The organism is Limosilactobacillus secaliphilus, assembly GCF_001437055.1.
In the GTDB taxonomy this organism is placed as follows: Bacteria; Bacillota; Bacilli; order Lactobacillales; family Lactobacillaceae; genus Limosilactobacillus; species Limosilactobacillus secaliphilus.
Genome location: NZ_JQBW01000010.1, coordinates 428157 through 543499 on the forward strand (window position 1 = coordinate 428157; position 115343 = coordinate 543499).

Consider the following 115343-nt stretch of genomic DNA (forward strand, 5'->3'; position numbering starts at 1 on the left):
GCAATTGTTCAGGGGTCGGGTAACCATCGTTGTCGCCAGGAGTCTGAATCTGCATGGCTCCGACTGCGTTTCCCCGTTTAACGGCTTCGTCAATTGTGTGGCCTTCCAATAATGCCGTAATGGTGCCTAAAGCAAAGCCGTCACCAGCACCAACCGTGTCCACAATCTTGTCGGCCGGAACATGGAAGCCCTTGACGAAATTAACGTGGCCGTCCTTCTGCTTCAAGTAAGCACCCTTAGCGCCTACCTTGACGATGACCGTCTTGGTGTACTTGCCCTGCAGGTAGAAGTCGGCAATCTTCTCTGGATCATCAGACCCCATCAAGATCTTTCCTTCGTTTACGCCAGGCATCACAATATCGGCGTTGCCGGCCAGTTCATTTTCGGTTTTTACCATATAATCATGGCTCTTCCAGGTGTCACGCAGGTTCGGGTCGTAGGTCGTCATGATGTGGTTCTCATGCAGGCGGTCGAACAGTCGTCTGAATGACTTCTCCGCCGTGTCCGAAATGCTTGGGAAGATCCCGGACATGTGGGCAATCTTGACCCCGCTCAGGTCCACTTTGTCGATCACGTCGGGTGTTAAGTAACAAGCGGCTGAATTCTTGCGGTAGTTGAACACCTGCGGATCACCCTTGGTTACTCTTTGCTTAATTTGGTGACCAGTCCAGTGATCAGGATCGTAGCTAATGTATTGGGTGCCGATATTGTAGCCAGCAATGGTCTTCTTAATGAATTCGCCAAACGGGTCTTCCCCAATTCGCGAAATATAGTCAACACTGTGGCCCAAACGCTGCACACCGATCGCAACGTTTAATTCGGCCCCACCCATAATTTTGTGCCATTCTAAAGCGTCAGCCAGTGACACATCGGGCTCTTCAGAACAGAAAGCTACTAGCGGCTCACCAATGGTAATTACTTCACTCATGTTTTTCTCCTCTATTAGGCGGTTGTAGATTGATCTGACAACCTTGTTAACGTTAACATTACACTAATTTTAGCCTATACAATCCCCAGCCAATAATCAAGTCTTGACTTTGGTTAAAGCTTGTTATGCCAATAATGAGACCGCTTTTAAACTTTTAGGCCAAAAGTTTGTGCAAAGTTTCTCAAATTAGTTATTCATCGCGCTCGCTTTCTGATATAATAGTTTGCGTAAAGTGTATTTATTCTTTTAAGGAGTGTGACAACACAATGGCAGATAAGAAAGCACAAATTGGTGTTATTGGTATGGCCGTTATGGGCAAGAACCTGGCACTGAACATCGAAAGTCGCGGGTACACGGTAGGTATTTACAACCGTCACCGTAACCGGACTGATGAAATGATGAAGGATCACAGCGACAAGAAGCTGATCCCAAGTTACAACATCAAAGACTTTGTTGCTTCTCTGGAAACGCCACGTCGGATTTTGCTGATGGTTAAGGCCGGCAAGCCAACCGACGCAGTTATTGATGAATTACTTCCTTTGCTGGACAAGGGTGACGTTCTGATCGATGGTGGTAACACTAACTTCCACGACACTATGGAACGTAACGCTCGTCTGGACAAGTCTGGTATCAACTTTATCGGCATGGGTGTATCTGGTGGTGAACTGGGTGCCCTCCATGGTCCATCTCTGATGCCAGGTGGCCAGAAGGAAGCTTATGACCTGGTTGCTCCAATTCTGGAACAAATCGCTGCTAAGGCTAAGGATGGCAAGCCATGTGTTGCTTACATCGGTCCTAACGGTGCCGGCCACTATGTAAAGATGGTTCACAACGGTATTGAATACGGTGATGAAGAGCTGATCGATGAAAGCTACAACATCATGCGTCATGGTTTAGGCATGAACGTTGATGAATTAGCTAAGATCTTCCACGAATGGGACCAAGGCGAACTTGACTCATTCCTGATCAACATCACTGCTGACATCCTGACTAAGAAGGATGACTTAGGCGCTGACAAGAACAAGCCTATCGTTGACATGATTCTTGACCGTGGTGCCAACAAGGGTACTGGTAAGTGGAGTTCTGAAACTGCCCTTGAAGGTGGCGCTCCACAATCAGTTATCACTGAAGCCGTTTACGCTCGTTACATCTCCATGATGAAGGACGAACGTGTGGCTGCTTCTAAGGTACTGCCAGTTGACGTTGACAAGGTCAGCCTGTCCGATGACGAAAAGAAGGAATTGATCGAAAAGATTCGTGAAGCCCTCTACTTCGGCAAGGTTATGAGTTATGCTCAAGGCTTTGAACAGATGCGGATCGACTCCGAACGTTACGACTGGGGTCTGAAGTACGGTGAATTGGCACAGATTTGGCGTGAAGGCTGCATCATTCGTGCACAATTCCTGCAGAAGATCACCGACGCTTACGACAAGGATCCTCAACTGAAGAACTTGCTTCTGGACCCATACTTCCAAGACATTGCCAAGAAGTACCAGAAGGCTATTCGTGAAGTTGTTGCCTTCGCTGTTAAGGTTGGTATCCCTGTACCAGCATTATCCGCTGCTATTTCTTACTACGACTCCTACCGTGCAGAAGTTCTGCCAGCTAACATGCTTCAAGCACAGCGTGACTACTTCGGTGCTCACACTTACGAACGTGTTGACCGTCCAGGTAACTTCCACTACACTTGGTACGAAGAACAATAATCAGATCCAACTGATTAATCAAAAAGGTCAGGCAATTGTCTGGCCTTTTTTTGTTGTCCAAAACTAAAAAAGCCGCTAACGCCGGGGGATCACCGACATTAGCGGTTATATTTTTTAACAGGAAGATTTAGGAGGGATCAGTCCTGTTTTCAGATTAACACTTATCACTAGGAGAAATATTTAGAGCAAAAAAGGATTGTCTATTGTTATTGGATCATGTCCAATTCAACATAATTAGGTGGTAAATCAGTAAGTTAGATTTACTAGCTATCTGGGCTAGTAAGTAAATTTCATGGTTTTGATTAATTATTGGTGAATAATCTTCTGTCACCCAAGCAATCAGCCATCCGCCAAGCGCTCCCATTATTTAGGTATTTTCATTACATCCGTAACGGGTCTTCCTTAGCACCTGGAATCCAGTCAAGCTTGCGTGAATTACATTAAAACTTCAGTTGACAATATTTGTATCAGTTGTATTGACTACTTAATTGGTCACTTATTACCTCCCATTTGGTGCAGGTCATGACCATACAGCCTTATTGTTCACCCACACCTGCATCGTCATGATCATTGTGTCCGACTACCTCTTGTGTCATCTTAATGTCAGTAATGTCGCTTGACATGATAACCACCCCCTTTGCTGTAAATAAAAAGTCCTTAAGACACGCTGAACGCATCTAAAGGACGATAAAATCGTGGTACCACCTTTATTCATGGATAAATCCACCTCAAGCGAACCAATATTGATCCGCGGTCCAGTTAATGGTGGACAAACCAGGCGGGACTACTTATTTCGACCGCCAGCGGCTGAGTGATGTTCACTTACTGACTTCGCTTGGTTTGCACCAACCACCAAGTCTCTTAACCCATCAGCAAGTTACTGTCTCAGTCATTGCGAATTCATTTGATTGATTGTCAACATCATACTAATCAAATTTTAATTTGTCAAGCTGGTTTTTAATAAAAATCACAAATTCTTTTTGCAGGCTGTTATTTTGCACATGGGAAAGTTCCCGTCAATCGTATGCTTGCAAATTTTCCCTTCACAATTTTCGGTGGATGGTGTAAAGTCTTTAGCAAGCATAATTATTATAAAACTATTAGAATTGATTGGGAGTGATGGTATGACCAAATACAACTATTCAAAACGCGTTCCAGAAAAAGGCAGTGATGTCGTCGGTGCAATCCTAGCCGCTGCCGCTGACCCGGAAGTCATCTCTTTTGCCGGTGGTCTGCCTGCTCCAGAACTCTTCCCGGTAAAGGAAATGGAAGCGGCCGTTGACAAAGTCTTTGAAGCCCACGGGCGTGAAGTAATGCAGTATGGTGCTGCCAAAGGGGTAACCGCCCTGCGCCAAACCATTCTGCAGCACGTTGCGGAAAAAGAAGACGTCCATGCCGAATTAGACAACGTCCTGGTGACAACTGGTTCCGAACAGGTAATCGACCTGGTCGGCAAAGCCTTCATCAACCCTGGCGATACCGTGCTGATCGAGGAACCAACCTACCTTTGTGCCTTAGACGTTTTCAAAACCTATGGTGCCAATTTCGTCAGTGTGCCAATGGATGAAGACGGGATGCGCATGGATGCCTTGGAGGAAACCTTAAAAGCACATCCGGAGGCCAAACTCCTGTATACGGTCCCGAATTTCCAGAACCCTACCGGCCGCACTTTAGCGAAGGAGCGGCGGCAGCAACTGGTTGAATTAGCCGAGAAGTACGACTTTCTAGTCTTAGAAGACAACCCTTATGGTGAAATTCGTTTTGCCGGTCAACACGTGCCTTCAGTTAAATCCTTCGATCATTACGGGCGAGTCTTCTACATGGGGACCTTCTCTAAAACCCTGGCGCCCGGTTTTCGTTTAGGCTGGGTCGTTGCACCAAAAGAAGTGGTTGACCTGTTAACCGTCCTCAAACAGTCGGCCGACCTGCACTCCGACAACCTTTCCCAGTATGCAGTCGCCCAGTTCTTCGAGGACAATGACGTGGACGCCCACGTGGCTGAAATCAGCAAGCTTTATGGGCATCGTAAAGAGTTGATGGTCAAAGGGATCCATAAATACTTCCCAGCAGGGGTCAAATCCACCGATCCAGAGGGCGGCATGTTCCTGTGGGTAGAAGTGCCGGGAGTTGACGATACGGTTGCGCTGTTCAAGCAATGCCTGAAGCACAACGTGGCATTTGTGCCTGGCGATCCATTCTACGCCGGCAAACCACAGCCTGGTGCCTTCCGTTTGAATTACTCCAACATGCAGGATGACCAGATCGACGTTGGTTTACAGCGGCTTGGTCAAGCATTGCAACAGGCAGTTAAATAACTATAAAAATAGGGAACGAGACAGAACTTCATCGTCTCGTTCCCTTTTTACTGCCATCATTTATGAACGCCATTGCCCAGCTCCCAAAAAGCCAGAGCCGAGGCAGCCGCCACGTTCAATGAATCGACTCCGGCAGCCATTGGAATCTTAATCGTGTAGTCGCTATCGTCAATCGTCTTTTCCCTTAAGCCTGGCCCCTCTGAACCAAGGATAATGGCGAGACAGTCGATCTTAGCTAATAGCGGGTCATTGATATCAATGGTATTGTGCCGCAGTGCCATCGCCGCCGTTTGATAACCATACTGATGCAAAAGATTGATGCCGTCCTTTTGCCAAACTTTCGCATCAACATAGGTCCATGGCACTTCAAAAACAGTTCCCATGGAGACCCGCGTCGAGCGCCGATAGAGCGGGTCAGCAGAGTCACTTGTGACAATGACCCCATCGATCCCTAAGGCCGCCGCGGAGCGAAAAATGGCCCCTACATTAGTCGGATTGACAACATTTTCTAGAACCGCAATACGCGGGTGCTTGCTGGCGAGCCCCTTCAAAAAGTCACCCACAGTCGGCCGTTTAATCCGGTGCATTGCCGCCAGCGCACCACGCAGGAGATTGTAACCCTTCAATTGGCGCAGCAGTTCGCTGTCCACCACGTAAATTGGTGTCTGGCCCAGGTTCTGAGTATGATTGACCGCCATTTCATGATCCAGATCAGTCAAATCACGATCCAATTCCTTCTTTTCCACCAGCAGTGAATCCGGCCGGTAGCCTGCCCGCAAGGCCCGCTCGATGACTTTCGGACTCTCGGCGATGAAATAGCCCGGTTCCGGCTCTAAGGCGTGAAATAGCTGTGCTTCATTCAAACGGACGTAAGGATCCATGTCCGTTCCCGCTAAATCTTTCAGATAAATTAGGTTATGCATACTGAATCTTCTTCTTTATCAAATCAATGTTGTTAAGCTAGTGACCAATTATACACCGTCAATGGCCAATAAAAATGACCAACGTCAAGGTAAACTCGACGCTGGCCACCTTCAAGCAATGTGACAGGGCATTGATGACTGCATAATTAGCTCTCAGCCTGGTCACACTGTTTGTTATTGCTCAATTTCCTTCACATATTCACGTGCGATCTTGCTATCAGAAGCATAAGGTGTATCAACCCCATCGATCTTCTGGTAAGGATCTTCACCCTTGCCGGCCAAAACGACAATGTCACCATTCTTATTATTATCGATTGCCGACTTAATCGCCGTTTCACGATCCATGATGAATTGCACCTCGCCCACTTGGTCATGGTCAATGTGCGAATCAATTTCCTTAGCAATCTTCATTGGGTCTTCGTAGCCGGGGTCATCCGTCGTCAGAATGACTTTATCTGGGTGTTCCTCAGTCAACGCCTTACCGAGCCCTGGGCGCCGAGAAATCCCTTTATCACCAGTGGAACCCAGTAGGACCGTGACTTTACCGGCATGCGTCTGCCGCTTCAAGAAGGCCAGTAGCCGCTTCGTGCTAGCGTAGTTGTGCGCATAATCAATATAAATAAGGCCATGATGCTTAGTCGGGACCATTTCCATCCGGCCACGAATGTGAACATGGTCAAGGGTTGCACAATCGTCTTCTGCTGAGGCTCCAGCAAGACCAGAGGCGATAATCGCAGCGACCGCATTCCCTTCGTTATAATCGCCGGGCATACTCGTCGTGTAACGATGGTCGAGGTTGAGCTTCTTAGCACGGTCAGACAATGCCGTCAGCTGAAATTCACTTTCATGCAGGTCTTCGAAATCGTTGCGGTATTCAAAGTCAAGTTGTTGGTCATCAGGCAAGGAGATTTGGGCGCCGTGACGGGCAAATAGGTAGATGTTCTCCGGCTGCGTGGTTGCCTTAGCGGTGTAGTAGACATCGTCCAAATGGTGGGTTTCTGCGTTAATGATGCAGGTGTCGGAGTTAACCATCAGCTGTTCCTTGCAATGCAGATAATCAGCAAATGTTGGGTGTTCATTGCGGCCAATGTGGTCTGGCGTGATGTTCAAGAAGATCCCGACATTGTACTTGAGACCATACACCCGGTTCTTCTTGTAGGCCTGAGAGGAAACTTCCATTACCAGATGCGTCATGCCATTGTCGACCGCCTTGCGCATATCATGATAGAGGTCGAGTGATTCAGGCGTGGTGATATCCGACTTAAACCGGTCCTGGCTAGCATTGCCCAGCACACGGTCAAGGGTTGAAAACAGAGCTACATGTTTGTTCGTTGAGTGGCCCAGAATGTGGTCAGCAAAGTAGGCAGTGGTTGTCTTACCCTTCGTACCCGTAATGGCAATAATGAACAGGTCATTTTGCGGATAACCGTAAAAGGCTGCCCCGAGCAGGGCCATTGCCTTTTGTTCATCATTAACAATAATTGCCGGCAAGCCTTTGCCTTCTGGGTATTCTTGTTCAGCAACGTAGGCAATCGCGCCCTTTTCCTTCGCCATCGTCAGATACTTAGGCAGAAAGTTGTTCCCTTTACAGAAGAATAAGGTACCCTGCTTTACCTTCCGTGAATCATACGAAACATCAGTCGCAGTAAAGTCAGTTAAATCACTGACATGATCCAATAAATTATGTTCACGCAGCAAGGCAAGTGCTGGTGCAACATGCAATTCCATTTAAATAACCCCCTTATTAATCCCTCTTAAAAGCCTATTATTTCATTTCTCAGCGTAAAAGTGAATATGACAGCGGACGATTAGCAGAAATTTTAAAGTTCTAAACAAAAAGGGGACCGTAGCAAAGTCAATTTGCTAAAGCCCCTTCAATGTTTTGAACTTAATGATTACTGATTGACGGTTTAATGGCCTTAATGATTAGGCTTCAACGGGTTGCTTCTTAGCCCGATCAATTCCAGATTCGTCCGGCTTAAACTTGTCGATAAAGTACAGTTTGTACCAAACCAAGAACGTGTAAACCGTCCAAATCTTCCGTCGACCATCAACCTTATCGTGGAAGTTGTCGTCAGCCAGCTTAAGCAGCTTATCCTGATCAAAGAACTTCTTAACAAAGTCTTGTTCAAACATCTCTCTGACAACTTCATAGTACTTCTTTTCCCGCAGCCATTCGCGGACAGGAGTTGGGAAGCCAAGTTTCGGCCGTGTTGCCCATTCTTCAGGCAAGTGACGGTTAGCCGCCATCCGGAATGCCCACTTCGTTCCCTTGTAGTTGAAGAGGTAATTCGTCGGTGTCGTTTGGGCAACCTTCATTACTTCTTTATCCAGCAAAGGCACACGAATTTCCACGGAGTTGGCCATACTCATCTTGTCGGCTTTTAGACAAATGTCACCAGGCATGAAGCGGTGCAAATCGACGTATTGTTTCTTAGCAACTTCATTCATGTCTTCCTTGGCGTCACACTTGTCATAGAGTGGCTTCAGCAAGTCGGTGATGGATGGGCCATCCTGATATTCTGGCTTCAGGTATTCGTTGGCCTCGGCTGGGCTGAAGATGTAAGCCTGGCCAATAAAGGTTTCGCGAGCAGGTGCCAGGTTCCGGTAAAGGTGTTCAGAACCGTGGAAGTGCTTGCCTTCCAGCCATTCACCTAACTTGTAACGCTTTTCCTTTGGCAGTTTCTTCAGTTGATCAGTGATCCAACGCAGGAACTTGATCTTCGTGTTGAAACCATAAGCCGTGTAGCCAGCGAACAGTTCGTCGGCCCCTTCACCGGACAAGAGGGCCTTGTAACCATTGTCCTTTGCCAACTTGTTCAAGAAGTATAACGGAACAACGGATGGGTTTGAATCTGGTTCATCCAGATAGTATTGAATCAGTGGGAAGGCCTTGAATGCTTCCTCATCGATCAATAACTTATCAGTGTTCTTCAGCTTCAACTTGGCCGCTAACTCTCTAGCCTGCTTGGTTTCATCGTATCCACGATCAAAACCAATGGAGAAGGTGTTGTTTGGCCGCATTAATGCCGTCACCAGACTGGAGTCAACACCCGCAGATAAGAAGGAACCAACTTTAATTCCCTTATCAGCGTAGGTGTGAGCTTTGACTGAATTCTGAACGACCTGGTCAATGTTATCCACTGCTTGGTCGAACGATTCGTCTTTCGGGTCAAAGTCTTCGTCCCAATACTGTTTCATTTCGAACTTGCCGTCTTTGTAGGTGAAGTAGTGAGCTTCTGGCAGACGGTAAACACCCTTAAAGAAGGTTTCCTGCGTGACGTTGTATTGGAAAGTCATGTAAGACTTCAGTGCACGCTTATTCAGCTCCATCTTGAAGTTGGGGTGGTCCAAAAAGGCTTTGATTTCGGAACCAACGAAGAATGTGCCGTTCATCTTAGCATAGTAAAGCGGTTTGATCCCAAAGTGATCCCGGGCACCAAACATTTCGTGCTTCTTTAGATCCCAAATCACGAAGGCAAACATCCCCCGCAGTTTGTTAACGACATCTTTGCCCCATTGTTCGTAACCATGAAGAATAACTTCCGTATCGGCGTGAGTCTTAAAAACGTGGCCGTCTTTAATTAACTCTTCACGCAAATCTTCAAAGTTATAGATTTCACCATTAAATTCAACAGCCTTGGAATTATCCTCGTTGAAAATTGGTTGGTTGCCGGATTTCAAGTCAACAAAACTTAAGCGACGAAAACCCAGGGCAACGTGTTCATCAACGTACTGACCCTCATCATCAGGTCCCCGGTGGATAATCCGTTCTTTCATCTTTTTGATTAATTGATCTTTGATGCGTGGCTCTTCATTATCCACAAACGCCACAATTCCGCACATATTTCTCTCCTAACCTATTCAGCGTTAATTAACGTTGAACAAAGTATTTTTTGTAGTTCTTACTAATAATTGAGAATGCATGACGCATTAGCATATGCTGTCTGAAGGTATCGTTCTTATCAAAGGCCGTGGTGCCCCACTTACCTTCTTCGATAAGCTTCTTAGCCCGTTCCTTGTACTTGTTTTCCTTAGCGTACTTGTAGAAGACTTCCTTTGGACCGTTCATCCACAGCATGTCACCATCGGCATAGTCAGTGCCAGTGTATGGCTTGTGGTCAATAACGTCATCAACAACATACTTGGCCAGGTTGTAACCGTTCAGCGTGCAGTAGTAACTGCTCCGGCCTTGCCGTAAGTTAATTTCGAAGATCTTAAATTCGTTGTCACGGCTATCCCACTTCATATCAAAGTCCGCAAAGCCAACGTACTTAACTTCTTCCAAGAACTTCTGAATTACCTTATAAAGGTGCATATCCTTTTCTGGCAAGATAACCATGTAGTTACCAACAGCAACCGGAGATGGGTCTTCCAGCAATGGGTGAGCCAAACTCAAGAGACGTACATTGTGATTGGAGTCAACGTAAGCGTTCAGCGTCCGCATGTTGGAGTCATCACCAGGAATAAAGTCCTGAGCGATCATCTTGCCGGTGTAGCCAGCCTTGTAAACCTTTGGCAGCAATTCATCAAACTGTTCACGCTTATCCAATACGTAGGCCTTCTTACGACCTTCAAACTGGATATCGTTCCATTGAACACTGTCTGATGGCTTGAAAGCGATTGGGAAGTCAAATGGCAGCTCAATCTTTTCGCCAGATTCGACTTCTTCCTTGGTAATAATCTTGGTCTTTGGATATGGCAGACCATATTTTTCAGCTGCTTCGTAGAAAGTTTCCTTGGTACCCAGCCGGTTGAACAGGTCAATGTCAACGTATGGGCAGATGAAGTGCTTCTTCAATTCATCCAGGTGACGAGCGATTAATTCGGTGTAACCATCACCACATGAAAGAAGGAGGTACTTTTTATTTGGATCAAGGTTGGCAGCAATCTTGCGCATTCCTTCCATGAAACCAGGATCCTCATCAAAGCCCTCCAAAATTCTAACATCCACAAGCTTGGTATAGCGGGTTGGGGCTAAGCGAGTAACCCCATAGGCAATACTCTTGATCCCATATTGTTGATAGAAAGAACGTGCCATTCCATAACAGTTGAAATCAGTGCCCAGTAGAATTGGTTGAAAATCTGTTCGTTTTTGTACTGTACTCATTTTCAATCACCTCATTATAACTAGTAAACCTAACATATTAACACTAGCAAATCTAACTTAAACTACAGTATAACTACTATAAAAGTGTTTGTAAACGTCGCCGCTTTGTTTTTGAAGATACGTAAGGTTCTAACAAAAAACTAGCTCACAATTAGGGTGAACTAGTTTAAATCCTTTAGTATTTTTGGTGGCGGGCTCAAATAACGATCAAAATCATTGTCGTATAATTTGAAATCACCTTGGCAAAAACTGCATTATTGTGCAAATATCAGCAAATAAAAGTCAATTTAATGATTGTTTTTGGGCAAGCAGCAACGCCTAATCACTGCTTTTGCCCACTGACTACAACTTATTGTTCTGTGCTTGGTTGATTATCTAAGCCGGTCCGCACTACCAGCACATCCATGCGCGCATTCCGCTTAACAAAGGAAGTTACGGAGCCAACCATTGCCCGCTGCAGACGTGACATGCCGGAAGCACCCATAACAATCACATCATTATGGTGATCACGTGGGAAATCGAAGGAAATCACAGTCTTAGGGTTCCCCAGACGGATGTGGAGATCGATATTATCAAAGCCGTCGCCCTTAATCTTCTTCAGCAGCTCATTCAGGTACTTAGTAGACTTATCTACTAACTGATACGTGAGACTACCATCTGACATCCCGGCAAAATTGTAAGACATTGCCCGGGTATCAATTACATTTAAAAGGTCAATATGTGCCCCTTCACTTTGGGCCATTGCAACTGCTTTGGCTAATGCCAACTCGGCTACTTTTGAGCCATCAACTGGGACCAAGATATTTTTGTATCCTTCTGCCATCTTGTTTCCCTCCATTCATTTACATTAGGTATATTGTAGCATAAACGCGCTTTCTGTCCTGATAAAATTAACTTAATCCCCACATTTACCTATGAAAAATTGACTATCGGACTCCGTCAGCATTAAAATAGAGGTTGAAATACTTAATAATCTTAAGTGATAACTAGCCGATTCTTAAATTAACAAGGGGACGTTATTATGGACCAAATTGACTGTAAAATCATTAATATGCTAGAAGAAAACGCACGGGTATCACTAAAAGAGATATCGGCAGCTTGCTTCATTTCATCACCAGCAATTGCTGCCCGGATTAGCAAACTAGAAGAAAGTGGTGTGATAACTGGCTACCATGTCAGTGTCAATATGGAAAAGATCGACTACCACGTGAAGGCATTCATCCGTGTCCAACTGGAGCCTAAGCAGAAATCCGAATTCTACCCTTACATGCGCTCCATTCCTAACGTCATTGAATGCAATTGCGTCACCGGTGACTATTCTGAGCTCATCGAAGTCGTCTTCCCTTCGACAACTGACCTGGATAATTTCATCAACGAGATTCAACGGCGCTTTGGCAAAACAAGTACCCAAATCGTCTTCTCAACCAGTGTTGAACATCGAGGCGTGAAATTGCAAAACAAAGATAAAGACGAAGATTAATTATTATATAGAAGAAATAAATAAAGGGGTTGTGACATAATCCCTTTTGCATACATCGAAAGTTTACAGGCGGTACAACAATGGCCCCCAACGTTCTGGCAGAGCCGAACGTTGGGGGCCTATTGTTGCTCGCGGGGGCGTGACTACGAAGCCATTAGTAGCTTCTGTCACGCTCCCTTTTTTAGTTAGCTAAGTCTTGGCGCTCAAGCACTTCAGAAAATTGTTTCATGTGAAACTATTCGCCACAACTGGCCTTAATGGCTTCAATCAAAGCGCTCCGGAAGCCGGCCTTTTCAAGTGCCGCGATACCCCGAATGGTCGTACCACCAGGTGAAGCAACTTGATCACGAAGGATGGCTGGTGCTTCCTTGGTGGCATAAGCAAGGGCCCCGCTGCCCTTCACCATGCTGGCAACAATCTGGTAGGCCGTTTGCCGGTCCAAACCTTCCATCACTGCACCGTCGCTCAGTGCGTCCATCATCACGTCCACAAAAGCCGGGCCACAGCCGCCAACAGTTCCGACGATGTCCAACTGCTCTTCCTTCACATCAATAATGTCACCCAAAGTTGCAATGGCGTCACGCAGTTGCTTCTGCCTGTCTTCATCTAAGTTCGGATCCATCGTCAAACCAATGGTCCCCGCATTAACCGCAACCGGAATGTTAGGAATCATCCGCGAAACTGAAGCTGTTGGCATAGCCGCCTTAAGTTCCTGAATCGAAACTCCAGCTGCCGCTGACAAGACCAGCGCATTCTGCAGTTGGGCAAACTGTGCGGCTACCTTGGTGGTAATCGGTGCCGGTGTTGTGAAGATCAACAAATCAGGTTGTGCAGCTAACAATTCGTCGGCCTTAACGATCCGTTGTGCATTCAATTCATGGGCTAATTTATCCACCCGTGGATTTTCCGGATTAAATGCGATCAGCTCGTCCTGTTTGCCGTGCGCCAACCCCTTCATAATTGCGCCGCCCATGTTGCCGACGCCAATCACTGCAATTTTCATTTTGACTGCCTCCTCTTTTGCATTAGCTTTCTTCCTTATTTTACGGGTCAATCATTGTTTCAACAACTGTTCCAGCTGGTCTTCTTCCTTTTGCATGACTGCTAATGCATCTTCCAAGTAATCCGGCTTGGTGACATCGATGCCCACTTTCTTCAGCGTCAAAAGCGGACTAGCAGACCCACCAGCACGCAGGAAGTCCAAGTAACGATCACGCGCACCACTTTGCTTTTCCCATACCTGTTCGGCCAAAGTCGTGGCAATTGCCCAGGATGTCGCGTATTGGTAAACATAGTAGTGCATGTAGAAGTGCGGCACATAGGCCCAGCTTTGCGTTGGCGTCCCAGCCAATTTAACCGTTGGGCCGTAATACTTCTGCACCAGTTTTTGGTTCAGTTGATCCAAGTAATCGGCGGTGAGTCGTTGACCCTTTTGCTGCGTCACGTATGCCTGGTCCTCAAATTCAGCAAACTGGGTCTGGCGGAAGATAGTGCCAATAAAACCGTTGATCGATTGTTCGAGGACGTACAGTTGCTTATCAGGCTGGCCCTCATACTTTTGCAATAGGAACTTGGTCAGAATGTTTTCGTTAAAGGTCGACGCTATTTCTGCCAAGAAGATCGGCGCCTCAGCGTATTCTGACGGCTGGGCGTGTTGGCTAAACCAGCTGTGCATTGCGTGCCCGGATTCGTGAGCTAAAGTGAAGGTCGATTCGAGCTGGTCACTCCAGTTGAGGAGGACGTAAGGGTGGACGTTGGCAATCCCGACTTCATAGCCACCGGACCGTTTGCCCTTATTTTCGGCCACATCGACCCAACGCTGCGTCAGTTCATGCTTTAACGCCTGCTCGTATTTCGGACCCAGCACCGACAAAGCGGACAAGACCAGCTTTTTGCCCTGGTCATAATCGGCTTTGATGGCCTCTTTTGCCAGCGGAACGTTAACGTCATATTGGTAAAAATCATCCAATCCTAACGCCTGCTGCTTGATCCGATACCAGCGATGGGCGACATCCAAATGATCATTGACCGTCTTGATCAAATTTTGGTAAACCCGCTCATCGATTTCGTTGCTAGACAATGCCGCTGCCCGTGAACTGCTGTAATGACGGAGCTTGGCCAGCGTGTTTTCGCCATCGATAAAGTCGTTCAACGTGGCCGCAAAGGTATTGCGCAGTTCATGGTAAGGCTTTTGATAAGCCAAGAAGGCCTCTTTCCGTACTTTGCGCTGCTTCGATTGGGCAAACTCGCCACGGTTGCCATCCGTCAATTCGACTAATTCGCCCTGATCGTTGTGCACCTGGCCAAACTTGAGGTCCGCATCGTTCAATGTGTTGAAAATGTCACTAGGACTGTCAATGCTGCGGCCCAACGAGCTGAGTAATTTTTCTTGATCAGCTGACAGCACATGGCCCTTCTGCAGCCTAGTTTGGTGCAAAGCATAACGAAATTCTTGCAGTTCAGAATTATTGTTCAACCATTGCTGCAGCTGTTGCCCATCCAGCGCCACAATCTCGGGATCTAAGAAGGATAACTGCTCATCAATAGTGGTTGCCGTCTGTTCAGCAACCCCCATCAGTTCGGTAGCCGCTGCATCCGTTGTGTCGCTGTCATGACGGAGCATCGCATACACGTATTCCTGCTCCAGATCCGCATTGATGGCCTTGGCCTGCTGTAATGCCTGCAAAAGGTTTTGCCCGTCGTTGTCTGCCAGCTTACCCTTCAGCTGCTGTACTTGCTTGGCCTGCTGAGCTGTTTGCCTAAGCGCTGCTTTCATTTCCTCATCGCTCTCGTACAGGTCGCTTAGGTTCCAGGTCAATTCTGCCGGAACTTCCGCCCGTGTTGGTTGCTTATTCTTGCTTGCCATCCAAATCCTCCTTGATCTTGGTTTACTTTCCTTATTCAACGATTTACCATGCTTTAAGTATACTTCTTAAATTGATTCGGAGGAAAACGAGAATGGTTTCGACAAAATGGGCTAATAGCCTGCGCGGCCGTTGGTTCTTTTTTGGGCTGTCAATTTTGATCAACGCCTTTTTTAACGCCCTCACCGTCTCCACTAACATGGGGAGTGGGATCTGGACGGCATCCGCTGTTAGCCTAAGCAAGTGGACGTCATGGTCATTAGGCAACATCCTGTTTTTGGAAGGAGTGAGCGTTGCCTTTACCAACCTGCTCCTTCTAGGCCGCTTCGACTATTTCCGCCTCATCCGGAACCTGATCTTTATCACCCCATTTAGTTACCTCTTGGCCGGGTTCGAAGTCATTTTCGTCCACTTGGGTATTGCTCATCTATCACTTTTTTGGCGCTGCATCCTCGACATGATCGGCCTGTTCGGTGTGGCGGCCGCGGTTTCCCTGTACCAACGGGCCAATTTAATCCTCCACCCCACCGACGACTTGCCCTATATTCTGCGTTTTCGCTTCCTGCACGGCTCACCGGTCTGGTCGCAATGGCTCAGCAATGTACCGCCATTGGCCATCGTCTTATTGACCCTGCTCTTCACCCATCATTGGTACGGGTTTGGCCTTGGGACCATCTATAATGTCATCACCCAAGGATACTTAATCGGCTGGTCCGACCGTCACGTTTTCGCCGCCTTGCACCATCACCTAGACTTCAAGAACTAGCAATGGTGGCCAGCCACATTCTATTAATTCACACAAATAAGTCGGATAATGAGCCATTTGATTTGGTTTCTTATCCGACTTTTTTATATCTTAAATATTATGGTTAAGCCATTTTCTAGCGTTCAAACCTATATTTCTTAAAAATTTATTGATTTGTGTAAGAATTTATATAACTGATATGAATAATATATACAAGCTCATACGGATAACGTATTATGCATACATAAAGAAAATACTTAATCTAACAGCTCTGCAATAGGTTTAACCCCCCTATGACTGATGCTAATAGATAGAAAGTAAGTTCAATTGCTGCTTTTTATTAATTATCACAGGAGGATTAACTTATGTTCTCAAAGAATAACAATAAGATGATGGCCCAGAAGAACCGCCCAACTAAGCAACGGTTCGGCTTGCGGAAACTCAGTATCGGCGTTGCTTCCGTTTTGCTGGGTTTGACTTGGGCCGCTACCGGCTCGGCAAAGGCTGATTCCACAACGGTTAACGACCAGCCAGTAGATGCTGTAGTGACTGAATCAGCTGCTGGCGATTTACTGCCGGAAGCCTCTTCAGACCAGCCGGTAACTAGCGACAACGGTGCGAGTAGTCAGGTTGAAAGCGACCAAGCTGTTGACTCAGTGGTGACACCGGAAGACCAGCCGGCAGATGATCAAAGCCCAGTTGGCCAACCAAGTCAGCCGGCACAGCCCGTTCAGCCACAACCAGAACAGCCGGTTCAACAGCCAGAAAAGCCAGCGCAGCCAGGAATTGGGTTTATCGACTCCATCCAGTCGGACACGATTCTAAAGGACAAGTACGGGATCGACATCAACCACCTTGATGCCAAAAGCGTCCTGTTGCTGGCTTCCCTCTTCCACATCTTCGCCAACGAAGCTAACCTTGGGGCCGACGTGAACGGCAACATCGCCGTGGGTATCCTGGGTGGCAGCATCGACTTCGGCACACGGGGCGACTCCATCCACCTTTCCTCAGGCGACATCCACTACATCCAGCAGTTAAAGGACGCACTGAACTCCGGATCCTTCCGTAACCCGACCTTTAACCACGTGATCTTTGGCAACGACATTAACGTTGAAGTGATCGATGGCAAAGTTTACGTCAATGGCCAGTTGATGAATAACTTAAAGCCGGAAGAAGTCTTCATGGACGGTAAGATCCAGTACATCGACTTTGCTAAGGTGTTTGACCGTCTGCTGAAGGCGTCCAACTTCTACAGCGACCAGGCAACGTCTAACGGGGTTATTCTCGACTTCACGGACATGAATAACCAGTTCATCGATGTTTCCAACGCGACGCCAACTGACAACGTGATCTACGTGAACATCCCAGTTGGCCTTCTGCAAGGCAGCCAGCCGATCAAGATTTTCGGCCTGTCGAGCAAGAAGGGCGCACCAACGGTTGTCATCAACGTGCTGAACGCAGATGGCACAATCAACGTCGCTACCCAGGTGCTCCTCTTCTACGACGGCAGCAACACGCCAATCAACAACAGCGAAAGTCACTCAGTTCCGAACCACGTGCTTTGGAACTTTGGCAACGCAGAGGTGATCAACGTTTACTCCGGTCGTTTCATGGGCAGCATCCTTGCGCCAAAGGCAACGGTCAACGCCCACGTCAACATCGACGGTAACATCATCGCCAACATCGTTAATATCACTGGCGGTGAATCGCACCGTTGGGACATCCACCCAGTGGTACCACCGTCCTTCATTGAGATTCCGACGCCGGATCCTGACCCGACACCAGACCCAGATCCAACGCCAGACCCGGAACCAACACCAGATCCTGAACCAACTCCGGACCCAGAACCGACACCGGATCCTGATCCAACACCAGATCCGGAACCAACGCCAGACTCTGACCCGACGCCAGAACCGGAAGACCCAGCACCAAGCGACCCAACAAATGAAGATTCTGCTGACACCAACGCATCAGTAAATCCGTCTAACCAGCTTGAAGCTACGGCTAAAGTCACTCCGAGTATTAGTAATCAACAAGCAGAGTTGCCACAGCTGGGTAACAATCACCAGACTGGAAAAATAGCCGGGATCCTGTCATTGGCCTTCCTGTTAAACCTGGTAACATTGGGATGGTACAAACGGCGTAATCGCCAACGGTAGTCACTCTTATAAAAACAAAGACTGGAGAAAGTTTCGACTTTCTCCAGTCTTTTTAATTTGTTATTAGTTAATTAATTTAGTATTCCCTTTTAGGATTAATCGCAATCCACTCGTCAGCACTATTTCCATTACCTGCTGGATCATCAGTGAACCTCAGAACCACTTGTAATCCTTGAGTTGAATAACTTGGCAACATAAAACTAACATTAAAGCCGCTGTTCTGACTTTGATAGATTCTAGGATAAGCTCTAGCAACGTCATCTCGTACTGTAAAGCCAATCTTTTGGCGACCAATTTCATGACCATTCTGTAGCAGAATTGCATATGCATATGGTTTAGTTAATGATTGATCACTGCACATCCATCCTTGCAGCGTTAATTCTTTGTCTCTTAAAATTTCACTATCAATGTAATGCGCTGATTGATCAAACATCCCAAGATTTAACCAATAATCGGTGTGTGCTCCATCATTTCCATTGCCATTTTGATCAGCAGAATAACGACTCACCAATGAATAGTTATGACCAGGTACCAGATTTAAACCAGCAAAAGCATAGTTAAATCTAGAATGATCTGCAGTCTTAGTATCACTGAATACTTTGCCAACATCAGGCGAGTTCAAAAGAGCTACTTTTTGAGATGCAACTTGTTGTCCAGTTGTATTATCAAAGACTATCAGATAATGATTTGGTTCTAATTGAGAAATATCATCTGCGTGCCACCCTGCAACTTGTAATTGACCATTACTAAAGTTTACTGAATCTAAGTGAGCCCTATTAATATGGGTTATTGGGTTAAACCAATAATCAACCGCATTCCCATTACCAGCAGCATCATCTGTCCAGCGAGAAATAAATTGAATATTGTCATTGTAAAAATCAGATGTCAGCGTGAATGGAGCTATGAATCCAGAATTTACAGCATTGGCTACTGTTGGATAAACATTAGCCACGTCTGGACGGCTAACAGTTGTTACCCGACTTCTTGCAATCTCATGACCCAGATTCTGATCCCAGGCAATAATGTAATGATAAGGGCGCCCAGCAGCTTGATTAGTAGCATGCCAGCCTGTAACCATCAAAATATGATCATTCGTTTTTAAACCGTCTAGCCATGCTTGATTAGTCTCATTCATTACTAATGGACCAAACCAGTGGTCACTATGAACACCCTCACCATTAATTTGATCATCACTATATCGTGAAACAACACTCAGTGAATGATTAACAACATTATTAGGAATATCAACCGTAATATTAAATCCAGAATACCGGCTATTTACCACATTTGGATATGCATTTTGTACATCATCACGAATCAGTGGAGTAATTCGTTGACGTGCAATTTCGTGCCCTAAAGTATTGTCATAAACAATAACATATCTATAAGACGCGTCATTACTCATTCCAGACGCATGCCAACCGCTAACAATTAACTGTGCTTGCCCTTCAGAATTTTCAGTTAGCTTGTAATTATCCAGGTACCCATAGTTATAGTTGGTTTGATTAAATTTAGTATTTGAATCAAATGGAACTTGATTATTAGCTAAATGTTCATTCACTTTAACAACATTAATGATTATTGTAGCAATGCCATCCTCATTAACTATCACCGATGTTGGGATTTGTTCGTTAGGGTCTGCTAATTTGTATCCATTTGGTAATGCAAAAGGAACATCAATCGTAGACCCCACCTTACCAGAAATTTGTTGAGTCTTTACGATTACACCATTCGAGTCCACATAGTTGATGACTCCAGTTTTAACTGTTGGGATCTTTTTAACTTTAATTGTGACAGTTGGAATTCCATCACTGGTAACTGTGACTTGAGATGGAATCTGTTCATTCTTATCTGCTAACTCATAACCATCTGGTAAAGCAATTTTGACGCCAATCTTGTCGCCTACTTTGCCAGAAAGATGATCTGTTTTAAGAACATTTCCATCCTGATCTACATAGTTAATAACACCGGTCTTAACCATTGGGATCTTTTTTACTCTGATTGCAATGGTTGGAATTCCATCACTGGTAACTGTAACTTGAGATGGAACCTGTTCATCCTTATCTGCTAACTCATAACCATCTGGTAAAGCAATTTTGACGTCAATCTTGTCGCCTACTTTGCCAGAAAGATGATCCGTTTTAAGAACATTCCCATCCTGATCTACATAGTTAATAACACCAGTTTTAACTGTTGGGATCTTTTTTACTCTGATTGTGACAGTTGGAATACCATCACTCGTAACCGTAACTTGAGATGGGATCTGTTCATCCTTATTTGCTAATTCATAACCATCTGGTAAAGCAATTTTGACGTCAATCTTGTCGCCTACTTTGCCAGAAAGATGATCCGTCTTAATAACATTCCCATCCTGGTCGACGTATTTTATATCTCCTCTTTGTGCTATTTCAATATCAATGTCAAACCGTGCATTGGCAACCTCAGACGGGTTTTTAATATAATTCGGGTATTCCATTCGTAATGAAGCCGTAGTCGGATAAAGCTGTTTATCATCATCACTTAAGGAATCATAAAATCTTTTATATACTTCATTTACTTGTTCTTGTACCAAAGGCATTACTGTTTCATATACAGATTGCGCTTCACTTTTTCCAGTTATTTTTCTATAAAAAGTTGGTACGTTAATAACTGCTACTGTACTTCCAGTAGGCCCAATCTCGCCAAGAAAATCAGTTACCTTAATTTGATTATTAAATCTATAATCACTCTTAGATGCAACAAAATAGTTGATCCCCGAATTATTGAAAATATCGTCCATATTGGTAACACTACTTGTATTCCACTTACTTAAGTCACCAACGTTCTGTAAACCAGGCGTATCTTCAAACATATTTGACATATAAGTGACTTTGCTCGTATTCCATTTGCTTAAATCACCAACATAGTGAAGATAATTTGTACCGTGGAACATAAAACTCATATCAGTAACATTACTTGTGTCCCATTTACTCAAATCACCAACACGCTGTATGAAAGTAGAGTCAAACATAAAACTCATATTAGTGACACTACCTGTGTTCCACTTACCTAAATCACCGACATTTTTAATGTTGGCTGCGTTAAACATACCTGACATATTGGTAACGTTATTTGTGTTCCATTTACCTAAATCGCCGACGTTCTGAATACCAGTTGAACTAAACATTGATGACATATCAGTAACATTCCTTGTGTCCCAATTTCCTAAATCACCAGTATCACGAATGCCAGCATCAGCAAACATTCCACTCAGGTTACTAACACTGCTTGTATTCCAATCACTTAAATTGCCAACATCATGGAGATGGGAAGTACCTCCAAACATCCCACTTAAATTATTAACGTTGCTTATGTCCCATCTGCTTAAATCACCGATATTTTCAAGGTGTTTTGCATCATTAAACATATCACTCATATCTGTAACATTGTGAGTATTCCATGAATTTAAACCATATATAGCTTTCAACTCATCCTGGCCCGCAAACATACCTGACATATTGGTGATTTTACTAGTATCTAAATTCGTTAAATCAATACATTTAATTGCACGTCCCAATTTCTTCCAATTAAAGATATTTGACCAGTCTTCGTCCTCCGCAATTACTTTTTTATTATATGAACCGTTAGTCTTACTTATAGCTAAAGTATCCATCCAACTAGAACCATATCCATAAACACTAGATGGTTGCAGAATATCTTTTAAGGTTTCGGAAGAAATACCAACAGCTGCAATTCCATTAACACTAATATTGGAATTACTAAAATCATTTAAATTAGGAATAATTATGTGAGTTAAATCAGACCCATGGTAACCCGTAATATTTAGAATATTATTGTCTTTTTGATAGTCCCAATCATTAACATTGACCGTGCCATAAGCGTTTGGATCTAATCCTTCAGAAACGCGAAATTCATTCAAAAAAGTAGTCTGTTTGGTAATCTCATTTTTATTAATCCTATTTATATTATTGGATTGAATGTTTTTTGTGGCTTCGCTTAATTGTTGTTCTGATTTATTTGAGTATGATTGTGAACTATTGTTTAAAGTAACTTCATTAGTCCTTTGAAGTTCTATATCAGACTTAACAGTTTCAGCTTGATTTGGTTGGTTATTGCTATCAGCATAAGCTTTTTGAAGGTTGTTATCAGAAATTAGGCACATAGTTACAACTGTTATTGTTGCTATTACCCAATTTTTGCCAGATTTATATAATTTTTTATGTTCCTTTTGCATTTGTATTCTCCTTATCAATTTATATTAATAAAAGCGCCTTCAAGCAAAGTTTACCCCCCCCTTCACGAGATCAAGCTCATTAACTGCTCATAATTAGACAGTAAAAGGGCTTCTGACGAAATGTCAGAAGCCCTTTTACATCACTTTTAATTCATTAATTAGCAGTGCTTTGCCGCAATTTCAAATTGGTGGCCACTAGCAGACAGTTAGGAAAGTCCTGCGGGTGGCTCAAGCGGTCAACCAGCAGTTGCACCGCCTTACCCGCCATCTGGTCGGTCGGCACGTGCACGCTCGACAGCGGCGGATAAGCAAACTTGGTGACCACCGTGTCGTCGAACGTGATCAACGCCATCTCTTGCGGTACCGCAATCTTTTGCTCATGCAGCCACTTCAGAGCCCCCAAGGCCATGGCATCGTTAGCCACCAAAACGGCATCCAGTTTCGGGAAGCGCCCTTTCAAGCGGGCCATCGCGTCATAACCACTGTCAGTGCGGTAATCACCATACTCCAAGGCGTCCTTGGCTGCCGGATCAAACTGCTGGGCCAGTGAAATAAAGGTTTGGGGACGCGAATCGATTACTTCTTGGTCGTCAGTCGTATATTCCTTACCGGCAATCATCCCAACGTGCTGGTAGTGCTGGAACAAATACTGTCCGGCCTGCATAATGCCGCCAGCAATATCAGGAACGACACAGTCAATGCCCATGGTCAGGGTGTTTTGGTCGATTACCACCATGTGTTCATAGCGGTTATGCAGTTTGCTCAACTGATCCGAACTGAACTTCCCGATGGCGATCAAACCGTCGACCTGACTCGGCAGTTGCGACCATTTGTTGGCAAATGTGGTCGCCGTTTCACAACCCATCTGTTGCGCAGCCCGTTCGACGGACAAACGGATACTCAGATAGTACAGGTCGTTTAATTCCTGCTCCTGTGGATACCACTGCAGGATGGCGATACGCTTGGTGGCCTTAGCCTGACGATGATGCGGTTTCGTGTAGGATAGTTGCTCAGCCAATGATAATACCGACTCGCGGGTGCTTTGACTCACTGACAGACTGCTATCATGGTTCAAAATCCGTGAAACCGTGGCGATTGAAACCCCCGCTTTTTTTGCAATGTCTTTTAATGTAACTGCCACGATTAGAATCCTTTCATAGTTTCTGGATGAATCGCTGCCAACCAGCTTGACCGGCAGCATCATCTTTGAATACACCGGCATCGGCCAAAACATTGGCAAAGACCTGTGCCAGTTCTGCTTGCATCACTTCATCCACGTTGTCGGCGTTAATCTCCCGCTTGCTGGCCACAGCTTTCGCCCATGGCAAATGAGCTTCACTGATCTGATTGGGCTGCTTCAGCCAGAAGCGTTTAACCTGTACCAGCTCATCCTTTAGCCGCGCTGGTAGAATGGCCCGACCCATTACTTCAATCAAGCCAATGTTTTCCTTCTTGATATGCCAGTATTGAGCATGCGGGTGAAAAATACCGAGTGGATAGTCTTCATTAGTATTATTATCCCGCAAAACAAGGTCCAGAACAAACTTTTCGTGGTCGCGATGCATGATGGGGGTAACGGTATGATGACGGGTGCCATTCTTTTCCGCAATCAACTGTAACTGCGGATCGCTGTAGTGGTCCCAGCTATTGATGATGTGCGCGCCCAGGTTGATCAATGCCGTCGTGTCCGTGCTGATCAAGCGCAGGTCGCTCATCGGCCAGTCAACGATGCCGGCTTCTACCTGCGGATATTCTTTAAACGTCAACGCTTCTTTGATTGGCGCCTTCATCATTGGAAATACATGCCGGCCGCCCTGGTAGTGTTCGTGTGACAACAATGAACCACCCACGATGGGCAGGTCTGCGTTGCTGCCGACGAAGTATTGGGGAAACATTTTCTCAATTTCGACCAGGTTAACCAAAGTCTGCTGGTTAATCTGCATTGGTTCGTGCTTGGCATCCAGAAAAATACAGTGCTCATTGAAGTAGGCATATGGTGAATACTGCAGGCCCCACTGATGGCCGCCCAAAGTCAGGCGGATAATCCGGTGATTGCTGCGCGCTGCATGGCCCAGCCGTCCCAGGTAGCCTTCGTTTTCCATGCACAAAACACACTGCGGATACTGCTTGTCCTTATTGTGTGCCGCGGCGGCGATGGCCTTGGGATCCTTTTCCGGTTTGGACAGGTTGATCGTAATTTCCAGTTCGTTGCCACCTTGGACCTTGTGTTTGAAGACCACATTCTTCTTGATGGCACTTACCTTAACGTAATCGTTGTTGGTGCAGAGCCGGTAGAACCAATCCGTTGCCAGCTGCGGTGATTGTTCATACTTTTCCCAGAACAAGCGATTAACGGTGGACGGCAGCGGGGTCAACAAATCATACAGTTGATCATTTAAAATCTCTTTAGCCGTTGGACCGTCTTCGATCTTGCCCCGCTTAACTGCCAATTCAACCAGTTGTGCAACCAGCGGCTCATCGTCTTTTGCTTGCACATCTTCGTCACCAACCAGTGAACGAACTTTGTTAGCGACATAAATCTTGTCTAACGGCTGAAAGCGGCCGCTCCGGATTGCTTTTTCGGTAAATTGCTCAATTAATTGCATACCAATCGTCCTTTTCTTCTATAACTGGTGCGAACCATCAACAATTTCGGCGTCATAAAAACTGGCCGCATAACCGATCTTCTGTTGGTAAACTTTACCAACCGCCTGTTTGAAGGCTTCGGCAGCGTCCTTCTTAACAATTGCAATGGCGCTCCCAGCAAAGCCGCCACCAATCATCCGGGCACCTAAGCAGGATGGCTGCTGCCATGCGGCTTCGGCCAAGGTGTCGAGCTCTTTGCCTGAAACTTCGTAATCATAATGCAGCGATACATGCGATGCCGAAATCAACCGGCCCAATTTGTCCAAATCGCCAGCCTGCATGGCCTTAGCAGCCTCCATCGTCCGCCGATCTTCCATGACCACATGGCGGGTCCGCCGCAGCAACACATCATCATTCAATAGGTATGAGTACTCATCAAATTGTTCCAAGCTCAATTGGGCCAAGGCGGTGATCCCTAGCTTTGTTTGCAATTTAGTCAATGCTTTTTGGCACTGATTAACTCGCTCGTTGTAGGCCGAGCCAGCCAGTGAATGCTTTTTGTTGGTGCTCATGATGACAATCTCATAGTCACCCAAAACAAGGGGCCGGTATTCATATTGCAAGGTTTCGCAGTTTAATAAAATGGCATTGTCTTTTTTACTCATTCCGACGGCAAACTGATCCATGATCCCGGAATTCAAGCCTACGAAGTCGTTTTCCGTCTTTTGACCCAGTTTTACTAACTCAACTGGTTCAATCTGCAAGTGGAATTCCGTCTTCAAGACAATCCCCATTAACATTTCGATCGATGCCGACGACGACAAGCCTGCACCATAAGGCAATCCGCCATTAATGTAAAGGTTGAAACCATGGTTGATTTGGTAGCCCTTCTGTCGTAAGTAAACCAGCATGCCCTTCAAATAGTTGGCCCAGACCTTGTCATTAGCTGTTTCTGGCAACTGGTCATCAACTTTAAATGTGACCACGCTGCCGTGCATATTAGCCGAGTACAGTTCAACCCGGTCGTCATTGCGCGGCCCAAAAACACCGTAAGTGCCTAAACTGATTGCACACGGAAAAGCATGGCCACCATTGTAGTCCAAGTGTTCACCAATCAAATTAATACGGCCAGGAGAGAAAAAAACGTCTTTCCCCGGACAATTAAACGCCCTTTCGAATTCTGCTAATAATTCTTGTTTTTTCATGATTGCCTCCTGCGCCCTGCATATCTGTTTGAGTAAAGTTTTACTAAAATCTATTGTACTTTTTACTTTTCCGTCAGTCAATAGAGCGCTTTCATATAAGTAAAAATAATTGAAGTAAAATTCATTGAAGATGAAACCCTTTGCTAACTCACTGAGTGCTGGCAATCTTTTGCGCCCAGTAATTAGAAACTGCTACAATTAAGAGAAAGGATGTGATTAAATGGCCCACGAACGAATTATCCCACTGCGTGAAACCAATAATTTCCGTGACTTAGGCGGTTACCAGACGAAAGACGGTCGGTCCGTTTGTTGGCACCGTATCTACCGTGCCGATGACCTCAGCAAATTAGCCAGCGATGACCAAGCCAAGATGCTCAAGTTACGGATTAAGGAAGACATTGATTTACGCTCGCATGAAGAATGCAGCCAGCAGTCAGACAGAATTCCTGACCAAATTCGCTATATCTTCAATCCAGTTTTTCGCCATGACGAAACCCAATCCACTGATGTTTGGGCCGAACTGGAGAAGAAAATGAAAAAGGAGCCCTTTGTTGGTAAGCAGCAAATGATCAAGGCCTATGCCAACATGGTCAATACCAGCAACGCTCGCAAGGCATTCCAGCGGCTGTTTGAACACTTGCTTTCATTGAAAACTGACGATGCCCTTGTCTTCCACGGCACCGCTGGGAAAGACCGAACCGGTTTCTCAGCCTACCTGATTTTGTCAGCTTTGGGCGTCGATCAACAGACAATCATCAAGGACTACATGTTAACTAATACCGCCCTCATGAACTACCTGCATGGGCAAACGGCTGCCCTGCGTGCCGGCCACCACAATGAAACCGAAATTGCTAACTATACCGCTTTATGGACCGCTGATAAAGCATACCTGCGTTCAGCCATCCAAGCATTAAAAGATAACTATGGTGACTTGATGGGCTTCTTGACTGAGGGTCTGCACCTATCAGCCAATGATATCAACGATTTGAAAAAGATGTATTTGCAATAAAGATGGCATTGGTTCACTATGAACCTTAAAGGGAGAGATTCTTATGGAAACACGCATTTTCTTTAATCCAGGTGACTCAGTTGCCAACATTCACGACTACAACGAAGCCGTCCGGACTGGACAAATTTTCAAGAAGGAACGGAAAGTCAGTGACCTGGTAATCGCTAAGGGCAAGGATGACAGTGAATACGCTATTTTCTATGCCAAGGACCAATTACCGGCTGACCACGAAAAGTCAAAGCCTTATGAAGTAAAAAAGCGCCTGTAACCTATTCACATTCTTAACGACACAAAAATAAGCCCAATGCTTGCTGTCCAAGTATTGGGCTTATTTTTAATTTCCCGGGAAATAATTACCGACCGCCAACAATACGAGCAGCCTCATCTTCTAGCCGTTCAACCAGCTCGTCGGCGTTTTGCTTGAAGTCAGCAACGAAATCCTGCTTCAACGGTTTAACGATTCCGACTTCCTTACCCATGATGTCAGTAACTCGCAGATTCTTGCCTGACCAGGCAACATCATCATAGTGGCCTTCCAATGCCTCGTCCATGAAGGCCTGCATGATATCCAAAACCGCTTGCGTAATGACCTGATCCTCATCTAAATGTTTGCCATGCACTCCTGCCCGGGCAATTTTCATTGCAACATCTTCCATGTTTTCAGGAATTTCTACACTCATTGTTGCTTGCTCCTTCACGTTGAATTTCAACTACCATCATAGCATAATGAAGCTGCAAGGCCTTACAGAAGGGAGCGACTTTAACAATGAAACAAACCGTTTTGATTCCACAAGACTTCGAAGCTGGTGCTACGAAATCACTGGTTGATGCTGGGCTGGATGTCGTAACCGTCGACAAGCTCACTGACCAAATAATGCTTGATCACGCAGACACACTGGTGGGTGCGGTGGTTCACCTCGAGAAAATCGATCCGGCAGTGTTTAAGCAACTGCCTCACTTGAAGATCTTGGCCAGAACTGGTGTTGGCTATGAAAACGTCGATGACAAATCGGCCGCAGAGAATGGCATCTATGTCACCATTACACCAAAAGCCAATTTCCGGACAGTGACCGAAGCCATCCTAGGTGCCATGCTGATGCTATCTCGCAACACCTTGCAGCGCATGGAACTGATGAAGGATGGCGACTGGAAAGCTGGGCGCAAGAAGACCGGCTATAGTCTCTTTGGCCAGACTCTCGGGATCATCGGTTATGGCCGGATCGGTCAGGAACTGGCAAAGTGTGCTCACGCTTTAGGCATGAACATTCTTTATAACAACGGCCGTCACCATAAACAGTCTGACATCGGTCAAAGTGTTAGCCTGGAAGATCTGTTGCGTCAATCTGACTATGTTTCACTAAACGTTCCCGTGACCGACGAAACGGTGAACATGATCAATGCCCATACCTTAAGCCTAATGAAGCCCACTGCTGCACTGATCAACTATGGTCGTGGTAAGTTGATTGACACCGACGCATTAGTAACGGCATTATCTACCGGCAAACTGCGCTGTGCAGCGTTGGACTCGTTTGATCCAGAACCACTGCCAATGGACAGCCCTCTGCGGAAACTGGATAACGTGATGCTCACCCCACACCTTGGTGGTGCAACCATCGATGCCATGATCCGGGGATGCCGGGATGCAGCTTCTGAAATCATCCGCGTTGCCCAAGGTAAAAAACCGCTGTGGGCTGTTAACCAACCAAAGGAATGATTAAATGCGCAAAATTTACTATCAAAAAATGACGCCGACCGGTTATCAGCAAATCAAAGATCAGATTGCCGCTTTACAAAAAGAGCGACCGACACGAATCGCCCGCTTAAAAGCCGCCCGTGCACTGGGGGACCTATCGGAAAATACCGAATACAGCACCGCCAAACGTGAGCTGCGGCACTTGGAAAGTCGTTTGCGTTATTTGAACAAGCAAATCACCTATGCCCAAGTGATTAAAAATGATCAGTCCGATCAAATCGACCTTGGTTCAACCGTCACCATTGAATTTGACGATGATCATTCACAAGCAACCTATATTGTGGTTGGCAAGCATGAAGCCGACCTTGCCCAAAACAAGCTAGCCTTTGATTCACCGTTAGGACAAGCATTGATGGGCCAAAGTGCTGGTAGTACTGTTGCTGTTCAGTCTCCCAACGGCAGCTATAATGTGACCATCAAAAAAGTGAAATAAGTTTTTTAACGATGAAACATTGATCTTGATCAAAAGACCTAAATGATAAGCATGGTCAGACGTTCGTGCAAATTATGTACTACCTGCCCCTGAAATATTGGCCAGTTAAACTCAATAAGTACGGTACTAGTTTGATCAACATAAACAAATAAGCTCCAGTGTTCGGAATTTTCTGAACACTGGAGCTTTTCTTATTGTTTAGTTTTAATTGATGCGGAAGCCTTGTGTGTCGGGTCCCACTTGCAGGTTAAGTTGGCCGTGTTCGACCGTGACGTGATCGAGGCAGACATCCGCACAGCGATCGAATGAGCAAAGACTGCTACCGTGAGCCAAGGAAACATTTTGAATCAATAAATCAGTGATGGGGCTCGCCACATCGTGATCCTTAAAACCAATCACTTCGATGGCTTTGCCAAAAGCGTCAATCGGGTTCCCCATCACGTCTTTTTGATGGGTATTTCCAGTAATCCGACTATTGGTAAGTTTCAAGCGTTTGAAGACTGGCAGTTCCTTAGCGGCTTGACCATCCGCATTGTAGTTAACGCTATGAGCGAAGAAACTGTCTATCTGACAATGGTCAACCGTGAAGTCATCAACCCCACCGCCACGCTCATTGCTGGCTTTGAGTTCGATACCAAAATCGGTGTCGTGGATCAAGCAATCATGAACGATGACATGTGAAACACCCGCTGACTCCTCAGTGCCGATCGCCATTCCGTGGCCGCCAAGCATTTGCAGGTTAAAGATCTCAACATCACTAGTCGGGATCGCCACCTGGTTGCCTTCAGGATTCTTCCCCGACTTAATCGCAATACAATCATCGCCGGTATCGAAAGTAGCACCAAAAATGAGGACGTGGCTGCAGGAATCCGGATCAATTCCATCACCATTGTCGATCCCTACCGAATTGATGTGAACCGAATCAACCGTGATATGTTGCGAGTAAATCAAGTGCAGCGTCCAGCAAGGCGGATTTTGCAGTTGAACATCTTGCAGGTCGATGCCGTCAGTCTGGATGACATTGATCAAGCGTCCCCGCACCCGGCGACCAGTAATGTTGTCTGATATATATTGAGGATATCTTTTGGTGTCGGTGAAGTAACTTTCCATTGCGTCACCGAGTTGGCTGCCACCGCCACGAATAATGCCCTGGCCACAGATACGGACATCGCGACAGGTCATCGTTGACCGCTGCTCGCGATCCAAATGCCCAACGTTGATTAATGAACGGAAGCATTTCATCTCCCAGCCCTCATAGCGTGTCCAAATCAGATCATCGAGGTCAATGCCTTGGCTCCGATCTTTTTGGGGATTGCGGATGTAGTCAAAGGGATCGGTACTGGCAATCAATTGGCCGTCGACTTGCAGAGTCATGTGGGAGTGCAAATCCAACGCCCCGCTGATAATGCTTAATCCTTGTGGAATCAAAACGGTGCCGCCATCAGGGCAGTCATCAATGGCGCGTTGCAAGTTGACCGTCTGCACGGTCTGACCACTGCTTAAATTGTATGGTGCTTGGCTTACGTCCAATACTTTACCCTTTGCCAAGGTCTTGAACTCTTGGGTGGCCTGCAGCTGGCGGCCGTTTTGTAAGTAGGCCGTTAAGGTAACTGTGTACTTCGTCGTCGCTGTCAGCTTGGTGAGTTCATAGTAATAACGGTTGTTAGCCACCTGCACGGCCGGTTGACCGCCCCATTGCAAGGTAAAGTGATCAACAGCTTGTTCCGGACGTGACCAAACCATGGTTGCCTGCTGGCTGGTTAAACTGTTATAAGCAATCCGTAAGTTTAATTGACCATCCGTATTTCCCATTGTCATCGCTTCTTTCTTTGATTGAACCTATTGAATTCCCAGCTGTTGGTATGCCTGCTGGTAAGCCGCCAGTGTTTGGCTATCGAAGCAGACCATGAAGACCGTTTGCACTGACTTACTCGTTTGCAAAAAATCCTTAATCGTCGTCAACGCCACCTGTGCGGCAGCATCGAGGGGGTAGGAATAAACACCGGTGCTAATTGACGGAAAGGCGACCGTCTCACACTGATTTTGCTCTGCCAACTGTAAGCTGTTGAAGTAGCTATTGTGGAGCAGAGAACTTTCACCATGATTACCACCATGCCAAACCGGGCCCGGTGTGTGGATGACGTAGCGCGCTGGCAAACGAAATCCCGGCGTGATCCGTGCCTCTCCGGTATTGCATCCGTGAAAACGCGCGCAGGCGATGTCCAGCTCCGGACCAGCCGCCCGGTGAATGGCACCATCAACTCCACCCCCGCCACGCAAAGTCGTATTGGCGGCGTTGACAATCGCGTCCACTTTCATCTTAGTAATGTCACCCTGCACAACTTTAATCATTTTCATAATGATCACCAGATGTTAACCCGGTCGGCCGGTGCCTTCCACATGCCGTCGCCTTCCTGAATGTTGAAGGTCTTAAAGAATTCTGCCAAGTTCTGCACTTGCACATTTGCCCGCAGCTTGTTTGGTGCGTGCACATCAATCGACAAGAGCAGTTGCATATACTGGGTCGTGGCCTTCATCCGCCAGATCCGGGCCCAGTTGATGAAGAATTCGCGGCCAGAATAATCGCTTTCGCCCTGGGCAGCTGCCAAAGCACAGGAAAGACCACCAGCATCCGCAATGTTTTCGGAAACGGTCAATTTACCGTTAACCTTTTGCCCTGCAAATGGCAGCCCATCGAACTCCTTGATCATCTTCTGTGACAACTGTTTGAAGTGCTTCCGGTCTTCATCGGTCCACCAGTTGTTGAGGTTCCCGTATTCGTCGAACAGGGCCCCGTTGTTGTCGAAGGCGTGCGAAATTTCGTGGGCAATTACGGCACCGATACCGCCGTAGTTCTCACTGCTGCTCTGCTTCAGGCTGTAGAATGGCGCCTGCAGGATGGCGGCTGGGAAGACGATGATGTTCTTGAACGGGTGGTAGTAGGCGTTCACAGTGGCAGCACTCATCTCCCACCGGGTCCGGTCAACGGGCTTGCCGAAGCGGCTGAAAGTTTCTTCTGTGGCGACCCGGTCCATTACGCACACGTTAGCGAGCAGCGTCTTCGAAGGATCGGTGTGCAGGTGGTTATACAAGTCAGGAATCCGGTCTGGATAACCAACTTGGACGCCCAGGTGCTGCAACTTAACAATGGCTTGATCACGAGTGGCCTTGGACAGCCAATCATTGTTGGCGAGACGGCCTTCATAGATCTTAACCATCTGGTGCACCATGTGTTCAACATCCGCTTTGGCTTGCGGGCCAAAGTATTTCTTCCCATAGTATTCACCAATGACCTGGCTAAACATGCCCCGAGTCAGGTAGAAAGCAAACTTACGGTGGTTGACGGCCTTCTTGCTGCCGGACAGCGCACGACCGTATTGGCCACCCAAAATCCGGATCTCATCAGTCAGCAGGCTGGAGCAGCTGTTGACCTCATTAACCAGCAGCCAATTCTTGAACAGGTCAAAGTGATCCTGCAAAATACCATTCAGCGCCTGCATGTACTTTGGTTCAGTAACGATTACCTTTTCGGGATTGGTCTTGATCAATCCCTTAACCACCTGGGCCAGGTCCAATTGATCCGTGTGCTGACAAAATGCCGCGAAGGTCTCCGGATTGTACATCTTGCTGTAGTCTGCTGATTCCTCGGCACTCTTCACGTGCGGTACCAACAAAGCATCAAAGGCTACTGTGTCCTTCACCATTTTGGCAGCTGTTGTCTGATCAAAGCTGACCTTGACTAGCAATTGCGTCGTCAGTTGTGACCATAATTTGAGGAGTTGCGGACCTTGCTCGTTCTTTGGATCGTAGTAGCTCTTGTCGGGCAGGATCAAGCCTGGTGCACCCACAAATAAGGCATAGACCCGTGCATTCTTCATGTCCGCGTCGATGTCGAAGGATACCGGTGATGCAAAATTGTCCAAAACCAATTCAGCCCACTGCTTGCTGTAATCCGCATAAGAATTCAACTGCTGAATCGTCTGCAAGCGATCCATTAACGGTTGGGTCCCCTCTTGGTCACGACGGTCAAAGTCCTTGGCCAGTTGATAGAGCTTCACTGCTTCCTGCATCCGGGAATCTTCCGGCTGTGACTTGATCATCTCGTCTAAGTCATTCATCAGCAGTTTGTCGATGTCGTCGACCAGGTCGTTGAAGCCACCGGTAGCCGGTTTGTCTTCCGGGATCTTGGCCGTCTTCAACCATTCGCCGTTAACTGCTTGGTAAAGGTCGTCATGAATTGCTTTTTCGTTAATTGCCATGTTTGTCTCCTTAATCTTGTTTCTCAACCAAAATGTTTCACGTGAAACACTTAGCCTGCAAACGGTGCTAATAACTCATCGCGCCCGTTGTTTGAAAACCAGCGGCCGTGGTGGGCCAGTAATTGGCTAACGTCGCGATAATTACCCAAGTCCAACCGTCCGCGCACCAACTGGCTATCCTGCAAAGCCCGTGCAAAACGGACATCTTCCGGTTCAACCGGGTGTCGGTAAAGCGCATTGGGATCTTCATTCCAGTTCAGCCATAACAATTGACAGGCGCGTTCGTACTCAGGGCTGTGAGTAAGGGCCTCAATCAAGTATTGCGGCCCCAGTAATGGTTTACTATTCATTTTACTCTCCTTAGGTGCATGACATTAGTGGAAATATTCTTAACTGAAAGTGGCGAGTCGGTGGTGAGCAGCCACAAAACGTTGCCAAAGCCATGGTTGTCGATTTGCTCATCACCCCAGCCATCGGTCAAAATCAGCACCGGCGTATTCTTGGCCAGTTTCTTGGCTTGCAGGTAGTCAAAGATTGGCTGGTAACTGGTGCCACCGCCGCCCTGCCGCAGGTTGACTAAGTGATCGCTCGGTCGTTGCAAACGTTGTGCCTTGCCTTGAATTGCCGCGTCAAACGCCACAACCTCAACCTGGGTATCTAGTTGGGCCACTAAACGGCAACACAGGTTTAATAGCCCCTTGACCATCGCATCGGGCATCGAACCGGACTGATCGACGAAAACGTAGAGGCGGCTCACATATTTTGTTATCTGTCCTGGTAATTCCAATCGCAGGGGCTGTTGCCGGTTAAACCGGGCACGGGAGTCCTGCTTGCCATTGGGGATTACCCCAAGCATCCGCCGAATGGCCGCGTTGACTGGCAGTTGAACTTCCGTCATAGTGGACCCTAACGTCTGACGAACACTTTGGGGCAGTAATCCCCGCTGCTTTTCAGTGAGGGTGGAAAAGCTGCCTTTGACGATCTTCTTCAACTGCGCCGTCCGCAGCAGGTCATTAACAACCCCTTTGCTCTGCCAGCCAGCATGAGTCTCCAAGGGGCCTTTTATTGAGCGACCATCACTTTTGCTTTGTGTCTGCCTGCTAGCCTGCAAGTTTTCAGCAACCTGCTTTTGTTGTTTGGCGGGCAGCTCAATCAATTTGCGTCGGTAATAAGCCGAGGATTGCTGCGCCTGGAACCGGGTATGGGTCACCTGCTCCAGTGTCGACAAGGTCATTGTCCCTCGGGGTGGCTCATCAAGATATTGGTTGACGGCCACATCACAGGCAGCGGCCGTCAGCTCCTGATGGTCAGCATTGGCATAGCGCAACGGGTGCTGCCACAAAACGTGGTAAGCCTCGTGGCAGAGCAGGCTCGCGATCTCGTCGGAGCGTAGGTCACCCAGTTGATTGAAGTTCACTTGCAGGGTTAACTGATCGTTGTCCCAGACCAGTGCTGCAATGGCCCGGCTGGTTGGAGCGAATTGCCGCGGTAGGCGCATGAGAATTTCACCCAGTAAACGCTGGTCAGCGAGAATGCTCCCGACCGTGCGTGAGATCACTTGCTGGGCCAGTTCAGCGGAAGGTGACCGCCGCAGCTGAGTTAAAATGCTGAATAATTCCGCATCGCTCATGGGCCTACTCCTGAACCGCAATCTGGCTCAATAAACGATAGAACTTTTCGGCTGCCTGGTTGTCGGATGCCGCCCGATACAGGTCACGCAAGCTTTCCGGGTGGTCATTGGCGATCTTGCCCAATGTCTGCCCCAGCGCATATTGGCCATCAGGGCTCAACAAGGTAAATAGTGCCGGCATTTTGGCAATCATTCCTGGATCCGTAAAAATTTGCGGCCCACATTGGTTAACCAATTTTTGCAGCTGGGCCAGCCGTTCACCCTCACTCAACTTTTGTAAGGCTGCACTGATTTCATCGACTGACTGTTGCATAAAGTCCTCCTGCTGCAAACCGGCCCCCTTAAGAACAAAGGTGGCAAAATCCGTTCCCGTTTCCACTCCGAGGTCGCCGCTAAACACATCTGGCATCAGTTGGTGTTGGTCGCTCGATGGTAATTTTTGCAGCTGACGGAGGTTCTGGGAAACCCGCTGCCAGGCCCGCGGGGTAGGCCCCAGGTCGGTCGCCGGGTGATCTAGTTGATCCGGATGGGCCTGCAAGTATTCAATGACTAACGGCGCAATCCGCTGCTGACCGTTTTCGACTTGTTTTGCCCAAAGCAACCAATCACTCAATGATGACTGCATTACCAGCCTTACCGTCCGATCCTTGATTGCCGCATCGGCGGGCGTGACCGCATAATTACTCTCGTTGAAGCCCTCCATACTGCTGTCCGGATTTTCTGCAATGATGATGTGCACCTGATCCGGCAAATGCAGGCTGTTGACTTGCCGCTGCAGAACCACATTCATTAGCTCGCTCTGCACCGCTGACGTCCCCCGATTAAATTCGTCCAGAAACCAGATGATGGCTTGTTCTGGGTGTGCTTCAGCATTCTTGACGATCTCAACCAGCGTCTGCGAGTAACCGAATTGAACGTTGGCCAGGGTTCCATATTGGCTAGTCTTAACAAAGGCCTCATCCCTTAACGGTGGCACCGGAATGGATAGGTCCCCCTTTTCGGCCAAGCTCACCACCGTCGTAAACAAGTGGGCATGCATCTGGCGGGCCAAATCACTCACCAAAGCGGACTTACCAATGCCCGCCGTCCCCACGATATTGGGCACATTGCCGGCCTGCACAACGGCTAAAGCGGCTTTTAACATTGCACGATAACTTAAGGCCATCTGCTTACCTCCATCCGTGTGTTTCTAAATCACTATCTCGCTTACGCATCCCGGACACATATGGATTGCCAGCCACATAGAAACGGTTTAAGGCTTTGCCATCTTTCTGTTTCAGATTAACGCCAATCCGTGGACTTACCGCAATCTGCTTCGGTGTTCGCCGTTGGTCCAATTCAATTTTGAGCGGCGACTTTTCCATAGGTTGACCATCCATCGCCCGAGATTGAACCCCCAGCGCCATCATCAGCTTGCCGGGGCCGTTACTAATTGCCACCCCGGTTTGCGAACGATTCTGCTTCATCAAAGGAAGGTTGATGGCCGGTTCAATGGCCCGCAAAAGGATTCCTTGTGGTTCGCCTTGATCCTGTACCACAATGTCCACGCAATAGTGCGAACGAATCTGGTAGATGTAGAGGTCGCCAGGATTGCCATACAGGGACTTCGAATAATTGGTGTGCCGTCCGCCGTAAGCATGTGAGGCCGTATCATTCACACCCAGGTAGGCTTCGGTTTCAACGATCCAGCCGCCAACTTTGCCCTTGGGTCCGTCATAGACGAGCATCCGCCCCAAAAGATCCTGGGCAATCTCTTTGGTTGGCCGTTTGGTAAAAAACTGTTGGTACGTTGTTAACACTTGTTTTCCTCCTTGATAATTTCTATGATAGACCTAATCAATAAAAGGGGATGTTCTCGTTGGCAATCAAACTAGAACGAATTTATACAAAACCGGCTGACTTAGATGGTTATCGGATCCTCGTTGACCGTTTGTGGCCGCGGGGGATTTCTAAAGTTAACGCCCACCTTGATTTATGGTTGAAGGAAGTTGGACCAAGTACTGAATTAAGAAAATGGTTCAACCATGACGCTGACAAGTTTCCCGAATTTCAGAAGCGGTACTTGCAAGAATTGAAGACCAATGAGGCTTATTCGCAACTCTTAAGCACCGTCAAAGAGCAATTGACTAAGGGTAATGTTATTCTCCTATACGGGGCAAAGGATCCCGAACATAACCAAGCCGTCATTTTACAAAAGCAATTAACAAAAGATCTCAAATAATAAAAGAGGAGCATGTTTTCAGTCGCTTAGATAACCTTGGCTGAATTCCTGCTCCTCTATTTATTTTGCTGCCAAATTGCCTGACCCTTTTTTAATAAGGAAGGATCGGCCTGCGCCGTTAATAGTCGTTGGCAGGGTGTTTCTTGATGACGATCTTTGAAAGCCATTGGTTCAGCACCGACAATCATTACCGTTAGATTATTCTCCGTCAGCAATAGTTGACCGGGGCCACGATAATGTCCCTTGGTGTGCTTGCCAATTCGCCAGGTATGGATCTTGCTTTGACCCTCGGCATCGCCCTTTAATTGCCAGTTGCCAGAGGGATCATTTTGAACTGGCAGGCCATAAAACTTAAGTACTTTGTATTGGTTTTTCTTGCTCATTATGCGGCCACCATGGATGCAGTTAAATTCTTCAACAAGCGGTAGAAGTAGCCTTCTTGCATGGCCTGAGCCCACATACCCTGCTGCATGTCTTCTTCGTCAATAATCAATGAAATCATCGCTTGTGTGACCGTTGGATCGTCAGTCAGAATAACGTCACCGACCGTTGCGTGGTTCAACTTAGGCTTAATGCCATGCATCCGCAACGTCCGCCGATAATGCCGGTCAAAACACGAACTCACCTTGTAGTCATGGGCAAATTGAATCATCTGCGGATCGTAAAGTGGATAACCGGCACGAATCAAGCCATCTTCTGGCCGCCGCGTGGTCCATTTGATACGACGATTAATCATCTTCTTGAAATATGGCAAGTATTCTGCAAAATCCATCTGATCACCCCTTTGTTAACCACCTCTAGTTTACTTGATTGACCAGGGACTGTCACGAAAATGCGCTCAGTTTCTAGGCTTCACCGTGTTATTATGAAAACAAAAATATTAAGAGGGTGTCTTCTTGGAAAAAATTGTAACGGCTGCCGAAATGAAGCAGCTTGACAGTCATACCATCAACACTATTGGTATTCCTTCATTGGTATTAATGGAAAGAGCCGCGCTGGCGGTGCGTGACGAAATCTTAACCGCCTTCCCCTTGAATCAGGATCACGTGGTCGTCGTTGCCGGCAACGGCAATAACGGCGGTGATGGATTGGCAGTTGCCCGCCTGTTGAAGATTGCCGGCCTGCCAGTCACCATCGTCAACGTTGGCAATCCCGACCATGCTTCAGAAGAACACAAGACCCAGGCCCATATTTGTGATTACTACAAGATCCCGACCACCACGGATTTGAGTGTCTTGAACGATGCCACCCTGATCGTGGACGCTATCTTTGGCATTGGGATCAACCGTCCAGTTGCCGGCCATTATCAGGATGTCATCAAGGCCATCAACGAAGCCAAAGCCCCAGTAGTCGCCGTCGACATGCCGTCTGGTTTAAATACCGATACCGGCGAAGTGATGGGGATCGCCGTTAAAGCCGCCACGACCGTCACCTTTGCTTACAACAAGAAAGGCCTGACCACAGCCAATGGTCATCAATATGGTGGCCGGATCATCATCGCCAACGACATGGGTACTTACGACCTGTAATTGGGAAAAGATTGCCTTCCGGTCACGGCGTAAAAAAAGAGCTGCTAGCGAATTGCTAGCAGCTCTTTTATTGTTTGATGATTAAGCACGTGACTTGTAAGCACCATCAGCAGTGTTGACAATGATCTTGTCACCGTTTTTGATGAATGCTGGGACGTTAACAACCAAGCCCGTGTTGGTAGTAGCTGGCTTGCCACCGCCATCGATCGTTGCACCCTTGATTTCAGGCTGCGTGTCCGTAACTTCCAGGGTAACAGTAGCTGGTAATTCAATACCAACGATTTCACCGTTAACAAATTCCAGGGTTACGTTCATGTTTTCAACCAGGTACTTACGTTCTTCACTGATCTGGCTGTGAGCTAAGCTGTATTGATCGTAGTTTTCCAGGTCCATGAAGACGGAGCTGTCACCTTCATCGTACAGGTATTGAGCGTTACGCTTGTCAACGTCAACCTGTTCAACCTTTTCGGAAGGACGCATCGTGGTGTGGACGATAGAACCAGAACGAATGTCTTGGATATCCATCTGCATCAAAGTGTTACCTTTACCTGGCTTGTGGTGGTTGATCTGCAATACCCGGAGCAGCTTTTCGCCGCGCTTGAAGACCATACCCTTCTTCAAATCAATAGTTTGAATCATTATACTTACTCCTTCGTTACGAAACTTGCTTCTGTTCGTGAAAACAGCCGCATACAGATTAATTATATCATGCTAATGCGTTGATTTCACCGCTTTTGTGATCATCTATTCATGTGGATCATATTGGCAGCTGGTACCCGAATCAAGGTGTATTGATCAGCAGTGCGACCGACCCGAACACCAAGGCCATTGATAGGAGTGTTGCGGTAACGAATCGTCATCACTGCCGCGAACGCATGGCCGCTGCGTGAATCCAAGCGTGCCAATTCCTTCTTGTTCCACGGATAAGCCCCAGCTGCACTACTCAGATAGTGGTCGCTAACGGCTACTGTCCCGTATTTAGAATTGGTCGTGTTTCGTGAATTCTTGGTCCAATAAGTATAGGTGATGACTGCACGCTTGCCACCCTTATTCCGGTCAGCCCGAACATAGTAGTAGCCGTTTTTGACGCTGCCTAACACTAACGGATGGTAGCTAGTGTGGATGCTTACCTGGCTTTCGTCATCAACTGAGACCGTACGGAACCATGAGAAGTAACTCATTGCCCCTAACCATACAACAGCAACGATCATCAGGATAACGTAACGTGTAAACAAACCCTTATCAAAGCGGCGTTTTTCTTTAGCAATCAGCATCAATTGCTTGACCCGAATGTAGTGGAAAACCCAGGCTAAGAAGGCAATGCCGCCGATCCATAGCAGCCAGCCTAACCAGTTCCAGTTCATACTAATCTTCTCCTATCCCTTAACGGTGTTAAACCTAATAATATTAATTGTAACACACTGCCTGATCCGCCTCCTGCAACTTTTCATTCGCCTTTTAGTGGTGAACAGGTATAATGGTAGATGAGTGTTTTTTCTGCATAATAATTGTGAAGGAGGATGTTTTCATGGACGAAGGTAACAACCTTTCAATGGACATCATTAATTTTGAAAAGGACCACGACTTAACCGACAACGAGGTTGCATTCGGCAGCCAGTTATCTGTTGAACGGGTACACGACATCAAGTCCCAGGCCAGCACTGCCACTAGTGAAGAAGAAGGCTTACTGCGGCGTTTCATGAAGGCGCAAGGTTAATCACCAACATGGCTTGAAGATAAAAAAGATTCCTAGCAAATGCTAGGAATCTTTTTTTACATTTCCGGATAGTGGAAAGTTACTTTCAATTGCTGTGGCTGCACCTCTGCCTGCGGATCTTTAATCTTAGCCATTAAGGTTTTGATCAGTTCATCTGCAATCGCGCCAATCGGTTGAATAACGGTCGGCAGACTAGGTTCGGTTGCCAAAATCACTTTTGTTCCATCATAACCGGTGACCACAAAGTCTTCGTTAATTTTCTTGCCATGCTTGACGCCAACGTTGCGAATCATCAGTGCCTGCAGATCATTGGTGGCAATTACCCCATCATATTCCCCGGGAAATACTTCATCAAAATTCGTATGTTTCCGGTCAAGGGGTGTGTAGGTGATGTGTTTCTGGCTTAGATAATCAATGGCCCCCTGCACACGATTCAGCGTTGGTGAAACCGAGGTATCTTCATCAATCATGACGGCAACATGCCGGGCACCCTTTTTCACGACATACTGTGCGGATAATTGACCGCCGTGATATGAATCAGCAGCTACGATGGGCACGTTATCGGCCAGGTAACGGTCAAAGGACACGATCGGTGATGATAATTGCTGGTATTCACGGATACCCAAATTATGTGAACCAGAAATGATCCCGTCCACTTGGTTGGCCATCAGCATACCCAGATAATCGTGCTCGATCTCTTCATTCTGTGCCGATGAAGCAATGATGGTTTTGTAACCCTTCTTGAACAGCTTGTACTCCAAACTGTTGATCAACTCAGCGTAGAAAGGATTGGTAATGTTTGGGAAAATCAAGCCGATGAACTTGGATGGTTTCCCCTGCATTGCTCGCGCCAGTGCGTTAGGCTGATAATTCAATTTTCGCATCGCTTCATGGACTTTTTTGATTGTACGTTCACTGAGCGATCCGTAGTTGTTGATTACCCGGGAAACCGTCGTGACCGACACACCTGCCAATTCAGCAACGTCTTTTAGTTTTACTACCATCTTCATAAACCCCATTTGTGAATTATTCTTATTATAATCCACTCGTCCAAATTGCAATAGTGGCTGAGCGCGAAAAAAGAGAGTGTGTCTTGAAGGCACGACCCTCTTGCATACTCTCAGTTTCGTAAGTGTTTAGTTTTGTTCCATAACCACTTCGCCGTTAGCGGTGATCTTAAAGGTCTTGTTAGCGGCATCTGCTTCTAAGACAGCCTTGTTCTTGCCATCCTTGTCAGTCCGGGTAATCTTGATGGTCGTTTCACTTGGCGTCTGCACATCGATACTCCCATCCAGATCAAAGGCAGCAAACTTGTTGCGCCATGACAGCAACTTCAGCAGGTTGGCAACCACTGGACGCTGAACTTCCTTGGCCACTTCTTCCTTAGTGTAGTAGTGACGGTTGATGTTCCGGCCTTCCTTGGTCTTTTCCAGCAATTCAAGGTCGTTTGAACCAGCCAGCAGACCAACGTAGTAAACCATTGGAATCCCAGGAGCAAAGATCTGGAATGCACGGGCCAGCAAGTAGGACTTGTCGTTGTCACCCAAAGCAGAGTAGTAAGTCGAGTTGATCTGGTAGATGTCCAGGTTGTGGTATTCAGCGCTGGAGTACTTCCGCTTAACGTTGGCGCCGACCTTGTACAGTTCATTAGAAGCGTACTTGATTTCGTCGTCAGTCAGGATGTCCTTGGCATCAACAACCCCGATCCCATCGTGCGTATCCAGGGTCGTGAACTGCTTCATTGGGGACATCTTCAGCCAGTGAGCCAGCCGGTTGGTCTTGCCAGAGTACAGGGTGTACAGAGTCGTCATTGGCAAGGTGAAGTCGTAAATGAAGAAACCGTGCTTGGAGATCTTTTGCGGAATCGTGTAGTGTTCGTGAATTTCTGGCAGGATCACTGCATCGTATGGCTTCAGAATATCTTGGATCTTGTTCAGCAGGTCCCAGATTTCGGGTTCAACGAAGAAGTCATTCGTGTCAACCTTTTTAACGGCGTAAGCGAAGGCGTCCAAACGAATCATGTCGGCACCGTGCTTAACCATGTCAACCAAGGTCTGCTTGAAGAATTCGTTAGCCACCTTGGACTTAACGTTAATGTCGATTTGCTGATCACCAAACGTGTTCCACAGGTGTTCCTTCGTGCCGTCAGCAAAGTCAATTTCTTGTTCTGGTGCCTTGTCTTTACGCTTGTAGATCATATCGATGTCTTTTTGCGTTGGACGATTTTTGCCGGCCTTTTCCCAGAACTTTTCCCAACGAATGAAGAAGTCGCTGTACTTTGAGGCATCGTGGTTCTTCTGGAAGTCTTGGTACATCACTGACTTCTTGGAGATGTGGTTGATCATGAAGTCAAACATCAGGTAGTAATCTTCACCCAGTGATTCAACATCAGACCAGTCACCAAATTGAGAATCAACAACGTCATAACGATATGGAGCAAAACCACGGTCACCCGTTGACGGGAAGAATGGCAACAGGTGTACACCGCCAATTGCGTCGCCAATGTACTTATTTAAGACTTCGTGTGTTTCCTTAATGTTCTTACCCATTGAATCAGAGTAGGTAATCAGCATTGCTTTATTTTGAATAGGCATAATGTTTCCTCCTAAATGGTTAGATTATTTTGCGTGATGAGTACGACGAGCAATACAAATGATCAATGCGATGACTAACAAGCCAATTCCGTAAACCAGGAATGGGGCGGCCAAGCCAAAACCACTCATTGGTGCGTGCATCAGGTGGTTAGTCCATTCGGCAATCGTTGGTGAGAAGAAGGCACCAAAGTTAAAGCCGATCAAAACCATTGAAGTTACCAATGGCTGGCGCTTGGCCGGTGCCAAATCCGGCAGCAGGTTAAAAATCAATGGCGAAACCAGCTGAAGTGGGAAGCCGATCAGCAACAGACCAATGACCAGCAGCCAGAATTGATCGCCGGCAAAGTAGAATAAGAAGTTTGATAAGGCCATCAAACCTAAGCCCAGGTAAACCGTGCCAAAGCCCAAACGTTTTTGAATCGAGCCATAGAACAAACCACCCAGCGTGGCCCCAATCAGCATTAATGATAAGAAGTTGGATGAACCGGTGTAGTTGGCACCGTTGATGGTAACGGCCAAGCCAGGGAAACGGTTTTCCATTCCGACATAGTCAACCACTAATAGGAAGGCAAACAAAACCAGTAAGTAGACCACCGGACTTGTTTTCTTGATCGGGTCTTCCTCAAAGTCTTCCACCGTTTCGTCGACATCTTCCTCGACCTCTTTTTCAGCGGCCGGACTCTTTGCATCGTCTGGTACCCGGACACCAAAGAAGACCAGGGCAACGAACGCTAAGATGTAAACCAAGAATGATGCGTGCCAGCCAGCCACACTCAGCAATAGACCAGCGATGAACAAGGTGGTTGCTTGACCGATTTGTTCGGCAGCGGCCCGCCAACCAAGCATCTGAGCCCGGGTGGTACCTTCATACCAAACTGAAATCATTGAAATGGCCTGTGAGTTGTACAAACCAAATCCGGCCCCCAACAGCAGCCGTGACCCTAAAATGATCGGGAAGCTGTGGATAGGGAAGAATGGTACCAACCCCATGACACCAACAACCGTGACCCCTGCCATGATCATCTTCTTGTCAGAAATGTGGAACCACCGCTGTAAAAATGGTGATAAAACCACAAAGATCATTACGGCAAATGATGGCGTGGTGGCCATGTATTCCGACTGCGTCTGCGTGATCGCGAGTGATGCTTTTAATTGGGGCAAAGCACTCTGGACCGCATAAGCACTCGTTAACATGAATGAAACCGACAAGAAAGCCAGTTTCGTAATTATTGAATTCTTATTCTGCATAACTAAAACCTCAAATAACTTAGAAACAAATTCTCCAGACTGACGGCAGCGCCTTCAATCGGATAAAAATTTATCATTTAAAACGCAAATTGTCAAACGTTTATCAAAATTTCTTGTAACATTTTTGATGCGCTTTCAAATAGCTTAATTGCAGCTTTTGACTCTGTTAGACACAAACTGATCATCAGTCATGTTTTGGGTTCAAAAAGCAACAGTTTGTGGCCTCTTTTCAACCTATTAATCAATTGAAAATAATTGGGCGATTTTTGATAAAAATCTTTGCACCGAAATGTAAACAATGATAGTTTTGAATTGTTTAAGATCTTACGAAATTATTAAGATCGTTAAAATTTTGCAACTATTTAATCAAGCAATTAATTACGAAGGAGTTATGTACAATGTTGAATAATCCATCAAATTCAACCATGCATTACAAAATGTACAAGAGTGGCCGCAAGTGGATGTTTGCCAGTCTCTGTGCCTTAACCCTCTTCACAGCAGGTATGACAACCGCCCATGCTGATGCAGCTAACCAGCAGGGTAACCGTCAGAAGTTAGGGACGGAAAATAACAGTTCTGACAGCTCGCAGCCAACTGTTTTGAAACCTACTGAAAGCAACAGTAATAACGCCAGTGCCAGTGCCGCAAACAGTGCACAGGCAACCGTTGCCACTGTTGCATTTACCAGTGACAGTCAATCAACTACGAGCGCTGCTTCCGACAGCAATTCAAGTGCAAACAGTGCTTCACAGGCCAGTGCTGCATCCGCTGCTAACACTTCAGCTGCCAGCGCAACTAACACCAGCAAGGTAACGACCTTAGTTGGCAAGCACGCGGTGGTTAGTTTTGCTGCCACTACCGCATCAACTCAGGTTAACTTGAACAACCTGCACTTCAGCAACGACGCTCATTCACAGCAGTTTATTGAAAGCGTTGCTCAAGGCGCCATCAATGGTTGGAAAGAATATCGGGTACTGCCATCCGTTACGGTTGCCCAAGCCATTCTGGAAAGTGGCTGGGGTCGTTCAACCCTTTCCACTCAAGCCCACAACCTGTTTGGGATTAAGGGTTCCTACAATGGTCAATACGTTAATATGCCAACTTCAGAATGGTACGGTGGCCGTTACGTAACCATTAACGACAACTTCCGGGCTTATCCAAACAACTCCGCTTCGGTTGAAGACCACGGTCGTTTCTTATACGTCAACAGCCGTTACCACAACCTTTTAGGCGACACCAACTATGCCAGTGTCACTGCTAAGTTACATGCCGATGGTTATGCTACCGCTCCTAACTACGCATCATCACTGAACAGCTTGATTCAGATGTACAACCTGACGCAGTTGGATCACATCGCTTTGTCCGGTTCGACCGCAATCCTGCCAGACCAAAACAATGGCAGCAACGGCACTGTTAACAGCAATTCATCCAACTACTACACTGTACAAAGTGGTGATACTTTATCCGGTATTGCCAGTGCTTACAACACCAGCGTGGCTACTTTGGCCAACATTAACGGTTTGAATGATCCAAACCGCATTTACGTCGGTCAACGTTTGTTAGTTCGGACCGAAAATAGTCAACCTGCTCCGGCTCCAACTCCTGCACCAGCCCCAGCACCAAGCAACACCACTAACAACAATGCTAATGGTACCTACACCGTTCAAAGCGGTGACACCCTATCCAGCATTGCTAGTCGCTTCGGTATTTCTTGGGAGACTCTGGCTCAGATCAACCACTTGAGCAATCCAAACCTGATCTTTGCTGGTCAAGTATTGAAATTAAGCAATACCAGCAACACAAGTCAGCCAAGCAGTTCCACCCACTCAAACCCAACACCAACGGCTCCTGCTGGTGTCAACACCTACACCGTTCAAAGCGGTGACACCTTATCCGGAATCGCTGGCCGGTTTGGTACCAGTTACGAATCACTGGCTAGCATCAACCACATCAGCAATCCAAATCGCATTTATGTTGGTCAAGTGTTGCAGCTGAATAGCCAAGGCCGGGTTAACTACAACTCAAGCAGTCAGGTTAGCCACACAAATACTGGTTCTTACACCGTTAAGAGTGGCGATACGCTGTCAGGCATTGCCAGTCAATACGGCACCAGCTACGAAGCATTGGCCCAATTAAATGGCATCAGCAATCCAAACGAAATTTATGTCGGCCAAGTTCTGCGTCTGGGCGGTTCAAGCAACAGTTACACCAGTTATAGCAACCGTTCCAACGGTCAAAGCTACACCGTCCAAAGCGGCGACACCTTGTCTGGAATTGCTGCCCGTTATGGTTTGGACTGGACTAGTTTAGCCGCCAAGAACGGTCTGCAAAGTCCATACACCATTTACGTTGGTCAACACATTTCCCTGTAATTAATTTTTACAAAGCAAAGAAAATAAGCCGCCAGTAGTGATGGAATGCTGGCGGCTTTTTCTTGTCGACTTTTAATCAAGCTTTCTTTGAAATGCCGAAAACGGTAGCTTATAATTTAACTAGTTACTTTTCAAGAAGGTGCGTCGGCATGATTCAATACCAGCTTTCAAACTTGGATGAGTTGAACTCCGTGAGCAACCTGTTCAAAGTTTTGGGGCATCCCAAACGGCTGCAACTCCTCTACTTATTAATTCAAAACTCGATGACGGTGTCGCAGATTTCACATAGTTTAAATTGGGAGCAGTCTGCCGTTTCACACCAATTACAACTGTTGCGCAAACAGCATTTTGTAACTGCCGTCAGACATGGCAAACAGGTCGTTTACCGCCTCGATAACCCGGTCGTGATGACTTTAATTGCGGATGCTGTTAATAGCCTTAAAAACGATCATATGGCCTAATAAAGGCATGGTCACTAACAAAAAAGGTCCCAGTCTAACACTGGGACCTTTTTTATGTTTAGGCAGCTTACTTAACTGCCAACTGGAATTGTTCTTGATGGTTAACTACATCCACCTTAACCTGTTGACCATTATGCAGTGTGTGTAAATCAACCCAAAAACTGGGATGCGCGTGATCGGCAAATGCGAAGTTCACTACCGGCTGGCTCCCCATCTTTTGAACTTCAGCTTCACCGCGACTCAAATCAGAACAGCGAAAATCTTCTGGATGTTTAGCGACACCCGCGTGTACATATACTGTGACCATTGTCTAACGCCTCCATTAGTTATGATAACACTAATTTAGGCGCACCGAACTTTATTTACCAACTTTATTTTAGTTTATATCCATATGATCCTTAACTAGCTTGTTCACCACGTTGGCACTCTCGTTGGTTTTACTAATGGTGATCAACGTGTCATTGCCGGCCAGGGTACCCACAATGTCAGTCAAGTCGCTATCATCCAAGAGTCCGGCCAAGACGGTGGCAAAGCTTGAATTAGGAGTGGTTTTAATGACGTTCATAAACTGCACCACCGTTGCTGAAACAACGTTGCTACGGATGGCATCGTAAAGGCGCTGGTGTTGATCGGCAGTATCCACCTGCAATTGTTTGTAGAAAGTTACGCCACGACTATCACTAGCTTTCACAATGTTTAAGGCGTGAATGTCCCGCGAAACAGTGGCCTGGGTTGCGACTACGCCCTGTTCCTTTAAAAGGCCTAATAGCTGTTCCTGGGTCGTGATTTGATTTTCGTTAACCAGCTTTAAAATCAGCTGGCGCCGTTCTTTATGGTTCATATTGGTTCCTCTTTGCATATTCATTCATTTTAGTTAATATTAACCCATTATTTGAGGAAACAAAAGCTTTTTATGCGTGCTGCAATTATAAAAAAGCGCCATGACCCGCTTTAATAATGGCGAGTGATGACGCTTCATGACGTTCATTTATTGATAACTATTCTTTTTTGCTCTTTCGCTTACTCAATGCGGAGTGACTAATACCATATACAAAGTAAATCACTAATCCGATCAAGAACCAGACACCGGCATAGATCTTAGCGTCACTGCTTAAGCCAATGAAGACCATCAAGGAAGCCAGGAAGCCAAGAATCGGCATTACTGGGTACATTGGCATCTTGAAAGCAGGATCAGGAATATCTTTACCTTCACGCTGCCGCAATGCGTAGATACCTAACGAAACAAACATGAATGAGATCAACGTTCCGGCCGAAACCAGTTGTGACAAGAATGCGAATGGCAGGAAGGCAACGATCACAACAGCCACGATCGTTAAGACAGCGAGGGCCCGGTTAGGACGGTTCTCTTTGTCCAGTTTACCAACCCACTTTGGCAGCATTCCGTCACGACCGAAGGAGTAAATCAACCGGGAACCCGCTAAGGTCATACCGATCAGAGCGGTAAACATCCCGATAACGGCAATGGTTTGTACGACAATGGCAACACCAGGGTGACCGATTGCCCGCAAAGCAAAGCCAACTGGTTCAGCAGAGTTGATGTAACGCTTGTAAGGCATAACCCCAATCAGCACGAAACTAACCAGAACAAACAGGGTTACGGCAATCAACAGTGAGCCTAAAATCCCCCGTGGCATGGTCTTTTCCGGTTCCACAGCTTCAGCGGAGTTGGCAGCGATGGAGTCAAAGCCGATGTAGGACAGGAAAATCATTGAAACACCGGCATAGATCCCTTGCCAGCCCCCAAAGGCACCATCCGCAGTTGCTTGATACTTTGGCACAAACGGGATGAAGTTAGCCTTCTTAACGGCAAACAGACCGACAACTACAAACAACAGGATGGCAAACACCTTCAAAACCACAAGCAGGTTTTCTACCCGGGCAGCGTTGCTTACCCCACGGGAAATCAACAGTGATACAGCAATGATGACAATCACTGCTACCAAGTCCATGACCCCGCCATTGGTTCCAAACGTGTTGGACAACGAGTTAGGTAATTGCCAGCCAAATTGAGCAATTAAAGCCCGGAAGTTCGCTGAGAGCCCAGAGCCAACAAAGGCCAGCGCAATAAAGTATTCCGCCAATAGGGCCCAACCAGCAATCCAACCAAAGAATTCACCAAAGATAACGTTGATCCAAGAATAAGCTGAACCAGCGAAAGGCATGGCCGCAGCCATTTCGGCGTATGCAAAAGCGACCAGGCCGGCAACGATAGCGGCTAAGACGAAAGAAATCATCACCGCTGGGCCGGCATGCCGTGCAGCCACTTCACCGGGCAGGGTAAAAATGGAAGCCGACACGATCGTTCCAACACCTAATCCCAAAAAGTCGCGCACCCGTAACGTTCGTGCTAGATGGGCGTCCTTTATCTGATACGTTTTTGGATCTTCTTTCAGCGAGATTCGTTTCCAAAGATTCATAATTACTTCCCCATTTCTTGAGCACTGATAGTTTTAATGATATAACCATTAAATTTTTCTCATAATTCTACCATTAGTTTTCTAATTTCGCAACAAAAAAATGAGTTGTAACAAGGCTTATAGCTTTTATCACAACTCATTTATTTATCAAAAATTATTTGTTATTCAGCCGCTAATGCATCAATCGGGTTCAGGTTGGCTGCCCGCCGTGATGGCAGTAAGGCCGCTAACCAGGCAATCAGCACCGCTGCTACGAAGGCAAAGATGACGTTGCCCATTGTCAATTGAATGATCTGGTACTTGATCAATGGGTAGAAGGCGTGGTTGATGCCTAACGTTGCCAGCAAGGTGATCAACAGGGCAAAGACAGCCCCGAACAGTCCGATCAAAATTGATTCGGAGGTAAACAGCCGGCGTACGTCCTTCTTGCGTCCACCCAAAGCACGGAGGATACCGATTTCTTTAGTCCGTTCAGACACTGACATGTACATGGTGACAATAATCATCAAAGCAGAAACCAGCAAACTGATTCCGGCCACCCCGGCAAGAATGTCAGAGGCTAGGTGAACGTAAGTGTTGATCCGCTTCAGCATGGAACCAACGGTGATGGCCCCGAAGATTCGCTTGTTGTGCGCACCACGGACATTCTCGATCCGACTGGCAACTTGGTTAACCTCATCCAAGCTCCGAACCTTGACGGAAACATTATTAACATCCGTTTCGGCATGCGCATCCTGCAAAGCTTGTTTAACGGACCGGTAATTCAAGTATGAACTGGCCCCGGTGCCGTCCATCAAACCGACCACTTTGTATTCAGCACTGACGGCAACCGGCTGCCCCTGCTTATTGACCCAGTTGAAGCGGATCGTCACCCGTTTGCCAACGGCTTGTTGGTAGTTCTTGGCGCCCATCAATGCTGCGGCTTCCTGCTTGCTCAGGATCATTTCACCCTGGTGCGGGATGTGGCCGTTTTTAATGCTGTTGGCACGTTGACCATCCGACCAAGTGCTGATGCCGCTCCCCGCTTGCTGCTTATTCTTGTAGGAAAGCCGATATGCCGGCAGATAGTATGCTGGGGCCACTTGGCTGACGCCCTTGACCTTCTTTAATTGGTCCAACTGGCTATCGCTGATCAGCGACGCATGCGGGTTAGCGGCCATGTTGCGCATTGCCCCCATCAATTCCTCTTGGTTCATCTTTTTACCTGTCGGATTCTTCATGACCTCTATCCATTGCGGGTTCACCATCGAATTGACCTGGTTGGCAATGTAGCCGTTGATACCGTTGCCCAAGCCGCTGAATAGCATCACAGCGAACAAACCAATGGCCACCCCGATCATGATCAACGAGTTACGGGCAAAGTTGTACATAAGGTGCTTGAACGACAAGCGATAACTGTCCCTGGCTGGCAGTTTAACCGTTTCAATGTGGCTCGGATCGTCTGGTAATGGATAAGCCGGCTTCAACCGTTCATCACCACCGACCTGGCCGTTTTCCAAATGCACAATCCGGGTCCCATGATTGGCAACCGCCGCCGAGTGGGTCACCGCAATCACCAATTTGCCGTCCTTGGCAATCTGGTCCAGCAGTTCCAATACTTCCTGGGTGTTTTTGGAATCCAGTGCCCCCGTTGGCTCATCCGCAATGATGATTTGCGGATCAGAGGCTAGTGCCCGCGCGATCGCCACCCGTTGTTTCTGTCCACCAGACAACTGATTAGGGTGCTTATTCATCTGATCACTTAAGCCAACCTCTGCCAACAATTGCTGCGCGCGTGCCCTTTTCTGGGCCGCAGACAGAGTAGTCATATCCAATGGCACCATAACGTTGTCCAACACCGTTAAATGGGCAATCAAATTGTAGGCTTGGTAAATGTGACCAACCGTTGCCCGCCGGTATTCATCCAACTGCTGTTCCTTCTGGTGGTCCAACAGTTGACCGTCTACGTAGACCTTACCTTTGAATTGACGATCCAAACCGCCGACGATGTTCATCAACGTTGATTTCCCACCGCCGGATTCGCCCAGAATGGAGACGAATTCGCCACGCTCAAACTTTAAATTAATTCCCTTCAGTACCGGAAATTCATTATTTCCCAGGAAATAAGATTTTTGGATGTTCTGTAATTCTAAATATGCCATTGGCCTCTCACTTTCTGCTATTAACTTCAATAGCGGCTATTTCCCGGTTACTTTTCCCGGCTTAGTTTTCCATCATTAATGTGGTAAATACGGTCAGCATGTTCTTTCAACCGTAAATCATGGGTCACGACGATCACCGTTTTGTGCCGTTGGTCGGCCAGCCGTTGCAATTCCTTACCTACAACGACTACTCGAGCACTGTCCAATGCCGCCGTTGGTTCGTCAGCCAACACAATGTCGGGATTGGTGTAGAGGGCCCGCGCAATGGCCACCCGCTGGTTCTGCCCACCGGATAGCTGGTCCGGGTATTGTGACCGTAGATCGGCAATCCCTAGTTCTTCCAATAATTCGGTCAGTTCATCGTCAGTCAGGTTGCCATTGGGCTTCACCTTTCTCACGAGTTCAAACTGCTCGTCGACATTCAGGTAAGGCAGGAGGTTGTATGACTGCAACACAAAGCCGACCCGGTTCAACCGCAATTGGTCGCGTTCCTTGTTGTTCAGCTTGCTGATATCTTTGCCGGCCAACATCACTCGGCCGCTGCTTGGCTGACGCAGGCCACCGGCGATCGTTAGGAAGGTTGACTTGCCTGATCCTGATGGGCCCAAAATCAGCGTCAACTCTCCCGGATGGGCGCTGAAATTAATGTCTTGCAGTGCGTAGACTAGGCCGCGGCCGTGGCCGTAGTGTTTGTTAACATTAACTAATTTAATCGTTGCTTCTTCCATGATGGCCCTCCTATTGCAATGCGTCGACTGGGTCAATCTTCAAAATCATCCGGACTGGCAACAGCGAACCGACAATTCCAACGATCAGCAATGCCAGGTCCAGTAACATCGTTTGCGGCCATATGATCATAAACGGCACGGTACTTGGCATTGCCAATGATGTCCCCACCGCAAGTAAAGTGGCGACGATGACTCCGCTGACCATCAAAATGACTGATTGCGCAATAATCGACCAAACGATGAAGCCGGCCGGGATCCCTTGTGCTCGTAAGACCGCGTACTGAGCTTCCTTTTGCATCGTCAAAATGTAAAGGAAAATCGCAATCACGATCAACGAAATCATCAACAGGAAGCCGATCATAAATTCAAAGGTCGTGTTTTGGGCAGTGTAGCCTGGCAGCTTCTTGATGAACTTTTTGACATCGTAGTGGGCCAGCTTATTCTGCCGACTGTTGCTAACTTTTTGATCTGCCCAAATACCGCTGGCAACGAACTGTGGCCCGGTACCTTTAAGCGCTTGCCAAGTGTTTAAGCTCCCAATTGCCAACGGGGCGATGTTGAACTTGGCATTTTTAGCAAAGCCCACCACTTTAAACTTCGTCGTGAGTGAATTCAGCTTGACCTGTTGTCCTAAACGGTAGCCCTTTTCCTTCAACGACTCATCCAGGATCAATTCATGGTCATTCCTCGGCTTGCGACCGCTCACCAGTTGAATCTTGTTCTTTAACAGGTATTGCGAATCATCCAGGCCAAAGTACTGCATGGATTGCTTCTGGCCGTGATTGATCCCCTTCATTACGATCGGAACTTGACCAACTAATGCTTCATGCTTAGTCAGGTCCTGTGCCTCGTCTTTCTTGATCAAGGACTGGTTCATCGAGACATTGGCATTCTTATCCAACATGACCTGTTTAGTGCCCCATGACTCGACGGCAGCGGTGTTTTCGTTGCCTAACCCTTGCATCAGGCCCAACAGCATCAAGATCAGGTAGGCGATTAGGACAATCATGCCGATCACGAGGCTGTAACGTAGCTTTTCATGTTTGATTTCCTTTAAAGCAAGAAACATAGCTTACCTCCCTAAAATGGCAAACAGTGACTGGCGAAGACGCTGGTCAACCGCATCTCCTGCACTTTCATTCAGCAAAAGTTCCCGAAATGCTTCATGACAGAGCACCATAACCGCCCATTCCTTAGACGTTAAGCAGCGTTGCTCATTCATGAACGACTGCCGCAAAACGCCGGCGTTGGTCTGGTAGTGATGCACCAGCAAATCGTGGTATTCACTGTACTGAACTCGTTGATTGAGCATTTCTACCCATTCAACAAAGTCATCCGCAGTGTGCTGGTCAATGGTTAAGTGATGGATATCCAGCTTCTGCATCACATCGTTTAATAACCACTCGTAAGCAGCCGTTAAACTATCGAAGTACTTATAGAAAGCCCCTCTTGCGATTCCGGCACTTTGAACAATCCGTGCTACCTGTGCCTGTTCAAGGGAATAATGGCTGAATTCGTCAAGTAAAGCCCGGCGAATTCGCGCCCGTTTTTCCAACGCAAGATGATTAAATGTTGCTGATGGCATCTTATTCCTCCTATTGACACTGTGTCACTTACATTTTACGCAGTAATTTTACCCGCCTAGTGACACTGTGTCAACGAAAACAACCCAAGACTAATATTTCTTAACTTTCTTAAAGAATTTGACCAAACAAAAAGGCCGAGGAACGGTTGTCCGTTTCATCGACCTTAATTAATGTATGCATTTAATCACGGAATGGTTAGTTAGGCGTTTTCGCCACCAACCTTAACAATGGCCTTGGAAACCTTGCCTAACTTACCGCTAACGAAGTCTTCCACACCATTCAAGTCTAATTCGTGAGAGAACAGTGGCAGTGGGTCAACAACACCAGATGCCAGTAAAGCAATGGAATCTTCAAAAGTGTAAGGGTTAATGAAGGCACCCTGAATGGTCAATTGCTTGTGGAAGATGTCGTAGGTGTTGACGGAGAACTTGTCGTCCGGCTTACCAACCCCAAACATCAACACTTGGGCACCACGAGCGGCAGCAGCCAGTGCCTGTTCCTGTGTTGCTGGCAGACCAACAGCTTCAACCACGATATCAAAGGCGCTTGCTGGGATTTCTTCTTTAGTAGTGTTGATCGTCTTGACGCCAAAGTGCTGACGGTTGTTTTCCAACTTTTCATCTGAACGACCGGCAAGCGTAACTTCGTGAATTCCACGTGCCTTCAGGATTTGAGCAAATAATTGACCTTCAAAACCATCACCTAAAACCAGTGCCTTTTGGTAAGGATGGGTCGTTAAGAGGTCAACCCCGTGCATTGCGCAGGAGATTGGTTCTACCACTGCGGCAGCCTTCAGGGAAACGTCATCAGGAATTGGGTAGACAACCTTTGCCGGAGCGGTGAAGTATTCTTCAAAGCCACCATCACGGGTAACCCCTACGGCATCAAGGTGTTCACACAATTCTGGCCGCTGGGTCCGGCAGTACTTACACTGACCACAGTAGATGTTCGGGTCAACTGTTACCCGGTCGCCTTCCTTAACGTTGGTAACGGCTGAGCCGACCTTAGCAACCACACCGGAGTTTTCGTGACCTAATACAATCGGTGGAACGGCTTCAGCTGATCCTGGCAGGCCAGCATACAAACCCTTATCTGTACCGCAAATGCCGGCATAAGCGGTATGAACTAAAACTTCATCAGGCTTAATCGTTGGGACATCGTAATCTCTTAACTGCAGTTTTTTCTTTCCTTCTAATACAAGTGCTTGCATGTTGTTACCTTCCTTGTAAATCAATTCATTGAAATTTTTCAGAGATAGTATACGGACAAACTCGAAAAATGTCAAACGTTTATCACTTTGTCGTTAAGTTGTTATTTAATAACAATGAAAGCCCCACCAAAAATTCGGAAAATGAGCCAATATTAATAAAATGACCCAGCAAAAAAGCCGATAGTTCGGTATTTCTATTGCGGCGATTTATTTTTTATGCTAACCTAACAATGGTCTTCCGTTAAGATAATATTTAATGGCAAACCTTCAAAAGACACGCAGAAAGGGAGGATTTGGCGTGGCTGACACAAAAAATCAACACCGTCGGCATGGATTAATTCAATATGCCAACGGAAAGTCTCTGGAGGAAATTAACGGAACTGTTGAGGTTCCGCATGGAAAGGGCTTCTTTCGTACTTTATTCGCATACTCAGGCCCTGGTGCATTAGTTGCCGTTGGTTATATGGACCCTGGTAACTGGTCGACTTCAATTACTGGTGGTCAAAGCTTCCAATACACTTTAATGACGACCATCCTGATTTCAAGTTTGATTGCGATGTTACTGCAATACATGGCTGCCAAACTTGGGATCGTAAGCCAAATGGACTTAGCACAAGCCATTCGTGCGCGTACAGGGAAGGCGTTAGGCATTATTCTGTGGATCATGACTGAATTTGCGATCATGGCTACTGATATTGCCGAAGTTATTGGTGCCGCAATTGCTTTGAACCTTTTGTTCCACATCCCGTTGGTTCCATCCGTATTTATCACTGTACTAGACGTCTTAGTACTTCTGTTACTGACGAAGATTGGGTTCCGTAAAATCGAAGCAATTGTTGCTGCTTTGATCTGTGTTATCCTGTTCGTCTTTGCATATCAGGTTGCATTGTCACATCCAAACTGGGGCGGCGTCTTCTTGGGCTTAGTACCAACCCAGAAGGCCATTGCGCAATCTCCAGTGGTTGGTGGTATTTCCCCACTGAGTGGTTCTCTTGGGATCATTGGTGCCACGGTTATGCCCCACAACTTGTACCTGCACTCAGCAATTTCACAAACGCGTAAGCTAGACCACAGCAAGGTTGAAGATATCCGTCAAACCGTTCGTTTCACGGCTTGGGACTCCAACATTCAATTGACCCTGGCCTTCTTCGTTAACGCCCTGCTGCTGATCATGGGTGTTGCTGTGTTCAAGTACGGTGCCGTTAAGGACTCTTCCTTCTTCGGTTTGTACGACGCTTTGAACAACACGTCAATGTTAAGCAACCCGCTCTTAATTGCCGTTGCTAAATCAGGTGCTCTGTCAACGTTATTTGCCATTGCCCTGTTAGCTTCCGGTCAAAACTCAACCATTACTGGTACCTTGACTGGTCAAGTTATCATGGAAGGTTTCGTTCACATGAAGATGCCTCTGTGGGCACGTCGTCTGGTTACCCGTTTGATTTCTGTTATCCCTGTTCTGATGTGTGTTGCCATGACTGGTCGTGAAACGGTTATCCAACAACACACCGCTTTGAACATGTTAATGGAAAACTCACAAGTATTCTTGGCCTTCGCTCTGCCATTCTCCATGCTGCCACTGCTGTTAATGACTAACAGTGAAGCAGAAATGGGTGAATTTAAGAACTCTGCTTGGGTTAAGGTCTGTGGCTGGATTTCAGTTATCGGTTTAACCTTCTTGAACTTGTACAACCTGCCTGCAACCTATGAAGGCTTCGGGCTCTGGAAGAAGGGTACGTCTGACTTCCTGGCATGGTTGACCATCATCGTTATTCTGGTGCTTTTGGCCTGGACTTGTTACGAAATCGTTCGTGGTGACCGGCGGATGGCTGCTGAACACCACAAGCACTCTTGGGAAAAGGGTGGCGTTGACGAGGCTGCTGAAGCCGCTAAGGAAGCCGCTGAAAACCAAAAGTAATTCCAATAAATACATCCTACTCATATTCCTAAATCAATTTGATCCTGACATTCCACGAAAATGGATGTCAGGATCTTTTTTTGTCTGTAAATTATCTACAAATTATTGCTACAAAGGATTGACGTTCAGTCACTAAAGGACTATGCTTTAAGCGTAGTTAAGAATTATTCTAAACCAAGGAGGAAGCATTAATGAGTTTAATCGGTCATACTATTGATGACTTCAAAGTCACTGCTTACCAACAAGGAGAATACAAGGATATTACCAAACAGAGCCTGTTAGGCAAGTGGAGCATCGTCTTCTTCTACCCTGCTGACTTCTCTTTTGTCTGCCCAACTGAATTAGAAGCATTACAATCTTTACACGACAAGTTTAAGGCTGCAAATGCGGAAATCTATTCCGTTTCTGAAGATACTGAATTTGTTCACCAAGCATGGGCAGCCGCTTCACCAAAGATTGGCAAGATTGAATACCCAATGCTGGCCGACCCAGCTGGCAAGCTGGCACGGATGTTTGGCGTCTTAGATGAAAGCGCTGGCCAAGCATTGCGTGGTGCCTTCATCATTGACCCAGATGGTGTTATTCAATCTGAAACGATCAACAACATGGGCATCGGCCGTAACCCCGAAGAAATCTTGCGGACATTGGAAGCTGCCCAATTCGTTCGTGAACACGGCGACCGCGTTTGCCCTGTCAACTGGCACCCTGGTGACGATAGCTTAAAGCCTGGTGCTGACCTGGTTGGCAAGCTTTAATCTGTTATTTTAATTCGTTAAAACCCCTAGCAATCGCAATTCGCGAAAACTAGGGGTTTTATGCATTATTAATGCTTTCTTGGGTATGCTTTTAGTAGAATGGTATAATACACGAGATAAAGCTAATTACCTAGTTGAGGTGATCAATTTGGATAACAAAGATAAAAACGAAAAAAAGCGACTCAGCCGGGTTGAATTATATGATTCCCCTAAAAGTCAGAAACGCTCCTTCTTCTCTAAGAAGCGGGCTCATCGTTCAAACACGCCCTTAGAAGACGAGCAATTTGAACCAGTCCACAGCCGTCGTCGGCAAATCGTTGACCGGCCACAAAAAAGCCACCGCGGTTTCTTTAGCCGGTTCTTCAATGGCCGGCACAATGGGAAGCTGTACAAGACCATCCTGTTTGCCCTTTTAGGTGTCCTGGTCGTGATGATCATCGTCTTTGCGGTTAAGCAACAGCACCCTGTCAACACTGACAGCACCGACACATCCGTCTCATCATCATCCAGCAGCCACCACTCACGCAAGCATAAGCGCAGTCACTCATCAGATTCCGACGATGATGACTATGGCGACAATGAAAATCAGGCCACTTACCAAGTTCCTGCTTCGCGTTCTGATAACAATGGCAATAGCACTCAGAATCAAAGCAATGGTAATTCAAATAGCAATAACAATAGTCAATCAAGTCCAAGCAACGGTGGTAACAGCCATCCTGCCCCACAGCCAAATCCATCACAAGGGTCACAGCCAGCTCCAAAGTCTACTGGTGGTGGACAAACAACAAAGTAAAATTGACCACTAGAAATTAAATTAGGATTTTTTAATTTTTCTGCTTGACACCGTTAACCACGATGATATAATCCAAAGTAATTAAAGGATATGCCTGATCATTCCTACTAACAGAGAGTGACACATTTTAATGGAAGTGCCATTAGCAAGGATCTTCAGAGTACCACCTTTATTATTTCCCTCCGAAATAAGGAGGAGCGGGTCGTGCCCGTTACCACACCATAGAGAGGACCACAAGTGGCCCTGAATCTGGGTGGAACCACGCTGAGTTTGTTAACCAACGTCCCTGGTATCGTTTAGTCGGTACTAGGGACGTTTTTATTTTTTATAAGGGAGAGATTCTTATGGCTCAAGTTGCAGTAATGTCACCAAATGGTGAAGTAAAGAAAATTGATCGCGATTCAGAAGATAGCTTGAACGCATTGCGGCAAGTCGCTGCTTTAATGCTGAAGGCTGCTTTGGTACACAAGTATGATGGGATCCGTTTTGGGGATGCCATTGCCGAAGATGATCGTTTCTGGGTTGACTCCGACAAGGATGATCAACAGGTATCTGCCGACGAATTACCAGCATTGGAAGATGATCTGAAGAAGCTGGCTAAGGAAGACGACAAGGTTGAATTTGCTGAAGTTGCCTTGGACGACGCTTTAAAGGGTGTTGAAAAGGACCAATTCTCCAGCGAACTGCTGAAGGAAAACGCTAAGGATGGCAAGGTTGCCCTGTATAAGCTGGGTGACGTAGCCGTTATCGCTAAGGCCCCAATCCTGGTTTACACTGACGCCGTTAAGAACTTCAAGCTTTTGTCAGTTGCCGGTGCTTACTGGAAGGGTATGTCCTCCAACCCAATGCTGCAACGGATTTACGGGACCGTCTTCTACAAGAAGGCTGACCTGGACGAAGATCTGAAGAAGCGTCAAGAAGCTCGTGAACGTGACCACCGTGTTATCGGTAACCAACTGGATCTCTTCTTTGTTGATCCTAAGGTTGGTGCCGGCCTGCCTTACTGGATGCCTAAGGGTGCTACTATTCGGCGGACGATTGAACGTTACATCATCGACCGTGAAGTTGCCGATGGTTACGAACACGTTTACACCCCTGTTCTGATGAACGTTGATGCCTACAAGACTTCTGGTCACTGGGCTCACTACCGGGACGACATGTTCCCACCAATGGACATGGGCGATGGTGAAATGCTTGAACTGCGGCCAATGAACTGCCCAAGCCATATTCAGATTTACAAGCACCACATTCGTTCTTACCGTGACCTGCCACTGCGGATCGCCGAATTAGGTATGATGCACCGTTACGAAAAATCTGGTGCCCTGTCTGGTCTGCAACGTGTTCGTGAAATGACCCTGAACGACGGCCACACCTTCGTTGCCTTGGATCAGATTCGTGACGAATTCGCTAAGATCCTGAAGCTGATCATGAGCGTTTACAAGGACTTTGACATTACTGACTACAGCTTCCGTCTTTCCTTGCGTGACCCTAAGAACACCAAGAAGTACTACGCCAACGATGAGATGTGGGAAAAGTCCCAAAAGCTGCTGAAGGCTGCCATGGATGACCTGCACCTGGACTACTACGAAGCTGAAGGTGAAGCTGCCTTCTATGGTCCAAAGCTGGATATCCAAACCAAGACGGCCCTGGGCAATGACGAAACCATGTCCACCATCCAACTTGACTTCATGCTGCCAGACCGCTTCGGCTTGACTTACATGGGCAAGGATGGCAAGGAACACATGCCAGTTATGATTCACCGTGGTGTTGTTGGTACCATGGAACGGTTCGTTGCTTACCTGACTGAAATCTACAAGGGTGCCTTCCCTACCTGGTTAGCTCCTGAACAAGTTCACATCATCCCTGTTTCCGATGACAAGCATGGTGCATACGCTGACCAATTAGCTAAGGAAATGAAGGCCGCTAAGATTCGGGTTGTTGTTGACCACCGTAACGAAAAGATGGGCTACAAGATTCGTGAAGCACAAACGCAGAAGGTTCCATACACCCTGGTTGTTGGTGACGACGAAATGAAGAACAATTCTGTTTCCGTTCGTAAGTATGGTGAACAGGATCAAAACAGCATGAGCAAGCAAGACTTCATGGACGAAATCCTGCACGACATCGCAACTTACTCACGCAAAGACTAGAATTGTTTCACATGAAACATAAACGCCATAAGACTTGCCCGGTCCAGTTAATGCTGGGCTAGTCAACCAAATCAAAACCGTTAGTGATAACTCCCACTATCCACTAACGGTTTTTTTGTACCCTTAGTTTACTAAAAATTGCCAAACGTTTGCAGAATGTGATTTATTTGCCAATCATCCGCAAAGCAGGTAAGATCTAGATGGTTACTTATTATAAGTAAATGTTGGTTTGTCTCTTTTAAGGAGGTTTATCATGGTTGAATTGAAGAACATTAATTCGCTGTTAAAGCTGAACAACGGCGTTACCATTCCTTGCGTCGGCTACGGTACATTTAGAACGCCTAATGATGTTGCCGAAAAAGCCGTCGAGGATGCGATCAACGTTGGCTACCGTCTTATTGATACGGCGGCTGTGTACGGCAATGAAGAAGGAGTCGGTAAAGGGATCAAGGACTCAGGCATTGACCGTCACCGCCTCTTCGTCACCAGCAAACTGTGGAACACTGACCGTGGTTATGAATCAACCAAAAAGGCCTTGGATGCTACCCTGCAGCGTTTGCAGATGGATTACTTGGACCTGTACTTAATTCACTGGCCAGCTAACCGCAAGCAATTCGGTGACAAGGCAGCCGAAATCAACGCCGAAACCTGGCGGGCAATGGAAGACGCCTACCACGAAGGCAAGCTGCGTGCCATTGGCCTGTCCAACTTCATGCCGAACCACTATCAGGAATTGATGAAGACGGCCACTGTTGCACCAGCCGTTGACCAAATCGAAGTCCACCCTGGCTGGACGCACGCTGAAGAGATCAAGTTCCTGCAGGCACACAATGTTCTGGTTGAAGCCTGGGGTCCACTGGGCGGCCAGGGTGCTTCCGTAATGACCAACCCAACAATGGTTGAATTAGCCAAGAAGTATGGCAAGTCTACTGCCCAATTAAGCCTGCGCTGGATCTTGCAGCAAGGTGTATTGCCACTTCCAAAGTCCGTTCACGCCGACCGGATGAAGCAAAACACCGATATCTTCGACTTTGAAATCAGCGATGAAGATATGCAAAAGATCAGTGCATTGCCTAACTTAGGCGGTCAATGCCGTGTTCCTGACGACGTTGACTTCTAAAACGAAAGTCGAATAAAAAATAACCTCCTAAAGGCGAAAAAATCGTTTTAGGAGGTTGTTTTTAGTTATCAGTATAATTTCAGCATTAACGGCGTTGTCGTGGCTTAGAGACCTGCCAAAAGAGGATTAGGCCGATTGCAAACAAGATACTTAATGACCCAGCACCCAAAGTCGACTGGCCCGTCCATTGCGTAACCACACCAACTAAGACCGGACCGATAATGGCTGAGAACTTCCCCAAAATATTGTAAAAACCAAAGAATTCATTGCTGTTATCTTTGGGGATCAAGCGGCCAAAGTATGACCGGCTCAGTGCCTGAATACCGCCCTGGCTGGTGCCAATCAGGATGGCTAATAACCAGAAGTCAAACTGAGTCTTCAACTTGAAGGCGTACAGGCAGATGAACAGGTAGACCACGATTCCGACCAACAAGGCCCGGCGCGTGCTGATCTTGTCCGCTAGCCAGCCGTACAGTAGGGAGAACGGCACGGCAATCAGTTGCACGACTAGCAGCACCAGCATCAGACTGGTCGTGTTGATACCCATGTCCTTGCCGATTGAGGTCGCCATTGTAAAGATGGTATCAACGCCATCGATATAGAAGAAGTAAGCCACCAAAAACCAGGTGATCTCCCGGTATTGAGCAACGTGCCTGATTGTTTTACCCAGGCGAATGAACCCATCCTTCAGCGGTTGACGAGTGGCCGAAACGCTAAAGACCTGTTTTCCATGTAAAAGCAACGGCAGGCCGAAGATAATCCACCAAATTGCGGACAAGACAAAGCTGAATTTCGCAATGCCAACTGAGCTCAGCCAGCCATTAAAGCCATGAGTCAATTCAGCCGCCAGGAAAATCATGAATGCTAATACACCGCCTAAGTAGCCCATTGAATAACCCGTGGTTGACACGCGGTCCATCTCTTCGTTGGTCGCCACATCCGTCAGGAAGCTGTCATAAAACAGGTTCCCGCCCGAATAGCCAATATTGGTTAGTACGTACAGAATTAACAGCAAGGGCCAGCCACTCGCCGGCACGAAGGCCAAACCCAGGGTCAACAGAATCCCGGTCCAGGTGAAACAGTTCAACCACCGGCGTTTCGTGTGCGGATAATCGGCCAGTGTGCCTAATAATGGCGCCAATAAGGACACAATTAAGGTTCCCACACTGTTGGCATAGCCCCAAAACGCGGTCGAGTCAGCTGCAGACACCCCGGCAGACTGCGCAACTGCTTTGAAATAAACCGGCAAAACGGCGGTGACCACCAAAATTCCGTAGCCAGAGTTCGCCCAATCATAGAAAATCCAAGCCCATTGTTGTTTACTAAACTTCACTTTCAACCTCACTTCAATACTTCTTCGATTGCCTGACCAGCAGTCGGGTGCGGATAATGCAGATTCAACAGACGCGCAAAAGTTGGCCCTTCATCCACCAGATGGGCAGATTCAACTTGGGTGCCCGATTGGATATCTGGGCCGAAGAATACTGCCGTCGTGTAATAATCCGGCTGCGTTGGCCCATAGCCGTGAACGCCATGATAACGGTCATGAGTCCCCAGCGATTGCGGATCAACTTTTTCGACTACCGCTGGCCGGTTAACTTCATCGGTAAAGTAATAACCCGGCTTAGCCTCTACCAGAAAACTGCACTTCGGGTCCGCCCCTAGTTTAACGGCTTGCGCACCATCATAGATCTGCTGGACCCCTTCAACACCCGCGATCATTGCTTTCAGGCGCCCTAAATCAACGTTGCCGCGCGTATAGATATAGGTTTCACCATCACAAGTCTTTGCGGTAACCTGCCAGTTCTTCCGGTAGGTCGTTTTGCTAGGGATCGGTTGCAGCCAGCCTTCCCTTGCAAACAGCATGTTCAAATGAATCATCCGGTCGACATTCTTTTGGTAGTGGTCGCCTAAGAAAACGAAATTAGTATTGTCAAAGGTGCCCGCATCTTTAGTTGCCTGGATGATTTGAGCAACTCGCCCATCATGACGCTTGAAGGCTGCGCGTGCTTCTTTTGAGCGGACTCCGTAACGGTGACGCATGCTATCCATATCAACCAGGTGGATGAGGGTCAGATCGGGTTGCTCATGCTGCAGAGTGTCCACCGCACAGGCTGTAATGAAGTCATCTAGCCATGGTTGCTTGATCCCGTGTCGCAAATGGCCGTAACGATGGTTCATCTTCAACAAGAACCACGGTGAACTGGCTTTCAACGACACCATGACCTGGTTGGTCCAGATCCGGTTGGGAAAGATTTCGGCCAGGTTGTAGTCAATCTTGCTGCTGGCAGTGACCGGCCACAGAAAAGCTGCCGTGGTCATGTGGTGGTCGTGTGCGATGTCGTAAAGCGGTGTGGCCTGAACATCCTTGCGGTACCAATACCAGTCGGGCGACAAACGATTGGGCTGGAGCTTGGTGTTGTTGACAATGCCATGGACGGCCGGGTATTGACCGGTGATGATTGACGTGTGGGACGGGTAAGTCAAAGTTGGGAAGATCCCCTGCACATGCTTGACCCAGCTGCCGTGATCGCGCAAATACTTCAAATGCGGCGTCTGATCAACCCATTCATTCATGTCATCAAATCCCATTGCGTCCAATGAGACGACTACCAATTTTTTATGCGCCATATCCGTTGCTTCCTTTTCGTCATTTCTTCCTATTTTACCGTTAAAACTGCCTAAAAATAACAACAATTATTGAATTTGTGTCGTTTTTGCTATTATAGCAAGCATTTGTTGTACAATAAGGTTAGGAATGTCAGCTGCTACCTAGTCATTAAAGGAGTTGTTAATATGACTTTTAGAAATTCCGCTTGTACTTCCATCATGGTTGGTAAAAAGGCTTCCATTGATGGATCCAATTATATTTCACGTAACGAAGACCGGGTGAAGGCCATTGAACCTAAGCGTTTCATTGTCCAGCCTGCTGTTTCCGGCCGTCAGGAGACCTATGTTTCTGCTTATAACCACTTGACTGTGCCGCTGCCAGCAGACGGCATGCGTTACACCTCAACTCCACACGTTGACCAAACTACTGGTCCCAACGAAGAAGATGGGTTTAACTCCGCCAACGTTGGTGAAAGTGCCACCGAAAGTGTTTACGCTAACGCCCGTGTCTTGGCTTACGACCCATTTGTCAAAAACGGTCTGGCTGAAGACTCCATGACCACCCTGGTACTGCCATACATCCACTCCGCTCGTGAAGGTGTCCAGTACTTGGGCCAGTTGGTTGCCACCTATGGTTCAGCTGAAGGTAACGGTGTGCAATTCGTTGACCAAAACGAAATCTGGTACATGGAAATCGCTACTGGTCACCAGTGGGTTGCGGTACGAATTCCAGATGACTGCTATGCGGTTGCGGCTAACCAAATTGCCATTGAAAAAATTGACTTTAACGACCCAGACAACTACATGTGGTCAGAAGGGATCAGAGATTTCGTCACGGCACACGACCTGAATCCTGACAACGACCAATGGAACTTCCGTCACATCTTTGGTACTAACACCAAGAAGGACCACCACTACAACACGCCACGGGTTTGGTTCGCCCAGCGCTACTTCAGCCCAATTGCCAGCGCCGGTCAAACCCCTGAATCTCAGGATATGCCGTTTATTCGCAAGGCTGAACGCAAGCTGTCCATCGAAGACATTGAATACGTATTGCGGTCACACTACAACGAAACCAAGTACGACCCACTGGGTGAAGGCAGCGAGGATGACAAGCGTCGTTACCGTGCAATCTCACTGTCCCGGACCGCACAATCACACATCCTGCAGGTACGTCCACACGACACCGGCAGCCAGGCTGTTCAATGGGTAGAATTTGGTGTACCAAGCTTCTCACCATACGTTCCATTCTTTGCTAATGCCAACGACACCGACAAATCATACAGTGAAGTTCCGGCCAAGATGGACCTGGATCACGCATTCTGGCTCTATGAAGCACTGGCTGAAGTTGTCGAAGGTCACTACCAAGACTTCATCGAAGCTGACCAGGATTACCAAAAGGAATTAGACTCCTGGACCCGGCGCAAGATTCATGACGTGGACATTCAGGTTACCCAAAAGTCTGGCGATGACATAGTTAACCTGTTAACGCAAGCCAACCATGAAATCGCTGAACACTGCAACCAGAAGACCCGTGAACTGATCTTCAAGCTGCTGACCGATGGTTGTGAATTATCCAACCTGACCTTCAAGATGGACCCGAACCTGTAATCATTAATCTTTAACAAAAATAAACCCGTAACAGTCATGACTGTTACGGGTTTTCTTATTCAAAATAACGGTATAGGTCTTTAACGGTCAGCTGCTCCTTCTGGTCTCCGCTCACGTCGGCAATAATTTGCCCGTTCTTCAAAGCAATGAGCCGGTTACCATACTTCAGCGCGTCCTCCAAGTGGTGGGTAATCATCAACGCGGTCAAATGATCTTGCTTAATCCGTTCATCGGTTGCCTTGAGCAGGTTGCGGCTCGTGTGCGGGTCCAGTGCCGCTGTGTGTTCATCCAACAATAACAGGTCGGGCCGTTTGATCGTTGCCATCAAAAAGCTCAACGCCTGGCGCTGACCACCAGAGAGGGCTCCAGTGGCGGTGTTCATCCGGTTTTCCAAGCCATTATTCATTGTGGCCGCCAATTTAGTGAACCGGGGAATTTGTGACTTTAATTTCCTGGGAAATAATGGCCGATGTTCACCTCTTTTGGTCGCCAACAGCATATTTTCTGCAACCGTCATCCGTGGTGCTGTCCCCAGCTTAGGGTCTTGGAAAACACGGGCCAAAAACTTGGTTCGGGCTTCTTCACTGGTATGGGTAATATCGACCCCGTTGTGAAAAATCTGGCCGGCGTCGACTGGTAGATGACCCGCAATGACGTTAAACAGCGTCGACTTCCCAGCACCATTTGTTCCGACCACGGTAATGAAATCACCAGTGTGAATGGTCAAATTGATGCCGCGCAAAATCTTAGTTTCGTTGGCGGTATGACGATTGACAACAGTTTGAATATTCTTCAATTCCAAAATTGGTTTAGTCATGGGTACGAACCCCCTTCAAGATCGGATGGGCAACATTCAGCAGGCCGTCCAAGCGTGGCACCATCATAGCAAGGGCCAAAACGATTGAAGAAATCAGGTTCAAGTCGTTGGCCGAGAAACCAAGCTGCAAAACGGCAAGTAAAATCAAACGATAGATGATGCTGCCTAGGCTAACCGCCATCAAACGTTGGGTCAAGGTTAATTCGCCAAAGGCAACCTCGCCAATGATGATGGAGGCCAAAGCGATAACAATGGTCCCAATCCCCATGTTGATGTCAGCATAGCCGTTGTTCTGGGCAATCAGGGCATCACATAAGCCCACCATGCCGTTGGATACCATTAAGCCGACAATGATCATCGTGTCGGTTTTAATGCCTAATGATTTAGCCATGGTCAGGTTATCACCCGTCACAATAAATGCCTGCCCGTAATCGGTATCTAAGAAGAAAACCAACAATAGGGTGATGATGGCCACCGCGATGAAGCCCACGAAAACACTGTCGAAGTACTGGGGCAGTGACTTCAGAAATTGTGAACTGAAGAGGGTTTGCTGGCCCAACAGTGAAATGTTTGATTTGCCCATAATGCGCAAGTTAACGGAATAGGCCGCCGTCATCGTCAAGATCCCTGCCAATAAGCTGGGAATCTTGCCCTTCGTGTACAAGAGGCCGGTGATCAAGCCGGCAGCCATCCCCGTTAAGACGGCTAGTAGGGTTGCGACGTACGGATTCATGCCATGACTGATGGCAGTCACTGCCGTCGCTGCCCCCAGCGGGAAAGTCCCTTCAACCGTCATGTCACAGAAGTCGAGAATTCTAAAGGTTAGGTATAATGCCAAACCCAGTAAGGCCCATAATAGACCTTGGCCGATTGCGGAAACGATTAGATTCATTTGAAGACCTCCCCTTCCTGTTCAGCTTCTTGTTGGAAATGTTTTGGCACCTGCAAGTGCAACTTCTGCGCTTGCTTCAGGTTTAAGACCGGTTCGCCATGACGAACGTATTCGATTGCCATGTTGGCTGGCTTCTTACCCTTCAAGATTGCCACCGTCATCTTGGCGCTGCGGACACCTAATTCATACTGGTTAACGCTGTAGGTGGCCACCCCACCTTGCTTAACCATCGAATCCGCCGCCGGAAAGACCGGTTTCTGAGCGGCGTCAGCATTCTTAACCAATGTCTGCATGGCACCGGCAATTGTGTTATCGGTAGGTACAATCACGGCGTCAACCTCACTCAGCATCTGCTGTGAAACTTGGTTTAAGTCGTTACTGTTGGCAATTGAATATGCCTTTAGCTTAATGCCCTTCTTTTTACACTCCTGCTTGATCTGGTGGTAACCCGCAACCGCTGAGCTATCGCTAGACGTGTAAATCACCCCTAACGTCTGCAGGTGCGGCATGAATTGCTGGATCAACTTTAATTGTTCAGCCACCGGCGCCTGGTCGGAAACACCAGTAATGTTCCCACCTGGATGCCGGTTATTCTTGACTAGGCGCGCCCCTTGGGGATCAGTCACCGCTCCCAAAACCAGGGGTGTGTGACTGTCCGCATTGGCCAATGCCTGAGCGGCTGGGGTCGTAATCCCAAACAAAACTGTCGAACGGTCATTCACCAGTTTCGTAGCCATGGTCTTCAAGTTACTTTGGTCACCGTTGGCATTTTCGTATTCGATCTCAATGTTTTTACCATCATGGTAGCCTTCCTTGGCCAACTCATGGACGAAGCCTCGGTAAATCTGATCCAAGGCTGGATGGTGCATCAGGGTCAACACACCGATCCGTGGTTTACTCTGCTTCAACGTTCCCTGTCCTTCCTTGAAGTATGCAAATCCCAGGAAGACACAGAGGAACGCGATTAGGGTATACATTCGTTTCACATTCACTGCCACCTTTCATTAAAAAACGGGAGTCCACGCATGGGCTCCCGCTTTTTCACGAAAAAAGCCCGCACGTGGATCCGTGCGGGCTCAAGCACAACAAATTCGCCGGCACAGATACAATCTGAATCTCAGGTTGTACCTGTTGCTAGTACAACCTACCGCCGGCTTTGCCAACCTCTTAAGTTTTGCATTTGTTGTGTCATTGATTTTCTCCTCGCATAAATGATTGTGTTAAATATATACCTTGGTCAATATTTCGTCAACCAAGAATTTATTGCAGCGAATCCCAAGCCTTGAGTTCAATTGGCTTTTGATCGGCCACTTTCTTAACGGCTTCTGGCAGGTAGCGGCGGTTAATAACGGCTTCATAGGTGTATTCTCTGAACCATTCTTCGCTCATGACGAAGTAGCCCTTGTCACCGTTCTTATCACCCCACGAGTTTTCAATCTTCCAGCGGTCCGGCTGTCCGTCAACCAGGTTAACCCCCGTCAACGTCATCGCATGGGTACATTCGCCTTGGTGCGTGGCTAACCGGTCGGCCTTGTCCATGGTGAAGTCAACGCCCAGCAGTTCTTCTTCATGGAAGAGGTGCGCATCCATCAGACCCCGCTTGCGATCCATTTGTTGCAGAACATCGTTGCCAACCCAAATTGTTTCACCGGCCTTGAGTTGTGCCAACACCGCCTGCTCTAAGAGATCAAAGTCAACGTTGGCAAACTGAATCGGAATGCCGCCATAAACATTGTTCTGCCATGGCATGGAGTAATTTTGGTTCAGCTTGTGGTCAGGCGCATTGGTTACAACCACGTAGTCATGCAAATCAATATCAAAATATTTATGGTAAAAGTCAAGTGGAGTCAACCCTGCTTCCCGGTGATACTTGTGATCATCATCCCGGTATTCCAGGTCAAACTTCGTCGGCGGTTCGCCAAAGGCATATGCGGCAACCCGATAAACATCGCTCATCAGTTTATCACGCGTTGCCTGCAGGTCGCTGTCATTGGCGTGGTCATTGACCATTTTCCGCAGGATCAATGCGTCTTTCTTCATCATGTAAGTCATGACTTCAGCAACATCGGTCGTATCTTCAGTGTTGAAAGTGTCGGGCATGACATAGTGCGGCACGACCCCATACTTTTCGATAATGGAGGCTGCGTTAGCCCACTGGCCACCATCATCTTCGGCAAAGCGCAGGTAAAAGTCCATCAAACGACTATCCAGTGGTTGATCGGCAGTCGCAATGATGTCGTCAAAGAAGTGGTTAGCCCGTTCAATCCGGTCCCAAAAGAACAGGTAATTTTGTGACAATTCGAAATCCTTTACCTTGTACTTGCTGGCGAATGCGTGACGCAAGGTGTTCAACGTTGCAAATGACCAACAACGGCCGCTGTGCTTTTGGTTCGTTACTTTGCCCGTTTTAATTTCATCAGAAAATACCCGGTGCAGGCGTTGGCTGACTTCAGGATCTTCACTTGTCTTCTTGATCCCGTTTTTCCTTACTGCCCGTTCAATTACCTTAGCCGTTCCACGTGAAACAAAATTATCGTGGTAGCGTTTGATCATTTCGTCAGTTAATGTTGTTCTATCTGCCACAAAAATCCCTTCTTTCTAAAACTACAATGACTATTATAGAACATCCGTTAAGCATCCATATTCGATAAGTCAAATTAGACCAGCGACTTATCCGGCCCCTGTCTTTGAACCGCAATGATAACGCCTTTTAAGTTTAGTCTTGTGAGCAGATCAGTTAAAATAATTAAAGGAATAATAATTCGCGATTTTTATTAAGAGGGCCTGATCATGCAAATTGAAGAAAAAGTTTTTCAACGCCAACGCGCGGATAAAAAGAAACTAACCGCGTTCGGTTTTCGGCGCGTAAATAACCGTTACGTCTGGCAGCAAAAGTTTTTCAAAGACCAGTTTGAAGCCCAACTGCAGGTTGATGCTGCTGGTCAAGTCACTGGCCAGGTGATTGACCTGAATAGCGGCGAAGCTTACCTGCCACTGCGCGCTAGTCATCCGGGCCCATACGCTTCTCAAGTCAAAACAGCTTACGAAGATTTGTTGAAGCAGGTTGCAAAAGAATGCTTTATCACGCAGCCGTTTCATAGCGACCAGGCAAACCGGCTGGCACGGTTGATTCACCAACGTTTCCATGAACAGCCAGAATTCGTTTTTAAGCGCCTCCCTGATTACGCTGCCTTTCGTGAACCGATTTCGCAAAAGTGGTACGGTCTGGTCATGAATATTCCGCGACAACGGCTTGATCAAAACTATCGATCAGCGGATGAGAAAGTTGAGATCATTGAATTCCGCATTGACATTAAGCAGCGCAAGGCCCTGTTGAAACGACCTGGCTTTTATCCCGCCTACCATATGAACAAAGATAGCTGGATTTGTGTCACTCTGGACGACACCCAAGATGACCAGCAGATCATGACCCTAATCGAACAGAGCCGCGCCATTCTATGTCAGCCGCATGCCTGGCTAATTCCTGCTAACCCGCATTATTACGACATTATGCATGCGTTCAGTGATCCGCACGAACTATTGCTCTGGAAGCAGTCCACCAAAATCCGGGTTGGCGATCCTGTTTTCATTTACGTCACCAATCCGGTCAAAGCGGTCATCTTTCAGTGCCGTGCCGTCCAGGTCAACATCCCCTATCATTACCGCAGTAAGCAGGTTAACTTGGACCAAGCGATGAAACTCAGTTTGGTTAAACGTTATTCGCCAACACAATTCAGTTTCGACTTCTTGAAGGATCATGGCATTCAATACATTCGGGGACCGCGGAAATTATCAGAACAATTGGTCCAACTATTTAATCAATAAGCAGTGTTACTCGTACCCAGGAGGTGGGCTTCATGGCGTTGATCGAAGTCAAAAATTGCACTAAAAAATACATCACCGGCGACACAACCATTTACGCGAACAAGGACATTAGTTTCACCGTCGACAAGGGGCAATTAGTGATCGTCTTGGGGTCATCCGGTGCCGGCAAATCAACCCTGCTCAACATTCTGGGTGGCATGGATTCCTGCAGCAGCGGTGATGTGATCATCAATGGTAATAACATTTCTCAATACAGTCCACGGCAACTCACCGCTTACCGGCGTCATGATGTTGGCTTCGTCTTTCAGTTCTACAACCTAGTGCCTAACCTAACCGCAAAGGAAAACGTTGAACTGGCGGCGGAGATTGTCCCTGATGCGATGGACGCTGCCCAAGCTCTGCAGTCGGTTGGCCTCGGCCAGCGCATGGATAATTTCCCGGCACAGCTTTCCGGTGGTGAGCAGCAGCGGGCCGCGATCGCCCGGGCAATTGCCAAGAAGCCGCAAATTCTGTTGTGCGACGAACCCACCGGCGCATTGGATTACCAGACCGGCAAGCAGGTATTGCAGATCTTGCAGGACATGAGCCGGAAGCATGGGTCGACCGTGATCATCGTGACCCACAACGCCGCCATCGCTCCCATTGCTGACCAGGTGATCCACATCCATGATGAACAAATCGCTTCGATCCAGCACAACGATCATCCGCAAGCCATTGCGACCATCGAATGGTAGGTGGTCACTATGAGTAAACGCATCCTCTGGAAAAATGCCTTTCAATCCATCACGGACTCATTGGGACGCTTTATCTCAATCTTCCTCTTGATGGCGGTCAGTGCTTTTACCTTTATCGGGCTCAAAATGGCTGGGCCGGACATGCGGTTCACCGCCACCAACTTCTACCGCCAGCAGCAGTTGGCCGACCTTACCGTCACGTCAAATTATGGCCTGGATCGCGCCGATCAAAAAATCATCCTGCACACACCCGGTCTCAAGAAGGCCGACTTCGGTTATTTTCAGGACTCTACCGTTAACCACTCAAGAACAGCCATCCGCGTCTTCTCAAAGACTGATGGCATCTCGAAATACCAGTTGGTTAAGGGCCACTTGCCAACCAACAACCGGCAGATTGCGGTGAGCTCCCTGCTGGCCAACCGTTACCATATCGGCCAAACCATCACGTTAAACCAACATAGTAGCCTGAAAAACACCCATTTCAAGGTGGTCGGTTATGTGCGGTCCAGCGAATACATTGACCGCAACGATTTTGGCCACACCAATATCAGTACCGGTCAACTCAATGGCTACGCGCTCGTCAATAAAGCCGCCTTCGCCAGTCCACAATGGATGATCGCCCGCCTGACCTTCAAGAAAACAGCCCACTTGAACCCATATTCGACGGCTTACCAAAACTATGTTGATCAACGGCAACGCCATCTGCAAGCACAGCTGAATCATCAACGGGCTGATAAGGTACAACGTCTCCAGCAAGCGCTGCAAGCCCAGATGATGAACCAGCAGGTATCAAGCGCACAAACGGCCAAGAGTCAATCGCTCCAGTCAGCTGCTTTACCAACGTCAGCGGATAAGATTACTTATACCGTCAACGATCGCAGCCAAAATCCGGGCTATGAAATCTACCACTCCAATGTCCAGCGCATTGATATTTTAGCCAACATCTTCCCGGTCTTCATGTTTTTCGTGGCCGCCTTGGTCTGCTTAACCACGATGACCCGCTTCGTTGAAGAAGAACGGACCAACATCGGCACATTAAAATCACTGGGATATTCCAATCTAGATGTCTGCCAAAAATTCATCGTTTACGGTCTCACGTCGAGTCTGTTGGGCGTTTTGTTTGGCGCCATCTTCGGCTACCTCTTCCTGCCTAAGATGATTTTCACCGCCTATGGAGCCAATTCGACGTTGACTGGCTTCACTCCGCTGTTCAACTGGGTCTGGCTCATCGTGGCCGCCGTGGTCGCCGTAGCCTGCACCACCTTATCGGCTTTGTGGACATTGTCTGTCGACCTCAAAGAATCTCCTGCACGCCTATTGTTGCCCAAAGCACCAAAAAGCGGCTCGCGCATCCTCTTAGAACGCGTCAAGCCGCTGTGGAATCGTCTCAGCTTCAAACATAAAATTACCGCCCGCAATCTGTTCCGCTACAAGCCCCGTATGCTAATGACCATCATTGGCGTCGCTGGCTGTACCGGCCTACTAGTCATGGGCTTCGGCATCAGCGATTCGTTGAAAGGGATCAGCCAGCAGCAGTATGGCAACATCATCCGCTACGACCTCGTCATCCAGCAAAAAGATCCGCTTGCAGCCGCCCAATCAGCACGGCTAAAGCATCTACTGACATCCGACCACGTGCAGCGTCACACCTCAATTTACTGGGGCCAATTGCACCGCAAACTCGGTGAAGATCATGCTCAGCAAAATATCAACCTGATCGTGCCCCGGGACAGTCATAGCTTTAACGACTACCTGCACCTGCAGAATCGGTCAACTAAGCGACCCATCAAGTTGACGAACAATGGGGTGGTCATTTCCGAAAAATTAGCCAAATTGACCGATAGCAAAGTCGGCAGCCGCATTCGTTTGCAGGACAGTAACGGTCAATGGCGGTCGTTCAAAGTTGCTGGCATCACCGAAATGTACATGGGCCACTTCCTGATCATGAACCAACACGAATACCGTCACTATTTCAAGCGGCCATTTACTAGCAACGCCCAATTAGTGACGTTAAAGCATCACCAGGATTTGCAGTCATTCTCTGCTTCCGCAATGGCGAGCGGCGCCGTGTTGGGCATCAATCAAAATGTCAATAATCAACGCACCATCGAGAACACCATGGACAGCATGAATAAAGTGATGGTCATCCTGATCGGTCTGGCAACCCTCCTTGCGATCGTCGTGATCTATAATCTGACCACGATCAACGTCTTGGAGCGGATGCGCGAACTGTCAACCATCAAGGTGCTGGGCTTCTTCGACGGTGAAGTCACAATGTACATCTACAGAGAAACCATTATTTTATCGCTTTTGGGCATCATCCTGGGCTACTTCATCGGCGCCTGGCTGCACCACTTCATTATCACAACCCTGCCGCCAACCAACGCCATGTTTGACCCGAACCTTTACCTGAGCAACTTCCTGTTATCGGCATTCATCCCCGCTGCCATTACCTTGCTGCTGGCTTTACTGGTTTACCGGCGCATCAAGCATGTCGATATGCTGGAAGCTTTGCAATCTGTCGACTAACAAAAAAAGCCGCTAGGAAAATTTCCTAGCGGCTTTTTTCTAATTATCGAAGTAGTGTTCCCATTGCTTGTTCACATACTTCTTCTTGGACTGATTGCTGGACCAGAAGCCAACCTTAACGACCCCGTCGATTTTATCCTTCGGTACGAAGCCCCAGTAGCGACCGTCGTTAGATACCGTCCGGTTGTCCCCTAAAACAAAGTATTCGCCGTCCGGCACCTTGGTAGCACCAGAATTCTTCAACCAGTTGTTCCGCTTGGAAATGGTCTTCAACGTCCAATTCCCAGTACCGGCCTTACGCTGATCCATACTGATGTAGTCCTGATTGGTCTTCTTGCCGTTAACGTAAATATTGCCGTTCTTGGATTGAACCGTGTCACCGGGAACACCAATTACCCGCTTAACATATTCGGTCTTGACCGAAACCTGCGGATCAACTCCATTGGCATTAAACACAATCACTGACCCACGATGGATCTTGGATCGTTTGAAACACCAAACCCGTTCATTGTTAACCAAGTTTGGCTGCATCGATGGCCCATCAACCCGTACCGGCTGAAAGACAAACTGCTTAATAACTAAGGCTAGAACCAATCCAACGACAATTGGCACTATCCAGCTCATAATCTGTCGTAATGCTTTCATGACTACACCTACATTCAAAAAGTTTACCTACCCATCATAGTACATTTTGCCGGTTGATTGTTATTAATATTATCCAAAATCGGAACTATTTCCGATCGCTGCGCTTAGCAATCTTCCCTTGTTGAATGTAGACACTTAAGATCGCCAGGTCGGCCGGATTGACCCCACTGATTCGGGATGCTTGAGCCAATGTTTCCGGACGAATCTTATCCAGTTTCTGCCGGCCTTCAGTAGCCAAGCCTTCGATCGCTGAGTAATCAATATCTTCAGGGATCTTCTTGGCTTCCATTCGCTTCAGCCGGTTGACCCGGACCTCTTCCTTCTTGATGTAGCCTTCGTACTTCAAAGTGATCTCGACCTGTTCAGCAACCTGGCGATCCAATGGCTTTTCAGGTGCCGGAATGAACTTCAGCAAGGTTTGGTAGTCGAAGTATGGCCGCTTCAGCAGGGTGGCTGCAGTGACAGCGTCCTTCAGCGGATGATCACCATGCTGCTGGATGAAGTCGTCAGCTGGCGAACCAGGCTTAAGCCGCAATGACTCTAATCTGGCAACCTCTGCTTTGACGGCGGCTTTCTTTGCCAGCATCTTTTGGTAACGTTCGTCGCTAACTAAGCCGATCTCGTGCCCTTTGCCCATCAATCGGAAGTCCGCGTTATCATGACGCAAAAGCAGGCGGTATTCGGCACGGCTGGTCAGCAGACGGTATGGTTCCTTCGTGCCCTTGGTAACCAGGTCGTCGATCATCACGCCGATGTAGGCTTCTGACCGTTGCAAAACAAACGGCTTCTTACCCAATGCCCGTAAGCCAGCGTTAATCCCAGCGATCAAGCCTTGGCCGGCTGCTTCTTCATAACCAGACGTCCCGTTGGTTTGCCCAGCGGTGTAGAGGTTCTTAATCCGCTTGGTCTCTAACGTTGGCCGTAATTGATACGGTGAAACAACGTCGTACTCGATTGCATAACCAGGCCGCATCAGGGAAGCCTTCTCCAGTCCCTTCACTGAATGCAGCATCCGCTGTTGAATTTCTTCCGGCATCGACGTGGACAGGCCATCCACATAGTATTCATCGGTGTCACGGCCTTCTGGTTCCAAGAATAATTGGTGACGGTCCTTGTCAGCAAAACGAACGATTTTATCTTCGATTGACGGGCAATAACGTGGGCCCACACCCTTGATGACCCCGGAGAACATCGGAGCCCGATCAAGATTTTGCCGAATGATGTCGTGGGTGTGTGGGTTGGTGTAGGTCAGCCAGCATGAAATCTGATCGGAGACTGACAGGTACTTGCTGTCAGGAGTGTCGAAGCTGAAGTGGTGTGGTGTTTCGTCACCCGGCTGTTCCTCAGTTTCGTCGTAATTGATCGTGTTCCCGTTGATCCGCGGCGGCGTCCCAGTCTTGAACCGTTCCAGGTCAAAGCCAAGCCGTTCCAGGCATTCGGAGAGTTTGGTTGCCGACTTGGAGTTGTTCGGCCCAGACTCGTACTGCAATTCACCAATAATAATCTTGCCCCGGGCAGCGGTCCCAACCGTCAGGACCACCGTTTTGGCCCGGTAACGTGCACCAGTGTTGGTGATTACCCCATGGCACACGCCATCTTCAACGATCAGGTCATCAACCGTTGCTTGCCGCAGGGTCAGGTTGGCCTGCTTTTCCAAGGTCCACTTCATTTGCCGGTGGTAAGCATGCTTGTCGGCTTGTGCCCGCAATGCACGAACAGCGGGGCCTTTGCTGGTGTTCAGCATCCGCATTTGAATGTAGGTCTTATCAATGTTGTGGCCCATTTCACCGCCCAAGGCATCGATTTCTCTGACAACGACCCCCTTAGCCGGTCCCCCTAATGACGGGTTGCAGGGCATGAATGCGACCATTTCAAGGCTGATGGTCACTAACAGTGTTTTATTTCCCATCCGGGCAGCGGCCAAGGCGGCTTCACAGCCAGCATGACCGGCACCAACGACAATCACATCGTAACTGTCGCTATCGTATTGAATTGCTTCGCTTATTTGCATGATGTACTCCTATTTTCCTAAGCAGAATTGACTGAATAATTGATCAAGTAATTCGTCTTGGTAACTGTCCCCGGTGATCTGACCAAGCAGGTCCCAGGCACGGCGCATATCGATCTGCACCAGGTCGACCGGCATCCCATCGGCCAGCCCCTTCAGTACGTCGTCCAACGCCGAATCGGCCTGTCTGAGCAAGCCAATGTGGCGGGCGTTGGTGACCATGACGGTGTTTTGGCTGCTCTCGACACCTTCGTTGAAGAAGAGTTTGGCAATTGCCTGGCTCAGTTGATCGACGCCTTGGTGTTCGGTCATTGACGTCTTGATGATCCGACTGTCGCCCACCAGACTCTGCAGCTCCTTTACGTCGACCTGTGCCGGTAAATCGGCTTTGTTGTAGATGATGATCCGCGGACTGGCACTGGTTTGCTTGATCAACTCCCGGTCCTCATCGGTCAGCTTTTGTGAGCTATCAATCAACAATAGGATCAGATCTGCTTGCTCAATCGCTTTTTTACTGCGTTCAACACCGATCTTTTCGACCTTGTCTTCGGTGTGACGGATCCCCGCAGTATCGATCAATTTGAGCGGGACCCCTTTGACGTTGACGTATTCTTCAATGACGTCCCGGGTCGTCCCGGCAACATTAGTAACGATGGCCTTGTCTTCATGCAATAGGGAATTCAACAGGCTGGACTTCCCCACATTTGGCCGGCCGATGATCGCTGTCGCCAGGCCGTCACGAAGGATCTTCCCTTCGCGCGCCGTTGCCAGCAGCTTTTCGATCTTCTTTTGAATGGTTACGGCATGGTCGTGCATCATCTTGCTGGTCATCGTCTCTGCACCGTCATATTCTGGGTAGTCAATATTGACTTCCACCTGGGCCAAAACATTCAGAATTTCCTGTCTCAATTTGCGAATCAACCGTGACAAGTCCCCGTCAAGCTGGCCCAATGCCACCTTCATTGACTTATCGGTTTTAGCACGGATCAAGTCCATGACTGCTTCCGCCTGGGAAAGGTCGAGACGGCCATTCAGGAAGGCCCGCTTAGTAAACTCACCTGGCTCGGCCATCCGTGCACCTGCCGCGATTGTCAGCTGCAGGATCCGGTTGGTTGCTAACAGGCCCCCATGACAGTTGATTTCACAAACATCTTCCCTGGTGTAAGTTTTGGGTGCCCGCATGACTGAAACCATGACCTCATCGACTTCTTCATGCGTCTTCGGATCCACAATATGACCATAGTTGATCGTATGGCTGGCCACCTTCGCCAAATCCTTACCCACAAACAGCTTTTTCACGATCGGAATGGCCTCATCGCCGCTCACCCGAATGATCGAAATACCACCTTCACCAACTGGCGTCGAGATGGCAGTAATGGTGTCATCTTCACTATTCAACTCCGGCTCCTCCTTTCAATAAAAAAAGTGCTCTCCATGCCCACTTGATTGGTGGACCATGGTCAAAGCACTTTCACTACTCTAACAGGTCAGATTAAATTTTCATCGTTATTGTAATCAGCGAATTTCATAATGTCAACCAGCATGCGCCTAGTTGCGGGGAGCAATGACCACGCTCCGGAATGGCTCTTTGCCATGCGAGTACGTTTTGACTGCCGGACTCTTTTCGGCCAGCTTGTGCAGCAGCTTCCTCTCCCGTGCCGGCATGGGATCCAAGAAGACGGCCCGGTTCGTCGCAATGACCTCCGTCACACTGTCAGCCATCAAGTTCTTTAACGACTGACGGCGGCGTTCCCGGTAGTCACCGGTATCCAATACTAGTTGCGCATCCTTAATGCCATGGTAGGTCAAGTAAGTAGCCCCCAAAGACTCCAGCGCGTTGATCCGGCGACCATGGTAGCCAACGACCCGGCTGGGACTCTTGGTTTCCACTACTAGTTTCAAATCATGGACCCGCAACTGATCAATTTTGACTTGGCCTTGAATGTTCAGGGCGCTTAAAGCATCCGTCAAGTACTTGACCAGGCCCTTGCTAACTGCTTGCATCCGGTGCAGGTTGCGGACGTGGTTAGCCCGGGCTTCCTGTGCCAGCTTTTCTTTTTCATCTAACGGCTTGGTCTGTGCCCGTTTAGCCTGTTTTTCGCGTGCCGGTTCATGCTTTTCGTGTTGAGTCGGCTGCTTTTTGACCTGACGAGGCCGATTATGGCTGTTCTGGGCGGACTTTTCTTTTTGCGGCGTTGTTTTGGGCACCGTCACCTGGATGATCGCCATCCGTTTACCGATGCCTAAAAACCCATGTCGAGGCTCTTGAGTGACTTGATACTGAAGCTCTCCTTTTGCGATGCCTAATTGCGTTGCCGCAGCTGCAAGGGCTGCATCAATCGTTGTGCCCTCAAATTTCTTCATCAGTATCCCTCCATCAAAAATTCGCCTTTTAGTTTACCCCTTTCTCCCGCTATGCTTCAACTCAATAAAAAAGCAGGACGTATATCTGGATGCTTAGTCCATCGTACGTTCTGCTTTTAAAATTTTTATTTACTCGCTTACTTGCGCTTGCTCTTGAAAGCATTCCGCCGGGCGTGTTCCAGCCGGTTTTGACGACGCCGCTTGGCCCGCTTTCTTTCCTCACGTTCACGCTTCAACTTGAATGGGTTTTGGATCAACAGCGTTTGAACAACTTGGAAGGCGTTGGTAACCACCCAGTATAAGGTGATGGCGGCTGGGAAACCTAAAGCCATGAAGAAGATCATGATCGGCATTCCCCAGGTCATTACCGTTGTCATGCTGTTCTTTTCCGGCATCCCCGCCATGGCTAACCATGAACTGATAAAGGTGAAGACGGCCGCCAGAATCGGCAATACAAAGTACGGATCCGTTTTACCCAACTGCAGCCACATGAAACTCCCGTGACGCAAGATGTTTGTCCGCCAAATAGCTTGGTACAGGGCCCACATAACTGGCAATTGAATCAGCAGTGGCAGCATTGAAGCCATTGGGTGAACGCCGGCATCGTGATACAGCTTCGACGTTTCCATCTGCAGTTTCTGCATCGTCTCCCGGTCACGCGAAGAATACTTTTGCTGCAACTTCTTCAGTTCCGGTTGCAACTCTTGCATTGCAGTCGTTGACTTGGTCTGCCAATACATGACTGGCAGGATAACGATCCGGATGATGATGGTGAAGATAATGATCCCCATCCCATATCCGCCAAAGTGGTTGGACAGCCAAATGATAAACCGTGAGCAATTATAAATGATGTCATGATCCCAGAAACCGGTGCTGTTTTTCGTGATCGGTTCATTGGAACAAGCGGCCAAGAACAAGGTCAGACTTAAAATCCCGGTTAAACTGAGGACCTTTTTTAATTGTTTTTTCAAACCGAAATCCTCTCTACTTTTCTAACAGGTGTGCCAGCTGCAAGGCATGAACCAACTGCTTTTTGGTCTGTGCCATCGTCATTTTATCCGCTGCCGGCCGCGCAATTACCAGAAAGTCAACATCTTTCTTTAATTGGGGCTTCACTTCAAGCAGCGTTTGGCGGATCCGCCGTTTCAACCAGTTACGATGGTAAGCATTGCCGATTTTCTTACCGACCGAAATGCCTACGCGAAAGTGCGGTTGGCCCGGCTTTTCCATTTGGTAGATAACAAATTTATGATTGGCGACGGAATTATGGGTTTCAAACACTCGTTGAAACTCGCTTTCCTTTTTAACGCGAAATGATTTTCTCATATCTTGTCTCCAATAACGTAAAAAGGGGCGGACACACGACAAAACTACAATTATTCATTGCAGCCAGGTGAATGCCCTGCCCCCTACTGAGAAAAAAGCCACTGCAATGCAGGTGGCTTATCTTATGCAGATAATACTTTACGACCCTTTTTACGGCGACGAGCCAGTACTTTACGGCCGTTGCTGGTACTCATCCGAGCACGGAAACCGTGGACACGAGCACGGTGACGCTTCTTAGGTTGAAATGTACGCTTCATCAGCTCTTGCACCTCCTCCGGCAATAAATTAATGATGATCTTAGTTGGCGGAAATCCGCCTAACCCTACAAACATACTGGGTAAGTATAGCACAAGTTGGATCGGTAATAAACCGCAAAATGACGACGAAAATAATTATTTATCCACAGTTTTCCACAAATAATCCACAGCGTTGTTTTATTGTCACCAAATTTTTTGGCTTATTCACAACGATTTCCACCGCTTTTTTTGAACGCACAGGACTGTGACTAAACTTATCCACAGCTTTGTGGATAAACTTGTGGATTACTATGCTATCAGGATTTGTCCCTGTGTTTATTCACAATTTTCTGTGGATATCTGTGGATTATCCCCAACTTTTCCACAAATTAACAACGCTGTGAATGATTTCCACACAGCGTTGTTTATATTGTGGACGATATTTTTTCAGCCTGTGGAAAACTTTTTATGCAGATGATAAAATATCGTTTGGTTTAATTATTCACATCATCTTTTAGGAGGAATCATTTTGACTGAGCTCGATTCTCTTTGGGAGACGGTCCAGAACGCGTTTAAACAGTCAATTACTATTGTGACTTATGATAACGTCGTTGCTCCGGCAAAAGCCTATTCTCTCTCCAACGGCCGATTAACGGTGGTCGTGCCTACTGATTACCACTTAGATTTCTGGCAAAATAAATTAGATGTTCAACTCAAACACATCTTGAAAGAAGAAACTGGCCAAGATATTGATACACGTTACGTTTTAACAAAGGATTTAATTGGGGCGAAGCCGACTGACAACGTTAAAAAAGAGCCAACCTTTAAGGAAACTACGCCCTTAAACCCGGAATATACCTTTGAAACATTCGTTGAAGGCCGCAGCAACCAGTTCGCTTATGCTTCTGCTTACGGTGCTTCCGAACAACCTGGTTTACTCTATAACCCACTGTTAATCTACGGTGGCGTGGGCTTAGGCAAGACGCACTTGATGCAGGCCATTGCCAACGCCATGCTGCAGCGCAATCCTAATGCCAAGATCAAATATGTCACCAGCGAAAATTTCGTGAATGACTACATTAACTCAATCAAGACCGGGACCCAGGAACAATTCCGCCAGGCATACCGGGACCTTGACGCCCTGCTGGTTGACGATGTCCAATTCTTAAGTTCCAAAAACGAAACTCAGTTGGAATTCTTCAATACCTTTAATGTCTTGCACGATAACAACAAGCAGATTGTCCTGACGGCTGATCAAAATCCGAAAGAAATCCCGAATCTGACTGAACGGCTGGTTTCACGGTTCGTCTGGGGTTTAACCGTTGAAATCACGCCGCCAGACCTGGAAACGCGAATCGCCATTTTGAACCGCAAAGCCGATGAGGAACACATAGAAAACGTACCCAACGAGGTCTTTAACTTCATCGCCAGCAAGATCAACACCAATGTCCGGGAGCTGGAAGGCGCCCTGATGCGGGTTCGCGTCTTTGCCCAGTTGCACTCACAGCCAATGTCGTTGAGCGTGGCCAAGGAAGCCTTGCAAGGAATTGGCGAAGATGCCTCCACCGAGCTGAATATCGATCTGATTCAAAAGAAGGTCGCTGCTTATTTCAACATCAATCAAAGCGATATTACCGGGAAGAAACGGGTCAAGAATATTGTGGTACCGCGGCAAATCGCCATGTACCTGTCGCGTGAATTGACCGACAACTCCCTTCCACGGATCGGCCGTGCGTTTGGCGGTAAGGACCATACCACGGTGCTACATGCCATCGACAAAATCGAAAAGCAGATCGGTCAAGATACACAATTGAAAAATACAGTGGATAAATTACAGAATGATTTACGTCCTTAATTAGTGTGGATAACTTTTTGTTAATTCACAATCAATCCACAAATTATCCACATGTGGAAAACCCAATGTTGTTCTCGTCTTTTTGACTTTTCAACACTTTCCACAAGACCTACTACTACTTCTGTCTTATTATTAAATAAAGTAAATTAATAAAAGGGGCATCATCATGAAATTTTCAGTTAACCAAACTGCCTTTATTAATCAAATCAACAATGTGTTACGTGCAATTTCATCAAAAACAACTATTCCTATTCTGACAGGAATTAAAATTGTCGTTGCTAAAGATGGCATTACACTGACTGGTAGCAACGCTGATATTACGATCCAATCAACAATGACCACTGCCGAAAGCAGCAATGAATTAGTCGTTGAAGAACCAGGTGCCATTGTGTTGCCTGCCCGTTTCTTCAGTGAAATCATTAAGAAGCTGCCAGAAAAGACCGTTACTGTTGCCGTTCACGAAGGTTTCCAAACTAAAATTACGTCTGGTTCGGCCGAATTCATCATTAATGGTCAAGATGCCATCCACTATCCACATTTGCCGGAAATTGAAAGTGACGTCACAATTAAGATGGACGCCGATCTGTTACGGGATGTGATTGATCAGACCCGGATTGCCGTTTCCAAACAGGAAAGCCGTCCAATCTTAACAGGGATCCACATTCTGTTGGCTAATGGTGAACTGACAGCGATCGCCACGGATAGTCACCGGCTGGCACAACGGAAAGTTAAGGTTGATACCGGTGATGCTAGTTATGATGTGGTCATCCCGGGTGACAGCATGACTGAACTGGCTCGTTTGATTAGTGATGAAAAGGACCCGGTTGACTTACAGATCGCTGAAAACCAGGTTCGCTTCAAGTTTGGCAACACCCTCTTCTACTCACGGTTGCTGGAAGGCAATTATCCAGAAACCAGCCGTTTGATCCCAGATACTGCTGATACGACGATTGAAGTCGAAGCCAGCAAGTTCCTGTCGACCATCGATCGGGCTTCATTGCTGTCACACCAAGGTCACAACAATGTGGTTAAGCTGACGATTGATCCTGATCAAGGAGTCGCAAAGATCAGTGGTGATTCTGCCGAAGTCGGGAATGTGGAAGAAAACGTCATGGCCGATTCCGTTAAGGGGGCTGAGCTGGAGATTTCGTTCAACCCTGACTACATGAGTGATGCGTTGAAGTCATTTGGTCAATCCACCATTTTGATCTCCTTCACATCGGCATTGCGACCATTTACGCTGGTGCCAACGGAGAATAAAGAAGACTTTATTCAACTGATCACGCCAGTGCGGACGTTCTAAAAATAGACAAAATCAGATTAATTAGGCGAGGTGTCAGAATGTCACCTCGCCTTTTTTGTTCTTGCTTCTCACCGCCGTCAATCGTCTTTAGCCTAATTTAGTGAAAAAAGGGTCGAATACATTAAAAACGCTTAAAACGGCTAAGAGGGCCCTTTATATTGTTTTTACCCCCTAGAAAAGCTATAATATTAAGGTGCAAAGTAGGTGAGATACGTGCAAAATTCGCAAGTAGTGAAAATTGATCGGCCATTCATTACTCTTGGCCAGCTGCTTAAAGAAGAGGGAATCATCCCCACAGGCGGTGCGGCCAAGTGGTTCTTGAGAGAACACGATGTCAAGATTAATGACGAATTAGACCAGCGGCGCGGCAAAAAGCTCTACCCTGGCGATAAAGTTGAAATTGTTGGTGTTGAAACGGTCACAATTCAGGGCGAGCAGTGATGACATATGATTCTGCAAGAGTTGCAGCTGCGGCATTTTCGTAACTATGACCACTTGGACGTCCAGTTTCAGCCGGGCGTCAACATTTTGATTGGTGAAAATGCGCAGGGAAAAACGAATTTGCTGGAGGCAATTCACGTTCTGGCGTTGACGCGGAGCCACCGTACCAATAAGGATCGTGAGTTGATTCAGTGGGGACAAAAAACCGCGCTCATCAGCGGCCGGATTAAAAGAAAAGTTGACCGGCTGCCGCTAGAGGTTGAGCTATCGCCACGGGGCAAACGGGTGAAGGTTAATCACCTTTACCAAAGCCGCTTGTCGTCGTACGTTGGCAACCTCAAAGTGGTTTTATTTGCGCCGGAAGATCTTTCATTGGTCAAGGGCGCACCCCAAGAACGGCGGCGGTTCATGAACATGGAATTTGGGCAGATGAGTGCCGCTTATTTGTACAACGTGAGCCAGTACCATTCCATTTTGGACCAGCGCAACCAGTACTTGCGGCAATTGAAACGCCACCAGCAAAATGACCGGGTCCTGTTGGGAGTGTTGTCCGATCAGTTGGCGGACGTTGGCGCAAAGGTCACCATGGCCAGATACCAGCTGGTTGGTCGTCTGGAAAAATGGGCCAATGATTTGCATGAACAAATTTCAGTGCAGAAAGAAAAGTTGCAGTTAAAGTACATCAGTCAACTGAAGATCGATAAAGACACGACCGAGGATGACCTGAAAAGTCAGCTGCGGTCGTTATTTACGGCTAACAGCGACCGGGAAATCGAATTGGGTACCAGCCTGGCGGGGCCGCAGCGAGACGACCTGCAGTTCATTGTCAACGGTCAGAATGTCCAGCACTATGGCTCACAAGGCCAGCAGCGGACAACGGCTTTGGCGGTCAAGCTGGCGGAGATCGATTTGATGAAGGAGCAGACGGGGGAATACCCCTTATTGCTGCTCGATGATGTCCTGTCTGAATTGGATGATGACCGGCAGACCCACCTGTTGTGTGCGATTCAGGACAAGGTGCAAACATTCTTGACCACTACCAGTCTGAGCGGCGTGGCAGAAAAATTGATTAAGCAGCCGACGATTTTTAAGATCCATGACGGTGAATTGGATAAGGAGGAAGCACAGTGAGTAAAAAAGAAGAGACCAAAAAGGAGCAGGCTGAAGAACGAAAGGCCGAACTCGGTAGTCGTTACAACGCGAGTCAAATTCAGGTTTTGAAGGGCCTGGAAGCGGTTCGTAAACGTCCAGGGATGTACATCGGTTCGACGACTGCTCAGGGACTTCATCATTTGGTCTGGGAAATTGTCGATAACGGGATCGATGAAGCACTGGCCGGCTTCTGTGATGAGATCAATGTGGTTGTTGAAAAGGACAACAGTATCACAGTTACCGATAACGGTCGTGGGATCCCGGTTGACATTCAGAAGGAAACGGGCAAGCCAGCGCTAGAAACAGTCTTCACCGTCCTGCATGCCGGTGGTAAGTTCGGCAATGGCGGTTATAAAGTTTCTGGTGGTCTGCACGGTGTTGGTGCATCCGTTGTTAACGCCTTATCCAGTGAATTAGACGTCAAGGTTACCCGGCAAGGCAAGGAATACTACATGGACTTCCGTGGTGGCCACGTCCACACCAAGATGAAGGTCATCAAAGAGGGCCTGCCGGAAACTGAACACGGGACCATTGTTCACTTCAAGCCGGATCCGACCATCTTCCGTGAAACGACGGTCTTCAACATCAAGACCTTAACCGACCGGATTCGTGAACTGGCCTTCTTGAACAAGGGTCTGCGGATCACAATTGAAGATAAGCGTAATGATCAGGATAACCGCCAGGAATTCCACTACGAAGGCGGGATCAGACACTATGTTGAGTATCTGAACAAGGATCAGGAAAACCTGTTTGATCCACCGATTTACGTGGAAGGCGAATACAATGGCATTGCCGTCGAAGTGTCCTTGCAATACACCACCGGTTACCGTTGCGAATTGTTGACCTTTACTAACAACATCCACACCTACGAAGGTGGTAGCCATGAAACGGGCTTTAAGACAGCACTGACGCGGGTGATCAACGATTACGGCAAGAAGAGCGGCCAGTTGAAGGGCAACACCAGCCTGTCTGGTGACGATGTGCGTGAAGGATTGACCGCTGTCGTTTCCATCAAGCACCCGAACCCGCAATTTGAAGGGCAAACGAAGACGAAGCTGTCGAACTCGGATGCGCGGACGGCCACGGACAAGATCTTCAGTGAAACGATGACCCGGTTCATGATGGAGAACCCCGACACCGCCCACAAGATCGTCGAAAAGGGGATGCTGGCATCAAAAGCCCGGGTTGCTGCCAAGCGGGCTCGTGAAGTCACCCGGAAGAAGAGCGGCTTGGAAATCTCCAATCTGCCAGGTAAGTTAGCCGACAACACCAGCAAGGACCCGAACATTTCCGAATTGTTCATCGTCGAAGGGGACTCCGCCGGTGGTTCTGCTAAGCAGGGTCGGTCACGGTTGACCCAAGCCATCCTGCCGATTCGGGGTAAGATTTTGAACGTTGAAAAGGCCAGCCTGAACCGGGTATTGGCTAATGATGAAATTCGTTCCCTGTTTACGGCACTTGGCACGGGCTTTGGCGAAGACTTTGATATTACCAAGGCCAACTACCACAAGCTGATCATCATGACCGATGCGGATGTCGATGGTGCCCACATTCGGACATTGTTGTTGACCCTGTTCTACCGGTTCATGAAGCCGATGATCACCCACGGTTACGTATACATTGCCCAACCGCCGCTATACCAGGTTCGGCAAGGCAAGTTCGTTAAATACATCCAATCCGATGAAGAACTTGACCGGGTCGTTAATTCCCTGCAGCCGAGTCCTAAGCCGATTATTCAACGATACAAGGGGCTTGGTGAAATGGACGCCGAACAATTATGGACGACGACGATGGATCCAGCTCACCGGCATCTGTTGCGGGTAAACCTGGATGACGCAGCCGCTGCGGACAAGATCTTCCCAATGCTGATGGGTACCAAGGTTGGTCCACGGCGCGACTTCATCGAAAAGAATGCAACTTTTGTCCAGAATTTGGACCTGTAATTAAACGAGGAGGCAAAATACAGTGGCTGATTCAGATAATTCAAACCGCATCACCGACGTCAAACTGACGAGTCAGATGCGTAATTCATTCCTGGACTATGCGATGAGTGTCATCGTCTCCCGGGCCCTGCCTGATGTGCGGGATGGCCTGAAGCCGGTCCAGCGGCGGATCCTGTATGGGATGAATGAATTAGGGGTAACCCCGGACAAGCCTTACAAGAAATCTGCCCGGATTGTTGGGGACGTCATGGGGAAGTTCCACCCTCATGGTGACTCCTCGATTTACGAAGGCCTGGTGCGGATGGCCCAAGACTTTAGCTATCGTTACATGCTGGTTGACGGGCACGGTAACTTTGGTTCAGTCGACGGGGACTCTGCCGCCGCCATGCGTTACACCGAAGCACGGATGAGCCGGATTGCGGTGGAGATGCTGCGCGACATCAATAAGGACACGGTTGATTTCCAAGATAACTATGATGGGACGGAAAAGGAGCCAACGGTCTTGCCGGCACGGTTCCCTAACCTCTTAGTCAACGGTGCTTCTGGGATTGCCGTCGGGATGGCAACCAACATTCCAACTCACAACCTGGGTGAAGTCATCTCCGCTATTCACGTCTTGATGAAGAACCCGGACGCAACAACCGAAGACCTGATGAAGGTATTGCCGGGTCCAGACTTCCCAACTGGTGGGGTTGTCCTTGGCAAATCCGGTATCCGCAAAGCCTACGAAACTGGTAAGGGCTCCATTATCGTGCGGGCAAAGGTGGATATCGAAGAAACCAAGACCGGCCGTCAGCAGATCATCGTTCACGAAATTCCTTACATGGTTAACAAGGCCAAGTTGATCGAACGGATCGCGGAATTGGCCCGGAACAAGGAAATCGACGGGATCACGGATATCAACGATGAAACCGACCGTGAAGGGATGCGGATCGTCATTGATGTCCGGCGAGATGCCAGCGCCGAAGTCATTTTGAACAACCTGTACAAGATGACCCTGATGCAGACGACCTTCAACTTCAACATGCTGGCGATCGTCAACGGTGCCCCAAAGATCTTGAGCTTAAAGGAAATCCTGCAGTACTACCTGAAACACCAGGAAAGCGTTGTTCGGCGGCGGACTGAGTTTGACCTGAAGAAGGCTCAGCAGCGTGCGCACATCGTTGAAGGACTGCGGATTGCCTTAGATCACATTGATGAGATCATCAAGATCATCCGTCAATCACAGACGAGTGAAGTTGCTAAGTCCCAGTTGATGAACGACTTTGGCCTGTCAGAACGGCAATCACAGGCCATTCTGGATATGCGGCTGGTTCGGTTGACCGGCTTGGAACGGGAAAAGATTGAAGCCGAATACAAGAAACTGATGGCGGCCATCGCTGACTACAAGGACATCTTGGCCCACCGTGAACGGATTCAGCAGATCATTTATGATGAATTGCAAGAAATCCAGAAGAAGTTTGGTGACAAGCGGCGGACGGAATTACAAGTCGGCGACATTACCAATATCGAAGACGAAGACCTGATTGAAGAACAGGATATCGTTGTTACCTTGACGCACAACGGCTACATCAAGCGGCTGCCAGTCGATGAATTCAAGACGCAGAACCGTGGCGGCCGTGGTGTTAAGGGCATGGGTGTGCACAAGGATGACTTTATTGAGCACCTGATTTCAAGCTCAACCCATGACATGCTGCTGTTCTTTACCAATTCTGGCAAGGTCTTCTCAATGAAGGGGTATGAAATCCCTGAATACGGTCGTTCTGCACAAGGAATTCCGGTAATCAACCTCTTGAGTCTGGATCCACACGAGAAGATCAGCGCGGTCATCAACGTTTCCCACAAGAGCAACGATGAAGACAAGGACCTCTTCTTTGCCACTAAGCAAGGGATCGTCAAGCGGACTCCTGTTGCCGAATTCCAGAACATCCGGAGCAACGGTCTGAAGGCAATCAACCTGCACGAAAATGACGAATTGATTGCGGTAGAGATCATTGACCATGACCAGAACCTGATCTTGGGGACCCATCAAGGTTACTCAGTCAGCTTCAACAGCACGGCGGTTCGGTCCATGGGCCGGGCAGCTGCCGGTGTTCGTGGTGCCCGTCTGCGGCCAAACGATTACCTGATTGGTGCCGGTAAACTGAATCCTGACGACAATGTCCTGGTTATTTCGGCAAACGGTTATGGTAAACAGACGCCAGCTGCTGAATACCCAATCAAGGGCCGTGGCGGTAAAGGTATCAAGACCGTTAACGTCACCAGCAAGAATGGCCCACTGGTTGGTCTGACCACCGTTAAGGGCGACGAAGACATCATGCTGGTAACGACCAAGGGTGTCATCATCCGCTTCGGTGTTGAAACGGTGTCGACAACCGGTCGTTCAACGATTGGGGTTCACTTAATTAAGCTGACCGATGGCGCACAAGTAGCTACGATGGCAAAAGTGGCCAAGGAAGACAGCGATGATGACGACAGCTCTGCTGAAGAAAAGACTACTGACGAAACGACTGGTAAAGCCACATCAACTGATGACGACAAGTAATAGTCACAATCGTTAATAAAATAAGGATCTAGGGGCAAAATTATGTCCACTAGGTCCTTATTTTTGTGTTTGCATAAAAAATTAAAGTATTTTGCTGCAAATGAGGGTGATTGACGTTTATTATTGATAGACCGCAATTCCAGATCAGATTTGATTCTTGTGATTTATGTTGTTTTATGCTATCATTCATTTTTGTGAGTATACGTATGAGACGTCTACTCTCCTTGCTCTTTTAAGGAAAAAGGGCCTGAGTCCATAAGGAGGTGTAACATTCATGGAAACACGCAAATATGAAATTACTTACATCATTCGTCCTGATATCGATGAATCTGCCAAGAGCGAATTAGTTGATCGTTTTGACAAGATTCTGAGCGACAATGGTGCAACGGTTGTTGATTCAAAGGACTGGTCAACCCGTCGTTTTGCTTACCCAATCGAAAAGTACACTGAAGGTACTTACCACGTGGTAAACATCACTACCGACACTGATCAGCCATTGAACGAATTTGATCGTCTGTCCAAGTTCAGTGACGACATCCTGCGTCACATGATCGTTAAGCGCTAATAGGCCAAACGATCGAACATTCTACTGAGAGGAGTGCGATATCCAATGTTAAACCGTGTAGTTCTTACTGGACGTTTAACCAGGGATCCGGAGTTGCGGTACACCGGTAGCGGAGTTGCTGTTTGCAGTTTTACGGTTGCAGTTGATCGCCAGTTTCGTAACCAACAAGGTGATCGGGACGCAGACTTCATTAGCTGTGTAATTTGGCGGAAGTCCGCGGAAAACTTTGCTAATTTCACTCATAAAGGTTCTTTAGTGGGTATTGATGGTCGCCTGTCCACCCGGAATTATGAAAATAATCAGGGTCAGCGAGTTTATGTCACCGAAGTAACGGTTGATAACTTTGCCCTATTGGAACCACGTGCAGCGGGCCGGAATGGCGGCGCACAGGGTGGCTACAATAACCAAAACCAAGGCTTCCAACAAAACAATGCCTTCAATCAAGGACCGCAAGCTGCGCCAAGTAGCGCACCTCAGCAGCAAAGAAACCAACAGCCAGTCTTTAACCAGGGTAACCAAGTTGACTTAAGCACATTGCCATTCACGAATGACAACCCGCAACAGTCACAGGCACCGGCTTCATCGGCTGATGGGATTAACATTGATGATCAAAGTGCTATGGGCACGAAACAAGGAAGTTCATCATCGGATAATGATAGTGATCAACCATCAATTGATGATGTTCCGTTCTAAATTAATTAACAGCTAAGGGAGGTAATTTCATGGCTCAACAACGTCGTGGAGGCCGTCGTCGTCGTAAAGTCGACTTCATCGCCGCAAACCACATCGAATACATTGACTACAAAGACACTGATTTATTACGTCGGTTCATCTCAGAACGCGGTAAGATCTTACCACGTCGGGTTACCGGTACTAGTGCCAAGAACCAGCGTCGTTTGACTATTGCCATCAAGCGTGCACGGATCATGGGTCTTCTGCCATTCGTTGCCGAAGACTAATTGGCATTTAAATTGAAAAGGACTGCAAATCTTTGCAGTCCTTTTTATTTACCGTTTTGCCTTTAGATTTTCGTAAGAATTACGGTAGATATGATAAGATATGTTTATTGAGTAAAGACGTACAGGGGGGCACGATGAATGCGGTTCTTATTTGGACAAGCCAATATTTCGCAGTTTCTGAATGATAAGCGGAGTCGCTGGACCGTTTTCTACCTGCTGACGATGACGGTGGCAAGTGTCGTCGTGGCATTCCTGTTTAACTGGATAATTGGCCTGATTTTGCTGGTTTTAGGCATTGTTGCTTTGGCAATGATCTTTACGCAGTGGCAGAGCCTGGCCAATCGCGAACAGGAATATGCCGACGACCTGACTTATGACGTTCACCAAAGTCAGGAAGAGGCACTGCTCGACATGCCAATCGGTATCATCATCCTGAACCAACGGAACGTGGTGAAGTGGATCAACCCGTATCTGGCCCACTATTTTAAGGACCAGCTCTTAGTGGGTGAACCATTAGCAACGGCCGACAAGGAACTGGCAAAGATCGTCAAAAATCATGGTGATGACCACGAACCCCAAGTGGTTAAGTGGCGCGGCCGGCAGTTCCAATTCCTTTATCAGGAGCGGTTGCATTGTATTTACTTGATGGACGTCACCCAGTACGAGGAAATCAGTCAGCGTTATTTAGACGAACGACTTTTCCTGGGAAATATTTTCCTGGACAACTACATCGAGTTGACGCAGGGGATGAACGATTCGGATGTCTCCAACCTGCATAACTATGTCACTTCTGAGCTGAGCAACTGGGCTGACAGGAACCACATGTTGATCAAGGTGATCGATGAAGACAACTACTTAATCATGGGTCATCAATCAACACTGCGGAAGCTGGAGGAAAAGAAGTTCAAGATTCTGGATAAGATTCGGGAAAACACTTCCAAGATGAATTCACCAGTCACGTTGTCAATCGGGATTGCCTATGGTCAGGTGAACCTGGGACGCTTAGCCGATACGGCGCAGCGAAACTTGGATTTGGCACTGGGCCGTGGTGGTGACCAGGTAGTTGTTCGGCAAGAAAATCAGCAAGCCCGCTTCTATGGTGGAAAGACCAACCCGATGGAGAAGCGGACGCGGGTACGGGCCCGGATTATCAGCCATGCCTTTAGCGAGCTGATGAACCAGTCCGACCAGATTTTCGTCGTGGGTCACGCCAAGCCTGATATGGATTCAATGGGTGCCTGCCTCGGGATCCGGCGCATTGCGGAAATGAACAACCAAGAATGCTGGGTCGTTTTGGATCAGGAAAAGGTCCACTCCGACATCGCACGGCTGGTGCAACAGTTTAAGAACTACCAGAGCATCGACAAACACGTTATCACGCCGGAAGAGGCCCTTGAGAAGGCCACAGACAAGAGTTTGCTGGTAATGGTGGATCACTCCAAGGTCAGCATTTCGATGGCGCCAAAGCTGTATGAGCGCCTTAAAAACCGGACTGTGATCATTGACCACCACCGGCGCGGCGAAGAATTCCCAGAAAATCCGCTGTTGGTCTACATCGAGCCTTATGCATCGTCGACTTGTGAACTGATCACTGAAATGTTCGAATACCAGCCACGTGAGGGAGCCGCCCTGAACCGGCTGGAAGCAACGACCATGTTGACCGGGATCGAGATTGATACCAAGAACTTCAAGCAGAATTCAGGCACGCGGACGTTTGATGCGGCCAGCTATCTGCGTTCTGCAGGTGCCGATAACCGGATGATCCAGCAGTTCATGAAGGAAAACGTCAACAACTTCATGCAGCGAAATCATCTGATTGCAAACACCAGCTTTATTAATGATAAAATGGCATTGTGTGTTGGTGAAGAAGACCAAACCTATGATCCAGTTACGGCTGCTCAAGCCGCGGATATGCTGCTGCAGGTGGAAGGCATTGAAGCTTCCTTTGTCATCACCAAGCAGGCGAGTGGCGACGTGCGGATTTCTGCACGGTCAATCGGTGATTATAACGTCCAAGTCGTCATGGAAAAGCTAGGTGGCGGTGGTCACTTGAACAATGCCGCTACGCAGATCACTGACCGGACGGTAGAACAGGTCAAGGATCAGCTGTTGAGCGTGATCACACCGCAGAAAGCAACCGAAGAAGAAAATAAGGAGTGAGCCAGATGAAGGTTATTTTTATGGAAGATGTTAAAGGTCGAGGCAAACGTGGTCAGGTCAAGAACGTTCCGGATGGCTACGCACAAAACTTCTTGATTCCACGTGGCAAGGCGAAGTTGGCTACTAAAGCGGCCATGAGCGAGCTGAAGGGGCAGGAACGTTCCAAGGCAAAGCGTGAAGCTGAAGAATTGGCTCAGGCAAAGGAATTGAAGAAGAAGCTGGAATCCGACAACACGGTACTGCAAATGAGCGGTAAGGCTGGTAGTGACGGTCGGATGTTCGGCTCAATTTCCAGCAAGCAGATTACCAAGGCCCTGCAAGACCAATACAACATCAAACTCGATAAGCGGAAGCTCGAATTGCCTGCACCAATTAAGGCATTGGGCTACGCTGACGTAAAAGTAAAGCTGCATCATGATGTGGAAGCTAAGTTGCGGATCCACATTGCTGAAAAATAACTAGGAGATTTAATTGCCATGGATAATTCGCCATCAATAAATCGAACCCCGCCGCGTAGTTTAGAGGCGGAACAAGCCGTCTTGGGGGCGGCTTTTTTGACTAAGGACGCGATTGTCCAGGCCATGGAGTATCTAGAACCCCAAGACTTTTATAGCCGCAAGCATCAGATCCTATTTGCGGCCATGATTAAGCTTAACGAGCGCGATCAGCCAATCGACATTGTCTCGATGAAGGCTGAATTGGACCGCGAAAAGCAGACCGAAAACATTGGCGGGATGGAATACCTGGCCAAGCTGGCCGGCGCGGTCCCAACGGCATCAGATGTCGTTTACTATGCCAAAATCGTTAAGGATAAATCCACCGCCCGCCGCTTGATTGACACGGCCACTAAAATTGCCGGCAAGGGTTATGAAGACCATGAAGATTTAACGAGTCTGTTGGATGATGCGGAACGGTCAATCTTAAACGTCGCTGAAAGCAGTAACACCAACGAACTGCAAAAAATCAGCGACCTGCTTTCGCAATCAGCAGACCACATTTATGAACTGTCAAAACAAAAGAGCGACGTTACTGGCTTAGCGACCGGCTATCCTCAGCTGGATAAGATGACGACTGGCCTCCACCCCGATGAATTGATTATCGTGGCGGCCCGGCCGGCAATGGGTAAGACGGCTTTTGCCCTGAACATCGCCCAGAATGTTGCGATTAAAAACGATACTTCCGTTGCGATCTTCTCACTCGAAATGGGTGCCGAATCGCTGGTTGATCGGATGCTGTGTGCTGAAGGCAGTATCAATGCCAACCACTTGCGGACCGGTGAACTGACGGAAGACGAATGGAAGAGTCTGTGGGTTGCGATGGGAACCCTAGATCGTGCCAACATCTACATCGATGATACGCCTGGGATCCGGGTACCTGAAATCCGGGCTAAATGTCGGCGTTTGGCCAAGCAAACCGGGAATTTAGGCTTGATCGTCATCGACTACCTGCAATTGATCGAAGGTGGCAATGCCGAAAACCGGCAACAGGAAGTTTCTGAAATTTCGCGGCAGTTGAAGAAGCTGGCCAAGGAATTGCAGTGCCCGGTCATCGCCTTATCACAACTATCGCGTGGCGTTGAACAGCGTCAGGATAAGCGGCCGGTGTTATCGGATATTCGTGAATCTGGGTCAATCGAACAAGATGCTGATATCGTTAGTTTCCTCTACCGTGATGACTACTATCAACACGAAGAGGGCAGCGATGACGATCAGGGACCGGTAGATACTGATCAACCAAGTCTTAGTGAAACCGAAGTCATTATTGACAAGAACCGTAGCGGCCCGCGGGGAACCGTTAAACTGCTTTTCAATAAGACTTATAACAAGTTTGCGTCGATTGATTACGAACACCAAGAATAATTGAACTGGGAGCGTTGAGAAGCACAAAAACTTCGCTAACGCTCCTCTTTAAATAGAGAGACATTGAGGGAGAAACAATGAATAAAGGAATCAAGCTCCATTGGCTATTAATTGGTGTATTCCTGGTCAACTTTGGCAACAGCTTTGTCTGGCCGTTGACCACGGTTTACATTCACGACCAGCTGCACCATTCATTAACCGTTGCGGGCGTCGTCATCCTCTTTTATTCGGGGGCCAATGTTGTGGGTTCATACTTTGCCGGCAACAGTTTTGACCGCCACAATCCGCAATACTTAATGCTGAGCGGCCTGATTGGCGCCATCGTTACTATGTTGATCATGGTTTTTGAAAATGGCTGGCCAATGTACCCAATCATGCTGACGCTGGTGGGCTTCTTTAACGGCTGGCTGGTCACCTTGCATAATTCATACGGGACAATGACCAACAACGCGGATGGCCGTTTTGTCTTTAATATGATCTATTTTGCCAACAATTTGGGGATGGTCTGTGCCACCAGTGCAGTTGGTCCGCTTTATCAATGGACACATAAACAGGTGGGTCCTTTATTCCTGCTGACGGTGATCTTGTACGCGTTCTTCAGTGTCTTAGTGTTCTTCTTCTACCGGGTACCGGCCTCAGCACGGAGTCAGGCTCATGTAGATAAGACGCCTGCTGCAGGATCTAAATCATCCCAGCTTAAATTGCCTCATGCCAATAGTTCGATCATTTGGACGCTGAGTATCTCCTTATGCATTGTGTGGATCTTGTACACGCAATGGTCGAGCAACCTGTCCGTTTACCTGACAGGCATGGGGATGACAATGACCAATTACAGCATGCTGTGGACGATTAACGGCTTGATGGTGGTCTTCCTCCAGCCGTTGATGAACGTGGTTAACCGCTACGTTAAGCACGATTATCTGAAGATTTACATCGGGGTAATGACAATCGGCTTATCCTTTGTCACCTTGATTGTGGGCCGCGTCTATCTCTGGTTTGTGGCCGGCATGGTGGTGCTGACCTTGGGTGAAATCTTGGTCTTTCCAACGATTCCGGCGATTATCAACCAGTTGTCCCCGAATGAAGTTAAGGGCCATTTCCAAGGGATACTGAATGCCCTGATTTCGTTAGGCAAGGCGATCGGGCCGGTATTTGGCGGGATCATGATCGAGCAGACATCCTACCGCTTGTTATTTGACCTTTGTCTGGTTAGCTTGATCGTCATTGTGGTTGTGACGGCATTGATGATTAACCGGATGAAAAACAAGACAGTTGAATATTGATTGAGAAACGAAAATGGTCGCTAGGATAGGCAAGAAAGCTTATATTAGCGGCCATTTTTTAATTGAACTGAAGGAGTTAACGGTACTCTTCAACACAGAAATTCTTTTGCTGACAATGAGGACAAATTAGTTTTCTGGTGTTAGGAGTGTGAGCAGCGAAGATCCAGGATTTGAAATTGGGAACGAATTCAGATTGGCAATGGGGGCACAGGTACATGGAGTGCTGGTAGTAGGAATAGGTGATTTCGCCGGCAATGATCAATGAGCATAAGAGGCCGAAAACGAACCACCAGCCTGAAGCACCTTGATAAAATACATAGATTAAGCTGCCCCAAAGAAGACAGTCGACAATTGCTCCCCAAGATAGGATCCGCAATCGCAAGCGATGGAGTTTACTAGTCATTTTCATGTTTGATGCCACCTTTTCTTGGACGTTGGTTGAAAAGTCAACTGGCGACTGCACCTTTTTCTTAAGGTACTTAAGCCCCTCAAGCTGGGAGGTCGTGAGTCGCTGTTGATCATGAAGTGCATGAATTTGTTGGTCAATCAATGACGATAAAAGTTGAGAATTATGATCATTGTTGATCAACTGCTGAATATCTTTCAGCTGGAAGCCTAGTTGACGGTATGCCAGAATCTGCTGCAGGCGTAAACGATCTGCCTCATCATATTCTCGCCGGTTGTTGGCCGTTCTTTTGGCAATCAACAGCCCTTTTGCATCGTAATACTGGACGGTTCTGATCGAGGTGTGGCATTGTTTTGCTAACTGACCACTAGAATACATGTGTTGGCCTCCTTTCTGACTTAAAGTGTAGCTAATGACGTCGGGTAACAAGCAATAGGAAAATAAAAAAAGACCACCAAATCTGGTGGTCTCTTTGATATGATGGGCAGTCAGGGGATCGAACCCTGGACCCACGGATTAAGAGTCCGTTGCTCTGCCAGCTGAGCTAACTGCCCATATCTTTAACAACAACGGTAATAATATCAAAAATTATTAGCTTTTGCAAGGGCTTTTTTGAAAAATAATTAACGACCAAGCACAACTATCATAATGTCTCAAAGCACAAAAAAAGACTGAGAAATGAATCTCAGTCTTTGTAAACCTCTGATGGGCAGTCAGGGGATCGAACCCTGGACCCACGGATTAAGAGTCCGTTGCTCTGCCAGCTGAGCTAACTGCCCATGTCATTCACGACAAGTTATATAGTAACAAATAATTATGAAGGTGGCAAGAATTTTTTTGCAGATAATTAACTGGCAAGGCAAACAAATAGGACTCGCTGGGTCATGTGCTATAATGTTAGCAGTAAAAAAACGGGATAAACCGGCATTTGTCGGTATTTAAATGGAGGAATTCGCATGGCCAAAAAAGTATTGGTAGTGGATGACGAAAAACCAATTTCTGACATCATAAAATTCAACCTAGAAAAGGAAGGTTACGAAGTCGCAACGGCCTTTGATGGTGAAGAAGCCTTGGACAAGGTTGAGACCGAACAGCCTGACTTGATTATCTTGGACCTGATGCTGCCTAAGATCGATGGGTTGGAAGTCGCCAAGCGGGTCCGGGCCAAGCACACCACGCCAATTATCATGGTAACGGCTAAGGACTCCGAATTAGATAAGGTCCTGGGCCTTGAATTAGGGGCCGATGACTATGTTACGAAGCCATTCTCTAACCGTGAATTGGTTGCCCGGGTAAAGGCAAACTTGCGGCGGCAAGCGGCAGCAAGCGCTCCGAATGGTGACCAGCATAGCAATGACATCCAGATCGGTGACTTAACCATTCACCCAGATGCCTACACGGTTACCAAGCGCGGTGACAACATCAATTTGACCCACCGTGAATTTGAATTATTGCATTACCTGGCACAGCACCTGGGTCAGGTTATTAATCGTGAGCGCCTTTTACAAACCGTTTGGGGTTATGACTACTTTGGTGATGTCCGGACGGTCGATGTTACCGTTCGTCGTCTCCGTGAAAAGATCGAAGACAATCCTAGTCATCCCAAGTGGCTGATGACGCGTCGTGGTGTTGGTTACTACTTAGCTAATCCTAATCAAGAGTAGGGGCAGATTTAGCGGTGAACAGCAAGATTAAATTATATCAATCGATACATTTTAAGATCGCCCTGGTATTCACGTTAATGTTGATGTTAACGCTTGAAATTGTTGGGGCGGTTTTTGTACGCCAACTGGAACACCAAAATTTGACGACCTTCAAACAGCAGGTTGAATTGCCAACCTACATTGATAACTCGTTGGCAACCCAATTGAACCGCAACGATACCAAGAAAGCCAACCGGCAAATCCGGCAAATCTTGGCTGAGGTCAACAACAATAACATCTCCGAAATCCGGGTCGTTGACAGTAAAGGGATTATTCGGGGGACCAGTAATTCAAACAACCAAGACATTATTGGTCAGCGGGCAACGGACAGTGCCGTTAAGAACACCTTAGCGACTAACCGTTCCCACAGCAAAAATGTTTACTACCAGTCATCACACGATCACTACTATATCAACGTCGTACCTTTGTTGAGTCCCAATAACACTAACAACGTTGTCGGGGCAGTGTATCTGCGGGCAAGCTTGGAAGGCGTATATTCCAGCATTAATAGCATTTCTTTGATTTATGCATTTGCGGCCTTTATCACCATTATTTTCAGTTTGGGTTTATCCATTTTAATTTCCCGGGAAATAACGCGACCGATTGAAGAAATGCGTAAACAGACCTTACGAATCGCCCGTGGTGACTTTTCCGGACGGGTCAACGTTACCGGTAACGACGAGTTAGGCCAATTAGCCGGTGCCATTAACAACCTGTCCGTTCGGGTCGAAGAGAGTCAAGAATTATCCGACGCCGAACAACGGCGGTTGCATAGCGTCTTATCTCACATGTCCGATGGTGTTTTAGCCACTGACCGGCGGGGAAACATTACCGTGATTAACGAAACGGCTCTGCAGCTGTTGGATATTGACGAAGCTGATGAAGTAATCGGCAAGCCAATTTTGGACGTTCTGGACCTGCGCAAGGATTACAGCATCCGGGAACTGGTAGAAAAAGACCAGGAGCAGGTTTTGCTGGATGACAATAGCAATAAGAGTGGGCTGATTCTTTCTGCCTACTTCTCGGCGATTCAACGAGAGTCTGGCTTTGTGAGCGGCTTCGTCTGTGTTCTGCATGACGTTACTAGTCAGCAGAAGGAAGATCAAGAACGTAAACAGTTCGTTTCCAATGTTTCGCATGAATTGCGGACGCCACTGACCAGTGTGAAGTCTTACGTTGAGGCGCTGAGTGACGGTGCCTGGAAAGACCCGGAAATTGCGCCGAAGTTTCTGAAGGTCATCCAAGACGAAACTGAACGGATGATCCGGATGATTAACGACCTACTGAGCTTGTCGCGGATGGATTCCGGGACGGCCAAGTTGAACCTGGAATACGTTAATATTAATGAGCTCTTCAATTACATCCTTAACCGCTTCGATATGATTTTGAAGAAGGAGAAGGACCCGAAGAAAAAGAAGTACACGATCGAACGTCAGATTACCAAAAAGGACCTGTGGGTTGAGATCGATACGGATAAGTTTACCCAGGTGATTGATAACATCATGAACAATGCCGTGAAGTATTCGCCAGATGGTGGGGTAATCACGGCCCGCCTAGTGGAAACGCACAACCACGTGATCTTGAGTATTAGCGACCAAGGTCTGGGGATTCCACGTAAAGACGTTAGCCATATCTTCGACCGTTTCTTCCGGGTTGATAAGGCACGGTCACGCAAGCAGGGTGGTACCGGCTTGGGTCTGGCGATCTCCAAGGAAGTTGTTAACTTGTTAGGTGGTCAGATCTGGGTTGATAGTGTTGAAGGCAAGGGCTCAACCTTCTACATTTCATTGCCATATATGCCTTACGACGAAGGGGATGAATGGGATGCTTAATCGATTGCGTAACAATTGGATCGGCATTTTACTAACCATCATGGTTGTCTTGAGTATGGCACTCTCGGCAATTGTATGGATTAGTCCTTACCACTTCGAACACCGTGGTGAAGATGGCAGCCGGAATGAGCAGCAAACGACCAGTCAAAGCATGCAAGATATCTATCTGCCAAGCACCATCATTCATACTAAGGGCGATGGTAGTCAACAATTCTTGTATGATCAGCCGCGCAACCTGATGTTAACGATCAAGGAGAGCCTACGAAACTGGCAATTGCGGAGTGGACGCCGAATTAGTTCAAACAGCAGCGGCAATTATTTATCATATTTGCGGCACGACAATTCCCTACTGCTTTCTTATCCGGCAACGGTGCCATTAACAATCTTCAATGACAGTTTCAATGCATCCTTGTCAACGGACCGCATCAGTCGGGTTAACCACATTGTGCTGCCATTGAACGATAGTCACCACATCTACTTGCTGAGTGATGACCATTTCCAGGTTTACCGGATTAATGTCCGTAACATGCAGATTGCCGCAATTAAGAAGGCGATGAAGGGCGGCCACCATTTTAGTGTGGACCACAAGATCGTTAACAACCGGCCGTTTGTCACCTATCCAAATGGGGTTAAGCTGCCGGAGTTTGCCTACCGGATCACGACCGCGAATGTCGACAACATCAGTCAGTCGTTGATGAATAATTCGCGGAAAGGCAACATTAACAGCCAGACCGAGGGTGATGTGACGACTTACAGCGATAGTCCCAGCCGTCATTTAAACTACAACCACAAACGAGGAACGCTGGATTACGAGCATTATATGGGACAAGACCAGCATTACAGCTATCAGTCAATCTTCGGTCACCTCTATGAACGGTTATCGAAGAGCACGATTTCGCTGGATTCCTTACGTTATGATGCCTACAATTCTGGTTCAAAGACCATCACCTACCGTAGCTACGTGGAGAACTTCCCTGTCTTCAACGATGATGGATATGGTGAGGTTCGTGTTCAGCTAAGCACGGAGGGTGTGGAACGCTACCACTTCTCCCGTTACAGCCTGCAGGTGCCATTGCCGGTCGACAAGCACTGGACACGGTTGCCGTCATCGGCGGTGGTCTTCAATGAGTTGCATAACAGCAATCACATGAAGGACATTACCGGCCTGCGTGTGGGTTATCGTTGGCAGAGCAACCAATCCGATAAGACCGTTACTCTAACACCTACCTATTACGTGCACTACCGCGGCAACTGGGTTGATTACCAAACTTTGACGAAGTGAGGGGGCTAAAAAATGAATTTTAGACGAATTGAAGTGATTTTTTTAGTTGCCTTCGCTATTTTGAATGCAGCACTGCTGGGTTCATTACTGTGGGGGACCCATTTCCAAGGGGCTTCTACCCAGGCTCAAAACCAACGCGCCTTGACGTTAAAGGAAATGCGCAACGATATGATCAGTTACCGGCCGCAATCTCATCAACCGCGAAACGGCTATTACCTGGCGGCTAAAAACAGCTCGTTAGAATCGCGTGCCTCGTCGCTACATGGGGTTTCCACGCGGATGGAAGATGACCTGCTCGTGGTGAATTTTGAACATCCGATTGAATTGAAGGACGAGTCGGAAATCGCCCAGCAATTGCAGAAGGTCGTCAATAACCGTCACCAGGTGATCGACGGCAAAAAGTATTCCTACAATCAGGCGCTGTCGACTAAGCACCAAGCGGTTTTCGCCCAGCAGGTGAAGGGGCAGCCATTTGCCGGCAAAGAAGGTCAGATCCGCTTTATTATCAACGATAAGAACGAGGTCACCGGTTATAAGCAGGGTGAACTAGGAAGCTTGACGATTTTGCGGCCACGGGATAAGACGGTCAGTGAAACTTCGGCCGTCCTTTGGCTGTACAAGCATAACCAAATTCCTAATAACTCACGGGTTGGTTCCGTTCTGTTTGGTTATTCCAAGTTGACGAGCCGCCACGGCCAGCGTGTGCTGATTCCGACCTGGTTGGTAAACGTTAAATCTAAGAATGGCAATAACAACGCGCAGCTGAAGGTCAACGCCTTTAGCGGGACGCAGATTAAAGAATAATTACTTAAGGGAGCTATCTATTGTGAATGCAGACGAGATTCATTACAGCATTCTTGCCAGTGGCAGTCAGGGGAATTCCACTTATATCGAAACTGCCCACCACCGAATTCTGATTGATGCGGGCTTGAGCGGTAAACGGATTGAGGAGCGGATGGAAAAAATCGGCCGTTCCCTGAAAGATGTCGATGCGATCTTTGTGACCCACGAACACAGCGACCACTGTCATGGCGTGGGGGTACTTGCCCGCCGGTATGGAATGGCGGTCTACGCCAACAAAGGTACTTGGCAGGCGATGGCCAACAAGATCGGCAAGGTCGACCTGTCTCAGAAGAATTTGATCGAACCAGGAAAGGTCAAGGACTTCGGTGACTTGCAGGTGGAAAGTTTTGCGGTTTCCCATGATGCCGCTGAACCCCAGTTTTATCAGGTCCACCACGACAATAAGACCTTTTGTATTTTAACGGACACGGGTTATGTATCCGATCGCGTTGCCGGCACAATCCGGGATGCGGATGCTTACCTGATGGAATGCAACCATGATACGGAAATGCTGATGAATGGCACCAAGTATTCCTGGCCGTTGAAGCAGCGGATTTTGAGCGACGAAGGCCACTTGTCCAACGAAGAGAGTGCGGATGCGCTGATGAGTGTGATTGGGCCACGAACCAAAGAGGTGTTGTTGGGTCACCGCAGCCATGAGAACAACACCCGTGCATTGGCTCATTTGACCGTAGCCAGCATGCTAGAAGAGGATGATCTAGGCGTTGATCATGACTTTCGTTTGGATGATGCTAACCAGGATCAACCCACTCCGCTCTTGAATTTGTGATGAAAAATTAGAAGCAAATTCAAACTTTCTTCAAACAACTTTTTTATAATAACGGCAAATAAGCTTCTGGAGGAAAAAATATGCAGAATAGCGGACAAGGAAGAAAATTTTGGTTAAAAGTGATCCTCGTCGGCTTAGTAGCAGGGCTAATCGGCGGAGCTTGTGCAATGGGTGCCGGCAGCATGATTGACAACATGCGGTCTGGCATTTCCAGCCGGGTGCCTGGTGCTTCAAACAAAGAAGGCGGCACCTCGGTTCACAAAAACAAGGCCAAGCTCAGTAACGAATCAACCTCTGCTTACAATTCGATGAAGGATTCAGTGGTTTCAGTAATCAATCTGCAACGCGGCCAAAGCAATAACGGTTTGTTCAGCCTCTTTGGCACACAAGGCGGGAATAATTCCGGCAAGCTGCAGACGGCCAGCGAAGGTTCTGGGGTTATTTACAAGAAAGCAGGCGGTTCTGCCTACGTGGTTACCAACAATCACGTGGTTTCAGGATCCAATGCCTTAAAGGTCATCATGAGCAACGGTAAGGAAGTTTCAGCCAATATCGTTGGTACTGATGCCACCACCGACCTGGCTGTCCTGAAGATTAGTGCGGCAGGTGTGAAGTCAGTGGCTTCGTTCGGTAACTCCAACGACATTACCGCTGGCCAGGACGTATTGGCAATCGGTTCACCAATGGGTAGCGAATATGCCAACACGGTTACCAAGGGGATCATTTCCGCTAAGAAACGGACGATCAAGGCCAATTCGAATGCTGCCGCAACGACCGTTATTCAAACGGATGCCGCAATTAACTCTGGTAACTCAGGTGGTCCTTTAATCAACATGGCCGGTCAAGTCATCGGGATCAACTCGATGAAGTTGGCCTCTAATGGCGAAGGAAGCACCGTTGAAGGCATGGGCTTCTCGATCCCAAGTAACGAGGTCGTTAAAGTCATCAACCAGTTAGTGGCCAACGGGAAGATCAGCCGGCCGTCACTGGGCGTTGGTGTCATCGACTTATCCAGCGTATCCAAGGATCAACAGTCCTCGGTATTGAAGCTACCAGGCTCAGTCACAAAGGGTGCAGTAGTAATGCAAGTCGTTGATGGCTCAGCCGCTGACCAAGCTGGCATTCGCAAGTACGACGTGATTGTGAAGATTGGCGATCACAAAGTCAATGGCGGTGGCAGCCTGAAGACTTACCTCTACAAGTACAAGGTTGGCCAGTCAGTGAAGATTACTTTCTACCATGATGGCAAGAAGGTTGAGAAGACGGTTAAGTTAAGCGAGGCCAAGAATAGCGATAGTCAGTCGCAAAAGAATAATCAAAATGCTGATAGTGGCCAGCAACCGGATAATAATTCGGCGGATGATGGTCAATAATCAAGTTAACCCCAATTAAATCAAACAGGTCGTTAATGTTCGTTCTTTAGTTGAACATTGCGACCTGTTTATTTTTAAGCTTGCTGTATCCCTAGTGAATAAAGGAATGGATCCGATCAAAAAAATTCCAGAAAGCCGATAAATTACTTTCATTCGGATTAGTTTTGGCAATAACGAATGATCGGAGTTTAGTAATGGTGAATGTGGATAATTGCCGAAAACTTATCCACAGAATTATCCACAGGCTGTTGAAAGCTGTCAAATCAACCATTAAAACTGTGCACAAAGTTATCCACAGGAACTGTCCACAAGTGTGGAAAAGTGGATTATTAATAAAAAGCAAAGTCGAAGCTCCTTGGGCGACAAGGACTTTGACAGGTGACTCCGAACAACTGTTTTTGTGGAGATTGTCACAACTTGTGGATAACCGTTTGTGGTCAAGCAAAAAGAAAAGGCGAACGACGCGAGTTTTCCACTCAAATCTGTGGATAACTTGTGGATAATGTGTGGAAAAGGGATAGTTATCAACAATCCCCTCGTTACTTGTGATTGACCGATGGATTGTTGATCAACTACACTGGTCACCAAAGGAGTTTTTACGAATGAAAGTTAAGATCATTGGTGTCGGAAAGATTAAAGAAAAATATTTCAAGGCGGGGATTGCCGAGTACGCGAAACGGTTGAGCCGCTTTTGTGATTTTAAAATTGTCGAAGTGGCGGATGAGCAGGCTCCAGAATCACTGAGTCAGGCCGAAATGGACGAGGTGATGGCAAAAGAAGGCCAGCGGATTTTGGCGAAGATTAAGGATCGCGAATATGTCTTTGCATTGGCAATCAAAGGCAAAGAACGGTCGTCGGAAGAATTCGCCCATGAAATCAATCAACTAACGACTTATGGTCACAGCGACCTGACCTTTGTCATCGGCGGGTCACTGGGATTGAGCCCGGAAGTGTTAAAGCGGGCGGACACCCAGATTTCGTTTGGCCGCTTCACCATGCCGCACAAGCTAATGCGGTTAGTGTTGACGGAACAAATTTACCGGGCATTTACGATCATTCACGGCATGCCATACCATAAATAACTTTTGTTCCACGTGAAACATAATGAATTGCAAATCGATTATTGGAAAGCTGGTAATAGGATGAAGATTAGTGATTATGAATATCAGCAGGGAAACTTTAAGATCAAGGAAGTCTCCACGAAGCCCAAAAAACTTTTAACAAAAGATGAGGCTGAAAAACACGTACAGAAACGGATGAAGGAGTTCGCCAAAGATCAAGAGATGCTGTTTGCTCGTCATCACTACGGCCTAATCATTGTTCTCCAGGCGATGGACGCGGCTGGTAAGGACAGTCTGGTCAACCACGTCTTCAAGGGTATTACGCCTGCCGGTTTTCAGGTTGCCAGTTTCAAGCAACCCAACAGCATTGACCTGCGCCATGACTTCCTGTGGCGGGTGAATGCCCAGCTGCCGGAAAGAGGGAAAATTGGGATCTTCAACCGGTCATACTATGAAGATGTCTTGATCTCCCGTGTTCACCCGGAAATCTTATTGAATGCCAATTTGCCGGGGATTCATCGTCTGGATGATATCAACGAGTCGTTTTACCAGACACGTTACAGAGACATCTGCAATTACGAGCGTTACTTAACCCACTGTGGTTATGTGATTTTGAAGTTCTTCCTACATGTGTCAAAAGATGAACAGAAGAAACGGTTCATCGCCCGGATTGAGGAGAAGAATAAGAATTGGAAGTTCTCCTCAGCCGACATTCGGGAGCGGGGCTTCTGGAACCAGTATCAAGACGCATACCAGCGGGCAATCAACGCTACGGCATCGGTGGAAAATCCATGGTACGTTTTGCCAGCTGATGACAAGTGGACCTGCCGTGCGATCTTCTCGGATATTCTGTTAGCCAGAATCAGCCAACTGCCGCTTTCTTATCCACGGGTTTCCGCGGAAGAAGAAAACAACTTGGAAAAGGCCTACGCAGAATTGAAGAAGGACTAAGCTACTGATTACAGGCTTTTGGTGTTTAATCGACAAACATCAAAAGCCTATTTTTTATGCACAAATATGGTAAAAGTCAGTCGTGACAAGGGATTAAGCAGTTTTAAAAAATAAAGGTCAAAAAAGTCAAAAAATTAGTGTTTCACACTTGTGATATATCACAGATGTGGTATACTAATAAGTGTAAAGGAAGTGAGTAGTAATGCGGATTGATATTAAAAGCTATTTGCGTGCAAATCATCTAACCATCTACCAAGTAGCTAAGATTTCCGGCTACGGCTACACCACTTTACACAAGTCGTTTAATAAGGAGCAGACAAGTGCAACACCGCTTAATCTCCGCGATTTGGATGCGATTGCGCAAGCACAGCATCGGCGGATGTGGCAGGTATTGCGAGATTTGGAAGAAAGCTACCTCGAAGACTAATAGAGTGATGCTGATTTAAACGACGATGATCAATTAATGAAATAAATAAAGGGGGATTTTACTATGGCACAAACACCAAGAGATCCATTTGATGACAACATGAATGACATTTTTGACCAGCTCATGGGCGGCATGGGTGGATTCAACTCTGATAACCGCCGCTACCTGATCAATGGTCGGGAAGTTACCCCTGAAGAATTCGCTCAGTACCGGCGGACAGGTCGTTTACCAGGCTCTGGTATTCAACAACCTGGCGCCCAAGCAACTAAGGCTGGCAAGCCAAAGGGCATTTTGGAAAAATTAGGTCGCAACTTAACTAAGGAAGCCCGTGAAGGCAAGTTGGACCCAGTGATTGGCCGGAACAAGGAAATTCAGGAAACTGCCGAAATTTTGAGTCGGCGGACGAAGAACAACCCTGTTTTGGTTGGTGACGCTGGTGTTGGTAAGACGGCCGTTGTTGAAGGCTTGGCCCAGGCCATCGTTGCTGGTGATGTACCGGCACCGATTAAGGACAAGCAAATCATCAGTATCGACATTTCTGGTTTGGAAGCTGGTACCCAGTACCGTGGCAGCTTCGAAGAGAACATGCAGAAACTGATTGATGAAGTCAAGAAGGCCGGCAACGTTATCCTGTTCTTCGATGAAATTCACCAGATCATCGGTGCAGGTTCAACTGGTGATGAAGACGGCTCCAAGGGGATGGCTGATATCATCAAGCCAGCATTGTCACGGGGTGAAATTACCGTGATCGGTGCAACGACCCAGGACGAATACCGGAACACCATCATGAAGGATGCCGCATTGGCACGGCGGTTTAATGCCGTTACGGTCAACGCTCCAAGCAAGGAAGACACCCTGAAGATTTTGAAGGGTATCCAGACTTTGTACGAGAAGCACCACAACGTTAAGTTGCCAGACGATGTATTGAAGGCAGCGGTTGACTACTCCGTTCAATACATTCCACAGCGGTCACTGCCAGACAAGGCCATTGACCTGATCGATATGACGGCTGCTCACTTAGCTGCTAAACACCCAGTCAAGGATGTTAAGGACATTGAGGCTGAGATCAAGAAGGAAGAAGAAAAGCAGCAAGAAGCTGTTAAGAAGGAAGATTACCAAGCAGCTCAGAAGTCCAAGGATCGGGTTGCTGACTTGAAGAAGCAGATCAAAGACCACTCCAAGCAGAAGGAAGTTACGGCAACACCAAACGACGTAGCTGCCGCTATTGAACAGATGACGGGCATTCCGGTTTCTAAGATCGGTGCAACGGATGTTCAGCGCTTGAAGAACATGGACAAGCGGCTGGAAGGCAAGGTCATTGGCCAAGATGAAGCCGTTGAAGCTGTATCACGGGCCATTCGGCGGAACCGTGCCGGCTTTGACGAAGGCAACCGGCCAATCGGCAGCTTCCTGTTCGTTGGCCCGACCGGTGTTGGTAAGACTGAACTGGCTAAGCAATTAGCTCTCGACATGTTCGGCTCTGAAAACGACCTGATTCGGTTAGACATGTCCGAATACTCTGACCGGACGGCGGTTTCCAAGTTGATCGGTGCCACTGCTGGTTACGTTGGCTACAACGACAACGGCAACACGTTGACTGAAAAAGTACGTCGTCACCCATACTCCATCATCTTGCTCGATGAAATCGAAAAGGCTGACCCACAAGTGATCACCTTACTGCTGCAAGTACTTGATGATGGTCGTCTGACTGATGGCCAAGGCAACACGGTCGACTTTAAGAACACGATTATTATCGCAACCTCTAATGCCGGCTACTCCAAGGACGCCCCAGTTAAATTAGGCAACGAAAAGGACGAAGAAGACCTGATTAAGAAGTTAACCACCTACTTCCGTCCAGAATTCCTGAACCGGTTTAACGCCATCGTTGAATTCCACAGCTTGAGCAAGGACAACCTGCACAAGATCGTGGACCTGATGATCAAGGGCGTTAACGAGACGCTGGCTAAGAAGGGCATGGATGTAAAGGTAACTGAAGCAGCCAAACTCTTCTTGATCGACAAGGGTTACGACAAGGCCATGGGTGCTCGTCCATTGCGGCGGGTGATCGAACGTGAAATTCGTGACAAGGTCACTGATTACTACTTAGACCACTTAGACGAAAAGCACTTAGTTGCCGAAATGAAGGACGGTGACTTGGTAATCGTCAACGCCAAGGATGCCACCGATGACAGCAAGGAATTGAAGAAGGAAGAAAGTCAGGACAAGGAAGACAAGTCCAACGACTAATCCTTAAATAAATAAGCGGTCCCGGAATTGGTTTGATCCAATTCCGGGACCTTTTTTGTTGCTGCAGAGATTAACGACGAGATTTGAAATAGTAGGCTAAAGCGATTAGCAAAATCAAAACAATGATGGCTAAGCGCGGGTCTTCTTTGAATAGCATGTGGAAGGCATGAATCTGGCCGAGGCCAAAAGGATAATCGATCATTTTGAATCACTCCTTGTAATTTGTTCCTAATTATAAGTGAGTCACGCGGTTGGTTCACGAAATTAGATGAGTTAAAATTATCTTAAAGATCGAAAAGAGGCGGGAACGATGATCACGGCAACATGGCGTTTGATTTTATTAACATTGCTAGTGATCGTCATTTTCAACGAAGTGGCGGCCCTGATTACCGTTTTCCGTGAAAAAAGGGACATTGCGGCCACCTGGGCATGGTTGTTGGTCTTAACTTTGATTCCGGTGTTTGGCTTCATTGCCTATGCCTTCTTGGGTCGGAAGCCAACCAAAAAGCGGATGGCTCGGATTCAAACGGCCACTCAGCTGGAATTGAAGTCGGCCTTTGATGCCCAGCAGAAGCAAATCCACGAAATGGAACAGCCGCAAGAAATGACCACCCGAACCTATTGGCGGACGGTTCAGCTGTTTCAAAGCATCGACCACGCCTACTTTACCCGTCATAATCATGTCGATATCTATGATGGCAGTGATGAGTTTTTTGACCAGCTGTTTAAGGACATTGCGGCGGCCAAGAAAAGTATCCATATCGAGTTCTACACGATCTATAACGACCAGATTGGTAACGACCTGCGCACCTTGCTGGAAGAGAAGGCAGCCCAGGGTGTAGAAGTACGGGTCCTCTATGATTCTTGGGGGTCGCGTGGGGTTAAACCCAGCTTTTACAATCAGTTGCGGGAAAATGGCGGCCATGCAGCCCAATTCTTGATGACCCGGAGCAACCTTTTCGACTTTCGGATTAACTACCGTGATCACCGTAAGATTGTTGTTCTCGACGGCAAATACGGTTATGTGGGCGGCTTTAATATTGGTGACCAATACCTTGGCCGCGTTGCTAAGTTTGGCCCGTGGCGCGACACCCACCTGCGCATTTTGGGTGGGGCGGTCTATTCCTTACAGCAGCGCTTCATTCGTGACTGGAACGCCTCAATGAACGGCGATGAGGAGCGAATCCTGCACTATCAGGCATACTTCCCGCCGATTAAGGTCCATCATGGGTCGACGGCGATGCAGATTGTGGACAGCGGGCCTGACAGCCGGATGGAAAAGATCAAGCTGGGTTACTTGCGGTTGATTAACGCAGCGACCGACCACATCTGGATTCAAACTCCTTACTTGATTCCCGACGATAGTATCTTGGATGCCTTAAAAATTGCGGCGCATTCAGGGGTTGACGTCCGGATCATGATCCCGTGCAAGCCCGACCACCCCTTCGTTTACCGGGCGAGTCAGTATTTTGCCCGGGCACTAGCGAGTGAAGGAGTCACCATCTACTACTATGAGCGCGGCTTTATGCACGCAAAGACGGTGATGGTAGACGGTAAGATGGCTTCGGTTGGGTCTGCCAACATGGACTACCGGAGCTTCAAGTTGAACTTTGAAATTAATTGTTTTATCTATGATGCGGCAACGGTCGACCAATTGGAACGGATCTTTATGGATGATATCCGGGTTTGCAAGGTGGTAACACCAGAAATGTTTGCTAACCAACCATTTTGGCTCCGCTTTAAACAGACATTTTCTCGTCTCTTGTCGCCAATTTTGTAGTAAGCTGGCATACAGGAGTTGTGGCTTAGAAGTTGCAGTAACTTCGGCCACTTTTTTAATTTATCAACGAATAGGAGGAGCAGTAATGAGCACGCTGCAATTTGTTACCGGACCAGCAGCTAAAAATCACGAAAAAGAGTTGATTCAACAGCTGGATAAAGACATGCAGAAATACCCAGACGATCAGTTCTTTTACCTGGTACCGAACCACATTAAGTTTTCAACCGAAATTCGGGTGCTACAACGCCTCCGTGAAATACATCAGCAAGAAGATGTTTATGCACAATCCCGTTTGCAAATCTTGTCATTTAGCCGGTTTGCCTGGTTAATCTTGCGTGACCAGCCCCAATACCAGCGGCAGCGGATCTCGCAAGTGGGGATGAACATGCTGGTTGCTAAAATTGTGGCGGGCATGTCCGTTGACGACCTGCATCTGTTTGCCAAGGAAGCGCACCAATCCGGCTTCATTCAAGACTTAACGCAGCAACTGATTGAGTTTGAGAATGGCAACATCGACCCCCATGCGACGGATAAGATCGTCGAAAAGCTGCAGCAGCTCTCTAGCAGTGATTCCCAAGCGGATGCGAGTGCCAAGATCCAGATGCTGTTCCACGTCTATGACCAGTTTGATCAGGCGCTGGCTGGACGACTGAATACAGCAACCATCTACGAGCAGCTGACGAAGCAGTTGGACCAGCAAGACTTGAGCCATGTTCATTTTTACCTGGACCGTTTCAATAGCCAGTTCTCGGCGAAGGAAGAGGCAATGGTTGAGGCAATGATCAGAAACGGCAAAAGTACTATGATCAGCCTCATTTTGAATCACCAAGAAGTCCAACACCCGGTTGACGATGATTTGTATAGCATGACGCTGAACCAGTACAAGCGATTACGATCTTTTGCGCAAAATGAAGGGATCGACATCCTGCCAAACATTGAAGCCAGTCAAAAACGGACGAATGCGGATCTGGCTGCGGTTGAACAGTGGATGGACAGTATGACGCGGCTGACCAACCCTAAACCATTAAAGGAAGGCAATACACTGGACCACGTTCACTTCTTCACTGCGCCAACCCGCTTTGATGAACTGTCCCGTGTGGCCGCCAAAATTCGGCAGATGGTGGCAACTGAAAAGTACACCGATCAAGATGGCAAGCAGAAGCGCTATCGTTACCGTGATTTTCTCGTGTTGACCCGGCATTTGGATGGTTATGAAACGATGCTGGAACCAATCTTTGAATCACATGGTGTGCCGGTGTTTAACGATAATGATCGGTCGATGGCGGATGCACCGTTAGTCACGTTGTTGGACGCCTTGTTTAAAATTGCTGATCGTAATTACCAGCTTGAAGACGTGTTGCAACTGTTGAAGACGGGCCTATTGAAGCCGCAGAACAGCCGTGGATTTAAGTATGCCGTTTACCAAGCCGAAAACTGGTGCCTGAAATACAGCCGGACGAAGAAGGACTGGTTGAGTAAAGAAGATTGGTCATATGATCCGCTGTTCCAGGCCGATGCCGTGGATAAAACAACCAAAGAAGGCCAACGAGCACTATACAAAGAGCAGCGATTAGACCGCCAGCTTAACCTCGTGCATAACTATGTCCGTGACCACATCGCTCCGCTGGTGGACGCTTTAAAGGCAGCCAAGACTGGTAAAATGGGCGCGACAATCCTTTATCAAGGCCTGAGTGATTTAGACCTTCCTAAGCAGCTGAAGCGCTGGGCTAACAATGCCAGTGCCGCTGGTGACCTTAACCAGGCCCAGGAGCCGCAGCAGGTTTGGCACACTTTCTGCAATCTGCTGGATGAATACGTTGCAATCATGGGTGACGATGATTTTGACTTGGACAGCTTCCAGAACCTGCTGACAGTCGGCTTCCAAGTGGCGACCTACTCACAAATTCCGTCGACCATCGACCAGGTCCTGGTTTCAGAAACGGGGATCACGCAGACTGACCAGCGTAAAGTGGTCTTTATGATTGGTTCAACTGATGACGTGATGCCTGAAGTTTCGGTTAACAACAGCCTGTTAAGTGACGATGACCGTGACCTGTTGAAGAATTGTCTGGCAGACAACCAATTCTTGCCGCAGGTTGGTTTGGGACGGATCCGTAACGAACCACTTATTAACTGTTTGGGCATGCTGGCGGCCGAAAACGAATTGTTTATGTCGGCACCGATTGCTGGTGGTGATGATGGTGCATTGCGGCCTTCACCGTATATGGTTGGCCTGGCTAGATACTGCAATAAGTATGACGATTCCACCAAGTCGTTTACCGAAGATATGCCAATGGCACCAGTTCCACAAAGCGACTTTGCCGACCTGAAGCCGTTTGTCAGTTCTCAAGCAGCAACTTGGTCTGCCTATGTACAGGTTTATCGCGATGTCAAAAACAGCAATGCTAAGTTAGGCAGTGCTTGGCGGCAGGTTAGCGCTTTACTGAATCAAGATCGTGTTGAGCAATTACGGAACTTCAAATACAGCAATGACACGACCAACTTGTCAAAAGAGCTGGCAAGTCAGTTATATGGGGAAACCGATCCGCAAGACAAAAAGAAGCGCCACAACACTCTGTATACGTCCATTTCGCAGCTGCAGACCTACTACCGGAACCCATATGAGTACTTCCTGAAGTTTGGCTTGAAGCTGAAGAAACGTGACGAAT

98 protein-coding genes, 2 tRNA genes and 1 other annotated feature (2 of these 101 cut by a window edge) are annotated in these 115343 nt (G+C 47.6%); of the genes, 48 read left to right on the forward strand and 52 right to left on the reverse strand.

Annotated features, from left to right (window positions below; translation table 11 throughout):
• Window positions 1–928, reverse strand: partial view of a sugar kinase gene (locus tag IV45_RS06855; protein WP_057741952.1) — the 5' portion only. Its footprint begins 32 nt before the window's first position; only the first 928 of its 960 coding nucleotides appear in the window; the start codon lies at window positions 926–928; the stop codon falls past the left edge of the window.
• Between the two features lie 266 nt (window positions 929–1194).
• Between IV45_RS06855 and gndA the strand changes: the two genes are divergently transcribed.
• Together gndA and IV45_RS06865 are read left to right on the forward strand one after the other, a co-directional pair.
• Window positions 1195–2634: an NADP-dependent phosphogluconate dehydrogenase gene (gene gndA, locus IV45_RS06860; protein ID WP_057741954.1), complete on the forward strand. Its 1440-nt coding sequence runs from the start codon at window positions 1195–1197 to the stop codon at window positions 2632–2634.
• A 677-nt stretch (window positions 2635–3311) separates the two neighbouring features.
• Window positions 3312–3536, reverse strand: a binding site (T-box leader).
• A 222-nt stretch (window positions 3537–3758) separates the two neighbouring features.
• The gene (locus tag IV45_RS06865) at window positions 3759–4949 is read left to right on the forward strand and encodes an aminotransferase-like domain-containing protein (protein ID WP_057741957.1); all 1191 of its coding nucleotides are present in this window, start codon (window positions 3759–3761) and stop codon (window positions 4947–4949) included.
• A 56-nt stretch (window positions 4950–5005) separates the two neighbouring features.
• Here IV45_RS06865 and IV45_RS06870 read toward each other — a convergent pair whose 3' ends face one another.
• The 5 genes from IV45_RS06870 to IV45_RS06890 all read right to left on the reverse strand — a co-directional run bounded on the left by IV45_RS06870 (window position 5006) and on the right by IV45_RS06890 (window position 11805).
• Entirely contained in the window at window positions 5006–5872 is an 867-nt protein-coding gene (locus tag IV45_RS06870; protein WP_057741959.1) for a TrmH family RNA methyltransferase, read from the reverse strand.
• Between the two features lie 174 nt (window positions 5873–6046).
• Window positions 6047–7600 carry a UDP-N-acetylmuramoyl-L-alanyl-D-glutamate--2,6-diaminopimelate ligase gene (locus tag IV45_RS06875; protein WP_057741961.1) on the reverse strand — a complete coding sequence of 518 codons (1554 nt, stop codon included), beginning with the start codon at window positions 7598–7600 and terminating at the stop codon, window positions 6047–6049.
• 198 nt (window positions 7601–7798) lie between these two features.
• Window positions 7799–9718: an asparagine synthase (glutamine-hydrolyzing) gene (gene asnB / locus IV45_RS06880; RefSeq protein ID WP_057741963.1), complete on the reverse strand. Its 1920-nt coding sequence runs from the start codon at window positions 9716–9718 to the stop codon at window positions 7799–7801.
• Window positions 9719–9746: 28 nt separating this feature from the next.
• Window positions 9747–10982 carry a carboxylate--amine ligase gene (locus IV45_RS06885; RefSeq protein WP_057741967.1) on the reverse strand — a complete coding sequence of 412 codons (1236 nt, stop codon included), beginning with the start codon at window positions 10980–10982 and terminating at the stop codon, window positions 9747–9749.
• A 349-nt stretch (window positions 10983–11331) separates the two neighbouring features.
• Entirely contained in the window at window positions 11332–11805 is a 474-nt protein-coding gene (locus IV45_RS06890; RefSeq protein ID WP_057741969.1) for a universal stress protein, read from the reverse strand.
• A 198-nt stretch (window positions 11806–12003) separates the two neighbouring features.
• Between IV45_RS06890 and IV45_RS06895 the strand changes: the two genes are divergently transcribed.
• Window positions 12004–12462, forward strand: a complete 459-nt coding sequence (locus tag IV45_RS06895; RefSeq protein ID WP_057741972.1) for an Lrp/AsnC family transcriptional regulator — start codon at window positions 12004–12006, stop codon at window positions 12460–12462.
• Between the two features lie 235 nt (window positions 12463–12697).
• Here the strand turns inward: IV45_RS06895 and proC are convergent, their stop codons facing one another.
• Together proC and pepF are read right to left on the reverse strand one after the other, a co-directional pair.
• Window positions 12698–13465, reverse strand: coding sequence for a pyrroline-5-carboxylate reductase (gene proC / locus IV45_RS06900; protein WP_057741974.1), 768 nt, complete (start codon window positions 13463–13465; stop codon window positions 12698–12700).
• A 51-nt stretch (window positions 13466–13516) separates the two neighbouring features.
• Window positions 13517–15328: an oligoendopeptidase F gene (gene pepF, locus IV45_RS06905; RefSeq protein WP_057741977.1), complete on the reverse strand. Its 1812-nt coding sequence runs from the start codon at window positions 15326–15328 to the stop codon at window positions 13517–13519.
• A gap of 92 nt (window positions 15329–15420) precedes the next feature.
• On the opposite strand from pepF, the gene IV45_RS06910 reads away from it, so the two are divergent.
• Both IV45_RS06910 and IV45_RS06915 read left to right on the forward strand, forming a co-directional pair.
• Window positions 15421–16092: a DUF6198 family protein gene (locus IV45_RS06910; protein ID WP_057741978.1), complete on the forward strand. Its 672-nt coding sequence runs from the start codon at window positions 15421–15423 to the stop codon at window positions 16090–16092.
• A gap of 344 nt (window positions 16093–16436) precedes the next feature.
• The gene (locus IV45_RS06915) at window positions 16437–18230 is read left to right on the forward strand and encodes a collagen-binding domain-containing protein (protein WP_057741981.1); all 1794 of its coding nucleotides are present in this window, start codon (window positions 16437–16439) and stop codon (window positions 18228–18230) included.
• A gap of 76 nt (window positions 18231–18306) precedes the next feature.
• Here the strand turns inward: IV45_RS06915 and IV45_RS06920 are convergent, their stop codons facing one another.
• The 4 genes from IV45_RS06920 to IV45_RS06935 form a co-directional block, all read right to left on the reverse strand.
• Entirely contained in the window at window positions 18307–22464 is a 4158-nt protein-coding gene (locus IV45_RS06920; protein WP_057741984.1) for a BspA family leucine-rich repeat surface protein, read from the reverse strand.
• A 154-nt stretch (window positions 22465–22618) separates the two neighbouring features.
• The gene (locus IV45_RS06925) at window positions 22619–23605 is read right to left on the reverse strand and encodes a LacI family DNA-binding transcriptional regulator (protein ID WP_057741986.1); all 987 of its coding nucleotides are present in this window, start codon (window positions 23603–23605) and stop codon (window positions 22619–22621) included.
• A 13-nt stretch (window positions 23606–23618) separates the two neighbouring features.
• Window positions 23619–25070 carry a UDP-glucose--hexose-1-phosphate uridylyltransferase gene (locus IV45_RS06930; protein ID WP_057741991.1) on the reverse strand — a complete coding sequence of 484 codons (1452 nt, stop codon included), beginning with the start codon at window positions 25068–25070 and terminating at the stop codon, window positions 23619–23621.
• 18 nt (window positions 25071–25088) lie between these two features.
• The gene (locus tag IV45_RS06935; RefSeq protein WP_057741994.1) at window positions 25089–26255 is read right to left on the reverse strand and encodes a galactokinase; all 1167 of its coding nucleotides are present in this window, start codon (window positions 26253–26255) and stop codon (window positions 25089–25091) included.
• Window positions 26256–26475: 220 nt separating this feature from the next.
• Here IV45_RS06935 and IV45_RS06940 point away from each other — a divergent pair, with 220 nt between their 5' ends.
• Together IV45_RS06940 and IV45_RS06945 are read left to right on the forward strand one after the other, a co-directional pair.
• The gene (locus tag IV45_RS06940) at window positions 26476–27264 is read left to right on the forward strand and encodes a tyrosine-protein phosphatase (protein WP_057741997.1); all 789 of its coding nucleotides are present in this window, start codon (window positions 26476–26478) and stop codon (window positions 27262–27264) included.
• 43 nt (window positions 27265–27307) lie between these two features.
• The gene (locus IV45_RS06945; protein ID WP_057742000.1) at window positions 27308–27532 is read left to right on the forward strand and encodes a hypothetical protein; all 225 of its coding nucleotides are present in this window, start codon (window positions 27308–27310) and stop codon (window positions 27530–27532) included.
• An 85-nt stretch (window positions 27533–27617) separates the two neighbouring features.
• Here the strand turns inward: IV45_RS06945 and IV45_RS06950 are convergent, their stop codons facing one another.
• Window positions 27618–27944, reverse strand: coding sequence for a hypothetical protein (locus IV45_RS06950; protein WP_057742003.1), 327 nt, complete (start codon window positions 27942–27944; stop codon window positions 27618–27620).
• A gap of 86 nt (window positions 27945–28030) precedes the next feature.
• Between IV45_RS06950 and IV45_RS06955 the strand changes: the two genes are divergently transcribed.
• Both IV45_RS06955 and greA read left to right on the forward strand, forming a co-directional pair.
• Window positions 28031–28978: a phosphoglycerate dehydrogenase gene (locus IV45_RS06955; RefSeq protein WP_057742006.1), complete on the forward strand. Its 948-nt coding sequence runs from the start codon at window positions 28031–28033 to the stop codon at window positions 28976–28978.
• A gap of 4 nt (window positions 28979–28982) precedes the next feature.
• Window positions 28983–29450: a transcription elongation factor GreA gene (gene greA, locus IV45_RS06960; RefSeq protein ID WP_057742009.1), complete on the forward strand. Its 468-nt coding sequence runs from the start codon at window positions 28983–28985 to the stop codon at window positions 29448–29450.
• 204 nt (window positions 29451–29654) lie between these two features.
• Here the strand turns inward: greA and IV45_RS06965 are convergent, their stop codons facing one another.
• Genes IV45_RS06965 through IV45_RS06995 form a run of 7 tightly spaced genes read right to left on the reverse strand, consistent with a single transcriptional unit; the run spans window position 29655 to window position 37138 of the window.
• Window positions 29655–31262: a glycoside hydrolase family 28 protein gene (locus tag IV45_RS06965; RefSeq protein ID WP_057742011.1), complete on the reverse strand. Its 1608-nt coding sequence runs from the start codon at window positions 31260–31262 to the stop codon at window positions 29655–29657.
• Between the two features lie 27 nt (window positions 31263–31289).
• A complete protein-coding gene (locus IV45_RS06970) occupies window positions 31290–31808 on the reverse strand; it encodes an O-acetyl-ADP-ribose deacetylase (RefSeq protein ID WP_057742014.1) in 519 nt (172 codons plus the stop codon).
• Window positions 31809–31813: 5 nt separating this feature from the next.
• On the reverse strand, window positions 31814–33709 hold the full coding sequence (locus IV45_RS06975) for a M13 family metallopeptidase (RefSeq protein ID WP_057742016.1): 1896 nt from the start codon (window positions 33707–33709) through the stop codon (window positions 31814–31816).
• A gap of 50 nt (window positions 33710–33759) precedes the next feature.
• A complete protein-coding gene (locus IV45_RS06980) occupies window positions 33760–34059 on the reverse strand; it encodes a hypothetical protein (RefSeq protein ID WP_057742019.1) in 300 nt (99 codons plus the stop codon).
• Entirely contained in the window at window positions 34056–35339 is a 1284-nt protein-coding gene (locus tag IV45_RS06985) for a vWA domain-containing protein (RefSeq protein WP_057742022.1), read from the reverse strand. The genes IV45_RS06980 and IV45_RS06985 overlap by 4 nt, the downstream gene beginning before the upstream one ends.
• Before the next feature lie 4 nt (window positions 35340–35343).
• Window positions 35344–36504 (reverse strand): ATP-binding protein, encoded by a 1161-nt coding sequence (locus IV45_RS06990; protein ID WP_057742024.1) that lies wholly within the window; start codon window positions 36502–36504, stop codon window positions 35344–35346.
• A 4-nt stretch (window positions 36505–36508) separates the two neighbouring features.
• Complete coding sequence (locus tag IV45_RS06995) at window positions 36509–37138, reverse strand: DNA-3-methyladenine glycosylase (RefSeq protein WP_057742027.1); 630 nt, start codon at window positions 37136–37138, stop codon at window positions 36509–36511.
• Between the two features lie 50 nt (window positions 37139–37188).
• On the opposite strand from IV45_RS06995, the gene IV45_RS07000 reads away from it, so the two are divergent.
• The gene (locus IV45_RS07000; RefSeq protein ID WP_057742031.1) at window positions 37189–37560 is read left to right on the forward strand and encodes a DUF488 domain-containing protein; all 372 of its coding nucleotides are present in this window, start codon (window positions 37189–37191) and stop codon (window positions 37558–37560) included.
• A 56-nt stretch (window positions 37561–37616) separates the two neighbouring features.
• Here the strand turns inward: IV45_RS07000 and IV45_RS07005 are convergent, their stop codons facing one another.
• Together IV45_RS07005 and IV45_RS07010 are read right to left on the reverse strand one after the other, a co-directional pair.
• The gene (locus IV45_RS07005; protein WP_057742032.1) at window positions 37617–37943 is read right to left on the reverse strand and encodes a DUF7671 family protein; all 327 of its coding nucleotides are present in this window, start codon (window positions 37941–37943) and stop codon (window positions 37617–37619) included.
• A complete protein-coding gene (locus tag IV45_RS07010) occupies window positions 37943–38332 on the reverse strand; it encodes a hypothetical protein (RefSeq protein ID WP_057742035.1) in 390 nt (129 codons plus the stop codon). The genes IV45_RS07005 and IV45_RS07010 overlap by 1 nt, the downstream gene beginning before the upstream one ends.
• Before the next feature lie 124 nt (window positions 38333–38456).
• On the opposite strand from IV45_RS07010, the gene IV45_RS07015 reads away from it, so the two are divergent.
• Complete coding sequence (locus IV45_RS07015) at window positions 38457–39089, forward strand: NAD(P)H-hydrate epimerase (RefSeq protein ID WP_083487294.1); 633 nt, start codon at window positions 38457–38459, stop codon at window positions 39087–39089.
• An 81-nt stretch (window positions 39090–39170) separates the two neighbouring features.
• On the opposite strand, the gene efp is transcribed toward IV45_RS07015, so the two are convergent.
• Both efp and IV45_RS07025 read right to left on the reverse strand, forming a co-directional pair.
• A complete protein-coding gene (gene efp, locus IV45_RS07020; protein ID WP_057742037.1) occupies window positions 39171–39728 on the reverse strand; it encodes an elongation factor P in 558 nt (185 codons plus the stop codon).
• 101 nt (window positions 39729–39829) lie between these two features.
• On the reverse strand, window positions 39830–40453 hold the full coding sequence (locus IV45_RS07025) for an LVIS_2131 family protein (RefSeq protein ID WP_057742040.1): 624 nt from the start codon (window positions 40451–40453) through the stop codon (window positions 39830–39832).
• A gap of 164 nt (window positions 40454–40617) precedes the next feature.
• Here IV45_RS07025 and IV45_RS07030 point away from each other — a divergent pair, with 164 nt between their 5' ends.
• A complete protein-coding gene (locus IV45_RS07030; protein ID WP_057742043.1) occupies window positions 40618–40806 on the forward strand; it encodes an LBP_cg2779 family protein in 189 nt (62 codons plus the stop codon).
• A gap of 56 nt (window positions 40807–40862) precedes the next feature.
• Here the strand turns inward: IV45_RS07030 and IV45_RS07035 are convergent, their stop codons facing one another.
• The 3 genes from IV45_RS07035 to IV45_RS07045 all read right to left on the reverse strand — a co-directional run bounded on the left by IV45_RS07035 (window position 40863) and on the right by IV45_RS07045 (window position 44648).
• On the reverse strand, window positions 40863–41810 hold the full coding sequence (locus tag IV45_RS07035) for a LacI family DNA-binding transcriptional regulator (RefSeq protein ID WP_057742430.1): 948 nt from the start codon (window positions 41808–41810) through the stop codon (window positions 40863–40865).
• 132 nt (window positions 41811–41942) lie between these two features.
• Window positions 41943–43400: a sucrose phosphorylase gene (gene gtfA, locus IV45_RS07040; RefSeq protein WP_057742045.1), complete on the reverse strand. Its 1458-nt coding sequence runs from the start codon at window positions 43398–43400 to the stop codon at window positions 41943–41945.
• A 24-nt stretch (window positions 43401–43424) separates the two neighbouring features.
• Window positions 43425–44648, reverse strand: coding sequence for an MFS transporter (locus IV45_RS07045; RefSeq protein WP_057742048.1), 1224 nt, complete (start codon window positions 44646–44648; stop codon window positions 43425–43427).
• 398 nt (window positions 44649–45046) lie between these two features.
• Between IV45_RS07045 and IV45_RS07050 the strand changes: the two genes are divergently transcribed.
• Window positions 45047–47020 (forward strand): LysM peptidoglycan-binding domain-containing protein, encoded by a 1974-nt coding sequence (locus tag IV45_RS07050; RefSeq protein ID WP_057742050.1) that lies wholly within the window; start codon window positions 45047–45049, stop codon window positions 47018–47020.
• A 149-nt stretch (window positions 47021–47169) separates the two neighbouring features.
• Entirely contained in the window at window positions 47170–47481 is a 312-nt protein-coding gene (locus IV45_RS07055) for an ArsR/SmtB family transcription factor (RefSeq protein WP_057742052.1), read from the forward strand.
• A gap of 67 nt (window positions 47482–47548) precedes the next feature.
• On the opposite strand, the gene IV45_RS07060 is transcribed toward IV45_RS07055, so the two are convergent.
• The 8 genes from IV45_RS07060 to IV45_RS07095 form a co-directional block, all read right to left on the reverse strand.
• A complete protein-coding gene (locus IV45_RS07060) occupies window positions 47549–47788 on the reverse strand; it encodes a hypothetical protein (protein WP_057742055.1) in 240 nt (79 codons plus the stop codon).
• Window positions 47789–47857: 69 nt separating this feature from the next.
• Complete coding sequence (locus tag IV45_RS07065) at window positions 47858–48322, reverse strand: arginine repressor (protein WP_057742057.1); 465 nt, start codon at window positions 48320–48322, stop codon at window positions 47858–47860.
• Between the two features lie 157 nt (window positions 48323–48479).
• The gene (locus IV45_RS07070) at window positions 48480–49919 is read right to left on the reverse strand and encodes an APC family permease (RefSeq protein ID WP_057742060.1); all 1440 of its coding nucleotides are present in this window, start codon (window positions 49917–49919) and stop codon (window positions 48480–48482) included.
• A 161-nt stretch (window positions 49920–50080) separates the two neighbouring features.
• Complete coding sequence (locus IV45_RS07075; protein ID WP_057742063.1) at window positions 50081–52060, reverse strand: ABC transporter ATP-binding protein/permease; 1980 nt, start codon at window positions 52058–52060, stop codon at window positions 50081–50083.
• 47 nt (window positions 52061–52107) lie between these two features.
• The gene (locus IV45_RS07080) at window positions 52108–52788 is read right to left on the reverse strand and encodes an ABC transporter ATP-binding protein (protein ID WP_057742065.1); all 681 of its coding nucleotides are present in this window, start codon (window positions 52786–52788) and stop codon (window positions 52108–52110) included.
• Window positions 52789–52798: 10 nt separating this feature from the next.
• Entirely contained in the window at window positions 52799–53857 is a 1059-nt protein-coding gene (locus IV45_RS07085; RefSeq protein ID WP_057742068.1) for an ABC transporter permease, read from the reverse strand.
• Window positions 53858–53860: 3 nt separating this feature from the next.
• On the reverse strand, window positions 53861–54373 hold the full coding sequence (locus IV45_RS07090; protein WP_057742070.1) for a TetR/AcrR family transcriptional regulator: 513 nt from the start codon (window positions 54371–54373) through the stop codon (window positions 53861–53863).
• Between the two features lie 200 nt (window positions 54374–54573).
• A complete protein-coding gene (locus IV45_RS07095; RefSeq protein ID WP_057742073.1) occupies window positions 54574–55584 on the reverse strand; it encodes a zinc-dependent alcohol dehydrogenase family protein in 1011 nt (336 codons plus the stop codon).
• Window positions 55585–55882: 298 nt separating this feature from the next.
• Here IV45_RS07095 and IV45_RS07100 point away from each other — a divergent pair, with 298 nt between their 5' ends.
• The 5 genes from IV45_RS07100 (at window position 55883) to IV45_RS07120 (ending at window position 62317) form a co-directional block, all read left to right on the forward strand.
• A complete protein-coding gene (locus IV45_RS07100; protein ID WP_057742076.1) occupies window positions 55883–57499 on the forward strand; it encodes an Nramp family divalent metal transporter in 1617 nt (538 codons plus the stop codon).
• Between the two features lie 191 nt (window positions 57500–57690).
• A complete protein-coding gene (locus tag IV45_RS07105; protein WP_057742077.1) occupies window positions 57691–58254 on the forward strand; it encodes a peroxiredoxin in 564 nt (187 codons plus the stop codon).
• A 148-nt stretch (window positions 58255–58402) separates the two neighbouring features.
• Window positions 58403–59047 (forward strand): hypothetical protein, encoded by a 645-nt coding sequence (locus IV45_RS07110; protein ID WP_057742080.1) that lies wholly within the window; start codon window positions 58403–58405, stop codon window positions 59045–59047.
• Window positions 59048–59391: 344 nt separating this feature from the next.
• Window positions 59392–61197 carry a threonine--tRNA ligase gene (thrS, locus tag IV45_RS07115; protein WP_057742082.1) on the forward strand — a complete coding sequence of 602 codons (1806 nt, stop codon included), beginning with the start codon at window positions 59392–59394 and terminating at the stop codon, window positions 61195–61197.
• 253 nt (window positions 61198–61450) lie between these two features.
• Entirely contained in the window at window positions 61451–62317 is an 867-nt protein-coding gene (locus IV45_RS07120; RefSeq protein WP_057742085.1) for an aldo/keto reductase, read from the forward strand.
• An 85-nt stretch (window positions 62318–62402) separates the two neighbouring features.
• Here the strand turns inward: IV45_RS07120 and IV45_RS07125 are convergent, their stop codons facing one another.
• Complete coding sequence (locus IV45_RS07125; RefSeq protein ID WP_057742433.1) at window positions 62403–63650, reverse strand: MFS transporter; 1248 nt, start codon at window positions 63648–63650, stop codon at window positions 62403–62405.
• Window positions 63651–63658: 8 nt separating this feature from the next.
• The gene (locus tag IV45_RS07130) at window positions 63659–64948 is read right to left on the reverse strand and encodes an alkaline phosphatase family protein (protein ID WP_057742088.1); all 1290 of its coding nucleotides are present in this window, start codon (window positions 64946–64948) and stop codon (window positions 63659–63661) included.
• A gap of 165 nt (window positions 64949–65113) precedes the next feature.
• Here IV45_RS07130 and IV45_RS07135 point away from each other — a divergent pair, with 165 nt between their 5' ends.
• Window positions 65114–66538, forward strand: coding sequence for a C69 family dipeptidase (locus IV45_RS07135; protein ID WP_057742091.1), 1425 nt, complete (start codon window positions 65114–65116; stop codon window positions 66536–66538).
• A gap of 55 nt (window positions 66539–66593) precedes the next feature.
• On the opposite strand, the gene IV45_RS07140 is transcribed toward IV45_RS07135, so the two are convergent.
• The 4 genes from IV45_RS07140 to IV45_RS07155 all read right to left on the reverse strand — a co-directional run bounded on the left by IV45_RS07140 (window position 66594) and on the right by IV45_RS07155 (window position 70830).
• Window positions 66594–67355: an ABC transporter ATP-binding protein gene (locus IV45_RS07140; RefSeq protein WP_057742094.1), complete on the reverse strand. Its 762-nt coding sequence runs from the start codon at window positions 67353–67355 to the stop codon at window positions 66594–66596.
• Window positions 67348–68247, reverse strand: a complete 900-nt coding sequence (locus tag IV45_RS07145; RefSeq protein WP_057742096.1) for an ABC transporter permease — start codon at window positions 68245–68247, stop codon at window positions 67348–67350. Before IV45_RS07145 ends, IV45_RS07140 begins: the two co-directional genes overlap by 8 nt.
• Window positions 68244–69233 (reverse strand): tryptophan ABC transporter substrate-binding protein, encoded by a 990-nt coding sequence (gene trpX / locus IV45_RS07150; RefSeq protein WP_057742099.1) that lies wholly within the window; start codon window positions 69231–69233, stop codon window positions 68244–68246. The genes IV45_RS07145 and trpX overlap by 4 nt, the downstream gene beginning before the upstream one ends.
• Before the next feature lie 274 nt (window positions 69234–69507).
• On the reverse strand, window positions 69508–70830 hold the full coding sequence (locus IV45_RS07155; protein ID WP_420806392.1) for a C1 family peptidase: 1323 nt from the start codon (window positions 70828–70830) through the stop codon (window positions 69508–69510).
• Window positions 70831–71037: 207 nt separating this feature from the next.
• On the opposite strand from IV45_RS07155, the gene IV45_RS07160 reads away from it, so the two are divergent.
• The 3 genes from IV45_RS07160 to IV45_RS07170 are packed head-to-tail and all read left to right on the forward strand — an operon-like array spanning window position 71038 to window position 75335.
• Window positions 71038–72072 carry an MmcQ/YjbR family DNA-binding protein gene (locus IV45_RS07160; RefSeq protein WP_057742102.1) on the forward strand — a complete coding sequence of 345 codons (1035 nt, stop codon included), beginning with the start codon at window positions 71038–71040 and terminating at the stop codon, window positions 72070–72072.
• Window positions 72073–72104: 32 nt separating this feature from the next.
• On the forward strand, window positions 72105–72806 hold the full coding sequence (locus IV45_RS07165) for an ABC transporter ATP-binding protein (RefSeq protein WP_057742105.1): 702 nt from the start codon (window positions 72105–72107) through the stop codon (window positions 72804–72806).
• 9 nt (window positions 72807–72815) lie between these two features.
• A complete protein-coding gene (locus IV45_RS07170; protein ID WP_057742107.1) occupies window positions 72816–75335 on the forward strand; it encodes an ABC transporter permease in 2520 nt (839 codons plus the stop codon).
• A 39-nt stretch (window positions 75336–75374) separates the two neighbouring features.
• Here the strand turns inward: IV45_RS07170 and lepB are convergent, their stop codons facing one another.
• The 7 genes from lepB to rpmH all read right to left on the reverse strand — a co-directional run bounded on the left by lepB (window position 75375) and on the right by rpmH (window position 81935).
• Window positions 75375–75980, reverse strand: coding sequence for a signal peptidase I (gene lepB, locus IV45_RS07175; RefSeq protein ID WP_057742110.1), 606 nt, complete (start codon window positions 75978–75980; stop codon window positions 75375–75377).
• Between the two features lie 85 nt (window positions 75981–76065).
• Entirely contained in the window at window positions 76066–77991 is a 1926-nt protein-coding gene (mnmG, locus tag IV45_RS07180) for a tRNA uridine-5-carboxymethylaminomethyl(34) synthesis enzyme MnmG (protein ID WP_057742111.1), read from the reverse strand.
• A gap of 9 nt (window positions 77992–78000) precedes the next feature.
• The gene (gene mnmE, locus IV45_RS07185; protein WP_057742114.1) at window positions 78001–79386 is read right to left on the reverse strand and encodes a tRNA uridine-5-carboxymethylaminomethyl(34) synthesis GTPase MnmE; all 1386 of its coding nucleotides are present in this window, start codon (window positions 79384–79386) and stop codon (window positions 78001–78003) included.
• Between the two features lie 150 nt (window positions 79387–79536).
• Window positions 79537–80352: a Jag family protein gene (locus IV45_RS07190; RefSeq protein ID WP_057742116.1), complete on the reverse strand. Its 816-nt coding sequence runs from the start codon at window positions 80350–80352 to the stop codon at window positions 79537–79539.
• A gap of 137 nt (window positions 80353–80489) precedes the next feature.
• Entirely contained in the window at window positions 80490–81323 is an 834-nt protein-coding gene (yidC, locus tag IV45_RS07195; protein ID WP_057742119.1) for a membrane protein insertase YidC, read from the reverse strand.
• Window positions 81324–81336: 13 nt separating this feature from the next.
• Window positions 81337–81678: a ribonuclease P protein component gene (gene rnpA, locus IV45_RS07200; RefSeq protein ID WP_057742122.1), complete on the reverse strand. Its 342-nt coding sequence runs from the start codon at window positions 81676–81678 to the stop codon at window positions 81337–81339.
• 122 nt (window positions 81679–81800) lie between these two features.
• A complete protein-coding gene (rpmH, locus tag IV45_RS07205; RefSeq protein ID WP_057742124.1) occupies window positions 81801–81935 on the reverse strand; it encodes a 50S ribosomal protein L34 in 135 nt (44 codons plus the stop codon).
• 508 nt (window positions 81936–82443) lie between these two features.
• Between rpmH and dnaA the strand changes: the two genes are divergently transcribed.
• From dnaA to IV45_RS07270, 13 genes are all read left to right on the forward strand, one after another.
• On the forward strand, window positions 82444–83769 hold the full coding sequence (gene dnaA / locus IV45_RS07210; protein WP_057742127.1) for a chromosomal replication initiator protein DnaA: 1326 nt from the start codon (window positions 82444–82446) through the stop codon (window positions 83767–83769).
• A gap of 166 nt (window positions 83770–83935) precedes the next feature.
• Window positions 83936–85072 (forward strand): DNA polymerase III subunit beta, encoded by a 1137-nt coding sequence (gene dnaN, locus IV45_RS07215; protein WP_057742130.1) that lies wholly within the window; start codon window positions 83936–83938, stop codon window positions 85070–85072.
• Between the two features lie 213 nt (window positions 85073–85285).
• Entirely contained in the window at window positions 85286–85513 is a 228-nt protein-coding gene (yaaA, locus tag IV45_RS07220; protein WP_057742133.1) for a S4 domain-containing protein YaaA, read from the forward strand.
• Between the two features lie 6 nt (window positions 85514–85519).
• Window positions 85520–86644 carry a DNA replication/repair protein RecF gene (gene recF, locus IV45_RS07225; protein ID WP_057742134.1) on the forward strand — a complete coding sequence of 375 codons (1125 nt, stop codon included), beginning with the start codon at window positions 85520–85522 and terminating at the stop codon, window positions 86642–86644.
• Window positions 86641–88608, forward strand: coding sequence for a DNA topoisomerase (ATP-hydrolyzing) subunit B (gyrB, locus tag IV45_RS07230; protein WP_057742137.1), 1968 nt, complete (start codon window positions 86641–86643; stop codon window positions 88606–88608). The genes recF and gyrB overlap by 4 nt, the downstream gene beginning before the upstream one ends.
• Window positions 88609–88630: 22 nt before the next feature.
• Window positions 88631–91153 (forward strand): DNA gyrase subunit A, encoded by a 2523-nt coding sequence (gyrA, locus tag IV45_RS07235; RefSeq protein WP_057742140.1) that lies wholly within the window; start codon window positions 88631–88633, stop codon window positions 91151–91153.
• Between the two features lie 274 nt (window positions 91154–91427).
• Complete coding sequence (gene rpsF, locus IV45_RS07240) at window positions 91428–91718, forward strand: 30S ribosomal protein S6 (protein WP_057742142.1); 291 nt, start codon at window positions 91428–91430, stop codon at window positions 91716–91718.
• Window positions 91719–91763: 45 nt separating this feature from the next.
• Complete coding sequence (gene ssb, locus IV45_RS07245; RefSeq protein ID WP_057742144.1) at window positions 91764–92411, forward strand: single-stranded DNA-binding protein; 648 nt, start codon at window positions 91764–91766, stop codon at window positions 92409–92411.
• A 29-nt stretch (window positions 92412–92440) separates the two neighbouring features.
• Window positions 92441–92677: a 30S ribosomal protein S18 gene (gene rpsR / locus IV45_RS07250; protein ID WP_003682305.1), complete on the forward strand. Its 237-nt coding sequence runs from the start codon at window positions 92441–92443 to the stop codon at window positions 92675–92677.
• A 138-nt stretch (window positions 92678–92815) separates the two neighbouring features.
• Entirely contained in the window at window positions 92816–94837 is a 2022-nt protein-coding gene (locus IV45_RS07255) for a DHH family phosphoesterase (protein ID WP_057742147.1), read from the forward strand.
• A gap of 5 nt (window positions 94838–94842) precedes the next feature.
• Window positions 94843–95295 (forward strand): 50S ribosomal protein L9, encoded by a 453-nt coding sequence (rplI, locus tag IV45_RS07260; protein ID WP_057742150.1) that lies wholly within the window; start codon window positions 94843–94845, stop codon window positions 95293–95295.
• Window positions 95296–95313: 18 nt separating this feature from the next.
• Window positions 95314–96696, forward strand: a complete 1383-nt coding sequence (dnaB, locus tag IV45_RS07265; protein WP_057742151.1) for a replicative DNA helicase — start codon at window positions 95314–95316, stop codon at window positions 96694–96696.
• Window positions 96697–96773: 77 nt separating this feature from the next.
• Entirely contained in the window at window positions 96774–97979 is a 1206-nt protein-coding gene (locus IV45_RS07270) for an MFS transporter (RefSeq protein ID WP_057742154.1), read from the forward strand.
• Window positions 97980–98055: 76 nt separating this feature from the next.
• On the opposite strand, the gene IV45_RS07275 is transcribed toward IV45_RS07270, so the two are convergent.
• The 3 genes from IV45_RS07275 to IV45_RS07285 form a co-directional block, all read right to left on the reverse strand.
• Window positions 98056–98763: a MerR family transcriptional regulator gene (locus IV45_RS07275; protein WP_057742156.1), complete on the reverse strand. Its 708-nt coding sequence runs from the start codon at window positions 98761–98763 to the stop codon at window positions 98056–98058.
• A gap of 103 nt (window positions 98764–98866) precedes the next feature.
• Window positions 98867–98939: transfer RNA gene (locus IV45_RS07280), tRNA-Lys, on the reverse strand.
• A 152-nt stretch (window positions 98940–99091) separates the two neighbouring features.
• A tRNA-Lys gene (locus IV45_RS07285) sits at window positions 99092–99164 on the reverse strand.
• 177 nt (window positions 99165–99341) lie between these two features.
• Between IV45_RS07285 and yycF the strand changes: the two genes are divergently transcribed.
• The 10 genes from yycF (at window position 99342) to IV45_RS07335 (ending at window position 110894) form a co-directional block, all read left to right on the forward strand.
• Window positions 99342–100049, forward strand: a complete 708-nt coding sequence (gene yycF, locus IV45_RS07290; protein WP_057742159.1) for a response regulator YycF — start codon at window positions 99342–99344, stop codon at window positions 100047–100049.
• A 14-nt stretch (window positions 100050–100063) separates the two neighbouring features.
• The gene (walK, locus tag IV45_RS07295) at window positions 100064–101920 is read left to right on the forward strand and encodes a cell wall metabolism sensor histidine kinase WalK (protein ID WP_057742162.1); all 1857 of its coding nucleotides are present in this window, start codon (window positions 100064–100066) and stop codon (window positions 101918–101920) included.
• Window positions 101913–103202, forward strand: a complete 1290-nt coding sequence (locus IV45_RS07300) for a YycH family regulatory protein (protein ID WP_057742164.1) — start codon at window positions 101913–101915, stop codon at window positions 103200–103202. The genes walK and IV45_RS07300 overlap by 8 nt, the downstream gene beginning before the upstream one ends.
• 12 nt (window positions 103203–103214) lie before the next feature.
• On the forward strand, window positions 103215–104006 hold the full coding sequence (locus tag IV45_RS07305) for a two-component system regulatory protein YycI (RefSeq protein WP_057742168.1): 792 nt from the start codon (window positions 103215–103217) through the stop codon (window positions 104004–104006).
• A 19-nt stretch (window positions 104007–104025) separates the two neighbouring features.
• Window positions 104026–104835 (forward strand): MBL fold metallo-hydrolase, encoded by an 810-nt coding sequence (locus IV45_RS07310; protein ID WP_057742171.1) that lies wholly within the window; start codon window positions 104026–104028, stop codon window positions 104833–104835.
• Between the two features lie 80 nt (window positions 104836–104915).
• Window positions 104916–106208: a S1C family serine protease gene (locus tag IV45_RS07315; protein ID WP_057742174.1), complete on the forward strand. Its 1293-nt coding sequence runs from the start codon at window positions 104916–104918 to the stop codon at window positions 106206–106208.
• Window positions 106209–106810: 602 nt separating this feature from the next.
• Window positions 106811–107290, forward strand: a complete 480-nt coding sequence (gene rlmH, locus IV45_RS07320; protein WP_057742177.1) for a 23S rRNA (pseudouridine(1915)-N(3))-methyltransferase RlmH — start codon at window positions 106811–106813, stop codon at window positions 107288–107290.
• Window positions 107291–107350: 60 nt separating this feature from the next.
• Window positions 107351–108220, forward strand: a complete 870-nt coding sequence (locus IV45_RS07325; protein WP_057742180.1) for a PPK2 family polyphosphate kinase — start codon at window positions 107351–107353, stop codon at window positions 108218–108220.
• A gap of 202 nt (window positions 108221–108422) precedes the next feature.
• Entirely contained in the window at window positions 108423–108647 is a 225-nt protein-coding gene (locus IV45_RS07330) for a hypothetical protein (protein WP_057742182.1), read from the forward strand.
• Window positions 108648–108710: 63 nt separating this feature from the next.
• On the forward strand, window positions 108711–110894 hold the full coding sequence (locus IV45_RS07335; protein ID WP_057742185.1) for an ATP-dependent Clp protease ATP-binding subunit: 2184 nt from the start codon (window positions 108711–108713) through the stop codon (window positions 110892–110894).
• Between the two features lie 70 nt (window positions 110895–110964).
• On the opposite strand, the gene IV45_RS08055 is transcribed toward IV45_RS07335, so the two are convergent.
• On the reverse strand, window positions 110965–111096 hold the full coding sequence (locus IV45_RS08055) for a hypothetical protein (RefSeq protein WP_268872328.1): 132 nt from the start codon (window positions 111094–111096) through the stop codon (window positions 110965–110967).
• A gap of 108 nt (window positions 111097–111204) precedes the next feature.
• Between IV45_RS08055 and cls the strand changes: the two genes are divergently transcribed.
• Window positions 111205–112674: a cardiolipin synthase gene (cls, locus tag IV45_RS07340; protein ID WP_057742187.1), complete on the forward strand. Its 1470-nt coding sequence runs from the start codon at window positions 111205–111207 to the stop codon at window positions 112672–112674.
• An 85-nt stretch (window positions 112675–112759) separates the two neighbouring features.
• On the forward strand, window positions 112760–115343 hold the 5' portion of the coding sequence (locus tag IV45_RS07345) for a PD-(D/E)XK nuclease family protein (RefSeq protein ID WP_057742190.1). 1085 nt of this gene lie beyond the right edge of the window; 2584 of the gene's 3669 nt are visible here — the first part of the coding sequence; its start codon is at window positions 112760–112762; its stop codon lies beyond the right edge, outside the window.

Bases quoted from the DNA above. Each gene is read 5' to 3' on its own strand.
- gndA (WP_057741954.1), top strand. From the start codon at position 1,195: ATGGCAGATAAGAAAGCACAAATTGGTGTTATTGGTATGGCCGTTATG.
- IV45_RS06865 (WP_057741957.1), top strand. From the start codon at position 3,759: ATGACCAAATACAACTATTCAAAACGCGTTCCAGAAAAAGGCAGTGAT.
- IV45_RS06870 (WP_057741959.1), bottom strand. From the start codon at position 5,872: ATGCATAACCTAATTTATCTGAAAGATTTAGCGGGAACGGACATGGAT.
- IV45_RS06875 (WP_057741961.1), bottom strand. From the start codon at position 7,600: ATGGAATTGCATGTTGCACCAGCACTTGCCTTGCTGCGTGAACATAAT.
- asnB (WP_057741963.1), bottom strand. From the start codon at position 9,718: ATGTGCGGAATTGTGGCGTTTGTGGATAATGAAGAGCCACGCATCAAA.
- IV45_RS06885 (WP_057741967.1), bottom strand. From the start codon at position 10,982: ATGAGTACAGTACAAAAACGAACAGATTTTCAACCAATTCTACTGGGC.
- IV45_RS06890 (WP_057741969.1), bottom strand. From the start codon at position 11,805: ATGGCAGAAGGATACAAAAATATCTTGGTCCCAGTTGATGGCTCAAAA.
- IV45_RS06895 (WP_057741972.1), top strand. From the start codon at position 12,004: ATGGACCAAATTGACTGTAAAATCATTAATATGCTAGAAGAAAACGCA.
- proC (WP_057741974.1), bottom strand. From the start codon at position 13,465: ATGAAAATTGCAGTGATTGGCGTCGGCAACATGGGCGGCGCAATTATG.
- pepF (WP_057741977.1), bottom strand. From the start codon at position 15,328: ATGGCAAGCAAGAATAAGCAACCAACACGGGCGGAAGTTCCGGCAGAA.
- IV45_RS06910 (WP_057741978.1), top strand. From the start codon at position 15,421: ATGGTTTCGACAAAATGGGCTAATAGCCTGCGCGGCCGTTGGTTCTTT.
- IV45_RS06915 (WP_057741981.1), top strand. From the start codon at position 16,437: ATGTTCTCAAAGAATAACAATAAGATGATGGCCCAGAAGAACCGCCCA.
- IV45_RS06920 (WP_057741984.1), bottom strand. From the start codon at position 22,464: ATGCAAAAGGAACATAAAAAATTATATAAATCTGGCAAAAATTGGGTA.
- IV45_RS06930 (WP_057741991.1), bottom strand. From the start codon at position 25,070: ATGCAATTAATTGAGCAATTTACCGAAAAAGCAATCCGGAGCGGCCGC.
- IV45_RS06935 (WP_057741994.1), bottom strand. From the start codon at position 26,255: ATGAAAAAACAAGAATTATTAGCAGAATTCGAAAGGGCGTTTAATTGT.
- IV45_RS06940 (WP_057741997.1), top strand. From the start codon at position 26,476: ATGGCCCACGAACGAATTATCCCACTGCGTGAAACCAATAATTTCCGT.
- IV45_RS06945 (WP_057742000.1), top strand. From the start codon at position 27,308: ATGGAAACACGCATTTTCTTTAATCCAGGTGACTCAGTTGCCAACATT.
- IV45_RS06950 (WP_057742003.1), bottom strand. From the start codon at position 27,944: ATGAGTGTAGAAATTCCTGAAAACATGGAAGATGTTGCAATGAAAATT.
- IV45_RS06955 (WP_057742006.1), top strand. From the start codon at position 28,031: ATGAAACAAACCGTTTTGATTCCACAAGACTTCGAAGCTGGTGCTACG.
- greA (WP_057742009.1), top strand. From the start codon at position 28,983: ATGCGCAAAATTTACTATCAAAAAATGACGCCGACCGGTTATCAGCAA.
- IV45_RS06965 (WP_057742011.1), bottom strand. From the start codon at position 31,262: ATGGGAAATACGGATGGTCAATTAAACTTACGGATTGCTTATAACAGT.
- IV45_RS06970 (WP_057742014.1), bottom strand. From the start codon at position 31,808: ATGAAAATGATTAAAGTTGTGCAGGGTGACATTACTAAGATGAAAGTG.
- IV45_RS06975 (WP_057742016.1), bottom strand. From the start codon at position 33,709: ATGGCAATTAACGAAAAAGCAATTCATGACGACCTTTACCAAGCAGTT.
- IV45_RS06980 (WP_057742019.1), bottom strand. From the start codon at position 34,059: ATGAATAGTAAACCATTACTGGGGCCGCAATACTTGATTGAGGCCCTT.
- IV45_RS06985 (WP_057742022.1), bottom strand. From the start codon at position 35,339: ATGAGCGATGCGGAATTATTCAGCATTTTAACTCAGCTGCGGCGGTCA.
- IV45_RS06990 (WP_057742024.1), bottom strand. From the start codon at position 36,504: ATGGCCTTAAGTTATCGTGCAATGTTAAAAGCCGCTTTAGCCGTTGTG.
- IV45_RS07000 (WP_057742031.1), top strand. From the start codon at position 37,189: ATGTTCTCGTTGGCAATCAAACTAGAACGAATTTATACAAAACCGGCT.
- IV45_RS07005 (WP_057742032.1), bottom strand. From the start codon at position 37,943: ATGAGCAAGAAAAACCAATACAAAGTACTTAAGTTTTATGGCCTGCCA.
- IV45_RS07010 (WP_057742035.1), bottom strand. From the start codon at position 38,332: ATGGATTTTGCAGAATACTTGCCATATTTCAAGAAGATGATTAATCGT.
- efp (WP_057742037.1), bottom strand. From the start codon at position 39,728: ATGATTCAAACTATTGATTTGAAGAAGGGTATGGTCTTCAAGCGCGGC.
- IV45_RS07025 (WP_057742040.1), bottom strand. From the start codon at position 40,453: ATGAACTGGAACTGGTTAGGCTGGCTGCTATGGATCGGCGGCATTGCC.
- IV45_RS07030 (WP_057742043.1), top strand. From the start codon at position 40,618: ATGGACGAAGGTAACAACCTTTCAATGGACATCATTAATTTTGAAAAG.
- IV45_RS07035 (WP_057742430.1), bottom strand. From the start codon at position 41,810: ATGGTAGTAAAACTAAAAGACGTTGCTGAATTGGCAGGTGTGTCGGTC.
- gtfA (WP_057742045.1), bottom strand. From the start codon at position 43,400: ATGCCTATTCAAAATAAAGCAATGCTGATTACCTACTCTGATTCAATG.
- IV45_RS07045 (WP_057742048.1), bottom strand. From the start codon at position 44,648: ATGCAGAATAAGAATTCAATAATTACGAAACTGGCTTTCTTGTCGGTT.
- IV45_RS07050 (WP_057742050.1), top strand. From the start codon at position 45,047: ATGTTGAATAATCCATCAAATTCAACCATGCATTACAAAATGTACAAG.
- IV45_RS07055 (WP_057742052.1), top strand. From the start codon at position 47,170: ATGATTCAATACCAGCTTTCAAACTTGGATGAGTTGAACTCCGTGAGC.
- IV45_RS07060 (WP_057742055.1), bottom strand. From the start codon at position 47,788: ATGGTCACAGTATATGTACACGCGGGTGTCGCTAAACATCCAGAAGAT.
- IV45_RS07065 (WP_057742057.1), bottom strand. From the start codon at position 48,322: ATGAACCATAAAGAACGGCGCCAGCTGATTTTAAAGCTGGTTAACGAA.
- IV45_RS07070 (WP_057742060.1), bottom strand. From the start codon at position 49,919: ATGAATCTTTGGAAACGAATCTCGCTGAAAGAAGATCCAAAAACGTAT.
- IV45_RS07075 (WP_057742063.1), bottom strand. From the start codon at position 52,060: ATGGCATATTTAGAATTACAGAACATCCAAAAATCTTATTTCCTGGGA.
- IV45_RS07080 (WP_057742065.1), bottom strand. From the start codon at position 52,788: ATGGAAGAAGCAACGATTAAATTAGTTAATGTTAACAAACACTACGGC.
- IV45_RS07085 (WP_057742068.1), bottom strand. From the start codon at position 53,857: ATGTTTCTTGCTTTAAAGGAAATCAAACATGAAAAGCTACGTTACAGC.
- IV45_RS07090 (WP_057742070.1), bottom strand. From the start codon at position 54,373: ATGCCATCAGCAACATTTAATCATCTTGCGTTGGAAAAACGGGCGCGA.
- IV45_RS07095 (WP_057742073.1), bottom strand. From the start codon at position 55,584: ATGCAAGCACTTGTATTAGAAGGAAAGAAAAAACTGCAGTTAAGAGAT.
- IV45_RS07105 (WP_057742077.1), top strand. From the start codon at position 57,691: ATGAGTTTAATCGGTCATACTATTGATGACTTCAAAGTCACTGCTTAC.
- thrS (WP_057742082.1), top strand. From the start codon at position 59,392: ATGGCTCAAGTTGCAGTAATGTCACCAAATGGTGAAGTAAAGAAAATT.
- IV45_RS07120 (WP_057742085.1), top strand. From the start codon at position 61,451: ATGGTTGAATTGAAGAACATTAATTCGCTGTTAAAGCTGAACAACGGC.
- IV45_RS07130 (WP_057742088.1), bottom strand. From the start codon at position 64,948: ATGGCGCATAAAAAATTGGTAGTCGTCTCATTGGACGCAATGGGATTT.
- IV45_RS07135 (WP_057742091.1), top strand. From the start codon at position 65,114: ATGACTTTTAGAAATTCCGCTTGTACTTCCATCATGGTTGGTAAAAAG.
- IV45_RS07140 (WP_057742094.1), bottom strand. From the start codon at position 67,355: ATGACTAAACCAATTTTGGAATTGAAGAATATTCAAACTGTTGTCAAT.
- IV45_RS07145 (WP_057742096.1), bottom strand. From the start codon at position 68,247: ATGAATCTAATCGTTTCCGCAATCGGCCAAGGTCTATTATGGGCCTTA.
- IV45_RS07160 (WP_057742102.1), top strand. From the start codon at position 71,038: ATGCAAATTGAAGAAAAAGTTTTTCAACGCCAACGCGCGGATAAAAAG.
- IV45_RS07165 (WP_057742105.1), top strand. From the start codon at position 72,105: ATGGCGTTGATCGAAGTCAAAAATTGCACTAAAAAATACATCACCGGC.
- IV45_RS07170 (WP_057742107.1), top strand. From the start codon at position 72,816: ATGAGTAAACGCATCCTCTGGAAAAATGCCTTTCAATCCATCACGGAC.
- lepB (WP_057742110.1), bottom strand. From the start codon at position 75,980: ATGAAAGCATTACGACAGATTATGAGCTGGATAGTGCCAATTGTCGTT.
- mnmG (WP_057742111.1), bottom strand. From the start codon at position 77,991: ATGCAAATAAGCGAAGCAATTCAATACGATAGCGACAGTTACGATGTG.
- IV45_RS07190 (WP_057742116.1), bottom strand. From the start codon at position 80,352: ATGAAGAAATTTGAGGGCACAACGATTGATGCAGCCCTTGCAGCTGCG.
- rnpA (WP_057742122.1), bottom strand. From the start codon at position 81,678: ATGAGAAAATCATTTCGCGTTAAAAAGGAAAGCGAGTTTCAACGAGTG.
- rpmH (WP_057742124.1), bottom strand. From the start codon at position 81,935: ATGAAGCGTACATTTCAACCTAAGAAGCGTCACCGTGCTCGTGTCCAC.
- dnaN (WP_057742130.1), top strand. From the start codon at position 83,936: ATGAAATTTTCAGTTAACCAAACTGCCTTTATTAATCAAATCAACAAT.
- recF (WP_057742134.1), top strand. From the start codon at position 85,520: ATGATTCTGCAAGAGTTGCAGCTGCGGCATTTTCGTAACTATGACCAC.
- rpsF (WP_057742142.1), top strand. From the start codon at position 91,428: ATGGAAACACGCAAATATGAAATTACTTACATCATTCGTCCTGATATC.
- ssb (WP_057742144.1), top strand. From the start codon at position 91,764: ATGTTAAACCGTGTAGTTCTTACTGGACGTTTAACCAGGGATCCGGAG.
- rpsR (WP_003682305.1), top strand. From the start codon at position 92,441: ATGGCTCAACAACGTCGTGGAGGCCGTCGTCGTCGTAAAGTCGACTTC.
- IV45_RS07255 (WP_057742147.1), top strand. From the start codon at position 92,816: ATGCGGTTCTTATTTGGACAAGCCAATATTTCGCAGTTTCTGAATGAT.
- rplI (WP_057742150.1), top strand. From the start codon at position 94,843: ATGAAGGTTATTTTTATGGAAGATGTTAAAGGTCGAGGCAAACGTGGT.
- dnaB (WP_057742151.1), top strand. From the start codon at position 95,314: ATGGATAATTCGCCATCAATAAATCGAACCCCGCCGCGTAGTTTAGAG.
- IV45_RS07270 (WP_057742154.1), top strand. From the start codon at position 96,774: ATGAATAAAGGAATCAAGCTCCATTGGCTATTAATTGGTGTATTCCTG.
- IV45_RS07275 (WP_057742156.1), bottom strand. From the start codon at position 98,763: ATGTATTCTAGTGGTCAGTTAGCAAAACAATGCCACACCTCGATCAGA.
- yycF (WP_057742159.1), top strand. From the start codon at position 99,342: ATGGCCAAAAAAGTATTGGTAGTGGATGACGAAAAACCAATTTCTGAC.
- IV45_RS07300 (WP_057742164.1), top strand. From the start codon at position 101,913: ATGCTTAATCGATTGCGTAACAATTGGATCGGCATTTTACTAACCATC.
- IV45_RS07305 (WP_057742168.1), top strand. From the start codon at position 103,215: ATGAATTTTAGACGAATTGAAGTGATTTTTTTAGTTGCCTTCGCTATT.
- IV45_RS07315 (WP_057742174.1), top strand. From the start codon at position 104,916: ATGCAGAATAGCGGACAAGGAAGAAAATTTTGGTTAAAAGTGATCCTC.
- rlmH (WP_057742177.1), top strand. From the start codon at position 106,811: ATGAAAGTTAAGATCATTGGTGTCGGAAAGATTAAAGAAAAATATTTC.
- IV45_RS07325 (WP_057742180.1), top strand. From the start codon at position 107,351: ATGAAGATTAGTGATTATGAATATCAGCAGGGAAACTTTAAGATCAAG.
- IV45_RS07330 (WP_057742182.1), top strand. From the start codon at position 108,423: ATGCGGATTGATATTAAAAGCTATTTGCGTGCAAATCATCTAACCATC.
- IV45_RS07335 (WP_057742185.1), top strand. From the start codon at position 108,711: ATGGCACAAACACCAAGAGATCCATTTGATGACAACATGAATGACATT.
- IV45_RS08055 (WP_268872328.1), bottom strand. From the start codon at position 111,096: ATGATCGATTATCCTTTTGGCCTCGGCCAGATTCATGCCTTCCACATG.
- cls (WP_057742187.1), top strand. From the start codon at position 111,205: ATGATCACGGCAACATGGCGTTTGATTTTATTAACATTGCTAGTGATC.